This is a genomic window from Streptomyces sp. NPDC001153 (assembly GCF_053598315.1).
Map to the genome: position 1 here is coordinate 1 of NZ_JBSFJZ010000012.1, position 115,343 is coordinate 115,343.

The 115,343-nt window shown below is 70.6% G+C and carries 92 protein-coding genes and 3 pseudogenes (1 of these 95 running past the window's edge); 23 read left to right on the forward strand and 72 right to left on the reverse strand.

Annotated elements, in window-relative coordinates; translation table 11 throughout:
- Positions 1-116: 116 nt before the first annotated feature.
- The 3 genes from ACWDEN_RS15490 to thyX all read right to left on the reverse strand — a co-directional run bounded on the left by ACWDEN_RS15490 (position 117) and on the right by thyX (position 3,861).
- Positions 117-1,802: a ribonuclease J gene (locus ACWDEN_RS15490; RefSeq protein ID WP_450859383.1), complete on the reverse strand. Its 1,686-nt coding sequence runs from the start codon at positions 1,800-1,802 to the stop codon at positions 117-119.
- 166 nt (positions 1,803-1,968) lie between these two features.
- Positions 1,969-2,868 carry a 4-hydroxy-tetrahydrodipicolinate synthase gene (dapA, locus tag ACWDEN_RS15495; RefSeq protein WP_351613954.1) on the reverse strand — a complete coding sequence of 300 codons (900 nt, stop codon included), beginning with the start codon at positions 2,866-2,868 and terminating at the stop codon, positions 1,969-1,971.
- Between the two features lie 243 nt (positions 2,869-3,111).
- Positions 3,112-3,861 carry an FAD-dependent thymidylate synthase gene (gene thyX / locus ACWDEN_RS15500; protein WP_351613951.1) on the reverse strand — a complete coding sequence of 250 codons (750 nt, stop codon included), beginning with the start codon at positions 3,859-3,861 and terminating at the stop codon, positions 3,112-3,114.
- A gap of 187 nt (positions 3,862-4,048) precedes the next feature.
- Between thyX and ACWDEN_RS15505 the strand changes: the two genes are divergently transcribed.
- The 3 genes from ACWDEN_RS15505 to ACWDEN_RS15515 all read left to right on the forward strand — a co-directional run bounded on the left by ACWDEN_RS15505 (position 4,049) and on the right by ACWDEN_RS15515 (position 5,783).
- Positions 4,049-4,285 carry a hypothetical protein gene (locus ACWDEN_RS15505; protein WP_351613949.1) on the forward strand — a complete coding sequence of 79 codons (237 nt, stop codon included), beginning with the start codon at positions 4,049-4,051 and terminating at the stop codon, positions 4,283-4,285.
- A 90-nt stretch (positions 4,286-4,375) separates the two neighbouring features.
- Positions 4,376-4,930: a hypothetical protein gene (locus ACWDEN_RS15510; RefSeq protein WP_351613947.1), complete on the forward strand. Its 555-nt coding sequence runs from the start codon at positions 4,376-4,378 to the stop codon at positions 4,928-4,930.
- A 136-nt stretch (positions 4,931-5,066) separates the two neighbouring features.
- Entirely contained in the window at positions 5,067-5,783 is a 717-nt protein-coding gene (locus ACWDEN_RS15515; protein ID WP_351613944.1) for an SDR family oxidoreductase, read from the forward strand.
- Positions 5,784-5,793: 10 nt separating this feature from the next.
- Here the strand turns inward: ACWDEN_RS15515 and ACWDEN_RS15520 are convergent, their stop codons facing one another.
- The 5 genes from ACWDEN_RS15520 to rpsO all read right to left on the reverse strand — a co-directional run bounded on the left by ACWDEN_RS15520 (position 5,794) and on the right by rpsO (position 11,273).
- Complete coding sequence (locus ACWDEN_RS15520; protein ID WP_351613941.1) at positions 5,794-6,246, reverse strand: tetratricopeptide repeat protein; 453 nt, start codon at positions 6,244-6,246, stop codon at positions 5,794-5,796.
- 14 nt (positions 6,247-6,260) lie between these two features.
- Positions 6,261-7,013 (reverse strand): 4-hydroxy-tetrahydrodipicolinate reductase, encoded by a 753-nt coding sequence (gene dapB, locus ACWDEN_RS15525; protein WP_351613938.1) that lies wholly within the window; start codon positions 7,011-7,013, stop codon positions 6,261-6,263.
- A 32-nt stretch (positions 7,014-7,045) separates the two neighbouring features.
- Entirely contained in the window at positions 7,046-8,425 is a 1,380-nt protein-coding gene (locus ACWDEN_RS15530) for a M16 family metallopeptidase (RefSeq protein WP_351613935.1), read from the reverse strand.
- Entirely contained in the window at positions 8,422-10,641 is a 2,220-nt protein-coding gene (locus ACWDEN_RS15535; protein ID WP_351613933.1) for a polyribonucleotide nucleotidyltransferase, read from the reverse strand. The genes ACWDEN_RS15530 and ACWDEN_RS15535 overlap by 4 nt, the downstream gene beginning before the upstream one ends.
- A 344-nt stretch (positions 10,642-10,985) precedes the next feature.
- On the reverse strand, positions 10,986-11,273 hold the full coding sequence (rpsO, locus tag ACWDEN_RS15540) for a 30S ribosomal protein S15 (protein WP_030619140.1): 288 nt from the start codon (positions 11,271-11,273) through the stop codon (positions 10,986-10,988).
- Positions 11,274-11,643: 370 nt separating this feature from the next.
- Here rpsO and ACWDEN_RS15545 point away from each other — a divergent pair, with 370 nt between their 5' ends.
- Entirely contained in the window at positions 11,644-11,973 is a 330-nt protein-coding gene (locus tag ACWDEN_RS15545; RefSeq protein WP_351613932.1) for a DUF397 domain-containing protein, read from the forward strand.
- 49 nt (positions 11,974-12,022) lie between these two features.
- On the opposite strand, the gene ACWDEN_RS15550 is transcribed toward ACWDEN_RS15545, so the two are convergent.
- Positions 12,023-13,516 (reverse strand): outer membrane protein assembly factor BamB family protein, encoded by a 1,494-nt coding sequence (locus ACWDEN_RS15550; protein WP_351613930.1) that lies wholly within the window; start codon positions 13,514-13,516, stop codon positions 12,023-12,025.
- A 197-nt stretch (positions 13,517-13,713) separates the two neighbouring features.
- A complete protein-coding gene (gene eccD, locus ACWDEN_RS15555; protein ID WP_351613969.1) occupies positions 13,714-15,219 on the reverse strand; it encodes a type VII secretion integral membrane protein EccD in 1,506 nt (501 codons plus the stop codon).
- Positions 15,220-15,519: 300 nt separating this feature from the next.
- On the opposite strand from eccD, the gene eccCa reads away from it, so the two are divergent.
- The gene (gene eccCa, locus ACWDEN_RS15560) at positions 15,520-19,485 is read left to right on the forward strand and encodes a type VII secretion protein EccCa (protein WP_450859389.1); all 3,966 of its coding nucleotides are present in this window, start codon (positions 15,520-15,522) and stop codon (positions 19,483-19,485) included.
- Between the two features lie 63 nt (positions 19,486-19,548).
- On the opposite strand, the gene ACWDEN_RS15565 is transcribed toward eccCa, so the two are convergent.
- The 10 genes from ACWDEN_RS15565 to eccB form a co-directional block, all read right to left on the reverse strand.
- Positions 19,549-21,630, reverse strand: coding sequence for a serine/threonine-protein kinase (locus tag ACWDEN_RS15565; protein WP_351613924.1), 2,082 nt, complete (start codon positions 21,628-21,630; stop codon positions 19,549-19,551).
- A gap of 34 nt (positions 21,631-21,664) precedes the next feature.
- Positions 21,665-23,896 (reverse strand): serine/threonine-protein kinase, encoded by a 2,232-nt coding sequence (locus ACWDEN_RS15570; RefSeq protein WP_450859391.1) that lies wholly within the window; start codon positions 23,894-23,896, stop codon positions 21,665-21,667.
- Positions 23,897-23,905: 9 nt separating this feature from the next.
- Positions 23,906-24,853 carry a protein kinase family protein gene (locus ACWDEN_RS15575; protein WP_351613918.1) on the reverse strand — a complete coding sequence of 316 codons (948 nt, stop codon included), beginning with the start codon at positions 24,851-24,853 and terminating at the stop codon, positions 23,906-23,908.
- A gap of 113 nt (positions 24,854-24,966) precedes the next feature.
- Positions 24,967-25,269: a WXG100 family type VII secretion target gene (locus ACWDEN_RS15580; RefSeq protein WP_351613915.1), complete on the reverse strand. Its 303-nt coding sequence runs from the start codon at positions 25,267-25,269 to the stop codon at positions 24,967-24,969.
- Positions 25,270-25,307: 38 nt separating this feature from the next.
- Positions 25,308-25,706 (reverse strand): WXG100 family type VII secretion target, encoded by a 399-nt coding sequence (locus ACWDEN_RS15585; protein ID WP_450859493.1) that lies wholly within the window; start codon positions 25,704-25,706, stop codon positions 25,308-25,310.
- A gap of 56 nt (positions 25,707-25,762) precedes the next feature.
- Positions 25,763-26,869: a S8 family serine peptidase gene (locus tag ACWDEN_RS15590; protein ID WP_450859394.1), complete on the reverse strand. Its 1,107-nt coding sequence runs from the start codon at positions 26,867-26,869 to the stop codon at positions 25,763-25,765.
- 198 nt (positions 26,870-27,067) lie between these two features.
- Positions 27,068-28,825 (reverse strand): hypothetical protein, encoded by a 1,758-nt coding sequence (locus ACWDEN_RS15595; RefSeq protein WP_450859396.1) that lies wholly within the window; start codon positions 28,823-28,825, stop codon positions 27,068-27,070.
- Positions 28,822-29,283 (reverse strand): hypothetical protein, encoded by a 462-nt coding sequence (locus tag ACWDEN_RS15600; RefSeq protein WP_450859398.1) that lies wholly within the window; start codon positions 29,281-29,283, stop codon positions 28,822-28,824. The genes ACWDEN_RS15595 and ACWDEN_RS15600 overlap by 4 nt, the downstream gene beginning before the upstream one ends.
- Positions 29,284-29,762: 479 nt before the next feature.
- Positions 29,763-31,010 (reverse strand): type VII secretion-associated serine protease mycosin, encoded by a 1,248-nt coding sequence (gene mycP / locus ACWDEN_RS15605; protein WP_351613906.1) that lies wholly within the window; start codon positions 31,008-31,010, stop codon positions 29,763-29,765.
- A gap of 9 nt (positions 31,011-31,019) precedes the next feature.
- On the reverse strand, positions 31,020-32,546 hold the full coding sequence (gene eccB / locus ACWDEN_RS15610; RefSeq protein WP_351613903.1) for a type VII secretion protein EccB: 1,527 nt from the start codon (positions 32,544-32,546) through the stop codon (positions 31,020-31,022).
- Positions 32,547-32,743: 197 nt separating this feature from the next.
- Between eccB and eccE the strand changes: the two genes are divergently transcribed.
- The 3 genes from eccE (at position 32,744) to ACWDEN_RS15625 (ending at position 38,241) form a co-directional block, all read left to right on the forward strand.
- The gene (gene eccE, locus ACWDEN_RS15615) at positions 32,744-34,081 is read left to right on the forward strand and encodes a type VII secretion protein EccE (protein ID WP_450859401.1); all 1,338 of its coding nucleotides are present in this window, start codon (positions 32,744-32,746) and stop codon (positions 34,079-34,081) included.
- Positions 34,082-34,104: 23 nt separating this feature from the next.
- Positions 34,105-34,857 carry a hypothetical protein gene (locus ACWDEN_RS15620; RefSeq protein ID WP_351613960.1) on the forward strand — a complete coding sequence of 251 codons (753 nt, stop codon included), beginning with the start codon at positions 34,105-34,107 and terminating at the stop codon, positions 34,855-34,857.
- A gap of 345 nt (positions 34,858-35,202) precedes the next feature.
- A complete protein-coding gene (locus tag ACWDEN_RS15625) occupies positions 35,203-38,241 on the forward strand; it encodes an SCO5717 family growth-regulating ATPase (RefSeq protein ID WP_450859403.1) in 3,039 nt (1,012 codons plus the stop codon).
- A 63-nt stretch (positions 38,242-38,304) separates the two neighbouring features.
- Here ACWDEN_RS15625 and ACWDEN_RS15630 read toward each other — a convergent pair whose 3' ends face one another.
- The 9 genes from ACWDEN_RS15630 to rimP all read right to left on the reverse strand — a co-directional run bounded on the left by ACWDEN_RS15630 (position 38,305) and on the right by rimP (position 50,863).
- Positions 38,305-39,252 carry a bifunctional riboflavin kinase/FAD synthetase gene (locus ACWDEN_RS15630; protein ID WP_450859404.1) on the reverse strand — a complete coding sequence of 316 codons (948 nt, stop codon included), beginning with the start codon at positions 39,250-39,252 and terminating at the stop codon, positions 38,305-38,307.
- Positions 39,253-39,429: 177 nt separating this feature from the next.
- Positions 39,430-43,515 carry a trypsin-like peptidase domain-containing protein gene (locus ACWDEN_RS15635; protein ID WP_450859406.1) on the reverse strand — a complete coding sequence of 1,362 codons (4,086 nt, stop codon included), beginning with the start codon at positions 43,513-43,515 and terminating at the stop codon, positions 39,430-39,432.
- A 277-nt stretch (positions 43,516-43,792) separates the two neighbouring features.
- Positions 43,793-44,698 (reverse strand): tRNA pseudouridine(55) synthase TruB, encoded by a 906-nt coding sequence (truB, locus tag ACWDEN_RS15640; RefSeq protein ID WP_351613890.1) that lies wholly within the window; start codon positions 44,696-44,698, stop codon positions 43,793-43,795.
- Positions 44,695-45,156, reverse strand: a complete 462-nt coding sequence (rbfA, locus tag ACWDEN_RS15645; RefSeq protein ID WP_351613887.1) for a 30S ribosome-binding factor RbfA — start codon at positions 45,154-45,156, stop codon at positions 44,695-44,697. Before rbfA ends, truB begins: the two co-directional genes overlap by 4 nt.
- A 52-nt stretch (positions 45,157-45,208) precedes the next feature.
- Positions 45,209-45,502 (reverse strand): DUF503 domain-containing protein, encoded by a 294-nt coding sequence (locus ACWDEN_RS15650; RefSeq protein ID WP_351613884.1) that lies wholly within the window; start codon positions 45,500-45,502, stop codon positions 45,209-45,211.
- A 190-nt stretch (positions 45,503-45,692) separates the two neighbouring features.
- Positions 45,693-48,773: a translation initiation factor IF-2 gene (infB, locus tag ACWDEN_RS15655; protein ID WP_450859409.1), complete on the reverse strand. Its 3,081-nt coding sequence runs from the start codon at positions 48,771-48,773 to the stop codon at positions 45,693-45,695.
- A gap of 144 nt (positions 48,774-48,917) precedes the next feature.
- Positions 48,918-49,214 (reverse strand): YlxR family protein, encoded by a 297-nt coding sequence (locus ACWDEN_RS15660; protein WP_351613878.1) that lies wholly within the window; start codon positions 49,212-49,214, stop codon positions 48,918-48,920.
- Between the two features lie 141 nt (positions 49,215-49,355).
- Positions 49,356-50,342, reverse strand: a complete 987-nt coding sequence (gene nusA / locus ACWDEN_RS15665; RefSeq protein WP_351613875.1) for a transcription termination factor NusA — start codon at positions 50,340-50,342, stop codon at positions 49,356-49,358.
- A gap of 2 nt (positions 50,343-50,344) precedes the next feature.
- Positions 50,345-50,863 (reverse strand): ribosome maturation factor RimP, encoded by a 519-nt coding sequence (rimP, locus tag ACWDEN_RS15670; RefSeq protein ID WP_351613872.1) that lies wholly within the window; start codon positions 50,861-50,863, stop codon positions 50,345-50,347.
- A 321-nt stretch (positions 50,864-51,184) separates the two neighbouring features.
- On the opposite strand from rimP, the gene ACWDEN_RS15675 reads away from it, so the two are divergent.
- Genes ACWDEN_RS15675 through ACWDEN_RS15685 form a run of 3 tightly spaced genes read left to right on the forward strand, consistent with a single transcriptional unit; the run spans position 51,185 to position 53,135 of the window.
- Positions 51,185-51,685, forward strand: coding sequence for a hypothetical protein (locus tag ACWDEN_RS15675; RefSeq protein ID WP_450859412.1), 501 nt, complete (start codon positions 51,185-51,187; stop codon positions 51,683-51,685).
- Positions 51,682-52,182, forward strand: coding sequence for a ferritin-like domain-containing protein (locus tag ACWDEN_RS15680; RefSeq protein WP_450859414.1), 501 nt, complete (start codon positions 51,682-51,684; stop codon positions 52,180-52,182). Before ACWDEN_RS15675 ends, ACWDEN_RS15680 begins: the two co-directional genes overlap by 4 nt.
- Positions 52,183-52,235: 53 nt before the next feature.
- Positions 52,236-53,135, forward strand: a complete 900-nt coding sequence (locus tag ACWDEN_RS15685; RefSeq protein ID WP_450859416.1) for an aminoglycoside phosphotransferase family protein — start codon at positions 52,236-52,238, stop codon at positions 53,133-53,135.
- Here the strand turns inward: ACWDEN_RS15685 and ACWDEN_RS15690 are convergent.
- The 11 genes and pseudogenes from ACWDEN_RS15690 to ACWDEN_RS15740 all read right to left on the reverse strand — a co-directional run bounded on the left by ACWDEN_RS15690 (position 53,132) and on the right by ACWDEN_RS15740 (position 62,924).
- A complete protein-coding gene (locus ACWDEN_RS15690) occupies positions 53,132-53,701 on the reverse strand; it encodes a GNAT family N-acetyltransferase (RefSeq protein WP_351623347.1) in 570 nt (189 codons plus the stop codon). The two genes, ACWDEN_RS15685 and ACWDEN_RS15690, sit on opposite strands and share 4 nt — an antisense overlap.
- Entirely contained in the window at positions 53,685-55,673 is a 1,989-nt protein-coding gene (locus ACWDEN_RS15695) for an ATP-binding protein (protein ID WP_450859419.1), read from the reverse strand. Before ACWDEN_RS15695 ends, ACWDEN_RS15690 begins: the two co-directional genes overlap by 17 nt.
- 218 nt (positions 55,674-55,891) lie before the next feature.
- A complete protein-coding gene (locus tag ACWDEN_RS15700; RefSeq protein WP_450859421.1) occupies positions 55,892-56,461 on the reverse strand; it encodes a DUF6879 family protein in 570 nt (189 codons plus the stop codon).
- On the reverse strand, positions 56,462-56,689 hold the full coding sequence (locus tag ACWDEN_RS15705; protein WP_351623350.1) for a hypothetical protein: 228 nt from the start codon (positions 56,687-56,689) through the stop codon (positions 56,462-56,464). It abuts the gene before it with no gap.
- Between the two features lie 530 nt (positions 56,690-57,219).
- Positions 57,220-58,923 carry a proline--tRNA ligase gene (locus ACWDEN_RS15710; RefSeq protein ID WP_351621045.1) on the reverse strand — a complete coding sequence of 568 codons (1,704 nt, stop codon included), beginning with the start codon at positions 58,921-58,923 and terminating at the stop codon, positions 57,220-57,222.
- 74 nt (positions 58,924-58,997) lie between these two features.
- On the reverse strand, positions 58,998-59,528 hold the full coding sequence (locus tag ACWDEN_RS15715) for a GNAT family N-acetyltransferase (RefSeq protein WP_351621043.1): 531 nt from the start codon (positions 59,526-59,528) through the stop codon (positions 58,998-59,000).
- Between the two features lie 20 nt (positions 59,529-59,548).
- Entirely contained in the window at positions 59,549-60,397 is an 849-nt protein-coding gene (locus tag ACWDEN_RS15720; RefSeq protein ID WP_351621040.1) for a GNAT family N-acetyltransferase, read from the reverse strand.
- Positions 60,398-60,483: 86 nt separating this feature from the next.
- The gene (locus tag ACWDEN_RS15725; RefSeq protein ID WP_351621037.1) at positions 60,484-60,939 is read right to left on the reverse strand and encodes a barstar family protein; all 456 of its coding nucleotides are present in this window, start codon (positions 60,937-60,939) and stop codon (positions 60,484-60,486) included.
- 283 nt (positions 60,940-61,222) lie between these two features.
- Positions 61,223-61,847 (reverse strand): annotated as a pseudogene (locus ACWDEN_RS15730) (type IV secretion protein Rhs); the annotation flags it as partial.
- 28 nt (positions 61,848-61,875) lie between these two features.
- On the reverse strand, positions 61,876-62,073 hold the full coding sequence (locus ACWDEN_RS15735; protein ID WP_450859425.1) for a DUF397 domain-containing protein: 198 nt from the start codon (positions 62,071-62,073) through the stop codon (positions 61,876-61,878).
- Complete coding sequence (locus ACWDEN_RS15740) at positions 62,070-62,924, reverse strand: helix-turn-helix domain-containing protein (protein WP_450859494.1); 855 nt, start codon at positions 62,922-62,924, stop codon at positions 62,070-62,072. The genes ACWDEN_RS15735 and ACWDEN_RS15740 overlap by 4 nt, the downstream gene beginning before the upstream one ends.
- Positions 62,925-63,060: 136 nt before the next feature.
- On the opposite strand from ACWDEN_RS15740, the gene ACWDEN_RS15745 reads away from it, so the two are divergent.
- Positions 63,061-63,480, forward strand: a complete 420-nt coding sequence (locus ACWDEN_RS15745; protein ID WP_450859427.1) for an ATP-binding protein — start codon at positions 63,061-63,063, stop codon at positions 63,478-63,480.
- A gap of 24 nt (positions 63,481-63,504) precedes the next feature.
- On the opposite strand, the gene ispG is transcribed toward ACWDEN_RS15745, so the two are convergent.
- The 3 genes from ispG to dxr form a co-directional block, all read right to left on the reverse strand.
- A complete protein-coding gene (gene ispG / locus ACWDEN_RS15750; protein WP_351621028.1) occupies positions 63,505-64,662 on the reverse strand; it encodes a flavodoxin-dependent (E)-4-hydroxy-3-methylbut-2-enyl-diphosphate synthase in 1,158 nt (385 codons plus the stop codon).
- A 170-nt stretch (positions 64,663-64,832) separates the two neighbouring features.
- Entirely contained in the window at positions 64,833-66,137 is a 1,305-nt protein-coding gene (locus ACWDEN_RS15755) for a M50 family metallopeptidase (protein WP_450859429.1), read from the reverse strand.
- Positions 66,134-67,405 (reverse strand): 1-deoxy-D-xylulose-5-phosphate reductoisomerase, encoded by a 1,272-nt coding sequence (gene dxr, locus ACWDEN_RS15760; protein WP_351621022.1) that lies wholly within the window; start codon positions 67,403-67,405, stop codon positions 66,134-66,136. Before dxr ends, ACWDEN_RS15755 begins: the two co-directional genes overlap by 4 nt.
- A gap of 128 nt (positions 67,406-67,533) precedes the next feature.
- Between dxr and ACWDEN_RS15765 the strand changes: the two genes are divergently transcribed.
- Positions 67,534-68,106 carry a hypothetical protein gene (locus tag ACWDEN_RS15765; RefSeq protein WP_450859431.1) on the forward strand — a complete coding sequence of 191 codons (573 nt, stop codon included), beginning with the start codon at positions 67,534-67,536 and terminating at the stop codon, positions 68,104-68,106.
- Positions 68,107-68,144: 38 nt separating this feature from the next.
- On the opposite strand, the gene ACWDEN_RS15770 is transcribed toward ACWDEN_RS15765, so the two are convergent.
- Entirely contained in the window at positions 68,145-70,082 is a 1,938-nt protein-coding gene (locus ACWDEN_RS15770) for an acyl-CoA dehydrogenase family protein (RefSeq protein ID WP_351621016.1), read from the reverse strand.
- 343 nt (positions 70,083-70,425) lie between these two features.
- Here ACWDEN_RS15770 and ACWDEN_RS15775 point away from each other — a divergent pair, with 343 nt between their 5' ends.
- Positions 70,426-71,439 (forward strand): LacI family DNA-binding transcriptional regulator, encoded by a 1,014-nt coding sequence (locus ACWDEN_RS15775; protein ID WP_450859433.1) that lies wholly within the window; start codon positions 70,426-70,428, stop codon positions 71,437-71,439.
- A gap of 81 nt (positions 71,440-71,520) precedes the next feature.
- Positions 71,521-73,569, forward strand: a complete 2,049-nt coding sequence (locus ACWDEN_RS15780) for a glycoside hydrolase family 31 protein (protein ID WP_450859435.1) — start codon at positions 71,521-71,523, stop codon at positions 73,567-73,569.
- A gap of 57 nt (positions 73,570-73,626) precedes the next feature.
- Here the strand turns inward: ACWDEN_RS15780 and ACWDEN_RS15785 are convergent, their stop codons facing one another.
- From ACWDEN_RS15785 to ACWDEN_RS15810, 6 genes are all read right to left on the reverse strand, one after another.
- Positions 73,627-74,340: a glycoside hydrolase family 12 protein gene (locus ACWDEN_RS15785; RefSeq protein WP_450859437.1), complete on the reverse strand. Its 714-nt coding sequence runs from the start codon at positions 74,338-74,340 to the stop codon at positions 73,627-73,629.
- A complete protein-coding gene (locus ACWDEN_RS15790) occupies positions 74,301-76,580 on the reverse strand; it encodes a glycosyl hydrolase family 95 catalytic domain-containing protein (RefSeq protein WP_450859439.1) in 2,280 nt (759 codons plus the stop codon). The genes ACWDEN_RS15785 and ACWDEN_RS15790 overlap by 40 nt, the downstream gene beginning before the upstream one ends.
- A complete protein-coding gene (locus ACWDEN_RS15795; RefSeq protein ID WP_450859441.1) occupies positions 76,577-76,777 on the reverse strand; it encodes a hypothetical protein in 201 nt (66 codons plus the stop codon). Before ACWDEN_RS15795 ends, ACWDEN_RS15790 begins: the two co-directional genes overlap by 4 nt.
- A 179-nt stretch (positions 76,778-76,956) precedes the next feature.
- Positions 76,957-77,892, reverse strand: coding sequence for a carbohydrate ABC transporter permease (locus ACWDEN_RS15800; RefSeq protein WP_450859443.1), 936 nt, complete (start codon positions 77,890-77,892; stop codon positions 76,957-76,959).
- Positions 77,889-78,935, reverse strand: coding sequence for an ABC transporter permease (locus tag ACWDEN_RS15805; RefSeq protein WP_351604731.1), 1,047 nt, complete (start codon positions 78,933-78,935; stop codon positions 77,889-77,891). Before ACWDEN_RS15805 ends, ACWDEN_RS15800 begins: the two co-directional genes overlap by 4 nt.
- Before the next feature lie 28 nt (positions 78,936-78,963).
- Positions 78,964-80,691, reverse strand: coding sequence for an extracellular solute-binding protein (locus tag ACWDEN_RS15810; RefSeq protein WP_450859445.1), 1,728 nt, complete (start codon positions 80,689-80,691; stop codon positions 78,964-78,966).
- Positions 80,692-81,005: 314 nt separating this feature from the next.
- On the opposite strand from ACWDEN_RS15810, the gene ACWDEN_RS15815 reads away from it, so the two are divergent.
- Positions 81,006-83,828: a glycoside hydrolase family 3 C-terminal domain-containing protein gene (locus tag ACWDEN_RS15815; protein ID WP_450859495.1), complete on the forward strand. Its 2,823-nt coding sequence runs from the start codon at positions 81,006-81,008 to the stop codon at positions 83,826-83,828.
- Between the two features lie 108 nt (positions 83,829-83,936).
- On the opposite strand, the gene ACWDEN_RS15820 is transcribed toward ACWDEN_RS15815, so the two are convergent.
- The 4 genes from ACWDEN_RS15820 to ACWDEN_RS15835 form a co-directional block, all read right to left on the reverse strand.
- Positions 83,937-85,298 carry a S53 family peptidase gene (locus ACWDEN_RS15820; RefSeq protein ID WP_351604727.1) on the reverse strand — a complete coding sequence of 454 codons (1,362 nt, stop codon included), beginning with the start codon at positions 85,296-85,298 and terminating at the stop codon, positions 83,937-83,939.
- Between the two features lie 210 nt (positions 85,299-85,508).
- The gene (locus ACWDEN_RS15825) at positions 85,509-86,954 is read right to left on the reverse strand and encodes an aldehyde dehydrogenase family protein (RefSeq protein WP_351604725.1); all 1,446 of its coding nucleotides are present in this window, start codon (positions 86,952-86,954) and stop codon (positions 85,509-85,511) included.
- A 134-nt stretch (positions 86,955-87,088) separates the two neighbouring features.
- Positions 87,089-88,747, reverse strand: coding sequence for a PucR family transcriptional regulator (locus ACWDEN_RS15830; protein ID WP_450859447.1), 1,659 nt, complete (start codon positions 88,745-88,747; stop codon positions 87,089-87,091).
- A gap of 227 nt (positions 88,748-88,974) precedes the next feature.
- Positions 88,975-91,101, reverse strand: coding sequence for an ATP-binding protein (locus ACWDEN_RS15835; RefSeq protein WP_450859448.1), 2,127 nt, complete (start codon positions 91,099-91,101; stop codon positions 88,975-88,977).
- Positions 91,102-91,401: 300 nt separating this feature from the next.
- On the opposite strand from ACWDEN_RS15835, the gene gabT reads away from it, so the two are divergent.
- Together gabT and ACWDEN_RS15845 are read left to right on the forward strand one after the other, a co-directional pair.
- On the forward strand, positions 91,402-92,736 hold the full coding sequence (gene gabT / locus ACWDEN_RS15840; protein ID WP_351604719.1) for a 4-aminobutyrate--2-oxoglutarate transaminase: 1,335 nt from the start codon (positions 91,402-91,404) through the stop codon (positions 92,734-92,736).
- A 426-nt stretch (positions 92,737-93,162) separates the two neighbouring features.
- Complete coding sequence (locus tag ACWDEN_RS15845) at positions 93,163-93,855, forward strand: phosphatase PAP2 family protein (RefSeq protein WP_450859449.1); 693 nt, start codon at positions 93,163-93,165, stop codon at positions 93,853-93,855.
- Between the two features lie 14 nt (positions 93,856-93,869).
- On the opposite strand, the gene ACWDEN_RS15850 is transcribed toward ACWDEN_RS15845, so the two are convergent.
- From ACWDEN_RS15850 to ACWDEN_RS15885, 8 genes are all read right to left on the reverse strand, one after another.
- Positions 93,870-94,328 carry a hypothetical protein gene (locus tag ACWDEN_RS15850; RefSeq protein ID WP_351604715.1) on the reverse strand — a complete coding sequence of 153 codons (459 nt, stop codon included), beginning with the start codon at positions 94,326-94,328 and terminating at the stop codon, positions 93,870-93,872.
- Positions 94,329-94,472: 144 nt separating this feature from the next.
- Positions 94,473-94,757, reverse strand: a complete 285-nt coding sequence (locus ACWDEN_RS15855) for a hypothetical protein (RefSeq protein ID WP_351604713.1) — start codon at positions 94,755-94,757, stop codon at positions 94,473-94,475.
- A gap of 156 nt (positions 94,758-94,913) precedes the next feature.
- A complete protein-coding gene (locus tag ACWDEN_RS15860) occupies positions 94,914-96,344 on the reverse strand; it encodes an NAD(P)/FAD-dependent oxidoreductase (RefSeq protein WP_450859450.1) in 1,431 nt (476 codons plus the stop codon).
- A gap of 52 nt (positions 96,345-96,396) precedes the next feature.
- The gene (locus tag ACWDEN_RS15865) at positions 96,397-97,197 is read right to left on the reverse strand and encodes an ABC transporter permease (RefSeq protein ID WP_351604709.1); all 801 of its coding nucleotides are present in this window, start codon (positions 97,195-97,197) and stop codon (positions 96,397-96,399) included.
- Positions 97,198-98,133, reverse strand: a complete 936-nt coding sequence (locus tag ACWDEN_RS15870) for an ABC transporter permease (protein ID WP_351604707.1) — start codon at positions 98,131-98,133, stop codon at positions 97,198-97,200. It lies immediately after the preceding gene.
- Positions 98,133-99,284 (reverse strand): ABC transporter ATP-binding protein, encoded by a 1,152-nt coding sequence (locus ACWDEN_RS15875; RefSeq protein WP_450859451.1) that lies wholly within the window; start codon positions 99,282-99,284, stop codon positions 98,133-98,135. Before ACWDEN_RS15875 ends, ACWDEN_RS15870 begins: the two co-directional genes overlap by 1 nt.
- A gap of 5 nt (positions 99,285-99,289) precedes the next feature.
- Complete coding sequence (locus ACWDEN_RS15880; RefSeq protein ID WP_450859452.1) at positions 99,290-100,537, reverse strand: ABC transporter substrate-binding protein; 1,248 nt, start codon at positions 100,535-100,537, stop codon at positions 99,290-99,292.
- An 87-nt stretch (positions 100,538-100,624) separates the two neighbouring features.
- Positions 100,625-102,160 carry a gamma-aminobutyraldehyde dehydrogenase gene (locus ACWDEN_RS15885; protein ID WP_450859453.1) on the reverse strand — a complete coding sequence of 512 codons (1,536 nt, stop codon included), beginning with the start codon at positions 102,158-102,160 and terminating at the stop codon, positions 100,625-100,627.
- A gap of 209 nt (positions 102,161-102,369) precedes the next feature.
- Here ACWDEN_RS15885 and ACWDEN_RS15890 point away from each other — a divergent pair, with 209 nt between their 5' ends.
- Positions 102,370-102,927, forward strand: a complete 558-nt coding sequence (locus ACWDEN_RS15890; protein ID WP_351604699.1) for an NADAR family protein — start codon at positions 102,370-102,372, stop codon at positions 102,925-102,927.
- A gap of 123 nt (positions 102,928-103,050) precedes the next feature.
- Here the strand turns inward: ACWDEN_RS15890 and ACWDEN_RS15895 are convergent, their stop codons facing one another.
- Positions 103,051-103,737: a DUF4190 domain-containing protein gene (locus ACWDEN_RS15895; protein WP_450859454.1), complete on the reverse strand. Its 687-nt coding sequence runs from the start codon at positions 103,735-103,737 to the stop codon at positions 103,051-103,053.
- Positions 103,738-103,925: 188 nt separating this feature from the next.
- On the opposite strand from ACWDEN_RS15895, the pseudogene ACWDEN_RS15900 reads away from it, so the two are divergent.
- Positions 103,926-105,145 (forward strand): annotated as a pseudogene (locus ACWDEN_RS15900) (adenosine deaminase).
- A gap of 36 nt (positions 105,146-105,181) precedes the next feature.
- Complete coding sequence (locus ACWDEN_RS15905; protein ID WP_351604693.1) at positions 105,182-105,874, forward strand: glycerophosphodiester phosphodiesterase; 693 nt, start codon at positions 105,182-105,184, stop codon at positions 105,872-105,874.
- An 18-nt stretch (positions 105,875-105,892) separates the two neighbouring features.
- Here ACWDEN_RS15905 and ACWDEN_RS15910 read toward each other — a convergent pair whose 3' ends face one another.
- The 9 genes and pseudogenes from ACWDEN_RS15910 to ACWDEN_RS15950 all read right to left on the reverse strand — a co-directional run bounded on the left by ACWDEN_RS15910 (position 105,893) and on the right by ACWDEN_RS15950 (position 114,466).
- A complete protein-coding gene (locus tag ACWDEN_RS15910; RefSeq protein ID WP_450859496.1) occupies positions 105,893-106,516 on the reverse strand; it encodes an RNA polymerase sigma factor in 624 nt (207 codons plus the stop codon).
- A gap of 62 nt (positions 106,517-106,578) precedes the next feature.
- Positions 106,579-107,898, reverse strand: a complete 1,320-nt coding sequence (locus ACWDEN_RS15915) for an alginate lyase family protein (RefSeq protein ID WP_450859455.1) — start codon at positions 107,896-107,898, stop codon at positions 106,579-106,581.
- 72 nt (positions 107,899-107,970) lie between these two features.
- The gene (locus tag ACWDEN_RS15920; RefSeq protein WP_450859456.1) at positions 107,971-108,468 is read right to left on the reverse strand and encodes a hypothetical protein; all 498 of its coding nucleotides are present in this window, start codon (positions 108,466-108,468) and stop codon (positions 107,971-107,973) included.
- Between the two features lie 351 nt (positions 108,469-108,819).
- Positions 108,820-109,977, reverse strand: coding sequence for an acyl-CoA thioesterase/BAAT N-terminal domain-containing protein (locus tag ACWDEN_RS15925; protein WP_450859457.1), 1,158 nt, complete (start codon positions 109,975-109,977; stop codon positions 108,820-108,822).
- 207 nt (positions 109,978-110,184) lie between these two features.
- The gene (locus tag ACWDEN_RS15930) at positions 110,185-110,604 is read right to left on the reverse strand and encodes a hypothetical protein (RefSeq protein ID WP_450859458.1); all 420 of its coding nucleotides are present in this window, start codon (positions 110,602-110,604) and stop codon (positions 110,185-110,187) included.
- Positions 110,605-110,661: 57 nt separating this feature from the next.
- Positions 110,662-111,165, reverse strand: coding sequence for a hypothetical protein (locus ACWDEN_RS15935; RefSeq protein ID WP_450859459.1), 504 nt, complete (start codon positions 111,163-111,165; stop codon positions 110,662-110,664).
- A 114-nt stretch (positions 111,166-111,279) separates the two neighbouring features.
- On the reverse strand, positions 111,280-112,473 hold the full coding sequence (locus ACWDEN_RS15940) for an extracellular solute-binding protein (protein ID WP_450859460.1): 1,194 nt from the start codon (positions 112,471-112,473) through the stop codon (positions 111,280-111,282).
- Positions 112,474-112,565: 92 nt separating this feature from the next.
- Positions 112,566-112,802, reverse strand: a pseudogene (locus tag ACWDEN_RS15945) (MmyB family transcriptional regulator); the annotation flags it as partial.
- 224 nt (positions 112,803-113,026) lie between these two features.
- Positions 113,027-114,466: a gamma-aminobutyraldehyde dehydrogenase gene (locus ACWDEN_RS15950; protein WP_351604679.1), complete on the reverse strand. Its 1,440-nt coding sequence runs from the start codon at positions 114,464-114,466 to the stop codon at positions 113,027-113,029.
- 170 nt (positions 114,467-114,636) lie between these two features.
- Between ACWDEN_RS15950 and ACWDEN_RS15955 the strand changes: the two genes are divergently transcribed.
- Positions 114,637-115,158: an Lrp/AsnC family transcriptional regulator gene (locus ACWDEN_RS15955; protein WP_351604677.1), complete on the forward strand. Its 522-nt coding sequence runs from the start codon at positions 114,637-114,639 to the stop codon at positions 115,156-115,158.
- Positions 115,159-115,177: 19 nt separating this feature from the next.
- A protein-coding gene (locus ACWDEN_RS15960) for an aspartate aminotransferase family protein (protein ID WP_351604675.1) crosses the window boundary here: on the forward strand, positions 115,178-115,343 show its beginning. 1,199 nt of this gene lie beyond the right edge of the window; the window shows 166 of its 1,365 coding nt (coding positions 1-166); it begins with the start codon at positions 115,178-115,180; its stop codon lies beyond the right edge, outside the window.

Sequence of the window (115,343 nt, forward strand, 5' to 3'; positions counted from 1 at the left end):
TTTCGCGGGGGTTTTGGGGGGGGTGGGCGGGGGGGGGCCGCCCAATCACCTTTCGGGGGGGGCGCCCCCCCCCCCCCCCCCCCCCCCCCCCGCTCGGGTGATGCTCCGACGGACCGTCAGACCTCCACGACCACAGGGAGGATCATCGGCCTGCGGCGATAGGTGTCCGAGACCCACTTGCCGAGGGTGCGCCGGATGAGTTGCTGGAGCTGGTGCGGCTCCACGACGCCGTCCTGGGCGGACCGCTCCAGCACTTCCGTGATCTTCGGGATGACGTCGGCGAAGGCCGAGTCCTCGATGCCGGAGCCGCGCGCCTGGACGTGCGGGCCACCGGTGATCTTGCCGGTGGACGAGTCCACGACGACGAAGACCGAGATGATGCCCTCGTCGCCGAGGATCTTGCGGTCCTTGAGGGCCGGCTCGCCGACGTCGCCGACGGAGAGGCCGTCGACGTAGACGTAACCCGCCTGGACCTTGCCGGAGATCTTGGCCTTGCCCTCGACCAGGTCGACAGCAACGCCGTCCTCGGCGATGACGATCCGGTCGTGCGGGACGCCCGTCAGCGCGCCCAGCTCGGCGTTGGCGCGCAGGTGGCGCCATTCGCCGTGGACGGGCATGAGGTTCTTCGGGCGGCAGATGTTGTAGAAGTACAGCAGCTCGCCCGCGGACGCGTGGCCGGAAACATGCACCTTGGCGTTGCCCTTGTGCACGACATTGGCGCCCCAGCGGGTCAGACCGTTGATGACCCGGTAGACGGCGTTCTCGTTTCCGGGGATGAGTGAGGACGCCAGGATGACCGTGTCGCCGTCGACGATCCGGATCTGGTGATCCCTGTTCGCCATCCTCGACAGCGCCGCCATCGGTTCGCCCTGGGAGCCCGTGCAGACCAGGACCACCTCGTGGTCGGGGAGGTCGTCCAGCGTCTTCACGTCCACGACCAGTCCCGGGGGCACCTTCAGGTACCCCAGGTCCCTCGCGATGCCCATGTTGCGGACCATGGAGCGGCCGACGAAGGCGACCCGGCGGCCGTATTCGTGGGCCGCGTCCAGGATCTGCTGGATGCGGTGGAAGTGGCTGGCGAAGCTCGCCACGATGATCCGCTTGCGGGCGCCGGCGAAGACCTGCCGCAGCACGTTGGAGATGTCGCGCTCGTGCGGAGTGAAGCCCGGGACCTCGGCGTTCGTGGAGTCGGTGAGCAGGAGGTCGATGCCCTCCTCGCTCAGCCGGGCGAAGGCGTGCAGGTCGGTGAGGCGGTTGTCCAGCGGTAGCTGGTCCATCTTGAAGTCGCCGGTGTGCACCACCATGCCGGCGGGGGTGCGGATGGCGACGGCCAGCGCGTCCGGGATGGAGTGGTTGACGGCGATGAACTCGCAGTCGAAGGGGCCGACGCGCTCACGCCGGCCCTCGGCCACCTCGAGGGTGTACGGGCGGATCCGGTGTTCCTGGAGCTTGGCCTCGATCAGGGCGAGGGTCAGCTTGGAGCCGATCAGCGGGATGTCCGGCTTCTCGCGGAGCAGGAACGGGACACCGCCGATGTGGTCCTCGTGGCCGTGCGTGAGGACGATGCCCTCGATGTCGTCGAGACGGTCCCGGACGGACGAGAAGTCCGGCAGGATCAGGTCGATTCCGGGCTGCTCCTCCTCGGGGAAGAGCACTCCGCAGTCGACGATCAGCAGGCGGCCGCCGTACTCGAAGACCGTCATGTTTCGGCCGATCTCACCGAGACCGCCGAGCGGGGTGACGCGCAGGCCGCCCTCCGGGAGTGGCGGAGGCGGGCCGAGTTCGGGATGCGGATGACTCAAAAGACTCTCCTCACCACACGCGCCACGTACCGGTCGGGCACGTGGCGCGTGAGACGTTCGTGCAGAAGCAGTTGTCGTTGTGGGGTGCGGGCACCGGTGGCCCGCTTCTTCTGTTGTTCTTCAGTTGCTCTTCAGTTGTGAAGCCCGTGTGGTGCCAAGTCCGTTGTCAGAGCTGTACCCCGCCGGCGGCAAGATCGATCTTGAGCTGGGCGATCTCCTCGGGCGAGCACTCGACCATGGGCGAGCGCAGCGGGCCCGCGGGCAGTCCCTGGAGGGCGAGCGCGGCCTTGGTGGTCATGACGCCCTGGGTGCGGAACATGCCGGTGTAGACCGGGAGCAGCTTCTGGTGGATCTCGGTGGCCTTGACGACGTCACCGGACGCGTACGCCTCGACGAGGGCGCGGAGGTCCGGCGTGACCAGGTGGCCGACGACCGAGACGAAGCCGACCGCGCCCACGGAGAGCAGCGGGAGGTTCAGCATGTCGTCGCCGGAGTACCAGGCGAGGCCGGACTGGGCGATGGCCCAGCTGGCGCGGCCGAGGTCCCCCTTGGCGTCCTTGTTGGCGACGATCCGGGGGTGCTCGGCGAGCCGGACGAGGGTCTCGGTGTTGATCGGGACGCCGCTGCGGCCGGGGATGTCGTAGAGCATGACCGGCAGCCCGGTGGCGTCGGCGACGGCCGTGAAGTGCCGGTACAGGCCCTCCTGCGGGGGCTTGTTGTAGTACGGCGTGACGACCAGCAGGCCGTGGGCGCCGACGTGCTCGGCCTGGCGGGCCAGCTCGATGCTGTGGTGGGTGTCGTTGGTGCCGACGCCGGCGACGACGTGGGCACGGTCGCCGACGGCCTCCAGGACGGCCCGTACGAGGTCCGATTTCTCCGCGTCACTGGTGGTGGGGGACTCGCCGGTGGTGCCGTTGATGATCAGGCCGTCGTTGCCTGCGTCCACCAGGTGCGTGGCGAGCCGCTGCGCGCCGTCGAGGTCGAGTGCGCCGTCCGCCGTGAAGGGCGTGACCATGGCGGTGAGGACCCGCCCGAAGGGGGTCTGCGGAGTCGAGGTCGGAGCCATGGGTAACACGCTACTCGGTGCTCCCTGTGCGGTCTGCCCTCGGGGGGTCGGGAAAGTCAGGACAAATGCGGAGCCCGGCACTGCCTGCTCGGGGGTTCAAGCAGTGCCGGGTCCGTTTGATCAGGCTAGATGAACTTCTCCAAATGCCGCAATACGGACACTTCGCGCGGCTGATCCGTACATCCGTTCCTGATGGGGGAACAGGGCTTCGTAGGCCTTTCTTACGGGGTCACGCACCCGTGCTTACGGAGCCACGCGCCCGTTCGCGTTGAAGGCGGCGTACGTCAGCGGCATGAGCTTCGCCCACTCCGCCTCCATCTTCTCGCCGACCATCTCGATCTCCCGCTGCGGGAAGGACGGCACCTTGGCCAGCTCGTGCTGGGTGCGCAGGCCGAGGAAGTGCATCAGGGAGCGGGCGTTGCAGGTGGCGTACATCGAGGAGTAGAGGCCGACGGGGAGGGCCGCGCGGGCGACCTCACGGGCGACGCCCTCGGCGAGCATCTTCTGGTAGGCCGTGTACGCCTGCTCGTACGACTCCCGCAGGGTGCTGGTGACCGCGTCGTGCTGGGCCGGGGTGCCCTCGACGAAGACGTACTTGCCGGGGCGGCCCTCCTGGACCAGCTTGCGGTCGGTGCCGGGGACGTAGAAGACCGGCTGGAGCTCGCGGTAGCGGCCGGACTCCTCGTTGTAGGACCAGCCGACGCGGTGCCGCATGAACTCGCGGAAGACGAAGATCGGGGCACTGATGAAGAACGTCATCGAGTTGTGCTCGAACGGGCTGCCGTGCCGGTCGCGCATCAGGTAGTTGATCAGCCCCTTGGAGCGCTCGGGGTCCTTCTTCAGCTCGTCCAGGGACTGCTCGCCGGCGGTGGAGACGCGCGCGGCGAAGAGGACGTCGGCGTCCGAAGCACTGGACTTCACCAGGTCGACGGTGACGTCACTGCGGAACGTGAGCGACTCGGGGGTGGTCACGGGGGTTGGGGTCCTTCCCATCACAGCTGTGGTTCGCGCCCACCTTACGGGGCGCCCGCCCGGGCCACGCAGTACCCGGCCACCCACGGCGGTACCGGACCTCAAAAATCCCACCACGGATTTTTTCCGACATGGGCACCTTTTGTGTCACTCGAGCGTCTGTACCGGTGACACCCAGTCGTTCGACCCCGAAAGGAGACGTACCGCGATGTTCCGTCGGCGCGAGCCCGTACCCTTCGCCTTCCTGGCCCAGACGGACAGGTTCCGCAGCAATGTCACTCCCCCGCCCCGTCCGCGGGCGTCCTTCGGGGAGATAGCCGGGCGCTCGCTGCTGGGGCTCACCCTCGTCGCCGGGCTGGTGGGGGCCCTGATCCTCGGTATGCCGGCGATGTCCACGCCGTCCAGTACGCCGACGCAGCAGTCCCAGGCCTCGCAGGGGCACTGACTCTTCCGGCTGCCCAGGGTGGTGGGCGGGAACAGCGGCGGATAACCTCACCGGGCACAGCCCACGCACGCATGCGAATGAGGACCAGCCGTGCCCCTGTCCTTCCTGACGGCCGACCGCACGTTCGAGGCCGCTTCCGAGAGTGCGCTGCCGTACGACGACCGGGAGCGCTGGCGGCGCCCCTACCGGCCCGGTCCCTGGCGTGTGGCTGTGGCGGCGCTGGTGCTGCTGCTCGCCTCCTTCGTGCTGTTCGCGGCGGTGGTCATCGCCCTGACCGGCTCGGTGTCCTCCGCCGGCGCGATCCTCGTCGCGGGGCTCGTGGTGATCGCCGGCGCACTGCGGCTGCTGCGCATGGGCGTGTGGGTGAGCGGGCGCGGGCTGCGCCACGTCGGCTTCCTGGTGACGCGTACGGTGCCGTGGGCGCGGGTGGTCTCGGTGCGGACGGTGCAGCAGCCGGTGCGCTGGCTGGGGCTGCCGCGGACGGTGCAGGGGCAGGCGCTGGCGCTGGTACGCAAGGACCGGCCGGCCGAGGACACCGAGCCACTGATCACCACGCACACCCTGGACTTCCTGGGCCGCCCGGTCGCCTTCGACCGTGCCGCGGACACCGTGGAGGCGTGGGCCGCGGAGAACCGCCCCCACTGACCCCGGACCATCCCGGAGGGGCGGTCCGGATGCTGCGGGGCGGCTTCCTTCGGCGTCCCGGGCCGGGGGCACGGCACGCAGGGCCGGTGGAGGCATCGGCCGTGAGGTGTTCACGCGCAGGGAAGGGAGACCGCTGTTGTCCGGACGTACCGTGCTGATCACCGGAGCGTCGAAGGGGATCGGCCTGGCCACCGCACACCGCCTCGCCGCCCGGGGACACCGGGTGCTGGGAGTCGCCCGCAGCGCCCCGGACGGTGATTTCCCGGGCGTGCTGCACGCCTGCGACCTCGCCGATGCGGAAGCCACCCGCGCGTTGCTGGAGACCGTGACACGGGCGGAGCGCGTGGACGCGGTCGTCAACAACGTCGGCATCGCCGTGCCGGAACCGCTGGGCGAGATCACGTTCGACACCCTGCGGGCCGTGTACGACCTGAATGTGCGCACCGCCGTTCAGGTCACCCAGGCCTGCGTCGGCGGGATGCGCGAGCGCGGCTGGGGCCGGATCGTCAATGTGACCAGCCGCTCCGTGCACGGCGCGCGCCGGCGCAGCAGTTACGCGGCGGCCAAGAGCGCGCTCGTGGGCCTGACCCGGACCTGGGCGCTGGAGCTGGCGGCGGACGGGGTGACGGTCAACGCGGTGGCTCCCGGTCCGGTGGAGACCGCCCTCTTCCGCGCCTCGCACCCCGTGGGCGGCGCGGAAGAGGCCAGGGTGCTGCGCTCGGTGCCCGCGGGCCGCTTCGGCCGCCCGGAGGAGGTGGCCGCGGCGATCGCCTTCCTGCTGAGCGAGGACGCCGGGTTCATCACCGGGCAGCAGCTCGGCGTGGACGGCGGGGGCAGCATTCCCGGGCGGTGAGAACCGGTGCCTAGGCCTCGGCCGGCCTGCCGTCGTGCAGGGCGATGGCCCTCTGCATCGCCTTGCGGGCGCGCGGGGTGTCGCGGGCGTCGTGGTAGGCGACGGCGAGCCGGAACCAGCAGCGCCAGTCGTCGGGGGACGCCTCGGTCTCGGCCTTGCGACGGGCGAAGACCTCGTCGGCCGAGTCGCGGTCGATCCGGCCGCTGGGCAGGCGTTTCAGCTCGTCGACCGGCAGGCCGCCCTGGGCGTCGAGTTCGGCGGCCAGGGCGTTGGCCCTGCGGACGAACTGGGTGTTCTTCCACAGGAACCACAGGCCGATGACCGGCAGGATCAGCACCGCGACCCCGAAGGTGACGGTGAGGACCGTGCCGGACTGGATGAGCATCACGCCGCGGCTGCCGACCAGGACGAAGTAGAAGACCAGGACGGCGGCCGTGACGAGGTAGGTGATCTTCGCGCGCATCGGAGACTCTGTACTCAGCTCAGGTCCAGGAAGTGCTCCAGGCCGAAGGTCAGGCCCGGAGTGGTCACGACGCGGCGGGCGCCGAGCAGGATGCCCGGCATGAAGCTGCTGTGGTGCAGGGAGTCGTGGCGGATGGTGAGGGTCTCGCCCTCGCCGCCGAGCAGCACCTCCTGGTGGGCCAGGAGGCCGCGCAGGCGTACGGCGTGGACCGGGATCCCGTCGACGCTGGCGCCCCGCGCGCCGTCCAGGGCGGTCACCGTGGCGTCCGGCGCCGGGGCCGTACCGGCGGCCCGGCGGGCCTCGGCGATGAGCTGGGCCGTGCGCGTGGCCGTACCGCTCGGCGCGTCCACCTTCTTGGGGTGGTGCAGCTCGACGACCTCGACCGACTCGAAGTACGGCGCGGCGATCTGCGCGAACTTCATCGTCAGGACCGCGCCGATGGAGAAGTTCGGCGCGATGAGCACACCGGTCTCCGGGGACTCCGCGAGCCAGCCCGTCAGCTGCGCGAGGCGCTCCTCGGTCCAGCCGGTCGTGCCCACGACCGCGTGGATGCCATGGTGCACGCAGAAGTCGAGGTTGTCCATGACGGAGTCGGGGGTGGTCAGCTCCACGGCGACCTGGGCGCCGGTCTCCGCCAGGGTCTGGAGCTTGTCGCCCCGGCCGAGGGCGGCGACCAGCTCCATGTCCTCGGCGGCCTCGACCGCCTTGACCGCCTCGGAGCCGATCCGGCCCCTGGCACCGAGGACCGCCACGCGCAGCTTGCTCATCTCTTGCTTCCTTAGGGGTGACCGGGAGGTGGTTAGGCGACGGCGTCGTGCAGCCGCGCGGCCTGCTTGTCCTTGAGCGGGCCGATGACCGACAGCGACGGGCGCTGTCCCAGGATGTCGCGGGCGACCGAGCGGACCTCGTCCGGGGTGACCGCCGCTATGCGGTCCAGCATGTCGTCGACGGACATCTGCTCGCCCCAGCACAGCTCGCTCTTGCCGATGCGGTTCATCAGCGCGCCGGTGTCCTCCAGGCCGAGGACGGTGGAGCCCTGGAGCTGGCCGATGGCGCGGGCGATCTCGTCGTCGGTGAGGCCGTTGACGGCGACGTGGTCGAGTTCGTCGCGGCAGATCTTCAGCACGTCGTGCACCTGGCTCGGCCGGCAGCCGGCGTACACGCCGAACAGGCCGCAGTCGGCGAAGCCGGAGGTGTACGAGTACACGCTGTAGGCCAGGCCGCGCTTCTCCCGGACCTCCTGGAAGAGGCGGGAGGACATGCCGCCGCCGAGGGCGGTGTTGAGCACGCCCATGGCCCAGCGGCGGTCGTCGGTGCGGGCGAGGCCCGGCATGCCGAGGACGACGTGCGCCTGCTCGGTCTTCCGGCCGAGCAGCTCGACCTTGCCGGAGGTGCGGATCGTACGGCTGCCGTCGCGCGGGCCGACGGGCCGTGCGTCCAGGTTCTTGAAGGCACCGGCCTTCTCGAAGGCCGCGCGGACCTGCCGTACGACCTTGTTGTGGTCGATGTTGCCGGCGCAGGCGACCACCAGGTGGGTGGGGTCGTAGTGCTTCCTGTAGAAGCGGCGGATGCGGTCGGCGGTGAGGGCGTTGACCGTGTCGACCGTGCCGAGGACCGGGCGGCCGAGGGCGTTGTCGCCGAACATGGTGTGCGCGAACAGGTCGTGCACACAGTCGCCCGGGTCGTCCTCGGTCATGGCGATCTCTTCGAGGATCGCGCCGCGCTCGACGTCGACGTCCTCCTCGACGATGAGCGAGCCGGTCAGCATGTCGCAGACCACGTCGATGGCGAGCGGCAGGTCGGTGTCGAGCACGCGCGCGTAGTAGCACGTGTACTCCTTGGCCGTGAACGCGTTCATCTCGCCGCCGACGGCGTCGATGGCGGAGGAGATGTCCAGCGCGCTGCGCTTCTGCGTGCCCTTGAAGAGCAGGTGCTCCAGGTAGTGCGTGGCGCCGTTCAGGGCCGCCGTCTCGTCGCGGGAGCCGACGTGCGCCCAGATGCCGAAGGTGGCGGAGCGGACCGAGGGCAGGGTCTCGGTGACGATGCGCAGGCCGCCCGGGAGGGTGGTCTTGCGGACCGTGCCGATGCCGTTCTGGCCCTTGATGAGGGTTTGGGTACGGGCGACGGCCCGCGCCTCCGAAGAGGGGCGGGCCGTCACCTTGGAGCTACGGGACGTCACTGCTCGGCGTCGTCCTTGTTCTCGTCGGAGCCTTCCTCGCCCTCGATCACGGGAACGAGGGAGAGCTTGCCGCGGGAGTCGATCTCGGCGATCTCGACCTGGACCTTCTGGCCCACGCCGAGGACGTCCTCGACGTTCTCCACGCGCTTGCCGCCGGCCAGCTTGCGGATCTGCGAGATGTGCAGCAGACCGTCCTTGCCGGGCAGCAGGGAGACGAACGCACCGAAGGTGGTCGTCTTGACGACCGTACCGAGGTAGCGCTCGCCGACCTCGGGCATCGTCGGGTTGGCGATGCCGTTGATCGTGGCGCGGGCGGCCTCGGCGGAGGGGCCGTCGGCGGCACCGATGTAGATCGTGCCGTCGTCCTCGATGGTGATCTCGGCGCCGGTGTCCTCCTGGATCTGGTTGATCATCTTGCCCTTGGGGCCGATGACCTCACCGATCTTGTCGACCGGGATCTTGACGGTGATGATCCGCGGGGCGTGCGGGCTCATCTCGTCGGGCCGGTCGATGGCCTCCATCATCACGTCGAGGATGTGGAGGCGGGCGTCGCGGGCCTGCTTGAGGGCCGCGGCCAGGACGGAGGCCGGGATGCCGTCCAGCTTGGTGTCGAGCTGGAGGGCGGTCACGAACTCCTTGGTGCCGGCGACCTTGAAGTCCATGTCGCCGAAGGCGTCCTCCGCACCGAGGATGTCGGTGAGGGTGACGTAGTGCGTCTCGCCGTCGATCTCCTGGGAGATCAGACCCATGGCGATACCGGCGACGGGGGCCTTCAGCGGCACACCGGCGTTCAGCAGCGACATGGTGGAGGCGCAGACGGAGCCCATGGACGTCGAGCCGTTGGAGCCGAGGGCCTCGGACACCTGGCGGATCGCGTAGGGGAACTCCTCGCGCGTGGGCAGCACCGGCACGAGCGCGCGCTCGGCGAGGGCGCCGTGGCCGATCTCGCGGCGCTTCGGGGAGCCGACGCGGCCGGTCTCACCGGTGGAGTACGGCGGGAAGTTGTAGTTGTGCATGTAGCGCTTGCGGGTCACCGGGGAGAGGGTGTCCAGCTGCTGCTCCATGCGGAGCATGTTGAGGGTGGTGACGCCCAGGATCTGGGTCTCGCCACGCTCGAACAGCGCGGAGCCGTGCACCCGCGGAATGGCCTCGACCTCGGCGGCCAGCGTGCGGATGTCGGTTACACCGCGGCCGTCGATGCGCTTCTTCTCCTTGATGACGCGCTCACGGACCAGGGTCTTGGTCAGCGAGCGGTACGCGGCGGAGATCTCCTTCTCGCGGCCCTCGAACTCCGGCAGGAGCTTCTCGGCGGCGAGCCCCTTGACGCGGTCCAGCTCGGCCTCGCGCTCCTGCTTGCCGGCGATGGTGAGCGCCTGGGCGAGCTCGGGCTTGACCGCGGCGGTCAGGGCCTCCAGGACGTCGTCCTGGTAGTCCAGGAAGATCGGGAACTCGCCGGTCGGCTTGGCGGCCTTGGCGGCGAGGTCGGACTGGGCGCGGCACAGGACCTTGATGAAGGGCTTGGCAGCCTCCAGACCGGCGGCGACGACCTCCTCGGTCGGCGCCTCGGTGCCGCCCTCGACCAGCTTGATGGTGTTGTCGGTGGCCTCGGCCTCCACCATCATGATCGCGACGTCGCCGTCCTCCAGGACGCGGCCCGCGACCACCATGTCGAAGACGGCGTCCTCGAGCTCGGTGTGCGTGGGGAACGCGACCCACTGGCCGCGGATCAGCGCGACGCGGACGCCGCCGATCGGGCCGGAGAAGGGCAGACCGGCCAGCTGCGTGGACGCGGACGCGGCGTTGATCGCGACGACGTCGTACAGGTGGTCGGGGTTGAGCGCCATGACCGTGCAGACGACCTGGATCTCGTTGCGCAGGCCCTTCTTGAAGGACGGGCGCAGCGGGCGGTCGATCAGGCGGCAGGTGAGGATGGCGTCCTCGGACGGCCGGCCCTCACGGCGGAAGAAGCTGCCGGGGATCTTCCCGGCCGCGTACATCCGCTCCTCGACGTCTACCGTGAGCGGGAAGAAGTCGAGCTGGTCCTTGGGGTTCTTGGAGGCGGTGGTGGCCGACAGCACCATGGTGTCGTCGTCCAGGTACGCCACGGCGGAACCGGCGGCCTGCTTGGCCAGACGGCCCGTCTCGAAGCGGATCGTGCGGGTGCCGAAGGCGCCGTTGTCGATGACGGCCTCGGCGTAGTGGGTCTCGTTCTCCACTAGCGTTTTCTCCGTTACATATCGTCTTTCGTCCCTTGGCTGCCCGTGTGGCAGGGGGACGGTGGTGGAGAAGCGCGCCGTCTGGTGCGGGCCGGTCTTCGATCGAAGCACCCGGGGCTCGCTTCCCCCGGGGGCCACTACCGAGGACCGGCGGCGGCGAGGTGCGCTTCTCGTCGTTCGTTGTCGTGCGTTGTCGTGCTGTGTCGTGCGTATTGCGTTGTGCTACCACACTACAAAGCGTGAGTGACACTCCGCACGTTTCCGCATGCGCGAGGAAGACCTCGCACGTACGACGAAGGGAGCGGTCCCGGGGTCCTGCCGGGAACCGCTCCCTTCACGGCGTCTTACTTGGCGCCAGCCGCACCACGGCGGATGCCGAGGCGGTCGACCAGCGTACGGAAGCGCTGGATGTCCTTCTTCGCCAGGTACTGCAGCAGGCGACGGCGCTGACCGACCAGGATCAGCAGGCCACGACGGGAGTGGTGGTCGTGCTTGTGGGTCTTGAGGTGCTCCGTCAGGTCGGAGATCCGACGGGAGAGCAGAGCGACCTGGACCTCGGGGGAGCCGGTGTCACCCTCCTTGGTACCGAACTCGGCGATGATCTGCTTCTTCGTAGCGGCGTCGAGCGACACGCGTACTCCTCATAGTCTGTTGAGTGCCACCGAGTGCCCCCGGTCTACGTCTCGGGGGAGCTTCCGTTACTCGGGAGGCGGGATCCGCTGGGCGCGGCCTCCAGAACCTTTTCGAAGGGCTCCGGGGGTGCGTACACAAACGGCCGTCACTCAGGGTACCAGCACGGTTCGGCCGTCCGTGTCACCGGTCGCGGTCGCCGGTCGCGTCGGGCGTTCCAGACCAGGAGGGCCGCGATCACGACGACCAGGACGACGACCGTTGTCCACACTCCTCCGGGCGTTGACCAGGCTGTTTCACCGTACGCGCGCGTGCCGTCCCAGTAGGGTGACAGCGCAACGCTGTCCGTGAGCCGAAGGGGGCCGCTTCACCATGGCCGAGACACAGGGCACGAGCGCCGGGGCACCGGCGCCGGAATCGCAGGAAGACGTCAAGGCGCGCAAGGAGCGGGAACGGGACGAGCTGTACGCGCTCGACATCTCCGGCGTGGAGTGGCACTGCGCGCCGGGCACGGAGGAGCACGAGGAGCGGGTCGAGATCGCCTACCTGCCCGGCGGGGCGGTGGCGATGCGCTCCTCCCTCGACCACGCCACCGTGCTGCGTTACACCGAGGCGGAGTGGCGGGCGTTCGTACTGGGGGCGCGGGACGGGGAGTTCGATCTGGAGCCGTCGGAGCGGAACGGGGGGCTTGCGGGGCAGTGAGCGACATCGCGAAGGGGGCGGCACGCGTGCGTGCCGCCCCCTTCGCACGTCAGTGCTTCAGCCCCGCACTGCCGACTCCGATCACCGACAGCACCGGGTTCTTCGGATGGACGACGTCGCGTGTCAGCATGCGGCGGGCGAAGAAGGCGTGTCCCTGTTCGTACAGGATGTCCGACTGCTCCGGGTCACTGAGTTCACCCTGGTCGTCCGCCGGGAGGTGGAACAGGAGGTACGGGGTCTCCTTGTCGGTCCGGAGGTTCCAGTCCACCACGGCGGCCGGCTGGACGTCGTCCTCGGTGGTACGAAAAATGATCAGGTCGTCGCCGTTCATGCGGACGGGAACGACCCGCTGGAAGGGCCGGCCCTCGAACTTGGCGACGGCGGTGCCCTTCTTGAGGTCGAAGGCGGTGATCTGGTTCTCGGGCTTCCTGACGACGTCCGCGGTGTCCTTGCTCATGACGAAGACCCGGTCGCGGCCGACCACCATGGCGTAGCACTTGTCGACGGCGTCGAAGTAGCCCTCGACGTTGCCGCCGCACTTGGGGTCGTAGCCGTTCATCGAGATGGTGGCCAGCCGCGCGCCGTTCTTCGGATCCAGAGTGATCAGGTCCGTGACCCGGTAGTCCCCCGCCTCGACGGCGATCACGGGCGGGTCGGCCGACGGCAGGTAGATGCTCCGTAGACCGTTGCTGACCGAGTACCGCCACAGAACCTTGCCGGTGCGCGGCTCGAGCTTCTCCACCCGGTAGGTGGGGGCGCTGGAGTCGCCGCACTTGACGAGGGCCAGCAGGGCCGCGCCGCCGGCGTAGGCCGAGTCGTGGCACTGGGACGTGCCGAGCGTGTTCCACAGCCGCTTGCCGCTGTCCATGTCGTACGCCACCGACCCCTCGCCCCAGGCGATGGCCACGACGCCCCGCGCCAGGGAGATGTCGGTGCTGGTGATGGAGGCGGCGTCGGCCGCCGGCACCTTCTCCTGCCAGAGCTTCTTGCCGGTGCCGAGGTCGACCATGAGCACCTCGTCACAGGCACCGCTCTGGGGGGTGTCGGTGTGCCCGGGTTCCACGGCCACGGCGGTCCGGCCGTCGGCGGTGACGTCGCGGCTGACGGCGCAGACGTGGCCGCCGAGTTGGAGGGTCCACGCCTTCGCGGTCCCGTCGGGGTCGGGCTCGATCCTGTAGCCCTCGATGCGGTCGGCGAGAGCCCGCGCGACGATCTTGTCCGTGGCCCAGGTGGCGGGCGCGAACCGCTGCTGGTTGCCGGTGAGGCCGCCTTCGTTGTGCTGGACGACGACCTGGCCCTCCGGTGAGACGGGGGCCTTCTCCACGGTCTCCCGTATCGCGTCCGGGGCCTGCTCGACCCCCGTGGTGTCGGTCCCCTTCGTGCGGCTGCCCGAGTGGTACCAGAGCAGGCCGGCGCCGATGCACAGGATCGCCGCCACCACCGCGGCGACCGTGCCGAGGACGCGCCCGCGCCGACCGGCCCGCGGCCGGTCCGCCGCCGGCGCGGACTGGGGGTGCATCGACGGAGGCGGGCCGAAGCTCACGCTGAAAGGTCCTTTCGGTAACGGCCGCGCAGATCGTCGCGGGTGACTACGCGGGTGACCGCGGTTGCGCCGCACGTGACCGGCGCGACGATGATCGCGTTCTTGTGGGGTCTCGGGTCCGAGGGCCTCGCGGCGGCATGAGCGGGCCCGCTTCGGAGGGCCGCCGGCGCCGAGTCTCCCCGGCGGCCCCGAGCGGATCATTTGCTGGTCATGGCCCGCGCGGTCGCGTACACGTTGAAGACGGCCAGGGTCAGCGGGATCAGCGTCAGCAGGACGAAGCCCTCGCAGATCTCCAGGAAGCGGCCCCAGAACGGGGTCAGGCCGCCGCGCGGCAGGATCAGGCCCACCGCGGTCACCACCGCGGTGGCCGCGGCGATGGCCGCGATCAGCCAGATGGTGCGGATGTCCAGGTCGGTACGGTCGCCGGTCAGCGCCTCGAGCACCACATGGCGCGGCGGGTCGAGGGCGAGGCCGAGACCGAGCAGGACCACGGAGGCGAGGCCCGCGGCGAGGACGGGGGCGACCTGGGCGGTGTAGCGGAAGAGCCCGGCGCGCATCAGCATCGCCACTCCGGTCGCCAGCGCGAGCACCTGGGCCCAGACGTCGTCGGAGAAGCCCAGCACCGCCGAGGCGCCGACGGCGAGCACGGCGCAGCCGCCGACGAGGCCGACGAGGAGTTCGTGGCCGCGCCGGGCCTGGGCCTTCACGCGCTCGGTGTCCACCGGCTCCGGCGCGGTGGACTCGGTGCCGTAGGCGGACCGGGCGGGGCCCGCGCTGCTCGGGTTCTCGAAGCCGATGGGCAGCCGGGCGAAGCGCATGGACATGCCGGGCAGGAACGCGAGCGCGCCCACGGCGACGGGCGCGGTCAGGGCGGCCATCTCGGTCGCGGACCAGTGGGTGAGCGTCGCGACGAAGACGACGACCAGCGCGATCCCCGAGGCGAACACGAAGGCGACGAACGGGCCGTCGCCCTGCGGGGAGCACAGGGCGAGGATCAGCGCCGCGACGAGGACAGCGGCGCAGGCCAGCAGGAACTGCAGTCTGCCGATGCCCTCGCCGTGGGTGAGCGGCAGCAGTCCGCTGCCGGCGACCCCGATGTTGGGCAAGGCGCCGAGGCCGAGGGCAACGGCCGAGCCGCGGTCGTCGTAGACGCGGGCGCGGATCGCGGCGAGCACGACCAGGAGGACACCGGCGACGGCCGCGAGGATGCCGGCCAGGCCGTGCATGTCGTGGCGCGGGTCGGCGGTCCAGGCGACGAACGCGAGCAGCGCCGGCAGCACTCCGCCACCGACGAGACCCGCGGCCCGGGTGAGGTCACCGCTCCACAGCTTGTGCTGCTTGGTGACGGCGGAGGCGACGGCCTCGGCGACGTCGTCGAAGACGGCCGGCGGCAGGGACTCCGCGAACGGGCGGAGGGTGAGAAGTTCGCCGTCGAGAATGCGCTGGGCGGCGAAGGAGCGGGCGCTGTCCAGCACGGTGCCGTCGGTGCGGACGAGGTGGTAGCCGACCGGGGCGCCCGCCTCGGGGCTCTGCTGGGACAGCCGGAGGATCTCCGGACAGAGGTCCGCGACCGGGACGTCGTCGGGCAGCGCGACGTCGATACGGCTGTCGGGCGCGACGATGGTGACCCGGCAGAAGCCGAGTCCGGTGCCGGACCCGGCGGGGGCTCCCGTCCCGGGTCCGCCGGTGGCGGCGGCCGTCATGCTCACCTGCTGCTCCCCCTCAGTGGTGGTGGTGCGTCTACTTCGTGAAAGTCTCGTGCCGGTTCGCCGCGCGGGCGGCGGCACGGGTGCCGTACGGCAGGGTTCCCGGGTCTTCCCGCCTGAAGATCAAGGGGATTGTCCCGGTATGCACAGCCTGCTCGGCGTGTGCTCACGCGAACATCCGGCACCCTACCGCTCACCGGTGTCCGGTGAACTCAGTAGGATCACGCGGCGGCCTGCGCTCGCCGGACACGGGGCGGCGAGCGGAAAGCCTGGGTCGGGCAAGGGAATTGGTGAGCAGTGAGCCAGATTGTCGTCAAGCGCCCCGCTAGAGCGCTGCCGTCCGAAGTGCCCACGGAAGACGTCGTTGTCCAGCCACCGCCCGAACTGCCCCGGGGTCATCAGGAGAGCGTCCTGATGCAGCTCCTGCCCACGCTGGGCATGGGTGGCTCGGTGGTGTTCTTCTTCACGAACGGTCAGCCGTTCATGAAGATCATGGGCATGATCATGATCGCCTCGACGGTGGCGATGTCCATCGCGATGGTGGTCCGCTTCCGCCGCGGCTCCCAGGGCCAACTGGCCGACATGCGGCGTGACTACCTCAGCTATCTGTCGCAGACCCGCAAGTCCGCCGTGGCGACGGCGAGGACGCAGCGGGACGCGCAGTACTACCTGCACCCCTCTCCCGAGCAACTGTGGGCGCTCGTCGCCGAGGGCAGCCGGGTGTGGGAACGGCGGCCCGGCGACGAGGACTTCGCGCATGTGCGCGTCGGACTGGGCCCGCAGCCGCTGGCGACCCCGCTCATCGCTCCCGAGACGGGGCCGGTCGAGCAGCTGGAGCCGCTGACCGCGGGCGCGATGCAGCGCTTCCTCGCCGCGCACCACACCGTCGGCGACCTGCCGATGGCGGTGTCCCTGCGCGCCTTCTACCACGTGACGGTCAGCGGCGAGCCGCAGTCCGTACGGTCCTGTGCCCGCGCCCTGGTCGGCTCGCTGGCCTCGCTGCACTCCCCGGAGGACCTGCTCATCGCGGTGGCCACGGGCCGGGAGGCGCTGCCGCACTGGGACTGGGCGAAGTGGCTGCCGCATGTACAGGCCACCGGCGAGGTGGACGGCGCGGGCTCCCGCCGGCTGATCGGCACCGACCCACGCGAGCTCGAGGACCTGCTGTCCGTCCGGCTGACCGGCCGCCCCCGCTTCCACCCCACCGCGTCCCCGCTGCTCGACGCGCCGCACATCGTGCTCGTCCTGGACGACATCTCCCTGCTGCCGGACTCGGTGCTCGCCAACCCCGAGGGCCTGCAGGGTGTCACGGTCGTCGAGGTCGTACCCGGCGAACTCACGACGGCGGGCGGCGACCTGTCCATCGTCGTGCAGCCGGGCATGCTGCGCCTGGAGTCCGGGCACGGCGAGGTCTACGAGGGCACTCCGGACGGTCTCTCCTACGAGTCCGCCGAGGCACTGGCCCGGCAACTGGCGCCGCTGCGCATGGCGTCCGGCGGCGATGACGACGAACCGCTGCTGGCGAACCTCGAGTTCACCGACCTCCTCGGACTCGGCGACGCCGCCTCGGTCGACACCAAGCGGACCTGGCGCCCGCGCGCGCTGGCGGAACGCCTGCGGGTACCGATCGGTCTCGGCGAGGACGGCCGCCCGGTCATGCTGGACCTGAAGGAGGCCGCGCAGGAAGGCATGGGCCCGCACGGCCTGTGCGTCGGTGCGACCGGTTCCGGCAAGTCGGAACTGCTGCGCACCCTGGTACTGGGCCTCGCCGTCACGCACTCCTCCGAGACGCTGAACTTCGTCCTCGCGGACTTCAAGGGTGGCGCCACCTTCGCCGGCATGGCGCAGATGCCGCACGTGGCGGCGGTCATCACCAACCTGGCCGACGACCTCACCCTGGTCGACCGCATGGGCGACTCGATCCGCGGTGAGCTGAACCGCCGCCAGGAACTGCTGCGCGACGCGGGCAACTACGCCAACATCCACGACTACGAGAAGGCCCGCGCGGCGGGTGCACCCCTGCAGCCGATCCCGTCGCTCGTCCTGGTGATCGACGAGTTCAGCGAGCTGCTGACCGCCAAGCCGGACTTCATCGAGATGTTCGTGCAGATCGGCCGTATCGGCCGTTCGCTGGGCGTGCACCTGCTGCTGGCCTCGCAGCGCCTGGAGGAGGGCCGCCTGCGCGGCCTGGAGACGTACCTGTCGTACCGCATCGGCCTGCGGACCTTCTCGGCGGCGGAATCCCGTGCCGCCCTGGGCGTCCCCGACGCCTACGAGCTCCCGAACGTCCCCGGTTCCGGCTTCCTGAAGTTCGGCACGGACGAAATGGTCCGCTTCAAGGCGGCGTACGTCTCCGGCGTCTACCGCTCGGGCCCGCAGCGCGCGACGCTGGGCGGCGGACCCCTGCCGGTGGACCGGCGTCCGGTGCTGTTCACGGCCACCGAGGTGCCGGTGCAGTACACCGCCGTCCCCCACCAGCGCACCGAGTCCGCCCCCGAGGTCGACGAGGCGCTGGCCGACACGGTCCTCGACGTGATCGTGCGCCGGCTGGAGGCACAGGGGCCGGCGGCGCACCAGGTGTGGCTGCCGCCGCTGGAGAGCCCGCCCTCGCTGGACGCGCTGCTGCCCGGCCTCGCGGCCGTACCGGGCCGCGGTCTGACCCAGCCGAACTACGAGGGCGCCGGCCGCCTGATCGTCCCGGTCGGCCTGGTCGACAAACCGTACGAGCAGCGCCGCGACCGTCTGATGCTCGACTTCTCGGGCGCGGCCGGCCACATGCAGATCATCGGTGGCCCGCAGTCCGGCAAGTCGACCCTCCTGCGCTCCATGATCTGCTCCTTCGCGCTCACACACACGCCGCACGAAGTGCAGTTCTACGGCCTGGACTTCGGTGGCGGCGGTATGGCGGCGGTGGACGGCCTGCCACACGTGGGCGGTGTCGCCTCCCGCCTCGACCCGGAACGCGTCCGCCGTACGGTCTCCGAGGTCTACGGCGTGCTGACCCGCCGCGAGGAGTACTTCCGCTCCGCCGGCATCGCCTCGATCGCCGACTACCGCAACCGCCGCGCCCGCGGCGAGATCTCGGTCACCGACCAGCCCTGGGGCGACGTCTTCCTGATCATCGACGGCTGGGGCAACTTCCGCACGGACTACGAGGCCCTGGAACCGGCGGTGCTGGACATCGCCGCGCGCGGCCTCGGCTACGGCATCCACGTGGTCATCACGGCGTCGCGCTCGATGGAGGTCCGGGCGAACCTCAAGGACCACCTGATGAACCGCCTGGAGCTGCGCCTGGGCGACGTCATGGACTCGGAGATCGACCGCAAGGTGGCGGTGAACGTCCCCGCCGGTGTTCCCGGCCGTGGTCTGTCCCCCCAGAAGCTGCACTTCATGGCCGCGGTGCCGCGCATCGACGGCCTGACGTCCGACACCGACCTCGCCGAGGCCACGGCGGCGCTGTCCACCGAGGTCGGCCGCCACTGGCAGGAGCCGGGCGCGCCCAAGGTGCGGCTGCTGCCGCGCCGGCTGGAGGCGGTCCAGCTGCCGCCGGGCGACCACTTCCCGAAGCAGGGCATCGCCTTCGCACTGGACGAGGACAACCTGGAGCCGGTCTTCCTGGACTTCGAGCAGGACCCGTTCTTCCTCGTCTTCGGCGAGAGCGAGTCCGGCAAGTCCAACCTGCTGCGGCTGCTGATCAGGCAGCTGTCGCTGCGGTACGGCGGCGACGAGGCGAAGTTCTTCGTCGTCGACAACCGCCGTTCCCTCCTGGACATCACGCCGGCCTCGCACCTGGCGGAGTACATCCCGATGTCCAGCCAGATGGACCACCACATGACGGCCCTGGCCGACCTCATGCAGCGCCGGACGCCCACGGGCGACGTCACCCCGCAGCAGCTTCGGGACCGCAGCTGGTGGCGCGGCCCGCAGGTCTTCGTCGTGATCGACGACTACGACCTGGTCTCCACGTCCAGCGGCAACCCGCTGGGCGGTCTGACGGAGATGCTGCCCTTCGCCCGTGACGTCGGCGTCCGCTTCGTCATCGCCCGCTCCTCCGCGGGCGCGAGCCGGGCCGCCTACGAGCCGTTCATGCAGCGCATGAAGGAACTCGGCGCCCAGGGCATCCTCCTGGCCGGCGACCCGGGCGAGGGCGACATCCTCGGTGGGGTCAGGCCGCGGCCGATGCCCGCGGGGCGGGGCGTCTTCGTGTCGCGGAAGCGGGGGAAGCCGTTGGTTCAGACGGGATGGGTGGACGTGGAGTACTGACGTCCACGGGTCTTGCCGGGTACGGCGGTCGCGCGAGCCGCCGTACCCGGTGTTTGCGGGAGGTCAGAAGACAGGCAACGCGACCAGGCTGTTGCCGCCGGTGACGAAGGCTCGGTTTCCGCCGACAGCAAGCTTGAGATCGAAGACCCAGCGAGGATCGTAGTACCAGGTGTCGGAGCCGTCTTTGACGCTCAGGGTGTGGACCGAGAGGCCGTCGTTCAGGTCCTCGAGCACCCATGCGCCGCTGCCCTGGAGCAGGACCGGACTCCCCTCGGTACCGCCCGGCGCAAACCAGTCCTTCTGGCCCTTACGGAGGCCGAGCCCCGCGATGAAGCCGCCGACGGTCGCATACACACGGTCGGCGGAGACCCACGCGGGACCCCATTCCGACGAGCTCCCCAATGCGTTCGTCCCACGCCAGACCTCCTTGCCGTCCGAGATTCTCCGGCCGGTCATTGTCCTGCCGTTGAGGTAGACCACACCGCTACCGGCCACCGGAACGAGCTGTGTCTTCTTCGCCTGGTCGTACACCGTCCACAGAGTGCGGCCGGTCTTCGTACTGACCGCCACCGCGTGTCCGCTGGTGGTCGAGACGACCAGTACGCCGCTGTCCACCGCGCCCTGGGGATGGAGGCCGGTCCTGAACCGCTCCGGCACCGACACGGTCCAACGGAGGCCCGCATCGGAACGACCCACCGAACGCAACCGGTGGTCCTTCGTCACGACATACACCGCCTCCTCGTCGACGGCCAGCAGCGCCTCGGCCTCGGCCTCCGCACTCCACTTGGGCTCGCCCGTGGACGGGACGAAGGTGTGCAGCGTGCCGTCCTTGTCGGCGGCCACGACCAATCGGTCGGAGAGCGACAGACAACCACTCGACATCTCCATGTCGGAGGCCAGCCAGCGGCGTTTGCCGTCGACGACGTTGAACGCCGCCATGCCGCCGGACTCGGCACCGGTGACGACGACGTCCCGGATCGGCAGCGGAGCCGGCGCATGCGTTCCCACCGCCCCATCGTGCCTCCAGAGCGGCTTGACGGGATCACCGACGATGAAGTCGCCGTCGTCGGCGGAAAGAGGGCGTGCCGCCGGCGTCTTCACCGCGGGCGGAATGGTGAACAGGTCCTTCCGGCTCGAGCCGCCGCCGCGCAGCAGCCACCATCCGGTGCCGCCGGTCGCCGCGAGCAGCGCGCCGCCGGCGGCGAATCCGGTCAGCAGCCTTCTCCGGCTCGGCCCGGCCACGGACTGCGTCGTCAGCAGGGGCGCAGTCAATTCCCGTACCTGACGCTCCCGCTCCCTGATCGCATCGGCCACGGGCCCGCTCTTCCACACCCCGTCGGACCGCCTGGACGGGGCGAAGGCCCCAGCGATCTGGTCGGGAGTGGGCCGCCCGGCCGCCTCCTTCGCGAGGCATGGCGCGATCAGAGCGTGCTGCTCGGGCGAGAGACCGTGCCAGCGCGGTTCACCGTGGACGACCTCGTACTGGACCGCGGCGACATGGGTGCCGCCGAACGCCCGGTGCCCGGTGGCCGCGTACACGAGAACGGCGCCGAGGGAGAAGACGTCGGCAGCCGGGGTGACCCGACGGCCGAGCACCTGCTCGGGGGCGCCGTACCCCGGCGTGACCGGGATCTGCCCGGTGGTGGTGAGCGTGAGACCGTGCTCGGGGCGGGCGATGCCGAAGTCGATGATCCGTGGGCCGTTCGAGGTGAGCACGATGTTCGGCGGCTTGAGGTCGCGATGGACGAACCCGGCGGCGTGGATGTCACGCAGCGTACGGGCGACGGAGGCGGCCAGGGCACGCAGTTTCACGTCGTCCAGCGGACCTTGCTGATCCACGATCTGGTCCAGGGTCGGCCCGGCGAGGAACTCCGTGGCGATCCACGGCCGTCCACCCTCGGTCTGGGCACCCAGCACCGCTGCCACACCCGGGCTCCGCACGGCCGCGGCCGCCACCGCCTCCCGCACGAAACGCTGGGCGAGGCCCGTGTCGTGGGCGAGTTCGGGCCGCAGCACCTTCACGGCGGCGACGGTGCTCGCATGGTCCTGCCCCACGTACACCTTGCCCATGCCGCCCTCGCCCAGCACACCGAGCAGCCGGTACGGTCCGAGCCGGATCGGGTCGCCGGTCCCCAGGGGCCTCATCGCTTGTCGTTCTCCGTTCTCCGCACCGGACGGTTCATCGCAAGGGGAAGGCCGCGAGGAAGTGCCCGCCGAGCGCGATGACCGCGCTTGCCTTCTCATGGATCATGAAACGGTCACCGGTGGTCCGGTAGGAGTGGGCCGGCTCGTGGGAGGACAGATCGATCGCCCACAATCGCGATCCTCGCCTGGTGTACGCGTAGTCGGAGCTGACCACGGGCGGGGCACTCAGGTCCGCGGCAGTGCCCTGCCCACCCTTTTCCTGCCACTTGACGCGCCCGCTCGCCGGGTCGAAGGCGACGAGCCCGAGCCCCTTCTCGACGGCGTACAGGGTGCCGTCCTTGATCACCGGAAGGCCATAGGTGCGACCCGGCCGTTCGGACGCCGAGTCCCAGGCCACACTCCCGTCGCCGAGCCGCAGTGCCCTCAGTCGGCCGGCACCCACGTACAGGTGCTGCGCGTCGGTGACCAGGGACTCCCGTACCCGGTCCGGGACGACGCCGTCCAGCTTGCGGTCCCACCGGACGGTTCCCGTACCCGTGTCGCGTACGACGGCGTGCACGCTGCCGTCGTTCGCTTCCTGAAGCGCCACGAGACGGTTCCCCACGACCGAGGCACCGAGGAAGAACAGGTGCGGGACCTCCTGGTGCCGACCGGGCAGCGGTGCCTTCCACAGACGCTTGCCGCTGCTGATGTCCACCGCGAACACGTACCAGGACTGGGAGGCGAGGAAGCTGAAGGAGAACTTGCCGTGCCCGGCCACCGCGTAGGCCACCCCGTCCGCGGTGCACAGCGCCTGGTTCAGTGCGAGCCCATTGAGGTCGGTGAACTGCGCGAAGGGCTCCCCGACCGTGCCGGCGCGGACGTCGATCGAGGCCAGCGCCAAGGGGCTCGCATGGGAGGAATCGGATCCGGTGTAGCCGTCGTTCACCTCCTTCACCAGGAACATGCGACCGGCGTCGGAGGCGATCTGCCACGGTACAGGCGAGTTGAGCGTCTTCCAGGCGACCTTCCCGCTCTGCGCGACGACCCCTTCCAGGAAGTTTCCGGCCATCACCACGACCATGTCGCCGACGGCCTGCAACGGCACCGGATAGGAGTCCAGGGGGCCCTCTGTGAAGCCCCCGTTGTACGTGTCCTCGACCTGGACCTGCCAGCGGGAGTCCAGCTGCTTCTTCGGCAGCTGGCTGTTGCTGGGCCCGGGCGCGGGTTGTGGCTTCGGGCCACCGGCTTGCTCGCTCCAGGCCCACGCCCCCGCCACTCCCGCGGCCGCGACGCCCAGTGCCGCGCCGCCGCCGGTGAGCAGCAGACGGCGACGGGACCACCGTACGGGCGCGGCCGTCGGCGCGGGGGCCGGCTCATCGACGGGAGCCGGCAGCCGCTGCGGCATGACCTGCCACACCTCGGTGGCCCGCCGCCCGATGTCGGCCAGGAGCACGTCCGGCAGGTGGTCGGCGAACTCACCGGTCCCGTCGTGCAGTTGGGAGGCGAGCCGACCGGTCGTCGGCCGCCGGAACGGGTTCTTGTCCAGGCACGGCGCGAGCACCGGTACCAGGCTGTCGGGCACACCGCTCAGGTCGGGCTCGGCGTACTGCACCCGGTAGAGCAGATCGGCCGCCTGCCCGTGCCCGAAGGGCGGATGCCCGGTGGCGGCGAAGACGAGCAGCCCGGCGAGTGCGAACACGTCACCCGCGGCCGTGTGCTCCTGCCCGCTCGCCTGCTCCGGCGACATGAAGGCGGGGGTACCGACCGCGACCCCGACACGGGTGAGGTGATCGTCACCGGCGGCGCGGGCGATACCGAAGTCGATGACCTTGGGCCCGTACGCGGTGATGAGGACGTTGGACGGCTTGAGATCACGGTGGACGACGTCCGAGGCGTGCAACTGCCCCAGGGCCCCGCACAGTGCGGCACCCAACGCCCGTACGGACGTCTCGGGCAGCGGACCGCACAGCTCCACGGCCTCGTCGAGGGGCGGTCCGAGCACGTACTCGGTGGCGAACCAGGGCGTGCCGGCTCGCGGGTCCGCCTCGACGACCCCGGCGCCGTATCGCTCCCCCACGACCCGTGCCGCGTCGGTCTCCAGCCGGAACCGGGTGCGGAAGGCCGGGTCGGAGGCGATCCGGGCGTGCATGGTCTTCAGCGCGACGGTACGGCCGCCTGCGGTACGCGCGAGGTAGACGGTGCCCATCCCGCCGCTGCCGAGGCGGGCGATCGGCCGGTAGGGGCCGATCGCCTGGGGGTCGTCGTGAGTGAGTGGGGAGGGCATGGGTCGTCTTCAGTGCGAGTGGGATACCGGGTCGGTGGACGATACGGGGGCGGCCTCGTTGGGGATCTCCGCCATGAGGACGGCAGCCGACTGATGGGCGAGGGCCGCGACGACACGCCCCGGGAGCCAGCCGGGGGCGGTGGAACGACGTTCCGTCCCGGTGTCACCGCCCAGGGCGTCGATCAGCTCCGCCAGCTGGGGGCGGTTGCCCGGGTCACGTGAGAGGCATCGGGCGATCACGGCACGGAAGGCGGCGGGAAGTTCGTCGCGTTCCGGCGTCGTGTACCCGGTGGCCGCGTAGGCGAGTGTCGCCCCGAGGGCGTACACGTCACCGAGGGGACGCGGGCGCCCGCCGGTCGCCTGTTCCGGCGGCAGGCTGCCCGGTTCGAGACCCGGCAGCCCTGAGCGGGAAGCACCGTCGGGCGCGGCCGCGCGCACGGCGCCGAAGCAGGAGAGGCGGGGCCCGTCGGCGGCGAGCAGGACGGCCGCCGGAGAGATGCCGGCGAAGGTCAGCCCCTGCCCGTGCACGACCGCCAGCGTCTCGGCGAGAGCGACGCCGAGCGTGCGTACGGTCCGCTCGGGCAGCGGACCGCCGTGTACGGCGAGGGCGGTGGGCAGCGGCAGGGCGGGCAGGTACGGGCGGCAGCACCAGGCGGGCTCACCTGGGCCGGCGACGGCGGAGACCGGCGCCGCGCAGCTGCCGAGGAGATAGCGGGAGGCCTCGGCTTCCGCCAGGAAGAGCTGGGGATCGCGGCCGGATAGGGGAAGGGAGAGCAGAACGGTGTGCTGACCGTCGGCACTACGGGCGATGTACCGCCGCTCCGGGACGGGCACCTTGGTGTGGGGATCGTCCAGCGCGGTGATCAGGTGGTACGGGCCCACCCGCCGCTGCGTTTTCGCGGCTCTGCCCGGTTCTTCCCCGGCGGCCACACCCGTGGCGCCACCTGTCGCCTGCATTCCCTGTCCTGGTTCTTCCGCTTTGCCGGGCCGGTACCCGGACGCGACTGGGGGTGGGCACCCTCCGTGCGTGCCCACCCCGCTACCGCGACGTGCCGATCGGTTCCGGCTGCCTACATGAAGTAGCTGGCGGCCTTCTTGTCGCCGCCCATGTAGTCACCGCCGGCGGCGTGCACGGCGTGGCCGATGGCGACCAGAGCCTCGTGGATGGCTCGGGCGTTGTTGTCCCACTCGGTCTGCTTGTCGATGTACGCCTTGTGGGCCTCGCCCTCCCACATGCCGGAGACCTTCTGGATCTCCCTCTTGATCTGGTCGAGGCTGGCCTCAAGGTTTTTGGCCTGGGTGCCGATTTCGGTCGCCATGTGGTCAAGACCGGCGTAGTGGACTTCTGTCACGCCATCGTTGTGGACGCTCATGATTCCTCCGTTGCTGAGAAGTGGTGGTCGGGCGCGGATCAGAGTTTGGTCAGCGCCGACGGCGCGCCGCCGAGGTCCACATTGATGCCCTGGACGCTGGCGCGGACCTGGTCCTCGGTGTGGTCGTTGATCTTCATGGTCTTGTTCATCGCATCGATGAAACCGACCAGGATGGTGCCGAGTCGGACCATGCGCTCATTGATCTCGGTCTGCTTCTGGTTGAACGCGCCGGCGCCGATGCCCTTCCAGTGCCCCTCGAGCGAGTCGATCAGGTGCTGGAGGCGCGCGAGCTGGCCCTTGATGTGGTCGAACTGCTGCAGAAGATTCTGCTCGAGGACTACGACTGAGTCTTTGGTGATCTTCTGAGTGCCTGCTGCCACTTCGATGCCCTTCTGTGTGAACTGACCTCGCCGGGTGCCGACTTCTGACGTCGGCACTGCCGGCAAGCGGACCTCTGCTCATTCGGCGAACGAGCAGCTGCGCGGGAGACCGGTCAGGCGCTACGGCGTGCACGCAGCACGGCGAAACCAGCGCCTCCGATGACTAGTACGCCGGCTGCGGCGCCGACGATCACCCAGGTTTGCGTGTCACCGCCGGAGCCCGAGTCCTTCGCGGCGGCGGAGGTGGGGCCGCCGGTGGTTCCGGTGCCCTTTGCCGATGTCCCGGAAGAGGGCGCGACCGACAGGCTCGGGGTGGCCATGATGTCTGCGTTCGCGTCGGTTCCGTTCTCGGCGTACAGGGGGTCCCTGTCGGCCGGACCCGGATCGATGTTCTTGTCGATCAGTACGCGGCGCGGGCGGATGAGACCGTAGCCGAGGTAGGTGCTGGGCTTGTCCTTCGGCCAGGAACGGCCCGCGGTGTCGAGGAGGGTCCGAAGGACCTGGTTGGCCGTCCAGTTGGGGTGAACCGACCAGACGAGGGCGGCGGAGGCGGAGGCGATGGCGGTGGACGGGCTGGTTCCATCGGTGTCGCAGTACTTGGTGAACGTGCCGTCGCACCAAGCGGGGATGTGGACGCCCGGGGCCGCGAAGTCCACATAGTTACTCTTTGTTGAGAACTTGGCCACCGTGCCGGACTTGTCGGTGGCGGATACGCCGACGACGTATGGGTAAACGGCCGGATAGGACTGCTTTCCCTTTTCTCCATCGTTACCGATGCCGGCGAACATCAGCTTGCCCTTGGAAGCGGCGTACTTGATGGCGTCTGCCTCGTCGGAGTCGGGGTACGGGCTGGCGAAAGACATGTTGATGATCTTGACGTCGCTGTCAGCGGCAGCCCGGATCGCTTCGGCGGAGTTGGCCAACTTCGCTTGATATTTGCGATCCGTCGATTCGTTCGACTGGACATGAAAGGGAACAATTTTAGCCCCCGGCGCCAGCCCCTTGACACCGCCTCCCGCTCCGGTACCAGCAATGATTTCAGCCATGCCCGTGCCATGACCGTCGTAGTCCTCACTCGCCTTGTAAGAAACAGACTTTGGCACCTGATCAGCCAGCACCTGACCCTTGAGCGTTGAGGTCGCCGGATTCACGCCCGAGTCAATAACGGCGACCTTCACCCCTTTACCGGTGCTGTGCTTCCATATCTCGTCGGCACCCATGGCTTTGAGATACCACTGCCTCGACTGAATATCCTCTGCCGCCGCTCCAGGAGCCAGCCCAGCCGACGCGATGGCCAATGTGCCGAGTGCCGAACACACTGCTGCCAGACGTCTCACATTGCACCTCGTCAGGAGGGCAGTACTTCTGCCGCGTCGGCCGGTCCCTGGCTTCATGCCTGTGCACGTCCTCGCTTGTGTTCAATCACGCTTCTGCGGCACATCGCGCCGCTGCTTCTGCGTCGGGCGGTGCTGTTGCTTCTCGGCAGGGCCGCCCTCGCGATCTGTCTCCCCGTTCACGCTCTGGCGGTTGCCGACCGTGCCGCGGCCGAGCCCTGCGCCACGGGCGCCGACCTCGGAGCCCCCGAGTGTCGATCCGGCGGAATTCCGGGGCGCACCGATCGCGCCTTCGGGATTACTTGCCGAACGCAGCACCGACTGGCCGGTGCCGGGATCCGCTTTCGCCGCAGGTACGCCGACAACTCCTCGCTGCCCGAGAGCGCCCTTCGGTTGCGCCGAGGAGACCGGCTCGTCTGCGCCGACGACCATACCCCGCGGAACACGGGAACTGGACGCCGCTCCCGACGTGCGGCCCGTGACAGGCTTGCCGCCCACGACGCCGTTGCGTGCTACGCCGACGGGGCCAGTCGCTCTCGCGTTTTCACCGGGCGTATTGGTCATCTTCGGCGTTCCACCGGTGACGCCACGCCCCAGAGGGGAACGTCCGGCCCCGCGCGCAGCAGCCGACTCACCGGCCTCAGTCGTACCCCCCACCGCGCGCGCAGCCTGCCCCGTGGGCCCCTGCAACACACGGCCGCCGGTAACGGCACGCCCTGCCTGGCCCTCGGGCTCCTGCGGCACTCGCCCACCCGCAGTGCCCGAAGGGCCGGTGCGCCCCTGCGTCGAAATCGGGAGCCGGCCGATCGGACGATAGCCCGTGGTACGCCCGACGGTAGGCGCGATCGGTGGCGTCATCGGTGCAGGCCCCAGCGGAGGCGCAGGCGTTTGCCCTCCACCGCCTGCAGTCGGAAGAGTGGGCGCGGGAGGGCTGGGCTGTGCGGTGTGTGCCGGGGGAGGCAGCGTGCCCACAGTGTTGATTTCCGTGCCGACATCGTGGCCGGTAGGCACGCTGGGCACGTGAACTTCCCTGAGGGGCGGTACACCGCCGCCGGCATCTGTTCCATGGGCCACAGGCGCCGCGTCATGGCCTTCCGCCACGCTTCGCCGGACCGTCGAGGCTGGTGTGGGCGACTCGGGGCTGATCACGCGACGCTGCTCATCAACCCAGCTTCCCGCTCGGGGCACCCCGAAGTCCGGAAGCTTGTCGATCTCGGCCATGGACGGCTTGGGCTCCGTGTGCAATGACCCGCCGGCCACCGAGTAGTAGGACCCCAACCGGACCATCTGGTTGATGGCCTCTTGCCGGTTCTTCTCGACCTTCTGCGCGAGCACGTACTCCGGGTTGCTCTCGACCTGCTTGGCCTTGGGCAGCAGCCAGGGCCGCTTCTGCTCGCCCACGGGCCGGGTGTCGCGGGGCGGCATATGTATGGAGGCCAGGCCCATGGCGGCGGTAGTGATCTCCGCACCGACGCTGTGCGCGTAGGCCTCGAACTTCTCGGCCCACTTGAGGAGTGATGTGGCGTACTTGTGGAAGGACGTGGCACCCTCGCCCTCCCAGTCGACCTTATCGACGTACCCACGCAGGTTCTTGGCGGCGTCATGAATAGCGTCGCGGGCATCCCAGATGGCCTTGCCCGCCATCTCCAGATGCTCGGGGTTGCCGTGCTCGACCAGGTCGATCATGTCGTTGAGGTCAGACTCGTCGAACTGGGTCCTGCCGAGCGGCGTGCCCCGGAACAAGTTCTCCACTGCGCCGAACGCCTCGGACGCACCGGCCAGCAGGTTCGCCTCTTTGTCGCCGCTGTTGTACGTGGGCTGCTGCTTCCCGTTGTCGCTCACTGGGAGCTCACCCCCGCAGACTTGTCACCGGAGTGCTGCCTCGTGTCCTTCGGGGGCTGCTCGTTCTGCTCGTGCTCCTTGGGGTGGGCCTTCTGGTACTCCTTGTCGAGCTGGGTCTTGATCTCCCAGAACCGACGCCGCACCTCGCCCTCGGTGTCGTCGTACGTGGCATCAGCCGATCGCGCCGCACACTGCAGAGCCTCCATGTGCAGGCTCAAGATTGTCGACATGTGTATGAGTCGGTCATGCACGTCCGTGTACTGCCCGTGCAGGTAATCCGCCTCCGGGAACGGGATCTTCGTACCACTGAACGACTGACGATCAAGCCCGTGGTGCCCGAGACTGGACGGGTTCGCCGGGGACTTCTCGAACGCCCCCAGCGCATCGCTCAACCCTTGACTGAACTTCGCCAGCGCATCGGCGCCGCGCCTCAGATTCGCGCTGCCACCGTCACTCACCGTGGCCCCTTCCCCGTTCCCCGTTGGTCGAGCTGTCGACGGACCGGGGAACCTCACCCGCACCCCTGGATCCATCGCTGACCACTGTAGTCACTGTGCAATTCGCGGCCAACTGAACTCTGCGACGGTTCAGTTGCAATGGTGTCCCGAAGTGACCGACTCGGGGGCAACCAAGACCGACAAGGTGGTCAATAACGACAGAAGCGCCCGTGCATCTGCGCAGAAATTTCACACACGGTCGGCTGCTCGAGCTCTGCACGTCATAGGGGCAAGATCTTTGCAACCACAAAACCAAGCCATGAAGCACTGACTGTGACCGCCCGTGAGGTGGCGCAACCGCCGGCCCGCGACCAGCCAGCCGGGTTGGTGGAGACGGTGGGGGGACGGGGGAGACCACCGGAGCGCCCGCACAGGGATGCAGTCAGGTGGCCAAACGCCTTGGCATCGACGCGCGTTCTGCCGGGGCCAGGCGCCGGTCGTCACCCTTCTGCTCGCCTCTCCAGTGCACCACGCCTGCGGCGGGCGTCCCGCAGGGCCACCGCGCCTCCGCTCAGGCCCGCCACCAGTACGGCCACGCCGATGGCCACGTACGTGGCGATGCGGGCGGTGCGTTCCTGAGGGGTTTCGCCGAGGGTGAGCTTGGCCGGGGTCGGGGCCTCCACATGGGTGAGGCCGGCGTCGGGGCGGGGGGCCTCGATCGGGTGGTCGTCCTCGGTGAGGGCGCGGACCGGGTCGACCACGCCCCAACCCACCAGGCGGTCATGGCCGTTGATCGAACGCTCTGCCGTCTGCTCGATCTGGGCCACGACCTCGCGGGCCGTCCAGTCGGGGTGCTTGGCCTTGATCAGCGCTGCCACGCCGGCAACGTAGGGCGCGGAGAAGCTCGTGCCGTTGTCGGAGCAGTGGCCGCCCTCGGGCACCGTCGAGATCATGTCGACGCCCGGGGCGGCGACGCCGACCCAGCTTCCGGACTGGGAGAAGGCCGCGCGTTCGTTGTTGCGGTCGGAGGCGGCGACTGCGAGGACGCCGTCGTAGGAGGCGGGGTACGTCCGCTTGGTGTTGCCGTCGAGGCCATCGTTGCCCGCCGACGCCACCACCACTATGCCTCGGTTCAGGGCCTCGTTGATCGCGTTCAGCAGCTCGTCGCCCGGTGCCACGGCATTCGTCGTGTCCTGGGAGATGTTGATGACCTGGGCCTTGACGTCGATCGCGTGCTTGATCGCCTTGGCGAGGGTGGAGGACGTGCCGTGGCCCTCGGCGTCGTTCTGCTTGATCGGGATGATCGTGGCCTCGGGGGCGAGCCCGACGAACCCGGTGCCCTTCATGGGGCGGGCGGCGATGATGCCCGCCACGCGGGTGCCGTGGCCGACCGTGTCGGTCGTGGGCTTGGACTTGGCGCCGTCGACCGGCTTGCCCTTGCTGTCCTTGGGGGGCAGGAGGTTCGCGCCCAGGGACGCGTCCACCGCGGGGGTCAGCTGAGGGTTGGCCGTGTCGACGCCCGTGTCGATGACCGCCACCTTCACGCCCTTGCCCTTGGACTGGCTCCACAGTTCATCGAGGTTGACGCGCTGCAGGGCCCATGGTGTGCCGGCGTACTTGTGGTTGGTCCTGGAGAACGTGCACTGGTCGGACACGGAGTCCGCGGCGGCCATCGGTGCCGCCGGCAGCGAGGCGGCAAGGGCCAGCGCCGTCGCCAGGATCGTACGGGTGCGCAGCGTGGATCGCATCGGCGTGCCTCACGAACCCTGCGGCTGGCGTGCCGCCGCCGTCGACAGACGTGGGCCCGTCGGCAGGAACTCCGACCAGGCGGCCGGGACGGGAGCCGGGGTCACACCGGCGTAGCCGAGGCGGGTCTGCGCCAGCTGGGCCTCCTGCTGGAGTTCCTTGCGCTGCTGGGGCGTGATACCGATGCCCTTGTCGTCGGTGGCGCTGTCGTCGTTGGACTGCAGGGCATAGCGCAGGCCGGTGTCGGTCACCAGGAAGACCGGGCCGTCCTTGGTCGCGGTGCCCTGGAACTGGCGGTACAACTGGCCCGAACCGGCGGTGACGTAGGCACTCGAGGAGCCGGTGGGCAGGACCGCCGGGAAGTCCTTGCCCGCCCAGGTGGTCAGCGTGGTGTTCCCGTTGCCGGGATCGACGTGGTTCAGGACGTTGCAGATCGTGCTGCGGCTGCCGTCGGCGGTGGAGGCGTCGTTGACCGCGCTGGGCTTCTGCGTCGGCCATTTGTGTTCGGCAGCGAACGGCGTGCCCCGGGTGATGGCGCCTGCGCTGACCTCCTGGGCGTGACCGGCCTGGCCGAGCTTGACGAGGTCCCTGCTGGCCAGCAGCAGCTGGGCGACGAAGTCCGAGACGGGCGCGACGCGGCCCGGCAGCACGACGAAGTACTGCTCCTGGCCGTTGACCGGCGCCCTGAGGACCATGCCGACCTTGTTGGCGTCGCCGAGCTCACCGGGCGCGTTCGCGGCGGCGCCCGGGACGCCGGTGATCTGCGGGAAGCTGATGCGGTCGCCGAGGTGGAGAGTGTCGATCCACGCCCTGGTCACCTGCTGCGGCTTGCGGTCAGCGCCCACGAGGGTCTCCAGCAGGAGCGGGTCGGACCCGTCCAGCGGGTACGCCGTGCCCTGCGCGTCGACCACGTACTGCTTCTTGTCCGTCGGAGTGGTGACGTAGAGAAGTTCGCCGCCTTGCAACTTCTCCGGCCCGTCGGTCAGCTTCTGGTCGCGCTTGGCCAGGACGAACGCGGCCTTCTGGATGGAGCTGCCGCTGCCGCTCGGCCGTTCGCAGACGGCCCACTCCTTGGTCGCGCCGGCTTCGCTGTCGGAGGGCAGGCGGTCCGGGGCATAGGGGATGCCGATGGTGACGCCGTGCGGGATCTTGCCGTTGTCGAGGATCGACTCGTCCACGGTGACCACGCTGACGTCGTTCTGGCTGTCGAGAACGAGCTTGGCGGACGCCATGTTGAGGACGGGGTGCAGTTGCACCTTGCCCTCCGTCTTCAGCACGACGTACCGCGTGGTGGACTTGCTGGCGATGATCACATTCTGCCCGGGCTTGTCCCAGCCCTGCGGCGCGGTCGGCTTGAACATGCCCCAGGCGCCGAACGCGGCGAGGACGACGACACCGACGATGGTGCCGGGCAGGACGGCGCGCAGCGGCCGCGGCGCCCCCTCGTCGGAGGCATCCGGCGAGGACTGCACGAACGACGCGAGCATGCGACGCTTCGCGAAGGTGTAGGCGTTGAGTTGGTCCCGCCGAGATGCCATCTGTGCCTTTTTCTCCCCGTGACTCACGCGGAGGGCGCCCGGGGACCACACTCCCCCGCCCTCCGTTGTCGGACCCGGCCCCTACTATGCCTGGTACGGAGCGGGTCTCGTGGAGCGGGTAGGGTACCTGGGCCCTCAAGGGCCTTGTTGAGTGGCCTGATTCCAGCGAGTTGTGAGCAAATCGGGGGGATGCCGTGATGGCTTCCGGAACGCGGTCGCGTACGCGCGACCGATCGGCGGCACGAGGTCGTGCGGCTCGGTCCGCAGCGCCGGCGCGCGGGGCTTCCGTCCGGAGCGACGCGGCGCAGCAGCCGGTCGCGTTCGGCCTCAGGCCCCGGCCGGGCCAGGCCGGTTCGTTCCGTTTGCAACGGCTCGTACTGGTAGAGCTGGCGGCCGCATCGCTGGTCGTCGGCCTCGCCATCGGGATGGTGGCCCTCGTGCCCGCCGCGGTCGTGGCCGTGACACTCATCCTGCTGGCCTTCGTACGGCGGCGGGGCCGGTCGCTGCCCGAGTGGTTCGCCACCGCACGGGAGTTGCGGGCACGCCAGAAGCGGGCCGCGAGCACCCCGATACCAGCGGGCACGGAGCCGGGGCTGGTCCCTGCCGTGGAGTGCGAGCCCGCCCTGCGCACGTACTCCCACGGCCCGCGTGACCGGCGCCCGGTCGGCATCATCGGCGACGGGACGTTCGTCACGGCCGTGCTCCAGGTCGAGGCCGACGCGACCGCGCTGCGGGCCGAGCGCAGCCGGCAGCCGCTGCCGGTCGCCCTGGTGCGGGACGCGCTGGAAGTGGACGGGATCCGGCTGGAGTCGGCCCAGATCGTGCTGCACACCCAGCCGGCGCCCGCACTGCACCTGCCCCAGCAGTCCGTCGCCGTCTCCAACTACCTTCCGTTGCAGGAGCAGACGGGTGCCCCCGCGGTGCGCATCACCTGGATCGCGCTGAAGCTGGACCCGGAGCTGTGCGCGGAGGCCGTGGCCGCGCGCGGCGGCGGACTGCTCGGGGCGCAGAAGTGTGTCGCGCGGACCGCGGACCATCTCGCGAGCCGGCTGACCGGCGCAGGCTTCCGGGCGCGCGTGCTCGACGAGGAGGAGCTGGTCGCCGCGCTGGCCACCTCGGCCTGCGCCAACCCGCTGGTCACCGCCGAGGCGGGACGCAGCGAGAACCGGGAGCGGCGGACGGAGGAGTCCGGGCGCAGCTGGCGCTGCGACAACCGGCGGCACACGACGTACTGGGTCAGGCGCTGGCCCCAACTGGGCGGTGGCCGGGGCGAGTCGCTGCCGCACTTCGTCGCCCGGGTCACGGCGATACCGGCGCTCGCGACCACGTTCAGCCTCACTCTCGCCCACGGCGAGCGACAGGAAGTGATCCTGTCCGCGCATCTTCGGGTGACCGGGCGCAGCGACGACGAACTCGTGGCGGCGCGACGCGCGCTGGAGAGCGCCGCCCGGCAGGCAGGGGCCGGTCTGGCCCGCCTCGACCGGGAACAGCTGCCCGGCATGCTGGCCACACTGCCCCTCGGAGGTGCGCGGTGACGACGATTCCGACGACGTCCTCGATGCCGGGCACGGAGGCCCCGGCGGCGTCCGGTCCGCGCCGGATGGGCGAGCTGCTGCGGCACGGACTGGGCCTGATCGGGCCCCGGCACGGGCGGCACGGACTGCTCGCGCAGCAACTGGAGGCGCTCGCCCTGCCCATCGGGGACGACGGCGTGGTGGCCGGCGTCGACGCCGAGGGCCAGCCGGCCGTGCTGGGCATCAACCGGCCCACGCCGTACGACGTCGTGCTGATCGGTGGCCTGTGGACCGCCCAGGTACTGGCGCTGCGCTCGGCGGCCACCGGCGCCCGGGTCGCGGTGGAGACCGGCCGGCCGCAGGCCTGGATCCAGATGGTGCACGCGATGGGCGGCGGGCAGAACGGGCTGTCCGTGTACGACGTCGGTCGCGTGCCACCGCAGGGCGCCTCGGCCGGTACGCCCGTACTGGTGGTGCGGGACTGCGGTATGCGGCCGCCGCGGGGTCGCGTGGTGTCCGGTCCCTGGCAGTCGGTGCTGACCCTGCTGCCGTATCTCAGCCCGGTCGCGCCCCGGCTGTTGCGTCAGGCGCGGCTGGCCGGCATCCAGCGGGTCTCGCCGGACGAGGCCGCCGAACTGGGGCGCACCATGGGACTGACGCGGACCGAGGTCGAGTCGCTGCCGGCGCTGCCCGACGGCGTCACCCTGTGGTGCACGGATCGTGACCGGCAGTACGTGATGACCCAACCCACCGACGCCGAGATCGGATTGTTGGGCACACCTCGCCGGATGGACTGAACTGCCCTTCCTATCCGTTTTGTTCGCGGTAACCGTGTTCCCCGTTCGTCCGTTGTCCGCCGATTCGACCTCAATTCCTCTGTCAGGCAACGCGGCAAACGGGCCGTTCTGGCTGCGCTGTGACCCGGTGGATGTGTGCTCAGAGGCGGGCGGGCCTGCCGTGGGACGGCTCGTGGTGATTAGGCTGGGAGCGGGCGCGATGGCACGACCCGTGACCGGGCGATCGGTGTCCCAGGGGGAGAACCGTCGGCTCGGACTGCCCCGAATGACCACGGACGACTCGGAACGACACGACATGGTCGCCCCGGCACGGCATGAGGGTGTTCGACCACACCAGGAGGAACTGTGAACAGCGATCGGGACGGGATCCGCGGGGGCTGGGAGACACCCGACGACGACCAGACCGACGCGGAGTCCGCCATCGAGATGACGGGCGAGTTCACCATCGACTACGCGCCGCCGGCCTGGTACACGCAGAACGCGCAGAGCTCGTCCGGTGCGCCTTCGCCGGCTTCGGCGCCCCCGCCGCCCCCGCCGGCGCACGGCGCGCCCTACACCCCGCCTCCGCCTTCCCAGGGCGCGCCTTATGCCCCGCCTTCGCCGGCTCAGGGCGCCCCCTACACTCCGCCTCCGCCGGCCCAGGGCGCCCCCTACGCCGCGCCCATGCCGCCCGCGCCGCCCGTCGGGAATCCCGTCCCGATGCCGCGGTTGCCCGAGGGTTTCGAGGCGCAGCAGCCGCAGGCCGCCCAGCCGGCTCAGCAGGCTCAGCCGGAGGCCCCGGCGCCCGCGGTCGAACCGGAGACGAGCAACGGGGACCTGGAGAGCGGGGCCACGATGCGGTTCTCCGCCGTGGCCCTGAAGCGCGAGATCGCGGAAATCGCCGAGCGCACGGCCGCGATGCGGGACGACGCGGGCGAGGAGGGCTCCGCGGAGGGTACGGCCACGGGCTCCGCCGGTGCTGAGGGCGGCACGTCCGAGGCGTCCGGGTCCGAGGCGTCCGCGTCCAAGGCGTCCGCGTCCGAGGGCGCCGAGGAGCGGTCGGGTGCGACCCCCGTGGCCCCCGTGGCCCCCGTGGACGCGGTCTCCGCGGACGCCGACTCCGACTCCGGGGAGGGCGCGGCCGGTTCTGCGGCCGATGCCGGTGAGGACGAAGGTGACGGCGAGACCAAGGCCCAGGCCGACGTCGAGGTCGAGGTCGAGGACACGGCCGAGGGCGACGCCGATGCCGAGGCCGCGGAGACGGACGGCGCCCGGGACGGGTCCACCGTCAGCGCCGAGTCCGACGGCACCGTGGCCCCGGATGCGGTCGCGCAGGACGCCGTCGTCGCCGACGCCGCCACCGACGCCGCCACCGAGGCCGACGTGCAGGACGGCGTGCCTCAGAACGAAGTAGCAGCGGCGGACGGCGCACAGCCGGACGGCACCGCGCAGACCGGCGCGCCCCAGGACGCCGTACCGCCCGCTCCCCCGGCCCCCCAGGATGCCCAGCCCGGCTGGGCGCCGCCACCCGCGCCGCACAGCGGGGTGCCTCCGCTGCCGCCCTCCTACCAGCCCGCGGCGCCCGCCCCTGCGGCCCAGTGGCCCGCGCAGCAGCAGCCGTCGGCCGCGCAGGGCCCCGGTGGCGGGCCCGGCCAGCAGCCGCCGTTCCAGCCGCAGGCCCCGCAGCCCGCGCCCGCCGCCTGGAACCAGCCGAACCAGGCCGGCGCGCCCTTCGCACCGCAGCCCGGTCAGCCGAACCCGGCGGGCCCCAACGTGTCCAGCGGTTACGGCTTCCCCCAGCCCGGTACCCCCAACGCGCAGCCCCAGCCCCAGCCGGGCGGTTACGGCTTCCCGCAGCCCCCTGCGCCGCAGCCGAACCCCAACGACCCCCACGCATCCGGCGGTTACGGCTTCCCCCAGCCCAGCGCTCCCAACGCCCGGCCCCAGCCCGGTGGTTACGGCTTCCCGCAGGGGCCGGGCGGTGCGCCGGCAGCCGAGGGCCAGCAGGCCCCACATGCGCCGCAGGCTCCGCAGGTACCGCAGGCCCCGGTCGATCCGCGGTCCGGTGCCGCCTGGCCGCAGCCCGTCCGGCACGACCAGCGGCAGCCGACCAACCCCGGTGCCGCGCCGCTCGGTTACACGGCCGCCGTGGAGCTGTCCTCGGACCGGCTGCTGAACAACAAGAAGCAGAAGGCGAAGAGCGGACGGCCCGCGGCGGCGGGCGGCAGGTTCAAGCTCGGTGGCAAGAAGGAGGAGGCCGAGCGGCAGCGCAAGCTGGAGCTGATCCGCACCCCGGTGCTGTCCTGCTACCGGATCGCGGTCATCAGCCTCAAGGGCGGCGTCGGCAAGACGACCACGACCACCGCGCTGGGCTCCACCCTCGCCACCGAGCGGCAGGACAAGATCCTCGCCATCGACGCGAACCCGGACGCCGGTACGCTCGGGCGGCGCGTGCGCCGGGAGACGGGTGCCACCATCCGTGACCTCGTGCAGGCGATCCCGTACCTGAACTCGTACATGGACATCCGGCGGTTCACCTCGCAGGCGCCCTCCGGTCTGGAGATCATCGCCAACGACGTGGACCCGGCCGTCTCGACCACGTTCAACGACGAGGACTACCGGCGCGCGATCGACGTCCTCGGACGGCAGTACCCGATCATCCTGACCGACTCGGGCACCGGTCTGCTGTACAGCGCCATGCGCGGGGTGCTCGACCTCGCCGACCAGCTGATCATCATCTCCACGCCGTCCGTGGACGGCGCCAGCAGCGCCAGTACGACGCTGGACTGGCTGAGCGCGCACGGATACGCCGACCTGGTCTCCCGCTCGCTCACCGTGATCTCCGGTGTCCGCGAGACCGGCAAGATGATCAAGGTCGAGGACATCGTGGCGCACTTCGAGACGCGCACGCGCGCGGTCGTGGTCGTGCCCTTCGACGAGCATCTGGCCGCCGGTGCCGAGGTCGACCTCGACATGATGCGGCCCAAGACGCGCGAGGCGTACTTCAATCTCGCCGCGCTGATCGCCGAGGACTTCGTACGGCACCAGCAGGCGCACGGGCTGTGGACCAGCGACGGCAACCCGCCACCGGTGGCCGCCCCGCCGATGCCGGGCCAGCCCATGCCGGGCCAGCCGTACCCGCAGGCACCCGGCCAGGAGCTGTACACCGGGCCTCCGCAGCAGCCCTATCCGCCCCAGCAGGGACAGCCGCCGTATCCGCAGGCGCCGGGGCAGCAGCCGTACCCCCAGGCGGCGCCGGGCCAGCAGCCCTATCCGCAGGCCGCGCCGGGCCAGCAGCCCTATCCGCCGCAGCAGCCCGCCCAGCCGTACGGCTATCCCCAGCCGCCGCAGGGGCAACAGCCTCCGCAGGCCCCGCCGCCGCCACAGCAGCAGCAGCAGCAGTAAGTGAAAGGGCGGCGGTGCTCGTCGCACCGGCCGCCCTTTCGTGCTCGTAGAGTCGTCGAAGGCCTACTCCTCCGCCGCCACGATCTCCCGGCACCGCTTCACATCCGCGGCGATCTGCTCCAGCAGGGCCTCCAGCGTGTCGAACCTGGCCTGGCCGCGCACGTAGGCGAGGAAGTCGACGGCGACGTGCAGGCCGTACAGGTCGAGGCCGACGCGGTCGATGGCGTACGCCTCCACCGTGCGCTCGGTGCCGTCGAACTGCGGGTTCGTGCCGACGGAGATCGCGGCCGGCATGGCCTCGCCCTCGACGTGCAGATAGCCGGCGTACACGCCGTCGGCGGGGATCGCGGTGTGCGGGAGCGTCTCGACGTTGGCCGTCGGGAAGCCCATGTCGCGGCCGCGCTGGGCGCCGCGCACGACCACGCCCTCCACGCGGTGGGGGCGGCCCAGGATCTCGCGGGCGCCCTCCACGTCGCCCTCGGCGACCAGGCGGCGGGTCAGGGTCGAGGAGAACGGCAGGCCGCCGCCCGCCTCGCCGGTGACGTACAGGTCGACGACCTCGACGTCGAAGTCGTAGGTCTTGCCCTGCTCGGCGAGGAACTCGACGTTACCGGCGGCCTTGTGGCCGAAGCGGAAGTTCGGGCCCTCGACGACCGCCTTCGCGTGCAGCTTGTCCACCAGGACCTTCACCACGAAATCGGCGGGCGAGAGCTTCGAGAACTCGGTGGTGAAGGGGAGGATGAGCACCGCGTCCACGCCCAGGTCCGCCATCAGCTCGGCGCGGCGGTGGTGCGGGGCGAGCAGCGGAGGGTGGCTGCCGGGGCGGACGACCTCGCTGGGGTGCGGGTCGAAGGTGACCACGACGGCCGGGACGCCCAGCTCGCGGGCGCGGTCGACGGCGTGCTTGATGATCAGCTGGTGGCCGCGGTGGACGCCGTCGTAGGAACCGATGGTGACGACGCTGCGCCCCCAGTCCTGGGGGATGTCCTCCAAGCCACGCCAGCGCTGCACTGTGACCGCTCCTCGAACCCGTGTCCATAACGACGCTTAAGACTTGCGCAGGTCTAAGGGTGCCATGCCGGGTGCCCCGGGCTCGCATCGGTATCGGGGCTGTGACCGGGCGCACGTTCCGGGCCGTCTTCCCAGCCGTCTCTTTTCGCCGCCGCTCAGGCCGTACTTCCATGCCGCTCACGCCGGTACCCGGACGCCGGCGAGGTTCTCCAGCATGCGGCGGGTGCTGGGGCCGACGACGGCGGCCCATTCGTCCGGTGTGGCGGCCAGCCAGCCGGCCATCCGCGCGGCGAAGCCGGGCACGTGCCGGCCCAGGTCGACCAGGCCGCGGTCGAAGCGGGTGGCGCCCTCGGGAGTGCGGACGAGGAGCAGCCCGGTGCGGTGGACGAGACCACGGATCTCCTCCTCGCGACCGTCGCTGTCGCAGTCGCAGTCGCAGTCGCAGTCGCCGTAGCCGTCGCTGGCGCAGCCGCCGTGACCGTCGCCGTAGGCGTGGCCGCCACCGTCGCAGTCGCCGGGTTCGGCCACCGCATGCAGGACGGCGTCCAGCACGGACGGTTCCCGTTCGCGGGCGAGCAGCACCTCCAGGAGCTCGCGGCGCAGCGGGCGGGAGGCGGGGGTGCCGGCGCCGGCGAGGACGGTGGCGAGGGCGGCGCGGAGCTGTTCGGGGGCGCCGTCGAGCAGGCCCGTGACCAGGGGCAGCAGGACCGGGCGGACGGTGGGGCCCTGGGCCAGGCGGCGGTCGACGTGGGCGGCGAGGCGGCCGGCGGTCTGCGGGCGCAGCCGTACCGCCTCCTGGATCAGGGCCGCCACGCGGCGGGCCAGGGCCGGGGTGGTGACGTCGGTGAGGGTGCCCAGGGCCTCCTCCGCGTGCGGGCCGCGCAGCCGGGCCTGGAAGGCCTCCAGGACCGGTTCGGGGTGAGTGGTCAGGGCGGGGGCCAGGGCGCCCGGCGGGACCTGCGGGTCGCCGTCGGCGAAGTGCCGCAGGGCCGCGGCGAGGTGCCGGTCACGGGTGTGCGGGTCGCGGACCAGCAGGGCGAGGGCGCCGCCGTGCAGGGTGCAGTCGGCGGGGCGGGCGAGCAGGGCGAGGGCGGCGTAGCGCAGCAGCTCGCGGTCGGCGTCCGAACGGACGTGGGGCGCCACGCGCAGGCCGAAGGTCACGGCCGCGACCCGGCGGGCGGGGCGCTCGTCGTGTGCCCAGCGGTCGACCGCCCGGCAGACGGCCGACGGCTCGTCCTCGGCGAGGGTCGCGAGCAGTTCGTCGGCGCGCCGGTGCGCGGCGGCCACCAGGATCTCGGTGAGGTCGTCCAGCGCGCCGTGCCGGTGGGTGTGCAGCAGCGCCTGCGCGGCGGTCGCCACGGTGGCGTGCGGAGTCGCGGGCAGCGGCCGTTCGTCGTCGAACCAGCAGGTCAGCCGCGGCTGTACGACGGCGGGCGCGGCCGCGAGCAGCCGGGCGACGGCGTCCAGGTAGCGTTCGCCGGCCTCCGGGGGCGCCGGGTCGGCCAGCACGAGCCGGCGCAGCAGCTCGAGCCGCTCGGTGTCGCGGACCGGCAGCTGGGTCCAGAAGCCCGGACCGAAATCGGCCGGCACGGGCCGCTGTGCGCGGCGCCAGGCGACGATCCGGTCGGCGAGCACCCGCAGCACCTGGGTGTACGGCATCGCGTCCGGGACCTGCAGCAGGGTGCCGGCGAGCAGCCGGGCGGCCCACCAGGAGCCGGGGTCGCGGTCCAGGGCGTCCGTCAAGTCCCGCAGGCGGGAGGCCAGTTGGTGTTCGCCGTGCTGCCGGGCGAGGAGCAGCAGGGCCTGGACGACGGGGCCGATGCGATGGTGCGGCACCGGCACGGGAGCGGTTTCGCCGTCGGCACGGGGGCGGTGGACCAGGGCGCGCAGGGCCTCGTCGAGGTCGAGGTGCATGCCCTGGATCCAGTCGGCCAGCTCCTCGTGCGCGAAGCGGTAGCCCCGGCCGGCCGGGACGAGCAGGCCCTCGGCCAGTACGGCGGACGCCCAGCCGGTGCCGCCGCCGAGCCGGGCGGGGGCGGGTCCCCAGGGGAACACCGCCTCGAACGACGCCCGGTCCAGCTCCCCCTGTCCGGGCCCGAGGCTGCGCCGGGCGGCCTCGTGGACCTGCCCGGCCACGCGAGCGGCGAGCCGGCGTACGGCGGTGCCGCGCAGGCCGCTCTCGGCGGCGAGCCGGACCGCGATCCGCAGGCACATCAGGTCCAGGTGGGCGGCGAACACCTCGTGCCGGTCGACCGGCCCCGCGATCTCCGCGTCCGGGGTGGCGGCCCGGACTTCGGACAGCAGCCGGAGGGCGAGCGGATGCCGGGCGTCGCCCTCGGCGAGGGCGCCGTCCGGGATCGCGTAACGCACGCGGGCCAGACGGGCCTCCTCGGCTGTGAGGTCGGGGAGGTGCAGGCAGGGTGGGAGGGGTGCCGTGGGCCTGGTGGGGGCGGTGCAGGGCTCGGTGGGCGTCGGGGGGACTGCCTGAGCGGCGGGATCGGCAGGAACGGCATGAGGGGGATCGGCAGGAACGGCAGACGCGGCGGGCGCTGACGCCCTGGGCGGGGTGGCCGGGGCCTCGGGAATCCCCGGCCCCGCAGAACCGGTCGGGGCCGTACAACCGGTCGGGGCCGCGGAAGTGGCGAGAGCGCCCGGAGCCGTGGAGCCGGTCGAAGCCTCAGCCGCGGCGGACCCCGCCGATACCCCGGAAACAGCGGACCCCTCCGAACCCGCGCAATGAGCGACACGGGCTGACGCCGCCGGAGCCGGCGGGGTGGCGGTGGCCGCAGGAGGCGTCGGCGTGTGCAGGAGGTCGGCGGGGAAGTGTGCTCCCGCCCGCTCCCAGTACTCCTCCCGGCAGGCCACCGCCAGACGTGCCCCGGTGCTGCGCAGCCAGTCGGCCGTCCCCCTGGTCCAGTCGGGGAGGCGGTGGGCGAGGACGGGGGGCATCTCCTCGGGGCCGTCCAGGAGGAGCAGGAGCGGGCGGCCGGCCCGGGCGGCGAGGTGGGCCAGGTGTTCGGGGGTGAGGTCGCCGAGTGTCTCGGGGCGGACGGAGCGGGCGGCGGCGACGATTCTGGCGGCCCGTTCGAGGGTGCGGCGGGCCGCGTCGGCCACCGAGTCGTCGGCATCCTCCAGGTCGGCGCCGCGCAGCCACAGCGTCGGGGCGGGCCGCTCGCCGTGGGCCCGTCGGGCGGCGAGGTCCGCGAGTGCCGTCGTACGGCCGCTGCCGGGGGCGCCGACGAGCCCGAGCACGGCCCGGTCGCCATCCGTGAAGGCGGCCAACTCCCGTGCGACTCCGTGGCGTTCGACCGGTTCCACGGCACCGGCGAGAAGGCCCTGCGGGCCGTCCTGGCCGACCGAGGTGGCGGTCAGCTGCAGGATGCCGGCCAGGTTGAGGTCGGCGCCGTAGGCGGGCGCGGTGGCCGCGTTGCGGGCGAGCAGCTCGGCCAGGGGGCCGTCGGCGGGCCGTAGCGGCACCGCGAAGCCCGTGTCGCGCTGGGCGGAGTGCAGGGCGCTGCCGAGGACGCCGATCACCGCGCCGGTATCCGCGTCGAGCACCGGTCCCCCGGCCGAACCGCCGCCCAGCCGCAGCGCGTCCCGGCCGGCGGTGCCGATCGCCAGCTCCAGCGCGTCCTGGAGGAGGTGGAAGCGGTCGGTGGCGGTGTACGTCACCTCGGTCGCGTCCAGCACCCGCGCCTGACGCCAGCAGCCCGCGGGGATCCGTACATAGGTTCCGGCGTCGATCCGCTCCCGTACGGACAGCGGCAGCGGGTCCAGCCCGAGGCCCTCGGTGCGGACCAGGGCCAGGTCGCGCTCGGGCAGCGGGGTGACGGCGTCGGCGGCGACCACGCAGGTCCGGTCGCCCCCCGCGACCTGCAGGACGAGCCGGGGCAGGCCGTCGACCGTCTCGTGGCTGGTGAGCAGGGTGCCCTGGTGATCGGCGAGGAAGCCGACGCCGCGGAGCCGGCCGGCGAGGTCGCGGATCTGGACGAGGGCGGGATCGGGGCGGGGGCCGACGAGGTGCGTGCCCGGGGCGGCCGCGGTGTCCGGGTGGCCTGCGGTGGAGCTTGCGTGGCCTGCGGTGGGGTTCGAGAGGTCTGCGGTGCCACCGGTGCCTGTGGTGCCTGTGGTGTAGCTGGTGGCGCCGGCGCGCCTGTCGACCGTACGGTTCCGGTGTCCCCGCCGGAAGCCGTCCGCCGCCTCCCCCGTACCGTCCGCCACCGCCCAGCGACCGCTTCCGGTGCGCGGGCCCCGTCCCGCCATGGCCGTACCTCCCCGCCTTGCCCGTGCCCTGTCTCACGACGGTAGGCGGGCGATGATCGGCGGGACAGATCGTGTGGCGAACGCGCCCCCTTCCGCTCCCCCGGTTCACTCCGAGCGCCTGCCCGGTCGGGTGAATGGACGGGTGCCGCTGGATAACCCTAGGGATGGGGGAACCGAGGGGGGACCGTGGAGCGGCGGCAGGGGCCCAACCCCGTGGCCGGCCGCCGCTCCACGGGCAGTGCCCATGGCAGGTGTCCCGGCCGAGGACGGCCGGGCCTCAGCCGAAGACGGCCAGGCTCTTGGCCTTGCCCTTGTGCTGCTCGACCAGTGCGAGGAAGCGGTCCTCGGGGTCGAAGACGGCGACGGGACCGGCGCCCGCGTACTCGTCGGGCATCTCCAGCCGGACGCCGTTCAGCAGCAGCCGGGCGCGCCGGGCGTCCACCTGCCAGCGCGGGAACGCGGCCCCGGCGGCGTCCGCGATCGGCATCACGGTCAGCTCCTTCTGGAGCTGGTCCAGCGTCCTCGCCGTGTCGATCTTGTACGGCCCGACGCGGGTCCGGCGCAGCGCGGTGAGGTGGCCGCCGACGCCGAGGCCGGCGCCCAGGTCGCGGGCGAGGGCGCGGATGTAGGTGCCGGAGGAGCAGACGACGGAGACGACCAGGTCGAGGACCTGGGTGCCGTCGTCGGCGACGGCGTCCCGGACGTCGTACACCGAGAAGGAGGAGACGGTCACCGGCCGGGCGGGGATCTCGAAGTCCTCGCCGTCGCGGGCCCGCTTGTACGACCGTACGCCGTCGATCTTGATGGCGCTGACCTTGGACGGGACCTGCATGATGTCGCCGGTCAGCTTGGCGATGCCGGCGTCGATGGCGTCCCGGGTCACCTTGGACGCGTCGGTGGCCGAGGTGACCTCGCCCTCGGCGTCGTCGGTGATCGTGTTCTGGCCCAGGCGGATGGTGCCCAGGTACTCCTTCTCCGTGAGGGCGAGGTGCCCGAGGAGCTTGGTGGCGCGCTCGACACCGAGGACCAGGACGCCGGTCGCCATCGGGTCGAGGGTGCCGGCGTGGCCGACCCGGCGGGTCCGCGCGATGCCGCGCATCTTGGCGACCACGTCGTGCGAAGTGAAGCCCGACGGCTTGTCGACGATGACGAGGCCGTCGGGCGTGGTGTGCTTCTGGGTCATTCCGCGGCGTCGCCGTCCGTCTCGGCCGTGTCGTCCTCGGCCGGCTTCTTGTAGGGGTCCGCGCCGGCGGCGTACGCCGCGCCGGTGGCCGCCTCACGGACCTTGGCGTCGGACTGCCTGGCCTTGTCGAGGAGGTCCTCGATGGTCCGGGCGGTGTCCGGGAGGGCGTCCGCGACGAAGGACAGGGTCGGCGTGAACTTCACCCCGGCCGCGCGTCCGACCTCGGAGCGCAGGATGCCCTTGGCGCTCTCCAGGCCCGCCGCCGCGGCCTTCCGCTCCTCGTCGTCGCCGTAGACCGTGTAGAAGACGGTCGCCTCCCGCAGGTCACCCGTGACCCGGGTGTCCGTGATGGTGACGTGCGAGCCGAGCCGCGGGTCCTTGATCCCGCGCTGCAGCTTCTGGGCCACCACCTCCCGGATGAGGTCCGCCAGCCTTTTCGCCCGCGCGTTGTCGGCCACTGGTCCGTCTCCCGTTCTTTCTTCTGCTTGCGTTGGTGTTTGGGTCCGGTCGTCAATCGTCTTCGCCGTGGAAGCGCCGTCGTACGGACAGCAGCTCCACCTCGGGGCGGGCGGCGACCAGCCGTTCGCACCGGTCGAGTACGTCGCTGACGTGCGCCGCGTCGCCGGAGACCAGGGCGAGGCCGATGACCGCTCGCCGGTGGAGGTTCATGTGATCCACCTCGGCCGCGCTCACCGCGTACTTGCGCTGGAGTTCGGCGACGATCGGGCGGACGACGGAGCGCTTCTCCTTCAGCGAGTGGACGTCGCCGAGGAGGAGGTCGAAGGACAGAGTCCCCACGTACATGTTGTGTGCCGGGTTTACCCGCCGGTACGGGATCGATGGCCTGGGAGCCACGTTACCGCCTGGCCGTCGGTGGCTCGAGCGGGTTTCCCGGGCACCGTCGGCCGCGGTGCCGCCCGGGGGCGCCGGCCCCCGGAACGGCGCGCTGGCCGGCAGGACCGCAGTCCCGCCGGCCAGCACGAACCGTCGGCCGTTACGCCCGCGGCTTCTCCCGCATCTCGTACGTCGCGATGACGTCGTCGACCTTGATGTCGTTGAAGTTGCCGAGGTTGATACCGCCCTCGTAGCCTTCGCGGATCTCGGTGACGTCGTCCTTGAAGCGACGCAGGCCCTCGATGGTGAGGTTCTCCGCGACCACCTTGCCGTCGCGGATGAGGCGGGCCTTGGTGTTGCGGCGCACCTCGCCGGAGCGGATGAGGACACCGGCGATGTTGCCCAGCTTGGACGACTTGAAGACCTCGCGGATCTCCGCCGTACCCAGCTCGACCTCTTCGAACTCCGGCTTGAGCATGCCCTTGAGGGCCGCCTCGATCTCCTCGATCGCCTGGTAGATGACCGAGTAGTACCGGACGTCCACACCCTCGCGCTCGGCCATCTGCGCCGCGCGGCCGGCCGCGCGGACGTTGAAGCCGATCACGATGGCGTCGGAGCCCATCGCCAGGTCGATGTCGGACTCCGTGACCGCACCGACGCCGCGGTGCAGGACGCGGATGTCGACCTCTTCGCCGACGTCCAGCTGGAGCAGCGAGGACTCCAGGGCCTCGACGGAACCAGAAGCGTCACCCTTGATGATCAGGTTCAGCTGCTGGACCTCGCCGGCCTTGAGCACCTTGTCCAGGTCCTCCAGGGACACGCGGCGCGTGCGCTTGGCGAAGGCCGCGTTGCGCTCACGGGCGGCGCGCTTCTCGGCGATCTGACGGGCCGTACGGTCCTCGTCGACCACCAGGAAGTTGTCACCCGCACCCGGGACGTTGGTCAGGCCCAGGACCTGGACCGGCGTCGACGGGCCGGCCTCGGCGACGTTGTTGCCGTTGTCGTCGAGCATGGCGCGGACCCGGCCGTAGGCGTCGCCCACGACCATCGTGTCGCCGACCCGCAGCGTGCCTCGCTGGACGAGGACCGTCGCCACGGCACCACGGCCGCGGTCGAGACGGGACTCGATCGAGATGCCCTGCGCGTCCTGGGCCGGGTTGGCCCGCAGGTCGAGCGAGGCGTCGGCCGTGAGGATCACGGCCTCCAGCAGCGAGTCGATGTGCAGACCCTGCTTGGCGGAGATGTCGACGAACATGGTGTCGCCGCCGTACTCCTCGGCCACCAGGCCGTACTCGGTCAGCTGACCGCGCACCTTGGTCGGGTCGGCACCCTCGACGTCGATCTTGTTGACCGCGACCACGATCGGCACGTCGGCCGCCTTGGCGTGGTTGAGCGCCTCGACCGTCTGCGGCATGACGCCGTCGTTGGCCGCGACGACCAGGATCGCGATGTCGGTCGACTTCGCACCGCGGGCACGCATGGCGGTGAACGCCTCGTGACCCGGGGTGTCGATGAAGGTGATCTTGCGCTCTTCGTCGTTGACCTCGGTCGCGACCTGGTAGGCACCGATGTGCTGGGTGATGCCGCCGGCCTCGCCCGCGATGACGTTCGTCTTGCGGATCGCGTCGAGCAGTCGGGTCTTACCGTGGTCGACGTGACCCATGACGGTGACGACCGGCGGACGGACCACCAGGTCCTCCTCGTCGCCCTCGTCCTCGCCGAACTCGATGTCGAAGGACTCGAGCAGCTCGCGGTCCTCCTCCTCCGGGCTGACGATCTGAACCGCGTAGTTCATCTCGTCGGCGAGGAGCTGCAGCGTCTCGTCGGAGACGGACTGCGTCGCGGTGACCATCTCGCCGAGGTTCATCATGACCGCGACGAGCGACGCCGGGTTGGCGTTGATCTTCTCCGCGAAGTCGGTGAGCGACGCGCCGCGGGAGAGACGGATGGTCTCGCCGTTGCCGCGCGGCAGCATCACGCCGCCGACGCTCGGGGCCTGCATGGCCTCGTACTCCTGGCGCCTCTGCCGCTTCGACTTGCGGCCACGACGCGCGGGACCGCCGGGACGGCCGAAGGCGCCCTGCGTGCCACCGCGGCCACCGGGACCGCCGGGACGGCCGCCGAAGCCGGGACGGCCACCGCCGCCACCGCCGGGACCACCACCCGGACGGCCGGCGAAGCCACCGCCGGCGCCGGCACCGGGACCACCGGGACGACCGGCGAAGCCGCCACCGCCGCCACCGGGACGGGCGAAGCCGCCGCCACCCGGACGACCGCCGCCGCCACCGGGACGACCGCCGCCACCGGGACCGCGGCCACCGGGACCACCGCCGCCGGGACGCGGGCCGGCAGCGGGACGCTGCGGCATCATGCCGGGGTTCGGGCGCGGACCGGACGGGCCGGGACGCGGACCGCCCTGCGGGCGCGGCATGCCGGCGGGCGACGGACGGGAACCGCCCGGAGCCTGCGGACGCGGACCGCCGCCCTGCTGGCCGGGGGCCTGCGGACGGGGACCGGCGCCGGGAGCACCCGGACCACCCGGACGCGGGCCGCCCTGCGGGCGCGGGGCCTGCGGACGGGCCATGCCGGTGGAGCCACCGGAGGTGAAGGGGTTGTTACCCGGACGCGGACCGGCCGGACGGGCACCCGGACGCGGGGCCTGGCCACCGGTACGCGGGGCACCCTGGCCGGGACGGGCCTGGCCCTGGCCGGGACCACCCGGACGGGCACCGCCGGGCTTCGGGGCACCCGGACGGGCGCCGGAACGCGGACCCTGCGCGGCCGGGGCCTGCGGGGCCTGCGGGGCCTGCGGGGCCTGGGCGGCCGGCGGAGCGGTGAACTCCGGGGCGGCCGGAGCCGGACGCGGCGCGGGCTTGGGACCCGGAACCGGACGGGGGCCCGGGGCCGGGGCGGGCGCCGCAGGGGCCGCCGGGGCGGCCGGCTGCTGGGCAGCGGGCGCCGTCGGAGGCTTGGGGGCCAGCGGCCTCGGGGCAGCCGGACGGGCCGCCTGCGCCGCAGAGGGCGCGGCGGGCCTGGGGGCAGCCTTGCGCGGGGCGGGCTTCACGGCGGACTTGCCGCTGCCACCGCCCTGGAAGGCGTCGGTCAGCTTGCGTACTACGGGCGCTTCGATGGTCGAAGACGCCGAACGGACGAATTCACCGAGCTCCTGGAGCTTGGCCATGACGACCTTGCTCTCAACGCCGAACTCCTTGGCGAGTTCGTAGACCCGGACCTTAGCCACTTCGCTCCTTTGAGGTCCGGGTGAAGCCGGACCGTCGCTAGTTCATGGGCGTACTCATCGCGTACTCATCGAGTGCTCATCGCAATCTCGACCTGCTTTCGACTCGCGAGGTACCAGGCCGCACGGGGTTCCGTACGGCTCGTCTTACGGTGTTGCCTGCTCGGCAACTGTTGTCTGCTCGACGTATCGGCGCAACGCCTTTGTGTCGAGCGGCCCCGGGGCGCGCAGTGCCCGCGGGAACGCCCGGCGGCGCACCGCCTGGTCGAGACAGACCAGGGCGGGGTGTACATAGGCACCCCGGCCGGGCAGCGTACCGCGAGGATCGGGGGCGCATGCGTCCTCGATCCTCACGATCCGCAGCAGATCGTTCTTGGCCGCCCGCTCCCGGCACCCCACACAGGTGCGTTCAGGGCATGCTCCGGCGTGCGTCCGGCCAGACACGGTTAAGTCTACCTCCCCGTACCGACCTCACCCCTTTGGGGCAAAGATCGAACGGCTGTTGTCGTAAACCAAGCGACCTGCGGCTTGGATCTATTCCCCGGGCCACCGGGCTGCCCGGCATCACCCGGCGTTACCAGAGTGTTACTCGGCGGCCTGTTCGGTGTCGGGCCGGATGTCGATCCGCCAGCCGGTGAGCCGGGCGGCGAGGCGGGCGTTCTGCCCCTCCTTGCCGATCGCGAGCGACAGCTGGTAGTCCGGCACGGTCACCCGGGCGGAGCGGGCGGCCAGGTCGACGACCTCCACCTTGCTCACCCGAGCGGGTGACAGGGCGTTCGCCACCATCTCGGCCGGGTCGTCCGACCAGTCGACGATGTCGATCTTCTCGCCGTTCAGCTCGCCCATCACATTGCGCACCCGGCCGCCCATCGGGCCGATGCAGGCACCCTTGGCGTTCAGACCCGAACGGGTGGACCGTACGGCGATCTTGGTGCGGTGACCGGCCTCACGGGCGATCGCGGCGATCTCCACCGAGCCGTCGGCGATCTCCGGCACCTCCAGGGCGAAGAGCTTCTTCACCAGGTTCGGGTGCGTACGGGAGAGGGTGACCGACGGTCCGCGCACGCCCTTGGCCACCCGGACGACGTACGACCGAAGGCGCATGCCGTGGGGGTAGGTCTCGCCGGGGACCTGCTCCTGCACCGGCAGGATGGCCTCCAGCTTGCCGATGTCGACCAGCACGTTCTTCGGGTCGCGGCCCTGCTGGACCACGCCGGTGACGATGTCGCCCTCACGGCCCGCGTACTCGCCGAGCGTCGCGTCGTCCTCGGCGTCGCGCAGCCGCTGCAGGATGACCTGCTTGGCGGTGGTGGCGGCGATCCGGCCGAAGCCCGACGGGGTGTCGTCGAACTCGCGGGGCTCCTGACCCTCTTCGAGGTCCTCGGGATCCTCCTTCGCCCACACGGTCACATGCCCGGTCTCCCGGTTGAGCTCCACGCGCGCGTGCCGGCGGCTTCCCTCGGTGCGGTGATAGGCGATGAGGAGGGCCGACTCGATCGCCTCGACCAGCAGGTCGAAGGAGATCTCCTTCTCCCGAACCAAGCCCCGCAGGGCGCTCATGTCGATGTCCACGGCTACGCCTCCTCCTCTTCCTTCATGTCCTTCTTGACCTTGTCGTCCTTGCGGTTGAACTCGACCTGCACGCGCGCCCTGCCGATCTCCGGGAAGCCGAGCCGGCGGGTGGTGGCCTTGCGGCCCTTCACCCCGGGCACCTCGACGTCGAGGCCCTCGTCGTCGACCTTCAGAATCCTGGCGACCAGCTCGCCGCCCTCGGTCAGCTGGAACCTCACGAGCCGGTCGGTGGCGCGCACGAAGTGCCGGTGCTCGGTGAGGAGGCGCTCCGCGCCGGGGGTTCCGACCTCCAGGTCGTACGCCGCGTCACCCATCGCGTTGGTCTCGTCGAGCTTCGCCGAGAGCGCGCGGCTCACATCGGCGATGGCGTCCAGATCGGCTCCGGTGTCGGAGTCGACGACCACGCGCAGCACCCGCTTGCGTCCGACGGAGTCCACGGCGATCTCCTCGAGATCCAGCCCCTGGGAGGTGACGAGCGGTTCCAGCAGCTCTCGCAGCCTCTCGCTCTGGGTGGTGCTCATCCGGGTGACTCCTCGGCCGCGTGTGCTGTTGTGGGATGGGTCGCGTGTCTGGTCAAAGGGTATCCGGTCGCGGGGGGTGATGCCGTCCCCTCCGGGGGTGGCGCGGGGCGCCTGTGAGCTCGGGGGTCCGGGTCTTCGGGCGGGTGCGGGTCGTGGGGCTGTTCGCGCCCACGCGGCGGAGCGGCGCATCGATACGGTCCCGCGCCCCTCGGGTGGGTCCACTGAGCCGGTGACATGGGGCGAGGGGGTGCGCGGGTACCGTGATCACCGGCGGGTGTCTTCCCGCCTGTGTGTTCGTACGAGGCCCCGAGGACGTCAGCCGTGCCGTACTCCCCACCCATGCCCGCCCCCTCGGGGCCGCGCAGAAGATCCCTGCTCGCCTCGGCCGCCGGCGCCGCCCTGCTGGTGGGCTGCTCCGCCGATCCGGACTCCGGCGGCAACAGCGCCTCGTCGGCGGCGGAGCGGGCACGCACGCGTGCCGCGCGGGACAGCCAGGGGCTGCTGGAGCGGTACGACGCCGTCCTCGCCGCGCACCCGGGGCTGGGGCCGCGGCTGGGCCCGCTGCGGGCCCAGGTCGCCGCCCACGCCACGGCCTTCGGAGGCACCACGACGCCCGCGTCCACCAAGCCCTCGGCATCCCCCTCCCCCGTGCCGGCCACCGACAAGGACGCCCTCGCCGCCCTGGCGGCCGCCGAACGCGCCCTCGCCGACCGGCGCGCCCAGGCCCTCCTGGACGTGCCGGGCGAGCTGGCGCGGCTGCTGGCGTCGGTCGCCGCGGCCGGGGCCACGCACGCGTACCTGCTGACGGAGGGGGCGAAGTGAGCGACAAGGCGAAGCCGGCCGAGCTGAGCGCGCTGCAGGCGGCGCTGGCGGCGGAGCACGCGGCGGTGTACGGCTACGGTGTCGTCGGCGGCCGGATCGGTGCGGCGCGCCGCACCGAGGCGCGGGCGGCGTACGACGCCCACCGGGCGCGCCGCGACGCGCTGATCCGCGAGGTCCGCGACCTGGGCGGGGAGCCGGTCGCCGCGAACGCCGGGTACGCGCTGCCGTTCCCGGTGGCGGATGCGCCCGCCGCCGTGCGGCTCGCCGCGCGGCTGGAGGAGCGGGTGGCGGGCGTCTACGCGGACCTGGTGCGGGCCGCGACGGGCGCGCGGCGCGGCGCGGCCGCCGCCGCGCTGCGGGAGGCCGCGGTGCGCGCGGTGCGCTGGAGCGGGGAGAGCGTAGCCTTCCCTGGGCTCGCCGAGCGGTCCTCCGGCGAGGGGACCGGCGCGGCCGGCACGACACCGTCGGCCTCCGTCTCCGCCTCGGTGTCCCCGTGACCGCATAAGGCGCCCCTACGACAGGACCCGGACAGGAAGGGAACGACTCGCGCATGGCTTTCGAACCGCCGCCGCGCCTCGTACGGGCGCTCGGTGAGACGGCACCGGCCGGGGACGACTGGCTCGCGGAGCTGCCCGTGACCGCCGAACAGGCCGTTGCCAGGCGCGAGTTGACCGTGGAGCGGGTTCAGGTGCCGGGCGGGCGCAGCAGCCTGGTGGTGCTGGTGCGGCGGGCCGACGGCACCCCCGCGGTGCTGAAGCTGGCCCCGCCCCGGGCCCGTCCGGAGAGTGAGCGGGCCGCGCTGGCGCACTGGGGCGGGCTGGGCGCCGTACAGCTGCTGGAGGCGGACGCGCGGGACGGTGCGCTGCTGCTGGAGCGGCTGCACCCGGATGTGTCCGTGCGGTCGCTGCCGGAGGCGAAGGCGCTGCTGGAGGCGGCGGGCACGCTGCGGCGGCTGTGGGTCGAGCCGCCGGCCGGCCATGCCTTCGAGACCGTCGCCGAGCGCACGGACCGCCAGGCGACGGCGATGCGGGCGGGCGCGGAGACCGGGCCCGAGGTGGCGCCGCTGGTCGACGCGGCGCTCGCGGCCCGCGAGGAGCTGCTGGCCGCGCCGCCCGAACACCGGTTGCTGCACGGCACGTTCCGGCAGAGCAAGGTGCTGGCCGGGGAGCGGATGCCGTGGCTCGCGGTGGGCCCCGATCCGGTGGTCGGCGAGTGCGCCTTCGATCTGGCGCGGCTGGTCCGGGACCGGGTGGAGGACCTGATCGCGGCACCGGCGGGTGCGGCGACGACACGACGGCGCATCAAGCGGCTCGCCGAGTCGCTGGAGGTGGATCAGGAGCGGTTGCGGGGGTGGACGTTGTTCCGGGCGGTGGAGTCGGGGGTACGGGCCCGGCGCGTCGGCCGTGAGAAGGACGCGGAGCTGCTGCTGGAGTTCGCGAGCTGGCTCTAGTCCGGCTTGCCGTTGAGTTCACGAACGTAGATGTCCCAGTACGGCGGCGTGACACCGTGCAGTGGACCCTTTCTGCCGACCCTGTGCCATCCCAGATGCCGGTAGACGCTTTGCGTGGCGAGGGCGGTCGGTTGCACCGAGAGGATTCCCCGCTGCTCGTTGCGGCGCCGCAGGAGTTCTTCCATCAGGTACTTGCCTGTGCCACGACCACGCCAGGCGGCGAGGACACCGAGGCTGATGACGGCGAAGGTCCGGCCTTCCCACTCGCGCACGAGATCGGCGGGAAGCGGGTGGGTGAAGTCGCGCCACCATCCGTGATCGACGGCGAGTGGATGGCCGTAGACATATCCGATGAGGCGGTCTTCCTGCTTCGCAACGACTGCGCTGAAACCCGGAACAGCCATCAGACTCTCGAGTTCTTTTTTGTGTCCCTGCGACATTTCTGACGCCCACGCGAACGGTGCGACGGAAAAGACCGTGTCGTGGATGGTGCAGATCTGGTGGAACCAGGCCGCAGCCAGCTCCCGGCCGCCTCCCTCGAACACGAGCTCACGACCGTCCGTCATCTTCGCCTCCGTTCGATGCGTCCGAGGCGCTCGCGGCACGTTCCCGGAGTTCCTCGGAAACCGCGTCACCAAGCTCCTCGTACATCACTGCCGCTTGCGTCCAGAAGTCGCGAGCGGCGGCCGGTTCCCGGCGCGCTGCGCATACGTCACCCAGACGGGTGAGTGCAGACGCCTCACTTCGCCGGTCCGTGAATTCGCGGAAGGTCTCCAGAGCCCGCACAAGGTGATCCTCGGCATCTTGGAAATCACCGAGTTCGCTCATACTCGCTGCCAGCGGGAGTGCCGCCCAGGCCTCGCTCCATCGGTCGTCGATCGATTGGAAGATTTCAACAGCCTGCTGGCACAGTGCAACGGCCTCGGGAAAGGCACTGCGGGAGCGAGCACACTCCGCGAGGCTCAGCAGGCTCATTCCCTCGCCCCGGCTGATGCCATGTGTCCGGAACACGGTGAGCGCGGCTTCGAAGTGCTCCTGGGCTCCGGAGTCACCTTGCTCGATCGCCACGAGCCCCAGACCGCGCAGAGAGAATCCCAGTAGCCAGGCATCATCGATGTCCTGACTGATCTCCACTGCGTGACGATAGTGCTCGGCAGCGGTGTCGTACGCTCCCGACCGCCAGCCCACATCTCCCAGGCAGAGCAGGTTCGACGCTTCCCCCAACCGACTGCCGACCAGTCGGGCGGCATCCAGCCCAAGCTCGTGGATATATTTCCAGTCCGTCCAATGTGAGCCGAGCTCGAAGAATCCGTCGGCAACCACAGGCAACATCCAAGCGATGTCATATTGACCCCACTTGACTGCCTGTCTCAGTGCGGAGAGTAAGTTGTCACGCTCCGCCTCGAACCACTGCATCGCCGCGGCGGCCTCATGGAAGCGCTCGACTTCCTGCACCTCTCCGGCCGGCACCAGGGGGATGGCATGGGAGTGCGGCAGGATTGCTCTTCGTCCCGCATCGGCACTGAGCAGGTACCAGGTCAGGATTCGACGAACCGCGCGGGTTCTTTCCGCCTGTGAAGATTCGTCGGCCAGCCGCTCCAACGCATAGGCCCGAAGCAGGTCGTGCATGCGGTACCGGTCCCTGGCGATTTCATGCAGCAGATGGACGTCGGCGAGTTCGCTGATTCTGCGACGAGCCACCGCCGGGGCGACCGCCAGAAGCGCTGCGGCGGAACCGCTGCCCAGAAATTTCCCCTCATGCAGTCCCAGAAGACGAAAAGCCGCCCGTGTCTGGTCCGGGAGGGCTCGGTAGGACCAGGAGAAGACTGCACGCACATCGCTGAGCTCGTCTTCTCGATCGGCCAGGGCGTCGAGAAAGTCCTGCTCTCGAATCAGCTCGTCCACGAGTTCCGTCAGGGAGAGCAGCGGGCGGGCGGCCGCTCGTTCACCCACCACGCGCAGCGCCAGCGGGAGACACCCGCAGAGCTGAGCCACCCGTCGGGCGGCCTCGGGTTCCGAATCGACCCGGGCGGGGCCGATCACTTCACGCAGGAGCTGTACCGACTCCTGGGGTGACAGTACGTCCAGAGTCACACGTGCCGCTCCCTCCCGCGCCACTAGGCCGGACAGCCTGCTTCGGCTGGTGATCAGCACGAGACTGGAGCGCGAGGCAGGTATCACCTGTCTGATCTGCTTCACCGACGAAACATTGTCGATGAATATGAGGATTCTCTTCCCGTAGAGCAGCGAGCGGAACAACGCGGCACGCTCCTGCTCGTCGATCGGGATACGGTCCGCCTCCACGCCCAGGCCTCGCAGAAAGGAGTCCAGGGCATGGTCGGGCCCCAACGCGTTGCCGCTGTTGTAGCCGCGCATGTCGATGTACAGGTCACCGTCGACGAAGCGCCGACGGATTCTGTGCGCCCAGTGCAGTGCCAACGCGGTCTTCCCCACGCCCGGCCCTCCGGTGATCGCCGTCACGACGGCCGGCGAACCGTCAGGGTCCTCGGGAGCCAGTGGGTACAGAGTGTCCAGCACGGTCAGCTCCCGCGCGCGGTTGACAAATCCTGGCACGCCGTAGGGGAGTTGACGGGGCGGAGGGAAAGAGTGGCTGGGACCGTGCACGTGGACGCCACCGTACACGGTCCCAGCTTGGACCACTATGTCGCTCTCTCCGCCGGAGAACTCATTCGAGACAGATTTCGGCTCGTCAGCCATACGCCTTCCCCCGGTCCCGAATGGCGTTGCGCAGTCATTCAGCCCGGGACGTGAAGTTCGTCTCGGTACTTGCGCGCGAACTCCCGATAGGGGATCGCGGACGCCTGAGCCGCATCGCGCCAGTAGTTCGCCTCGACGATCCGTTGGGGGTCGTCGATGATTTCAGCGGCTGAAAAGCTTCCGTCCTCCTCGTAGTACATGGCCACGAGCTGCGTCGAGTCGAAGAGCCAGTAGTCGTGGTGTGGCAGTTCCGACGGCCACTCCTGCTTCGACACAGGGAGGATCCGTACGTCTTCTCCGGCCTCGACCGTGTGCTCGTACGCCCAGGCACATTCGAAGCGGACGTAGTCCGTCAGCGGGAGTTCCACCACGTGGACCCGGCTCAGAACTTTTCCGGCCGCCACCGCCTTCGCGACAGTGCCGTCGATCCATTCTGCGATGCCGGGGAACTCGCCCCTGGCTTCGCCCGAGAGGAAGCGCGCGAACTCATCCTGCTCGTAGGACACGTCGTACCGCTGGAGAGACTCCAGACGGTACGCCGTGAACTTGAATTCGGTGAAGAGGCGGTTGAATTCCTCATCCGCCAAGGAGTAGAACTTGCGCCCCACCTACCGCCCCTCACTGTGCTGACTGTAGTACTGCTCCATGGCGCCGGCCACGACCTCCGGGGCGATACGAACGGCACCTTCTCCCGGGAGGACATTCTCCAGTTCCCCGAACGTCGCACTGTCCACCGTGTACCCTTGTACGACAAGCTCGCCGGACTCGCCGAGGTAGACCGTAGGGCATCCATTTCCGCCTGAACCCTGGTCTTTGTACAGCTTGGTGAGCTTCATTCTTGCCCCCTTCTGGATGACGACCTCGGTTTGCGTAAGGCTAGAGACGAAACCTACAATCCGTCAAGGCTGACGCAGACAAGTCGGCAGCTCAATCAACTTTGGCTTATTTAATTCCCCGCCAGACGGGGCCTGATTGCATGAAAGCATGCACAGGTTTCAGAAGTGGGTTTCGGTTGAGCCCTGATGCAGTAGTTAATTCGATTCAGGCTTCCTGCGCGGGAGAAATCCCGAACGTGACAGGGTCATGCCCGTCCGCGTTCCCTCCGGCCCCGCTCACCAGCGCCACGAGCAGCCCTGCTGATGTTGGATCCACCCCACCCCCCTGCCACTACACACCGTATGGGTTGTATAGCACTTCGTAGGGGGCCTGTCTCGCGCTCCCGTGAACCCGTCAACCCGCTGCCGCCGCGTCACCCTGCTCATGCGCCAGGAGACGCCCTCTGGCACGGGGACCCCGGCCGGTCGCACGATGTGGAGGCACCTGGCGTGACCGGGGCCCGCGGTGGGCCCCGGTCACGCCGGGCCTCTTACGCCGTCAGGCGGGCGATCGCCTCGTCGACCGGCAGTTCCTCGCGCTCGCCGGTCCTGCGGTCCTTCAGTTCCAGGACGCCCTCGCCGGAGCGGCGGCCGGCGACCAGGATCTGGGGGACGCCGATCAGCTCGGCGTCGGTGAACTTCACGCCCGGGGAGACGCCGGCCCGGTCGTCGACCAGGACGCGGACGCCCGCGGCGGCCAGCTTCTCGGCCACGTCGAGGGCCAGCTCGGTCTGCAGGGCCTTGCCGGCGGCGACCACGTGCACGTCGGCCGGGGCGACCTCCTTGGGCCACACCAGGCCCTTGTCGTCGGCGCTCTGCTCGGCGATGGCCGCGACCGCGCGGGAGACGCCGATGCCGTAGGAGCCCATGGTGACGCGGACCGGCTTGCCGTTCTGGCCGAGGACGTCGAGCTTGAGGGCGTCGGTGTACTTGCGGCCGAGCTGGAAGATGTGGCCGATCTCGATGGCGCGGTCCAGCTTCAGGCCGGTGCCGCACTTCGGGCAGGGGTCGCCCTCCTGCACCACGACGACGTCCACGTACTCGTCGACCTCGAAGTCACGGCCGGCGACGACGTTCCTGGCGTGCGTGTGCTCCTTGTTGGCGCCGGTGATCCAGGAGGTGCCGGGGGCCACGCGCGGGTCGGCGATGTACGTGACCTTCTCGCCCAGGCCCTGCGGGCCGACGTAGCCGCGGACCAGGTCGGCACGGCCGGCGAAGTCCGCCTCGGTGACCATCTCCACGACGGCCGGGGCGAAGTGCGCCTCGACCTTGCCCAGGTCCACCTCGCGGTCGCCGGGCACGCCGACGGCGACGATCTCGCCGTCCACCTTCACCAGCAGGTTCTTCAGGGTGGCGGAGGCCGGGACGCCGAGGGAGGCGGCCAGGGTCTCGATGGTCGGGGTGTCGGGGGTCGGGATCTCCTCCAGGGCGGGGACGGCCGAGCCGTCCACCGGCCGGAGCGCGTACGCGATCGCCTCCGTGTTGGCGGCGAAGTCGCAGTTCGGGCAGTCCGCGAAGGTGTCCTCGCCGGCCTCGGCCGGGGCGAGGAACTCCTCCGACTTCGAGCCGCCCATCGCACCGGCGGTGGCCGCGCAGATGCGGTAGTCGAGGCCGAGGCGCTCGAAGACGCGCTGGTAGGCCTCGCGGTGCAGGGCGTACGAGTGCGCGAGCCCCTCGTCCGCCAGGTCGAAGGAGTACGAGTCCTTCATCAGGAACTCGCGGCCGCGCAGGATGCCGGCGCGGGGGCGGGCCTCGTCGCGGAACTTGGTCTGGATCTGGTACAGGATCACCGGCAGGTCCTTGTAGGACGTGCACTGGTCCTTGACCAGAAGCGTGAAGATCTCCTCGTGAGTCGGGCCGAGGAGGTAGTCGCCGCCCTTGCGGTCCTTGAGGCGGAACAGCTCCTGGCCGTACTCGTCCCAGCGGCCGGTGGCCTCGTACGGCTCGCGCGGCAGCAGGGCGGGGAGGGAGACCTCCTGGGCGCCGATGGCGTCCATCTCCTCGCGGACGATCCGCTCCACGTTGGAGAGGACCTTCATACCGAGGGGCAGCCAGCTCCAGATGCCGGCGGCCGTGCGGCGGACGTAGCCGGCGCGGACGAGGAGCTTGTGGCTGAGGACCTCGGCGTCCGCCGGGTCGTCGCGCAGCGTCTTCGCCATCAACTGGGACATGCGCTGGACCGGTGCGTTCGCCATGATTCTCGTACTCCTGCCGGGAAAACAGTGATGGCAAGGAGGTTAGCCGGGCTTGCTGCGGGGGTGGAAATCGGTTAGTTCCTGCGCAGGGGCAGGTGGGCACCCATCACCGCGTACGGCCGTGGGGCGCTCGGGAAGTGGACCTGGCGGGCGAGGTCGACGTACCCGAGGGAGAAGTACAGGCCACGGGCGGGGCTGTCGGTGTCGATCGCGGAGAGGATCGAGCGGGGCTCGGCGGCAGTGTCGGTGATCATGGTGATGAGCCGCCGCCCGATCCCGCGGTTCTGGTGGCCGGGGTGGACGTGCAGCTCCGTGATCACGAAGGAGTCGTCCAGCCAGAAGTCGTTGCCGGTGGCGCGCAGGTACGGCTCCACGACGGTGGACCACCAGTGGGTGCGGGAGTTGGGCATGCCGTACACGAATCCCACGAGGTGATCGCCCACCGTGGCGCCGAGGGCCCGCGCGCCCGGGAACTGCATGTGGCGCTGGACGATCTGCCGGCGTACGGCGACCTCGTCGGGGCCCAGTCCGAAGGCCACGGCCTGGACGGCAAGGGCCTCGTCGACGCGGGCAGCGAGGTCCAGGGAGCCGATCACGAGGTCCATGCCCGGAGCGTACAGCGGGTTCAGAAAAGGACGCTCATGAAAGCGCCCACCTCCTGGAAGCCCACCCTGTGGTACGTCCGCCTCGCCGCCGTGTTGAAGTCGTTCACGTACAGGCTGACGACGGGGGCCACGTCCGCCAGGGCGTAGCGGAGGACGGCCGCCATCCCCGGTGCCGCCAGGCCCCTCCCCCGGTACTCGGGAGCCACCCACACGCCCTGGATCTGGCAGGCCTGGCCGGTCGCCGCGCCGATCTCCGCCTTGAAGACGACCTTGCCGTGCTCGTCGAAGCGGGCGAAGGAGCGGCCGGCACCGACGAGTTCGGCGACGCGGGCCTGGTAGAGCAGCCCGCCGTCACCCGCCAGCGGCGATACGCCGACCTCCTCGGTGAACATCGCCACGCACGCCGGCATGACCGCCTCCATCTCGTCCTTGCGGACGCGGCGGACGTAGGGGTCCGGGGCGATATCGGCGGGCATGCGGTCGGTGACCATCAGGGGCTGACGGGGGCGGACCTCGCGGGCGGGACCCCAGTGGGGTTCCAGCAGGCGCCACAGCGCGGCGGTGGATTCGGCGGGCCCGACGATGGAGGAGCAGCGGCGGCCGGCCCTTCTCGCCCGGTCCGCGAAGGCGCGGACGGCGCGCGGGGTGGCGCAGACCGGGACCAGGTTGGCGCCCGCGTAGCACAGGGACGTGAGCATGCCGTCCTCGTACCAGCCCCACATCTCACCGCCGAGGCGCCACGGGTCGAGACCGGCGACCTGGACCCGCGAGCTCACGAAGGCGTTCGCGACCGGCTCGCGGCCGAGGACGGCGAGCGCGGCGTCAAGGTCGCTCGGTTCGAGCACCCGAGAGGTGGTCTGGGTCAACACGTGCGGGGCCTCACCCTGGGGTTCTGCTGGTCCCGGCACTGTACCTCGTGCGATTGTGCGGCGCCTCGGAGCGGGAAAAAGGCGACCTACCTGCGAAGGAGCTCGCGGCGCAGCTCTTCCCGGACCACGTCCTGGGCCCCCGGCGAGCACAGCAGCACGACGGCGAAGGTGATCTTCTCGTGCCCCGGCAGCGCTGCTCCTCCCGTCCAGAAGGTCACGGCGTCGTCCAGGGCCCGCCAGAGGATCCCGCGTTCCTCGGGGGTTTCCGAGAGCACGGCATCGGCGTCATCGATGGTGACGAGGAGGCGAGCGGGCTTGAGCCAGTGAAGATCACGCAGGCAGTCGCGCAGCGCGTCCCAGTTCCAGCCGAAGTAGTCGGGCAGGCGCAGCGCCTCGTAGAACTGGGTGAACACTCCGTCGGAGTCGCGCATCTCCCGGCCCTGCATCCGGGCCGAGTGGATCAGGCCGGTAGGGGGCAGGGCGCGTGCCACAGGAAGTGTGGCGTCGGCCGAGACGACACGGATTCCGGCTACCCAGCCCATGACGGCACCGATCGGAGGAACTCCCTGGAGACGACCCAAATGAGGAACTTCACGGCGATCGGGGAATCAACGACAGCCAGGCAGAGAGCTGTGGACGCAGCGGGTCATCCGCTGAGAATACATCCACCATGTACCGCAGCGGCGTCAGCCATCTTTTTATGTACCGCAGACGGAGCATCTCTTGCGTGGGGAGAGACCGCCAGTCAGCCGACTCGACAGCCACCTCTTCCGGCGTTTTTCCAATGCACCGGAATACCGTTTCGCACAGGTCGCCAGGGTCGCGGGCGTCGCGTTCGAAGGCCGTCACCTCGCCCAGGGCGTTCCGGCGGGAGGTCAGGCGGCCCGCCGGGTCGTAGACGTACTCCCACGTCGGCCCTGAGGGTTCGTCACCTTCGTCAGGCGCAGTTCCGCGTCGTGGGTGAACTCGTAGCGGACGCCGTCCGGGGCTGTGCGGGCCGACAGCAGGTCGAAGTGGGTGTATTTCGAAGTGGGTGACGCCGCCGATCGGGTCGGTGTGGCTGGTGCAGTTGCCCTCGCCGTCGTAGGTCCAACTCTCCGTCGTGCAGTCCGGGGCCGTACGGCGGGCCAGGTGGCCTTCCACCGTCCGTTCCAGGTGGGTCGTCGCCCGTCGGGTCCGTGATCGCGATCGGGCGCCCGAAGGCGTCCCGTGTGTAGCGGGTGACCGCGCCGAGTGGGTCGGTGACCTCGATCGGCAAGCCCGCGCGATCGCACAGCACCCTCGTCGTGTGGCCCAGCGGATCCCTCACCGATGTCAGGTGGCCGGCCGCTGTGAAGGTGAAGTGCGTTGCCTGGCGGGCTCCCGGGTCCGTCACCGAGGTGCGGTTGCCCCGCTCGTCGTACGTGCGGCGGTGGGTGTTGCCGTCGGTGCCGGTCACCGCACTCGGGAGCGGCACCGAAGGGGCAGTAAAGCTCCGCTCAAGCTTGCACAAGACCGAGGAACGCCTGCCAGGCCGCGGGGGGCAGGGCGAGGGTGGGGGCCGTGGTGGGGCTCTGCTTGGAGTCTCGTACGTGGATGGTGGTGGGACTGGTGGCTACTTCCACGCACTCGCCGCCCTCGCCGTCGCTGTAGCTGCTCTTGAACCACACCAACCCGGTCGGCTCTTCGACGTTCATGTCTCTCCCAGCAACTTCTCTACGAGGGCCAGTGATTCACGCGGGGACAGGGCCTGTGCCCGTAGGAGACCGTACCGCTCCTCCAGTTCCCTGACCGTCGAGCGATCGATGAAGAGGCGGCTGCTCTTGTACGCCTCCACGTACGCGATCCTGCGCCCTTTCGTTGTCTCGATCAAGGTGAATCGTCCGGAGAGGGCCGCATGCTCCTCGCGACGGTCCGGCATTACCTGGATCTCCACGTTGGCCCGTTGACCGATGAGCAGGATCTGCTCCAACTGGCCCCGCACCACCTCCCGTCCACCCAGCCCTTTCCGCAGAACCGCCTCCTCCATCACGAAGCTGATGGTGGGCATCGGTTTCCGCCCGAAGATCTCCTGACGGGCCAACCGGGCCGTCACCCGCTGTTCGATCGTCGCCTCGTCCAGTGGGGGACGCCGGACGGTGAAGACCGCCTGCGCGTAGTCCTCGGTCTGAAGCAGACCGGGCACGGTCTGCACGGCGAAGAAGTGCAACGCGACAGCCTTCTTCTCCAGCGCCGCCGCATCCTGGAAGAACGCCGGATACTGCGCCCTCTCCATCTCCTCGATGAAATCGACCAGCACCCCCTGCGCACCCAGCACCTCGTCGGCCCGCATGATGAACCTCGCCGGTGCAATGCGCCTGCCCTGCTCGAACGACGCGATGGTCGCCGCCGAGTACCCGGTACGGGAGCCGAGTTCGGCGCGCTCCATGCCCGCCTGAGTCCGCAGCCGCTTCAACAACCGCCCGAAGAGGAGCGGGACCACCGAATCCGCCCCGGACTCCCCCTCCGTCTCGGGTACTTCAGGTTCTGCCTGTACTTCCTCGCTCACGTACACCCCCAATACCCTCGCGCCGCCGTCAGTCACGGGGCGCACGCCGACAGCGGCACCTCACGCTCGTACAACGCGTGTTGGTCATGGTGCAACCGCTGTTCAACGTTACTGAGCGTGCGCGAGCGTAAGCGGCATGAAGTCGGAAATCTCCACCCGCGAATTCGCCATGCGCTTCACCTCCACCCCACGCGGCGCACGGCTCGCCCGGCGGCTCGTCTCGCTCCGGCTGGACGAGTGGGGGCACGCCTACGACGGCCCCGTGAACGAAGCCGTCACACTGATCGCCGCCGAGCTCGCCGCGAACTCCGTCCGGCACGGGCACGTACCCGGACGGGACTTCCATGTCCGGCTCACCGAGTCGTCCGGCACCCTGCGCCTGGAGGTCTGCGACACCCGTACCGAGCGGCTGCCCGAGCTGCGGGTCCCGGCCGACGAGTCCGGGCGGGGGCTGATCCTCGTGCGGGCGCTCGCCGACAAGTGGGGCGTCACGCCGCTGCAGCCCGGCAAATCCGTCTGGGCGGAGGTATGGCTGAGTCCCGCCACCCAGCGGTGACGGGACTCACGAAAGCCGAAAAGATCAGCCGGCCACCGACACCGACGGCTCGCCGGAGGCCACGCCGTCCTGCTCCATCTGCTCGGCCAGCTTCATGGCCTCCTCGATGAGGGTCTCCACGATCTTGGACTCGGGGACGGTCTTGATGACCTCGCCCTTGACGAAGATCTGGCCCTTGCCGTTGCCGGAGGCGACGCCGAGGTCGGCCTCGCGGGCCTCGCCGGGGCCGTTGACGACGCAGCCCATGACGGCGACCCGCAGCGGGACCTCCATGCCGGTCAGACCGGCCGTGACCTCCTCCGCGAGCTTGTAGACGTCCACCTGAGCGCGGCCGCAGGACGGGCAGGAGACGATCTCCAGGCCGCGCTGGCGCAGGCCGAGCGACTGGAGGATCTGGAGGCCGACCTTGACCTCCTCGACGGGGGGAGCCGAGAGAGACACTCGGATGGTGTCGCCGATGCCCTGGGAGAGGAGCGCGCCGAAGGCCACCGCCGACTTGATCGTGCCCTGGAAGGCGGGGCCCGCCTCCGTCACGCCGAGGTGGAGGGGGTAGTCGCATGCCTCGGCGAGCTGGCGGTAGGCCTCGATCATCACGACCGGGTCGTTGTGCTTGACGGAGATCTTGATGTCCCGGAAGTCGTGCTCCTCGAAGAGCGACGCCTCCCACAGCGCCGACTCGACCAGGGCCTCCGGCGTCGCCTTGCCGTACTTCTGGAGCAGGCGCCGGTCCAGGGAGCCGGCGTTGACGCCGATCCGGATCGGGGTGCCGTGGTCCTTGGCGGCCTTGGCGATCTCCTTGACCTTGTCGTCGAACTGCTTGATGTTGCCGGGGTTCACCCGGACCGCCGCGCAGCCCGCCTCGATCGCCGCGAAGACGTACTTCGGCTGGAAGTGGATGTCCGCGATCACCGGGATCTGGGACTTCTTCGCGATCGTCGCCAGGGCGTCGGCGTCGTCCTGGGTGGGGCACGCCACGCGCACGATCTGGCACCCGGACGCCGTCAGCTCGGCGATCTGCTGGAGGGTGGCGCCGATGTCCGACGTACGGGTCGTGGTCATCGACTGGACCGAGACGGGCGCGTCTCCGCCGACCGCCACGCTTCCGACCTGGATCTGCCGGCTCTTCCGGCGCTCGGCGAGCTTGGTCGGAACGGACGGCATGCCGAGAGAAATCGCAGTCATCTGCTGTGCAACCCCAAGTCGTGGATCAAGGTCCGGTCCCGTCTACGGGCGGGCTCCAGGCTTCGAGATTACGGCACGGGCCTCTGCGCCAGCACATCCCACCCGGTAAACCCACTCGATGGAAGGCGGCCCGGAACAACGCGTTCCGGGCCACCTCCAACGCCGAATGGCTAAGAGATTTTCACGGGGTTAACGACATCCGCCACCAGGACCAAGATCGTAAAGCAGACAAAGATCCCCGCCACCACATACGCCACCGGCATCAGCTTCGCCACGTCGAACGGGCCCGGGTCCGGGCGGCGCAGTACCCGTGCCACGTTCCTGCGCAGCGCCTCCCACAGCGCGCCCGCGATGTGTCCGCCGTCGAGCGGGAGCAGCGGGAGCATGTTGAACAGGAACAGGGAGAGGTTGAAGCCGGCGAGCAGCATCACGAACATCGCCACCTGCTGGGAGGCGGGGATGTTCAGGGTGGCGATGTCGCCGGTGATGCGGGCGGCGCCGACGATGCCCACCGGGGAGTCCGGCTGGCGCGGGGCGTTGCCGAAGGCCGCGTCCCACAGGGCCGGGATCTTGGCGGGCAGTGCGGCGAGGGAGTCGACGGCGTCGCCGACCCGGTCGGTCATCCAGGTCACGGACTGGCCGAAGTCCTGGTGGACGACGCCGGTGGCGGCGCTGAAGCCGAGGAAGCCGGCCTTGACGTACTTGCCCTGGACGTACTGGCCGCTGGAGTCCTTCTTGGCGACCAGGTTGGTGGCGATCCTGGCGTGCAGGGTGACCTGCTTGCCGTCGCGCTGGACGACGATGGGGACGGTCTTGCCTGCGCTGTCCCGGATCAGGTCCGACAGGGTGTTCCAGTCCTTGGTCGGCCTGCCGTCGAAGGAGACGATCTTGTCGCGCTTCTTCATGCCGGCGGCCTCGGCCGGGGACGCGGGGTCGGACTTCTTGCAGCTGTCGCGGTTCTCGCTCTGTGCGATGACGCAGGGCGAGACGGAGGCGACGGTGGTGGTCTGCTGCTGGATGCCGAAGCCCATCAGGACCGTGAAGAACAGGGCGATCGCGAGGATCAGGTTCATGAAGGGGCCCGCGAACATGACGATGACGCGCTTCCACGGCTTGCGTGTGTAGAACATGCGCGTCTCGTCGCCGGGCTGGAGCTCCTCGAAGGCCGCCGAGCGGGCGTCCTCGATCATGCCGCGCCACGGGGAGGTGGAGCGGGCGGAGACGCGGCCCTGGTCGTCGGGCGGGAACATGCCGATCATGCGGATGTAGCCGCCGAGCGGGACCGCCTTGACGCCGTACTCGGTCTCGCCCTTCTTCCGCGACCAGACGGTCGGGCCGAAACCGACCATGTACTGCGGGACGCGGATGCCGAAGAGCTTGGCCGTGGACAGGTGCCCCAGCTCGTGCCACGCGATCGAGACGAGCAGGCCCACCGCGAAGACCAGTATGCCGAGGATGAACATCAAGGTCGTCATGCACGCGCCTCCGCGGTCGCCGTCGTGGCTGTGAGTTCGCGGGCCCGGGCGCGGGCCCAGGTCTCCGCTTCGAGGACGTCCGACACGGTGAGTGAGGTTCCCGTGGCCGGGGTGCCGTGTTCCTCGACCACCCGGGTGACGGTCTCCATGATGCCGTTGAAGGGCAGTGCGCCGGCACGGAAGGCCTCGACGCACTCCTCGTTGGCCGCATTGAACACCGCCGGGGCGGTCCCCGCGAGCCGCCCCACGTGCCGGGCGAGGTTCACCGAGGGGAAGGCCTCGTTGTCCAGCGGGAAGAACTCCCAGGTGGAGGCCTTGCTCCAGTCGAAGGCGGGTGCCGCGTCGGGGACGCGTTCGGGCCAGCCCAGACCGATGGCGATGGGCCCGCGCATGTCGGGGGGCGTCGCCTGGGCGATCGTGGATCCGTCGGTGAACTCGACCATCGAGTGGACATACGACTGGGGATGCACGACCACCTCAATGCGGTCGAAGGGAATGTCGTAGAGGAGGTGTGCCTCGATGACCTCCAGGCCCTTGTTGACGAGGGTCGCGGAGTTGATCGTGATCACCGGGCCCATCGCCCAGGTGGGGTGGGCGAGGGCGTCCTCGACGGTCACCTGGGCCAGGTCGGCCTTCGTACGGCCGCGGAAGGGGCCCCCGGACGCCGTGACGACGAGTTTCCGCACGTCGGCCCGCGTCCCCGAAGCCAGCGCCTGGAAGAGCGCGGCGTGCTCGGAGTCGACGGGGATGATCTGTCCCGGCTTGGCGAGTGCCTTGACCAGCGGTCCGCCGACGATCAGGGACTCCTTGTTGGCGAGCGCCAGGGTGCGGCCGGCCTCCAGGGCGGCGAGGGTGGGCGCGAGGCCGATGGAGCCGGTGATGCCGTTCAGCACGGTGTGGCAGTCGGAGGCGGCGACCTGGGTGGCGGCCTCCGCTCCGGCGAGGATGTCGGGCAGCGGCTCGCCCGGGCCGTACTCGGCGGCGAGCGCCTCGCGCAGGGCGGGTACGGCGTCCTCGCGGGCGACCGCGACGGTCCGCACCCGCAGTCGCCGGGCCTGCTCGGCGAGGAGGGCGATGCGGCCGCCGTTGGCGGACAGGGCGGTGACCCGGAACCGGTCGGGGTGGCGCAGCACGAGGTCGATGGCCTGGGTGCCGACGGATCCTGTGGAGCCGAGGATCACCACGTCCTTGGGGCCGTCGCCGGCGAGGGGGTCGTAGACGAGGTGCGGATCCGCGAGGGGCGTCGGATGGGCGAGGCTGTCGGTCATCCCCCCATTGTTGCCGCAACCGGTGACCGGCAGGACAGGGCGTCCCCCGGGCGGGTGCGTGAACAGGGTGCGTCGTGGGGTGGAGGGTTTTCCCGTCGTGAAGGCGTGGTGAAGATCATATTTCTGAAATGCGCGCGCTTTCGGCCACCGGTGGTGACATCCTTCCCGTGGCGTCCTTCGAGGAGGGCGCTTTCAACTGGGGGAACGACAGGGGGAGGAACATCACCTTGAACCGCATGCGTACGACCGCGGCCACGCTGGCCACCGCCGGTGTGCTGGCAGCCACTCAGCTCGCTTTCGCCGGGGGCGCGGCCGCCGCCACCCGGGCTCCGCAGAGCACCGGCTGCCCGCTCGACATCGTGTACCCGAGCCGCTTCTACTACGACTCGCACGGCTGGGTCACCAACGGGGGCCTGTACTTCGGCATCAAGAGCAAGACGGGCACGAGCTTCAAGAACGTCACGTTCAGCGTCACGAACGTCAAGAACCTCCGCTTCGGCAAGGCCAAGCCCACCGGCGGCAGGATCAGCCACAACTCGTCGACCTCGGTGTCCGCCTACACGGGGACGTTCAAGGGCAAGGCGAGCCTGGGCATGAGGATTCCCACGCATCTGCTCAACACCCACAGCTACCAGCTGAAGTTCACCCTGCACGGCTCGGGCTGGAACTGCGCCGTGAACCAGGGCACCTGGGGCAACTGAACGACCCCAGGCACCCGGTCGGCAGGCGGGAGAGCGGCTCAGTCCCCGAAGGGGCGGCGCTCGCTCTCCCGCGTGGAGGGGCCGGGGGTCGCGTCGGCGATCCACGGGCCGTCCCCGGACGGGTCGACGACGCCTTCCTCCAGCCAGGTGTAGGCACCGCCGAGCACGCCCTTGACCACCTTGCGGTCGAGGGCGTCGGTGTTGGTCCACAGCCGGTCGAAGAGTTCCTCGACCCGGATGCGGGCCTGCCGGCAGAAGGCGTCGGCCAGCTGGTAGGCCTCGCGTCCGTGTTCGTCCCGGCTGCGCAGCAGCTCGGCCCGGACGCAGGCCGCGCTCATCGCGAACAGTTCGGCGCCGATGTCGACGATCCGGCCGAGGAAGCCCTGCTTGGTCTCCATGCGCCCTTGCCAGCGGGACATGGCGTAGAAGGTGGAGCGGGCGAGTTTGCGGGCGGTGCGCTCGACGTAGCGCAGATGCCCGGACAGATCGACTCCGTGCTTGAACTCGCCGTAGGACATGGGTAGTTGGCCTGGTCCGGCGACCAGCTTGGGCAGCCACTTGGCGTAGAAGACACCCGCGTTCGCGCCTGCCTTCGCCTTGTCGGAGAAGGACTTTTCGGGGTCGATGAGGTCACCGGCGACCGAGAGGTGGGCGTCGACGGCCTCGCGGGCGATCAGCAGGTGCATGATCTCCGTGGAGCCCTCGAAGATGCGGTTGATGCGCAGGTCGCGCAGGATCTGCTCGGCGGGGACCGCCCGCTCGCCGCGGGCCCTGAGGGACTCGGCCGTCTCGTAGCCGCGTCCGCCGCGGATCTGGACCAGTTCGTCGGCCATCTTCCAGGCCATCTCGGAGCCGTAGAGCTTGGCGAGGGCGGCCTCGATGCGGATGTCGTTGCGGTCCTCGTCGGCCATCTGGGAGGACAGGTCGAGGACGGCCTCCAGGGCGAAGGTGGTGGCCGCGATGAAGCTGATCTTGGAGCCGACGGCCTCGTGCAGCGCGACCGGCTTGCCCCACTGCTCGCGCTCCGCCGACCACTCGCGGGCGATCTTCAGGCACCACTTCCCGGCGCCCGCGCACATCGCCGGCAGCGAGAGCCGGCCGGTGTTGAGGGTGGTGAGGGCGATCTTCAGCCCCGCGCCCTCCGGGCCGATCCGGTTGGCGGCCGGGACCCGCACCTGGTGGAAGCGGGTGACGCCGTTCTCGATGCCGCGCAGGCCCATGAAGGCGTTGCGGTTCTCGACGGTGACGCCCTCCGAGGTCGCCTCCACCACGAAGGCGGTGATGCCGCCCTTGTGCCCCTCGGACTTCGGCACCCGCGCCATGACGACGAGCAGGTCGGCGACCACGCCGTTGGTGGTCCACAGCTTCACCCCGTCGAGGACGTAGGTGTCCCCGTCGGGTACGGCGGTGGTGGCGAGGCGGGCCGGGTCGGAGCCGACGTCCGGCTCGGTGAGCAGGAAGGCGGAGATGTCGGTGCGGGCGCAGCGGGGCAGGAAGGCGTCCTTCTGCTCCTGGGTGCCGAAGAGCTTCAGCGGCTGGGGTACGCCGATCGACTGGTGGGCGGAGAGCAGCGCGCCGACGGCGGGGCTCGCGGAGCCGACCAGGGCGAGGGCCTTGTTGTAGTAGAGCTGGGTGAGGCCGAGGCCGTCGTACTTGGGGTCGATCTTCATGCCGAGGGCGCCGAGTTCCTTCAGGCCGGTCACGACCTCGTCGGGGATGCGGGCCTCGCGCTCGATGCGGGCGGAGTCGATGGTGGACTCGCAGAACGCGCGCAGCTTGGCGAGGAACTCCTCGCCGCGCCGGACGCTGTCGGGGTCCGGGAGCGGGTGGGGGTGGATGAGGTCGAGCCGGAAGCGCCCGAGGAAGAGTTCCTTGGCGAAGCTGGGCTTGTGCCAGTCCTGCTGCCGGGCGGCCTCCGCCACCCGGCGGGCCTCGCGCTCGGTGACGTTGGTGCGTGACTTGGTGGGGGCGGACATTGAGGCTCACCTCGCCGCGAAGAGGGACGAATTTGACCGTTCGTTACCGACCAGTGCTACTGGATCGTTGGTACCCGAAACGGGCCGACCCCACCACCCCTCGCGCGTCCATCCGGCCGAAAGGTCTGCCGGAGCCCGGCCCCCAGGTGTGTACTGCTGCCGGCGGCACGTTCGGGATATCGGCCAGGATGTCGACCAGGATGTCGGCCAGCGAAAAACTGTCGAAGCGCTTCGATAGCCTCTGGACACCCGCCCCGGCTGAGGCTAGTGTCAATCACACCCTCACTCACCCCCGTCAGAGACGCGCGATCAGTCGAAGCGCTTCACAAAGCTTGGAGCACGGATGGTCACCCTTGCCGAGGTCGCCCAGCACGCCGGAGTCTCGGCGAGCACGGTGAGCTATGTCCTCAGCGGCAAGCGGTCCATCTCCGCGACCACCCGGCAGCGGGTCGAGCAGAGCATCCGGGACCTGGGCTACCACCCCAACGCCGGCGCCCGCGCCCTGGCCGGCAAGCGGTCGAACATCATCGCGCTGATGATCCCGCTGCGCACCGACATGTACGTGCCGGTGATGATGGAGATCGCCATCGCGGTGGCCACCACGGCCCGCAACCACGGCTACGACGTCCTGCTCCTCACCGGGGAGGAGGGGCCGGACGCGGTGCGCCGGGTGACCGGCAGCGGCCTCGCCGACGCGATGATCCTCATGGACGTCGAGCTGGACGACGAGCGGCTGCCGCTGCTGCGGGAGACCGACCAGCCCTCGGTGCTGATCGGGCTGCCCGCCGACACGGACGGCCTGACCTGCGTGGACCTGGACTGGAGTGCGACGGGCGCGCTGTGCGTGGAGCATCTGGCGGGGCTCGGTCACCGTGACATCGCTGTCATCGGCGAGGCCCCGGCCGTCTACGAGCGGCACACCGGTTTCGCCGAGCGCACCCTCGACGGGCTGCGTTCCCGGGCCCGCGAGACGGGCGTACGGGCGCTGCACCGCCCGTGCGACGGCGGCTACGACGCGATGGCCGTGACCCTCGCCCGGATCCTCGACGAGCGCCCGGCGACGAGCGGGTTCGTGGTGCAGAACGAGTCGGCGGTGGAGCCGCTGCTCGCGCTGCTGCGCCAGCAGGGCCGGGCCGTGCCGGAGGACGTCTCCGTGGTCGCGATCTGCCCGGACCAGGTCGCCGTGCAGGCCTCGGTGCGGCTGACCTCGGTCGCCATCCCGGCGCAGGAGATGGGCCGGTACGCGGTCGAGCACCTGGTGGCCAAGCTGGACGGGCGGGGCGGCGACGAGGTCGTGCTGATCGCGCCCGAGCTGACGGTACGGGCGAGTTCGGGACCGGCGCCGGCCGCGTCCTGACGTACCTTCCCGTGGCTCCGGTGCGTCCGGGGCACGGCTCTGCCTGCCTTGACCCTGTCCGCACTGCTTCAGGAGCACGCCGTGAACCAGCATGCCGTCGCGCAGCCCAAGGTCAGCCTCGCCCAGTCCTCCCCCACCGTCGGCACCTTCCGTGAGCGGGACGGGGCGCTGGAGTGGAGCGGCCGTCAGGAGACGGTGCGGATCGAGCCGTGGGGGCCGGACGCGGTCCGGGTGCGCGCCCGGCTCGGCGGCCCGGTGCTGCAGGACCTCCCGGGCGCGCTCCTCGACTCCCCGCCCGCGCAGGACGCCGGGGTCGAGATCGGTGGCGGCGAGGCGCGGCTGACGGTCGGCGCGCTGACCGCCGAGGTGAGCGCCGAGGGCCTCATCCGCTTCGTGCGCACCGAGGACCGTACGGAGCTGCTCGCCGAGGAGCGGGCCCACTTCTGGTGGCCCGGGTCGCGGCTGTACACGGCGGTCGGCAACGGCCACCACCGGCTGGAGCAGCGGTTCGCCGCCTACGAGGGCGAGCGGCTGTACGGCCTGGGCCAGCACCAGCACGGGCGCCTGGACCAGAAGGGCCTGGTGCTGGACCTGGTGCAGCGCAACGCCGAGGTGAGCGTCCCGGTGCTGGTGTCCAGCCGGGGCTACACCCTGCTGTGGAACAACCCGGCGATCGGCCGGGTGGAACTGGCCGGCAACGGCACCCGCTGGGTCGCGGACTCGGCCCGGCAGATCGACTACTGGATCACGGCGGGCACTCCGGCCGACGGGCAGCGCGCCTACAGCGCGGTCACCGGTCGGTCGCCGATGCTGCCGGAGTGGGCGGCCGGCTTCTGGCAGTGCAAGCTGCGCTACCGCACCCAGGACGAACTCCTCGGCGTGGCACGGGAGTACAAGCGCCGGGGCCTGCCCCTCGCGGCGATCGTGTGCGACTTCTTCCACTGGACCCACCTCGGCGAGTGGCGGTTCGACCCGAAGGAGTGGCCGGACCCGGCGGCGATGGTCCGCGAGCTGGAGGAGCTGGGCGTCAAGCTGGTCGTGTCCGTGTGGCCGTCGGTCTCGCCGCTGTCGGAGAACCACCGGCTCATGGAGCAGCGCGGCTACTTCATCGGCACCCAGTACGGCCCGATGGCGCACGCCGACTGGCCGGACAAGGAGGTGGCGGCCACGGTCCAGGTGGCCTTCTACGACGCCACCAACCCCGAGGCGCGGGAGTTCGTGTGGTCCCGGATCCACGACAACTACCTTGCGCCGTACGGCATTTCGGCCTTCTGGCTGGACGCCTGCGAGCCGGAACTGAAGCCGGGCTTCCCGGAGAACCTGCGTTACTGGGCGGGCCCGGGTCCGGAGGTCGGCAACCTCTATCCACGCGAGAACGCCCGTACCTTCCACGAGGGCCTGCTGGCGTCCGGCTTCGGCGAGGACGACGTGATCACCCTCAACCGCTCGGCGTGGGCGGGCAGCCAGCGCTACGGCGCGGCCCTGTGGTCCGGTGACATCGGCACCGACTTCGCGACGCTGCGCCGCCAGATCGCGGCCGGCCTCAACACCGCACTGTCCGGCATCCCCTGGTGGAACACCGACATCGGCGGCTTCCACGGCGGCGACCCGGACGACCCGGCGTACCGCGAGGTGATGATCCGCTGGTTCCAGTTCGGCGCGCTGTCCCCGCTGATGCGGCTGCACGGCTTCCGCGACCCGGGCATGCCGCTGGGCCCGGAGATGACGGGCGGCCCCAACGAGGTGTGGTCGTACGGCGAGGAGGCCGGCGCGATCCTGGAGAAGTACCTGCGCCTGCGCGAGCGCCTGAGGCCGTACGTCCTGGCCGTCATGCGGGAGGCGCACGAGGAGGGGCTGCCGGTGCTGCGCCCGCTGTTCCTGGAGTTCCCCGACGACCAGGCGGCCTGGTCGGTGGAGGACGCGTACCTCTTCGGCCGGGATCTGCTGGTCGCCCCGGTGCTCACCGCCGGCGCGACCGTCCGGACGGTCCGCCTTCCGGCGGGCGCGCGCTGGACGGACGCGTGGACGGGTGAGACGTACGAGGGCGGTGCGGCGGTGACGGTGGACGCGCCGCTGGACCGCATCCCGCTGTTCCTGCGGGACGGGGCAGAGCTGCCGGTCGCGGAGTGAGGAGCGGAGTGAGAGAAGTGGGCCGGCCCCGCACGGGACCGGCCCCACTCCCGCGCCCTAACTGCTGCTGACGCTCTCGCTGTTGACGGAGAAGTCCAGTCCGCCGGCGGAGGAGGTGATCTCGAAGCCGAACTGGAGGTCACCGATGGTCACGTCGCCGAACCAGCCCTTGGTGTCCTTGATCCACTTCAGGATCGGCAGGATGTTCACCGTGCCGGAGCTGGAATTGGAGCTGCGGACGAAGGAGAAGACGTCGTTGGAGCCGTTGTTGCCCTTGTAGACGGTCCAGGTGGAGCCGCCGAGGCTCACCGTGCCCTGGGAGGTGCCGAGCGGGCCGACGGCGCCGGTCCTGTTGACCCAGAGCATGATCTCGTACTTGTGGCCCGTGTCCCAGATGTCGTACGCCGTCTCGTACGCGCCGGACGACGGGACGGTGACGTTGTAGCTGCTGGTGAGCGACGAGAGCGAGGTGACCGACTTGTTGATCACCTTCTTGGCGTTGGGGTAGGACTTGATGCCGCCGGTGTCGGGGTGGTTGGCCCAGACACCCCAGTTGGTACCGGAGTTGGCCCAGATGCACTGGCTGCCGGCGCCGGAGCCCCAGATGTCGTTGTAGAGGGTGTAGCCGTTCAGCGTGGTGCTGCCCCACTGGTCGCAGGAGCTCCAGACGGCGGCGGAGGCGGGGGCCGAGGCGAGGCCTGCGGTGGCGCCGAGGGCGAGGGCGGGGGCGATCAGGGCCTTGGCGACCCTGCCGAGCGTGCGTGTTGCCATGGTGTCCCTTCCATGGGTGGGGGGAATCGCGGGTTCTCTTCGGTCACCGCGCCCCCCAGGGTGAGGACGCGGTCTTCTCCGGCGACGAGGTCGAGCGGCTGCGCGCCGGAGGAAGTCCGCAGCTCGATGCGGTGGGTGCGGCCGGGCCTGAGGACGGCTCGGGCGCCGTGCGGGCTCCAGGCCAGGTCGATCCGCGCGCCGAACCGGGTCCGCACGCCCCGGAGTTCGCCGTGGGGGCAGCTGTCCGGGACGGCGGGCAGCAGGACGAGCCGGTCCGGGGTGGACTGCACGAGCATCTCGATCAGGACGCCGGGCAGGGTGTGTGCGGCGTCCGCGTTGTAGACGTCCCGGTGCGGGTAGTGGGCGCTCATCAGCGAGGTGTGGAAGAAGTCGCCGTCCAGGACCTGGCGCAGGGCCTGGGCTGCGCGGGGGCCGTCGCCGAGCCGGGCGGCGACGAGGGCGTGGTGCAGATGGCCGTGGGCCGAGTCGTTCTCGGCGCCGCGCAGTTCCAGGGCGCGGTGGGCGGCGGCGGCCGGGCCGGGGGTGTCGTGGGGGTTGATCTCGTCCAGGGGCCAGACGCCGTAGAGGTGGCTGAGGTGGCGGTGGTCGTAGGTGTCCTCCAGTCCGGGCCAGGCCCATTCGGCGAGGGCTCCGTCGGCGTTGGTCCGGTGGGGCGGCAGCCGGTCCGCCAACGCCCGCCATTTCTCCGCCTGTCGGGGGTGGTAGCGGGCGGCGGTGAGCAGGGTGTGCCGGGCGGCGGAGAGGTCCATGGCGGCGTTGAGCGCGCCCCAGCTGCCGTTCGCGGGACGGTTCTCCGGCGAGTAGGAGGGGACGACGACCAGCCGGCCCTGGGCGTCGGCGCGGGTGAGGAAGTCCTCGTAGAACAGGGCCGCCTCGGCGAGCGCGGCGGCGGTGCCCGGGTCCCGGCTGCCGTGGATCTCGTCGTGGTCGACGAGCGGCTTGAGCAGCCAGTCCGCGCCGGCCGTCCACAGCTGGTGGGGGTACTCGCGGTCGAAATGGTAGGTGTATCCGGACTCGCCGTCGGTGTGGGTGGGAGCGACCACGCCCCGGGTGCCGAAGATCGCACGGGCGTTGACCCGCCAGTCCGGCAGCTGCCGGGCGACGAGGGCGGCCAGCGCCTCGGTGACCTCGGGCAGGGCCGCGGCGGGCGCGGAGGCGGTCTGGAGGTTGAGGTTGGCGTTGGTGGTGAAGGCGCCTGACCAGGCGGTGTCCCAGTCGCCGGTCCACAGGCCGGTGAGGCGGGGCGGCAGCAGGCCGCTGCTGGAGAGCAGGTGGTAGCGGCCGGCGGCGAAGAGCCGTTCCAGCAGCGCCGGGACGTGCGGGCGCCGCAGCAGTTCGGAGCCGGGCAGGGCACGCTCGGCCGGGTCGGCGCCGAGGTCCAGTGTCACCCGCCGGTAGGCCGTGCGGTGCCGGTCCAGGTGGCGGGCGAGGAGGACGTCGTACGGCCGCTCGGCGCCCTCGGCGAGGGCCTGGAGCAGCCGGGCCTCGGCGACCGTGTCCGCCTCGCCGGTGTGCCGGCGCACGCGGGTGAGCAGCAGGACGTGGTGGGCGCCGGTGACGCGGACGCCCGGCGGGACGAGTTCGGTGCCGCCCCCGCGCACGGCGACGAGGGTGACGCCGGTGTAGGCGCGGTCGCTGTCGGGGTAGCGGGCGCGCAGGCTCAGCAGGGCGCCCTCGGGGGTGAGCAGTGTGCCGTGACCGACCCGCAGCCCGGCCGGTGCGCCCGGCAGCCGGTGGTCCAGGGTGATGTCGAGCTCGGCCGCCGTGACCTCGTGCACGATCACGTCGTCCGCGCGGGAGACGAAGACGCGGCCCGCGAAGTCGGCGCAGGAGGCCGTGACCTCTCCGGTGGTGAAGTCGACGGCCCGGCGGTAGCCCTGCCCGCTGCCGCCGCCCGGCCTGCGCAGCCGCACCTGGAAGGCGGGGTGGAAGGGCTGCACCCACTGCAGCGGGCGGCCGTCGGTGAAGCCCTCGGCGGCGGTGAGGTCGCCGGCGAGCAACCGGTCCTGGAGTGCGGGGAGTTCGGCGGCCAGGTGGGGCGGCCGGGCGCGCTCGCCGCCGTTGGGCCGGACCAGGGTGTGATGCGTGACGATGACCCGGTCGTCGTTCGGATCACCGAACACAAGGACGCCGTGGTGGCCGTTCCCGGCCAGGAAGGCGTCCTCCCAGCGGGCCGCCGGGGCCGGCTCCCAGGTTCCGTGAACGGGTCCGCCGCTCATGGCCGCAGCACCGCCACGCCGTAGCGGCCGAGGGTGACCGAGCCGGTGACGGCCGTGCCGCCGGTCACCGCGTTGCGCCAGCGGTATCTCTGCGAGGCTTGGGCGGTTTGGGCCGCTTGTGCCTGGGTGGGGAGGCCGAGGCGGGCTGCGGTGGCTGCGGTGGCGGTCAGGACGGTTCTGCGGGTGGGTGTGGGCATGGGTACCTCGGTGGACGTGGGTGGGTGGGCGAACCGGCGCTGGTGCCGGCGGGGGTCGGGTCGCTCGCCGGCGCCGGCGCAGGCTGCGCGCCTCGAAGGGGCGCGGGGAACTGCGCGAGCGACCACGGCGGACCCGCAGTCGCCGACGAGACAGCCCGCCCCCGTTCAGAGGGCGCCGCTCACCCCTTCACCGCCCCCGTCAGCATCCCCTTCTTGAAGTGCTTCTGGACGAACGGTGACAGCACGGCGACCGGCAGCAGGGCCATCACCATGACCGCCATCTGCACCGCGAGACCCGACAGCTCGCCCGTCTTGATGGCCTGGCCCAGCCCCGTCGGTGCCTGCTGCTTCTGCACCAGCTGGATCATGACGTTCTGCAGCGGCATCTTGTTCTGGTCGTTCAAGTACAGGGACGCGTTGAACCACGCACTCCAGTACCCGACCGCGTAGAACAGCGTGATGACCGCCAGTACCGCCCTCGACAGCGGCATCACGATCTGCCACAGGATCCGGAAGTCCCCCGCGCCGTCGATGCGCGCGCTGTCGACGAGTTCCTGCGAGATGCCCATGAAGAAGCCCCGCAGGACGAGGATGTTGAAGACGCTGACCGCGCTCGGCAGGATCAGGGCCAGGTAGCTGTCCATCAGGCCCAGGGACTGCACCAGCAGGTACGTCGGGATCAGGCCCGCGCTGAAGAACATCGTCGCCAGCAGCAGCATCAGGAACCAGCGGTGACCCAGGGAGCCGATGCGCGAGAGGCCGTAGGCGCACAGGACGGACACTGTCATCGAGAACAGCGTGCCGACCAGGGTCACCAGGATGCTGATGACCGCCGCACGGGTGACCTGGCCGCCGCTCAGCAGCTCCCTGTACGCGACGAAGGTGATGCCCTTGGGGATCATGACCAGGCCGCCCGCCCGGTCGATCGTCCTCCGCGAGGACAGGCTGGTGACGACCACGATCCAGAGCGGGAAGAGGATGCCGAGGCAGGCCAGGGTGAGGACCAGGCCCTTGCCGGCCACCCCCGCCCTGCTCGGCTCCTCCTCCCACACCGGGCGCGGCGGCGCCGCCCCTCGCGGGGGTCTGCTCCTCGGCTCGTCGAGAACGGCCGTCATTTCCTGTACACCCCCTGCTCGCCCATGAGATGGGCCACCTTGTTCGCGGCGAGGACCAGTCCGAGGCTGACCACGCCCTTGATCAGGCCGGCGGCGGCCGCGTAGCCGAAGTCCTGGTTGCGGACGCCGTTCCACCAGACGAAGGTGTCGAGGACCTCCGCCGCGCCCGGCCCGACGGCGTCGCGCTGGAGCAGGATCTGCTCGAAGCCGACGGTCAGGGCGTCGCCCACCCGGAGGACCAGCAGCAGCGCGATCACCGGGCGCAGCGCGGGCAGCGTGACGTGCCACATGCGGCGCCAGCGGCCGGCGCCGTCCATCGCGGCGGCCTCGTACAGGTCGGGGCTCACCGAGGCCAGCGCGGCCAGGAAGATGATGATTCCCCAGCCCGCGTCCTTCCAGATGCCCTCCGCCGTGACGAGGAACTTGAAGGTGGACGGGTCGGTCATGATGTCCAGCCCGTTGTACCCGTGTTGGCGCAGGAGTTGCGACAAGACGCCCGCCCCGCCGAAGAGTTGCTGGAAGACGGAGATGACCAGTACCCAGGAGAAGAAGTGCGGGAGGTAGAGGACCGCCTGGGCGAACGCACGCACCCTCGGCCGTACCACGCTGTTGATGAGCAGCGCGAGCAGGATCGGGACGGGGAAGAACAGCACGAGCTGCAGGACGAACAGGACCACCGTATTCTGCACCGCGTTCCAGAAGGCCGAGTCGGCGAAGATCCGCTGGAAGTTCTCGAAGCCGACCCAGGGGCTGTGCAGCATCGAGACGATGCCGTTGTCGCTGATGTAGGGGTCGTAGTCCTGGAAGGCGACGATGTTGCCGAGGATCGGCAGGTAGTTGAAGAGCAGGAGCAGCAGGACGGCCGGCAGCGTCATCAGGATCAGGACGCGGTCGCGTCTGAATCTGAGGCGCAGGCCGAGCCTTCCGGTCCTCGCCCTCCTGCGGTTCTTCCGTGATCCGGTGGCGTCGCCGGAGGTCACCGGGGTCTTCCCCGGCCTGTCGTCTGCCTCGGCCCTGCTGCGAGGCACCGTGCTGTGGGACACGGCCTTCTCCTTGCCTCGGTGTCTCGCCTCAGCCGGCCGCGGGGCCGTTCTCGTCGAGGAGCTTCTTGTACCAGTCGCGCAGTTCGTCGCCGCCCTTGCTCTTCCAGTCGGAGACGGCCTGCTGCATGTCGCTGATCTTCTTGCGGCCGCGGGTGATGTCGTCCTCGAGCTGCTCGAAGTCGTTGCCGAGGTTGGTGTAGCGGGAGGGTTCGGTGATCATCTGGCCGTAGAAGCTGGACTTCCTGGTGAAGGCGCCCATCCGCTGCTGCCACTCGACCTGGGCCCTCGCGACGTCGGGGAAGTCGGGGTGGGCGATGGTGGCGGCGGGGCTCGCGACCATGACGTAGGCGTTGAGGACCTCGTTGTTGCCCTGGGTGGTCTTGACGGGCACGCCGTTCCTGACCGTGTAGTCGGCGCCCTGGACGCCGTAGTTGGTGAGCATGTACTCCTTGGTGCCGTACGGCGCGGCGGTGACGTCGGCGACGGCCAGAACGTCACGGATCACGGACTCGGAGGCCTTCTTGTTGACGAAGGCGAAGATGCCGGCCGGCTGTTCGGCCCACAGCCGCGGGCTGCCCCCGTCGTGGCCGAAGACGTCCATGCCCCAGATCTTGAACTGCGGGTTCTGGGTGGCCTGTTCGGCGGTGCGGCTCCACCACTGGCTGATGTTGTTGGGGTAGATCAGGAACTCGCCGGCGGCGAACTTGGGGCCCGGGTCGGGGGCGTTCTTGCCCATCATGGCGTCGGGGTGGACGTATCCGGCGGCGAACAGCTTGCGGGTCCACTCCAGCGCTTCGAGGTACTCCTCGGTCTCGATGCGGTTGATCAGCTTGCCGTCGACGAGGTTCCAGCCGAGCGGTTTCTCGCTGCCGGAGAGCACGCCGAAGGCCTGGAAGGCGGTCCACTTCATGTCCATGCAGGCCCAGCGCCTGGCCTTGGCGTTGGTGATCTCCTTGGCCAGGGACATGAACTCGTCCGCGGAGCGCGGGACCTGGTAGCCCTCCTTGTCGAAGACGTCCTTGCGGTAGAGGGGCACGATGCCGGTGACGTACGGGGAGGGCTGCGGCAGTCCGCGCAGCTTGCCGCCGATGATGCAGCGCTGCCAGGCGTCGGTCGGGATGGCGGCGAGGTTCGGGTAGTCCTTGACCTTGTCTCCCGACAGATACGGCCCGAGGTCGGCGAACTTGCTGATGATGGCGGTGGGGATCCTGCCGCCCATGTTCCAGCTCGGGACGACCACGACGTCCGGTACGTCGCTGGAGGCGAGGACCGCGCCGAGCTTCTGGTCGTAGGTGTTGCCGTCCTGGTTCTGCCAGACGACGTCGACGCCGATGAGGTCGTTCATCGCCCTGTAGTAGGCGTTGTCGCCCTTGGGCGGAGTGCCCCAGAACGGCGACATGACGGTGACCTTGCCGCCCTTGCCGAGCTTCTCGGGCACCGAGGTCTTCAGGGTCGCGAGGTCGAGCTTGCCGGTGAAGCCGATCGCCGAGCCGTTCTTCGCGGGGATGTCCGGGGTCACCACGTTGTTCGCCACGTAGGACGGCAGCAGGCTCTTCTCGCCCTTGCCGGCGGAGGAGCCTCCGCTCGACCCGCTGTCCGAACCTCCGCAGGCGGTGAGCATCGGCATCCCCCCGGCGACCGCCGTGGCGGCGACCGCGGTGGAGGCGAGGAAGCTCCTCCGGCTGGGGGAGCTTCTCCGGCTGGGGGAACTTCTCCGGCTGGGCGCGGAGGATGCGGAGGCGGCGTTCGGCGTCATTGCGTCAACCCTTCATGGCACACCAGGACACCCGGCGGTGGCCGTCGGCTGCGGTGTCTCGAGTGGATCTGGCTGAGCGGAAGCGCGCTTCGACGAAGGCGGAAGCCGGTCGACATGAGGTGGCGAAGGCGTCGAAGCGCTTCGATGTTGCTGCGAGATTAAGTGAACACCCTGGGGCACACAAGGGTCGCTTCCAAGATTCCGCACGGGAACTTGACATCCGAGCCTCCGCCGATCGAGCATCGAAGCGCTTCGAAAGATCCTCGTCGCTCCGTTCGCAAGGGGAACCGCTCGTGACCGTTGACGTGCCGTCCATGCCGCCCTTCCGCGATCCACAGCTGCCGTTCGCGAAGCGCATCGACGACCTGCTGGAACGGCTCACGCTGGACGAGAAGACCGCCTTCCTGCACCAGTTCGCGCCCGCCGTGGAGCGCCTGGGCATCGCCGCCTTCCGCACCGGCCAGGAGGCGCTGCACGGCGTCGCCTGGATGGGGCCGGCCACGGTGTTCCCGCAGGCCGTGGGGCTGGGCGCGACCTGGAACCCGGAGCTGGTGCGGCGGGTCGGCGAGGCGGTGTCCAAGGAGGTGCGCGCGATGCGGGCCCGGGACGACCGGGTCGGCCTCAACGTCTGGTCGCCGACGGTCAACCTGCTCCGGCATCCGCTGTGGGGCCGTAACGAGGAGGGCTACTCGGAGGATCCCGAGCTGACCTCGGCGATCGCCACGGCGTACACGCGCGGCCTGCGCGGTGACCATCCGGTGTACTGGCGCACGGCCCCCGTCCTCAAGCACTGGCTGGCCCACAACAACGAGACCGACCGGGCCACGTCGAACGCCTCCGTCCGGCCGCGCGTGCTGCACGAGTACGATCTGCGCGCCTTCCGGGAGACCGTGGAGGCCGGTGCGGTGGCCGGGGTGATGCCGGCCTACAACCTGGTCAACGGCCGCCCCAACCACCTCTCCCCCTACCTGCGCTCCGAGCTGCGCACCTGGACCGACGACGACCTGCTGGTCTGCTCGGACGCGGGCGCGCCCTCCAACCTGGTGGACGCCGAGCACTACTTCGACACCCACGAGGAGGCCACCGCCGCCGCCCTGCTGGCCGGCGTGGACAGCTTCACCGACCACGGGACGGACAGCTCGCAGATCGTCGGACGGGTCAGAAAGGCTTACGCGCATGGCTTGTTGACGGAGGCCGACATCGACACCGCGGTACGCCGCCAGCTCTCCGTCCGGTTCCGGCTCGGCGAGTTCGACCCGCACTACGACCCGCACGCCGGCACCGGCGAGTTCGACACCCCGGCACACCGGGCGCTCGCCCGGGAGGCCGCCGAGCAGGCGATCGTGCTGCTGAAGAACGACGACGACCTGCTCCCGCTCGCGCCCGGCACCCGGATCGCGGTGGTCGGCCTGCTCGCCGACGAGTGCAAGCTCGACTGGTACAGCGGCAGCCTGCTGCACCGCTCCACTCCCCTGGAGGGCCTGTACGAGCGGTTCGGCGCGGACCGGGTGGAGTTCGCGGAGGGCGTGGACCGCGTCCGGCTGCGCACCGCCGCCGGTGCCTTCCTGCACGTGCCGGCCGCGGACGCGCCGGAGGAGGTGCGCGGCGCCGAGGGCGCCCTGGACCCGGCCCTGCTGCGTGGCCGTACCGATCTGCCGCCGCTCACCGTGGACCCCGTCGGCACCGAGTTCGCGCTGGTGGACTGGGGCGAGGGCGTGCTGACGCTGCGCGCGCCCGACGGCCGGTATCTCTCGGTCGCCGAGGACGGCTTCCTGCGCGCCGCCGCCGACCAGCCGGGCGGCTGGGTGGTCCAGGAGACCTTCCGCCTCGCACCGCACCGCAGCGGTCACCTCCTCACGCACCTGGGCACGGGTCGTCAGGTGCGGGTCGCCGCCGACGGCGTGAAGGTTGCCGGGGCCGAGGATTCCGGCGACGTCTTCGAGGTGATCACGGTCGAACGGGGCGAGGAGGCCGTGGCCCGGGCGGCCGGGCAGGCGGACGTGGTCGTGGTGGTCGCGGGCAACGACCCGCACATAGGCGGGCGCGAGACCGAGGACCGTACGACCCTCCGGCTGCCCGCGCACCAGCAGCGGCTGCTGGGCGCGGCCCGGGCCGCGAACCCGCACACCGTACTGGTGCTGACCTCGGCCTATCCGTACGCGGTGGACGTGGCACGGCTGCCGGCGGTGCTGTGGACCGCGCACGGCGGCCAGGCGGCGGGCACGGCCCTCGCCCGCACCCTGGCCGGTGACGTCTCCCCGGCCGGCCGTCTCCCCCAGACCTGGTACGCCTCCGACGCCGACCTGCCCGGCCTGCTCGACTACGACATCATCGGCAGCCGGCAGACCTACCTCTACTTCGAGGGCACCCCGCTCTTCCCCTTCGGCCACGGCCTGTCGTACGCGTCCTTCGCCTACGCCGGCCTGGCGGCCCGTGCCGAGGACGGCTCGGTGCGTGTCTCGTGCGCGGTGACGAACACCGGGGACCGGGTGGCGGACGAGGTGGTGCAGCTCTACGGCCGGGCCGTGGACCCGTCGGTGGCCCGCCCGCGCCGCGAGCTCCTGGCCCACCGCCGTGTCACCCTCGCCCCCGGCGAGACGGCCCCCCTCTCCTTCGAAGTCCCGCTGACCGCCCTGGAGTTCTGGGACGTGGCACAGGGCCGCCGACGGCTGGAGGGAGGGCCGTACGACCTGTTGCTCGGCGCGTCCAGCGAGGACATCCGCCTGCGCACGACCGTGCACCTCGACGGCACGCCCCCGGCCCCGCGCGCCGCCCGGCAACGCGGCCTGCCGGCGGCCGACTTCGACGAGCAGTGCGGCGTGGCCGTCGTGGACCGGACGAGGACGGCGGGCGACGCGGTGACACCGGCGCACGGCGGCACGGCCGAACTCCTCTTCCGTGCCTGCGACTTCGGTACGGGGGTGAGCGAGGTGACGGCACAGGTGGCGGGCGAGGGCGCACTGGAGGTGTCCCTGGACGGCGGCCCGGTGCGGGCCGTGCTGACCCTGGACACCCCCACGGCCGACTGCTACGCCTACACGACCCTGGCCGTCGCGCTGGTCGTCGACGGCGTGCACGACGTCCGCCTCAGGCTGCGCGGCCCGCTGCGGCTCGCGCACGTCGGCTTCTCCGGTTGAGGGTCCGGATCAGCCGACGACGGGAAGGGGCCCGACACCGAAAGGCAGCGGTGCCGGGCCCCTTCTGCAGGACGGGCAGCGCCCTGCAGAGCCTGAAAGCGGTGACCGTCAGTGGTTCCTGGCCAGGGCGGACACGAACCGCAGGGCGTCGAGCGTGCCCACGCCGGTGGCCATGTCGTAGCCGTTGACGGCCTTGTAGCCCGTGACGCCCTGGTAGCTGTTGTCGGTGCCGTCGTTGACGTCGACGATGCCCGGGTTCTTCTGCTTCAGCAGGGTGTAGAGCGCCGGGTTGAGGTCGCCCAGGCGGTGGCCGGCCGCCTGGTCGGCGAGGGCGACGATGCCCGAGAACAGCGGGCTGGCCTCGCTGGTGCCGCCGGAGACGTCCCAGCCGGTGGCGGTCGGGTCGTAGCTGGAGTACACCCAGGCACCGCCGTTGACCGCGGCGGCCATCGAGATGTCCGGGGTGCCGCGGCGGGTGCCGACGACGTTCTTCACACCGTCCTGGAAGGACGGGCGGTTGAACACGTGGGACTGGCCGCCGCCGCCCGCGCCGTTGTCGTTGTAGACGCTGTCCGGCTTGACGCGCCGGCCCTTGTCGTTCAGGTGGAGCTGGGTGCCGCCGATGGAGGTGACCAACGGGTCGGAGGACGGCCAGGAGTTGACGCGGTACTTGTAGAACGTCTTGCCGTCCGCCATGGCGTCGGTGGCGCCGCCGTCACCGGAGGAGCCGAGCACGGTCACGTGCTTGCGCTGCGCGTCCTCGTAGGCGTACCGCAGCTTCTTGATGCTGGAGAAATCGCCCTTGTCGAAGCCCGGGAAGGTGTTCTCGGTGGCGCCGAAGCTCTGGCTGATGACGTCGCCGACCCCGTGGTCGATCATGTACTTCTCGGCGGACATCATCTCCGGCAGACCGGTGGTGCCCTCGGTCTCGGCGACCGCCGTCTCCACGAGGACGATCTTGGCGTCGGGCGCGACGGCGTGGGCCATCTCGACGTCCAGCGAGGTCTCGCCGGCCCAGCCGGTCATGTCGGGGTTCTTGGGGTCGAACTTCGGGACGTGACCCCACTTGACGACGTTGACCTTGGTGCTGGGCAGCCCGAACTGCTTGCTGTAGACGTCCAGATCGTGCTGGACGGTCGGGGACCCGAAGGAGTCGACGATGACGATCGTACGGCCCTTGCCCGTGATGCCCTTCTTGTACAGCGGGTTCAGGTTGTACGCGGTGCGGTACTGCAGCGGGTTGTAGCAGTTGATGTGCCATTTGGCCTGGCACTGGGCGGTGGGAAGGGGGCTGGCCACGCCGTGGACCAGGTTGTGCCCCGCGATGGCCGGCTGCGCGAAGGTGTGCGGTACGCCGGCGGGCGCGGCGCTGGTGGCGCCGGCCGAGGAGATGGTCGCCAGTCCTGCGGCGACGAGTGCGGCAGTGGCGGCGGAAGCCGCGAGGCCGCGCCCGGTACGGGCTATGCGCATGTGTTCCCCTGACAAATCCCTGAGACGTCCTGAGTCGGACGAACTGGTCAGGCGCATCCCATCGGGAGAGTCATGGACAGATCAAGACACACAGCAGGACTCTTGAACAGCCGATGCCGAATCCTTTACTCAGAGGCAGCAAACGACAGCGGCCGGTGCCCCCGCACAGTGGGCACCGGCCGCTGCCGTTTCCGACCTGTCCGTGGCAGGTCAGAGCGCGAGACCGGTCAGGACCAGCACGCGCTCGTAGGTGTAGTCCTCCATCGCGAACCGCACGCCTTCGCGGCCCACACCGGACTGCTTGGCGCCGCCGTACGGCATCTGGTCGGCGCGGTAGGACGGGACGTCGCCGATCACCACGCCGCCGACCTCGAGGGCGCGGTGGGCGCGGAAGGCGACCTGCAGGTCGTGGGTGAACACGCCTGCCTGGAGGCCGTACTTGGAGTTGTTGACCGCCGCGAAGGCTTCCGCCTCGCCGTCCACCTTCTGCACGGTGAGGACCGGTCCGAAGACCTCCTCGCAGGCGAGGGTGACGTCCGCCGGTACGTCGGTGAGGACGGTCGGCGCGTAGGAGGCGCCGTCGCGGTCGCCGCCGGTGAGCAGCGTGGCGCCGGCCTCGACCGCCTCCTTCACCCAGGACTCCACGCGCTTGGCGGCGTCCTCGCTGACCAGCGGGCCGACGTCCGTCTTGGCGTCGGACGGGTCACCGGTGACCTGGGCCTCCACGGCGGCGACGATGCGCGGCAGCAGGCGGTCGTGGACGGAGGCATCCACGATCACGCGCTGCACGGAGATGCAGGACTGGCCGCCCTGGTAGTTGGAGAAGGTCGCGATGCGGGTCGCGGCCCAGTCCAGGTCGGCGTCGCTCGCGTAGTCGGCGAGGACCACGGCCGCGCCGTTGCCGCCCAGCTCCAGCGTGCAGTGCTTGCGCGGCACCGAGTCCATGATCGCGTAACCGACCTTGTCGGAACCGGTGAAGGAGATCACCGGCAGGCGCTCGTCCTGGACCAGGGCGGGCATGCGGTCGTTCGGGACCGGCAGGACCGACCACGAGCCGGCCGGCAGGTCGGTCTCGGCCAGCAGCTCGCCGAGGATCAGACCGGACAGCGGGGTGGCGGGGGCCGGCTTGAGGACGATGGGCGCACCGACGGCGATCGCGGGGGCGACCTTGTGGGCGCACAGGTTCAGCGGGAAGTTGAACGGCGCGATGCCGAGCACGACACCCTTCGGGAAGCGGCGGGTGAGCGCCAGCCGGCCCTGGCCGCCGGCGTCGGTGTCGAGCCGCTGGGCCTCGCCGCCGTTGAACCGGCGGGCCTCCTCGGCGGCGAACCGGAACACGGAGACGGCACGGCCGACCTCGCCCCGGGCCCACTTGATGGGCTTGCCGTTCTCGGCGGAGATCAGCTGGGCGATCTCCTCGGTGCGCTCGACCAGCCGCTTGCTGACGTGGTCGAGGGCGGCGGCGCGCACGTGCGCCGGGGTGGCGGCGAACTCGTCCCGCACGGCGTACGCGGCGGCCACGGCCTCCTCGACCTGGGCGTCGGTCGGCACGCCGACCCTGCCGACGAGCCGGCCGTCCCACGGCGAGGTGACGTCGAAGGTGTCCTCGCCGGTGACCTGGCGGCCGGCGAGCCAGAAGGCGTGGATGGAAGTCATGTGCGAGTCCCGGCCCTTCCGCGTTGGGGGTGTGCTTGGCTTTCGTGGTCAACGGTAGGGCGGGGGTGGCCGGGGGTCGCTTGTCCGAGTCGTAGCAGTAGGCAGCCCCGGCACTACTGTTTGGACTACTTGGACTACTCGGCGCTGGTGGCCTTCAGGGCGAGCCACAGCTCCATCCGGACGTCGGGATCGTCCAGGGACCGCCCGAGGATCTCCTCGACCCGCCGCATCCGGTACCGCAGCGTGTGCCGGTGCACGCCCAGGTCCGCCGCGGCCGCGTCCCACTGCCCGTGCCGCGACAGCCACGCCCGCAGCGAGGCGACCAGATCCCCCCGCCCCGTCGCGTCGTGCTCGTGCAGCGCCCGCAGCAACCCGTCCGCGAACGCCTTCACCGCGTCGTCGGCCAGCAGCGGCAGCACGGACCCCGCGGCCAGCTGCTCGTGCTCCACCAGCACCCGCCCCCGTCGCCGTGCCACCGACAGCGCCTGCTCGGCCTGCTTGTAGGCCGCCGCGGCGGCGATCGGCCCGGCCGGCGCGGACAGCCCGACGACCAGCTCCTCCTCGTCACCCCCGGTCCGCTCCGGCACCGCCCGCGCCGCCTCCAGCGCCGCCGCGTGACTCGTGCAGGCGGCCACCGCCGCGCCCCCGTCGGCGGCGAGCACCACCAGGCGCTCCCCCTCGGGCACGACCAGCACGGCCTCCCCGGAGCGGGCGGCGGCCGACTCGAGGCTCTCCGCCAGGCCGCCCAGCGGATCACCGCTCACCTCGCCGGTGGCAGGCACGGCGCCACCGGCACCCGGCCCACGCACGTGACCGTGGGCGTCCGCGTGCGCCCGAGCAGCGGATCCGGACGCCGACTCGGCGACGATCATCCGGAACGGCGCGTCGAGCAGCCCGCCGTACAGGTCCCCGGCGACGGCCCGGGCGTGGTCGGGCTCACCGGCGAGGAGCATGCGCAGCACGGCCGTGCCGACGCGCTGTTCGGCCGCCTGCAGGGAACGGGAGCGTTCGGTGGTGAGGGTGAGCAGGGCGATGGCGGAGTGCACGGCGTACCGCTCGGCGGTGCCGAGGGCGGCGGCGGTGCCGACGGCGAGTGCGGCGCGCGGCCGCCGCCCGGTCCCCAGGGAGTGCAGCTCGACCCGGTCCTCGTGCTCGGGCCCGCCGACGACGGACGAGGCCGGCGCGGGCCGCTCCCGCAGCCGCTCGATCTCGGCGGTCAGCCGGGCGGCACGCCGGCCGGCCCACTCGGGCGCGGCGGCGACGACGGCGCCGGAGGCGTCGTAGAGCGCGGCCCACCCGTCGACCTGCCCGGCGAGCGCGCCGAGCAGCCCCTCGGGCCCGGCGTTCAGCGCCTGCTTGGTCAGCTCGCGCTGGGCGGCGAACCCCGCGGTGACGGCCCGGTACTGGTCGGCGGCGATGGCGGCGGACACGGCCTTGCTGATGGCGAGGAAGGGGGTGCGGCGGGGCACCTCCAGCAGCGGCAGCCCCTCCTGCCGGCAGGCGTCGACGAGGGCCGCCGGGATGTGTTCGTAGTTGACCCCCACGGCGAACCCGAGCCCGACGACGCCGGCGCCGGCCAGCCGCTTCACATACCGCCGCATGGCCTCGGGGTCCTCGGCGTCCAGCTTGAGCGCGGTGATCAGCAGCAGCTCACCGCCCTCCATGTACGGCACGGGGTCGGCCAGCTCACTGACGTGGGCCCAGCGGACGGGCACGTCGAGGCGGTCCTCGCCCGCGCGCACGGTCAGCTTCAGCGCGGAGTGGTGGACGAGCGAGGCGAGGGTCGGGGGCATGAGGCCTTCAGTCGACGGCAGATCGAACGTTCAGATGATGGATCTTCCGAATGGACCTGTTGAACGAACCCTCCGGACGGGTCCTTTGGACAGATCCATCGCACGGATCCTTCGGACAGATCCATCGCACGGATCCTTTGGACGGACCCTCTGGACACATCCTTTGGCCGAACCGTACGAACGGCCTACACCGATTCTGCCTCACCGTACGGTCCCCCGCCGCCTTCTCACCCCCGCAGATCCACCAGCAACGGCGGCGCGTGCTCCCCCCGCACACTCGTCAACGACAACACCGCATGCCCCGCCGGCACCCCATGAGCCAACTCGGACGCAGACCACCGCTCACGCTCCACCTGACGGACGGTGACGGCACGGGCGGTGGGGGCCTGTCCTGTGATGACCCGGCGCAGGATGTGCACGGCCTTGCCGGCCGGGGTCTCGGCGATGATCTGGCGATCGGTGACGTCCCGGGTCTCGATCCACTCCTTGCCCCACACTTCGGCGAAGTCCTGCCCGTCCCAGGGGGTGACCCCGGACAGCGCCATCCGGCAGCCGGTGGTGCCGAGCAGCGGACTGCGCAGCGGCCGGGGTACGTCGTCCAGGGTGCGCAGGGTGAGCACCGCGCCGGCTCCCGCCGAGCGGAGGCGCTGGATGCCGCGAACCGCCTCCGGGGTGATGACGCCGGAGGCGTCGTCGAGGATCAGGCAGGCGAAGAGCGACCGGTCCTCCCGTACGGTCACGGCTGCCGTGAACTGGGCAAGCACCAGCCGGGCCAGGATCCGGGAGGCGTCGGCGTGCCCGCGCTGGGGCAGGTCGATGCGGACGCGCACCGGATGGTCGAGGGCCTTGAGCGAGAACGGCCGGGCCTGGTCGGAGGTGTTGAAGAAGCCGGCGAAGGCAGGCCGGTCGAGCAGCGCGATCCGGTCGGCGAGCACGGTGCCGACATCGCCCGGGTGGGTCATCTGGCGTTCGCGGGCGTCGAGTTCCCGCAGCAGCCCGTCCTGTCCGGTGTCCGTCAACGCCTTGCGCAGCGCCGCGAGCGGGCCGGGAACACCGTCGAGGAGCTGGCGCAGCTCGGGCACGGACGGGAAGCGGTCGTGGACGGCACGGAAGGGACCGAGCAGCTGGGCGAGAACCGTGGTCGAGCGGCGGCTGTCGCTGCCCGGGTGCGCATCGGCGAGGTCGCCTGCGAGGGCCTCAGCGAGTATGGCAGCCGCCTCGTCGGGGTCGGTGGTGCCGCCGTACAGGTCGAGGTCGTAGACGGACTCCGGGTGACCGACGCGTACGACGACGTCGTAGGCCTCGGCCGGGCCGAGGCCGGCGCCCGCCGCGCCGACGACCACGACGGAGGCGCGCCCGGCGAGGGCGTGCAGGCACAGGGACTCGGCGACTGGCCGTACCACCGCGCCGGTCTTCCCCGAGCCGGACGGGCCTACGACGAGCAGCGAGGTACCGAGCAGGCCGGGGTCGAGGCCGAGGCCCGCGCCGCGGTAGTGGTAGGGGTTGCGGGGGTCGTCGACGGTGGTGCCGAGCCGGACCTGGCCGGTGATCAGGTCGTGGCGCGCGTGCCGCACGGGCAGGTCGCGTTCGCCGGAGGGGTGCAGGCAGGCGGCGGAGCCGTCCGTGAGCACGGCGCCGGTGAAGGTGGCCAGCGTGTGCCGTCCCGACCGCACCCCCTGCCAGGCCCGGCTGATCCGCGCGTGATCGACGTCCCGCATGAGCCCGGCCTTCGCCTCGGCGGCAAGCCGATCGGCGGCCTCGTGGGCACCGGCGCGGCGCAGGTGGGGCCATTCGGCCGGGTCCTGCTCGGGCGCGGGCGGGCGCTCGGCCACCGGCAGGGCCGGACGCCAGGCCGGCGGGCCGTAGCGGCGCCAGACCTCGCCCCAGCGGCCGATACGGCCGACGATGAGCAGAATGGCAAGCACGATGACGGTGTAGTAGCCGTACCAGAGGAAGGCCCGCGACACATTGCTGTCGCTGTTGCGCCAGGAGTCGGGGACGAGCAGTTCGAGCGGCAGCACCCACCAGCTGCCGAGATAGCCGTTCCACAGCAGCGACCAGACTAGCCAGCCGACGAGAAAGGCGATGAGAGCGCCGCTGATCAGCTGCCGGGCCGGGGTCTGCTCCGGCTCCTGCTCGGGCCGGGGCCGGTGCCCGAGGCGCCACACGCCGGGTGCCGCCTCCGGGCGGGGTGTGCGAAGCCAGGTCAGGAAAGCGGAGCCGTCCGGTGCCGGCGGCACACTGGGAGGTACTGCCGGCATGGGTGGTACGGCTGCTTGCTCGCGTGGTACCGCTGGGCGAGGTACAGGATTCGCATGCGTGCCGCGTGCGTCGCGCGTGCCGTCGCCGTCCATCGCCCTTGCCCCCTGACCAGCCGTTCCGTCCACCGTCAGCGAGCAATCTAACGCCCCGGCAGGGGGAGTTCACCGCATACGCGGCCGAGAGCGCCCGCCTTCTGGGCGTACCCCGGCCACTCGGCTATGTCCATGACGGACAACCGGGGCGACCGACAACGCCCACATGGAGCATGCCCACCCCCCACCCCCGGCCCTAGCCTGCGAAGAAAGATAGGTATGCGGCCGAAAACGCACCGCCCGGAATCGTCCGGGACGCCAGATCAGACCGCCCGGTACGCAAGATCATCAGGAGCCCCCATGACCGCACTTCCGCAGGAGCGCCGCGTCGTCACCGCCATCCCCGGCCCGAAGTCGCAGGAGCTGCAGGCCCGCCGTACCGCCGCGGTCGCGCAGGGCGTGGGCTCCGTGCTGCCGGTCTTCACCACGCGCGCCGGTGGCGGGATCATCGAGGACGTCGACGGCAACCGGCTCATCGACTTCGGGTCCGGTATCGCCGTGACCTCCGTCGGTGCCTCCGCCGAGGCCGTCGTACGGCGCGCGAGCGCCCAGCTCGCCGACTTCACCCACACCTGTTTCATGGTCACCCCGTACGAGGGCTATGTGGAGGTCGCGGAGGCGCTCGCCGAGCTGACGCCCGGTGACCACGCCAAGAAGTCCGCGCTGTTCAACTCGGGCGCCGAGGCCGTCGAGAACGCCGTCAAGATCGCGCGTGCGTACACCAAGCGGCAGGCCGTCGTGGTGTTCGACCACGGGTACCACGGGCGGACCAACCTGACCATGGCGCTGACGGCGAAGAACATGCCGTACAAGCACGGGTTCGGGCCGTTCGCCCCCGAGGTGTACCGGGTGCCGGTGGCGTACGCCTACCGCTGGCCGACCGGGCCGGAGAACGCCGGTCCCGAGGCCGCCGCGCAGGCCATCGACCAGATCACCAAGCAGGTCGGCCCGGACAACGTGGCCGCGATCATCATCGAGCCCGTGCTCGGCGAGGGCGGCTTCATCGAGCCCGCGAAGGGCTTCCTGCCGGCCATTCGGCAGTTCGCCTCCGACAACGGGATCGTCTTCGTCGCCGACGAGATCCAGAGCGGCTTCTGCCGGACCGGGCAGTGGTTCGCGTGCGAGGACGAGGGGATCGTCCCGGATCTCATCACCACCGCCAAGGGCATCGCCGGTGGGCTTCCGCTCGCCGCCGTCACCGGGCGTGCGGAGATCATGGACGCCGCGCACGCCGGTGGGCTGGGTGGTACGTACGGCGGCAACCCCGTCGCCTGTGCGGGTGCCCTCGGTGCCATCGAGACCATGAAGGAGCTCGACCTCAACGGCAAGGCCAAGCGCATCGAGGAGATCATGAAGGGTCGCCTCACCGCCATGGCCGAGAAGTTCGACATCATCGGTGACGTGCGTGGGCGCGGCGCGATGATCGCGATCGAGCTCGTGAAGGACCGCACCACCAAGCAGCCGAACCCGGAGGCCACCGCCGCGCTCGCCAAGGCCTGCCACGCCGAGGGCCTGCTGGTCCTGACCTGCGGCACCTACGGCAACGTGCTGCGCTTCCTGCCCCCGCTGGTGATCGGCGAGGACCTGCTGAACGAGGGCCTCGACATCATCGAGCAGGCCTTCGCGCGCATCTGAGCGACTGCTCCGCACCTGTGAACGGTGCCTGCGGCAGGCCGTGTGAAGAAGGTGTGCGAGGTGGATGGCGGGAGCCGATTCCGTCTGCCCAAGCGGCCCGGCCTGCCGTAGGTTCTACCCAGATGAGAGATACACCCCGCCCACAGGGGACTGTGGGCGATTTCAGGCCGGGGCCTCCCCAGCTTCGACCTGGTCGTGCCCTCGCGCACACAACAACCGGCGCCTGACGGCTCCGGGATCTCCTCACCGATCGGACGGTCGCCGCCCCAAACCCCCCGGGGCGCGCGACGTTCCGATCCGATCGGCCGCCTCGGAACTACCCCCCCTGTTCCGGGGCGGCCGACCTCCTTCTCCTCACCTCGCGGGTTTCCCGGACATGGCCCGACGATTCGTTCCGGGCCGAACGGACCTGCGAAGCTGGGCACCGTGTCGACCTCAGCCCGCCACTGTGTGCTCCTCGGTCTCCCGGCCGGACTCTTCGCCGTGATCACCTGGCAGGTCGTGACCCACGGCCCGCTGCTGCGCCTGGACTCCCGCCTCAGCCGGGACCTGGTCCATCGGGACGGATTCGGCGCGTACCTCTCCGATCTCGGCAACATCCAGGTCGCCGTCCCGGTGCTCGCCGCGGCCCTGCTCCACGTCCTCTGGCGGGGACGGTCCAGCGGTACGAAACGGTGGTGGCTGCCCCCCGCCGCCGCGGCCGTACTCATGGCGCTGGTCCCGGCGATCGTCGTACCGCTCAAGGACTGGACCGCACGGCCGGGGACCCCCGTGGCGCCTCCGGCCGTCGGCTATTTCCCCTCCGGGCACACGGCCACCGCGACCATCGCCTACGGCTCCGCGACGCTGCTCCTGCTGCCCTGGCTGCGCTCCACGGCCGCCCGCCGGAGCCTGGTCGCCGTGTGCGCGGCGCTGGTGCTCGGAGTGTCGTACGGCCTGGTCCGGTACGGCTGGCACTGGCCGCTGGACGTGGTGGCCAGCTGGTGCCTGTGCACCGTGCTGCTGACCGCCCTGTCCCTGGTGCCGGGCGTCCTGAAGAACCCGGGCGGCTCGACGAAGCCAGGCCTCTCGAAGAAGCCGGGCACCTTGAGGAAGGAAGGGGCGCGGGGCTCCGTCTGAGTCGCCTGCGGGGGCTATCGTTCCCCGTCCCCTCCCCCGGCCAGCCGCGCCGCCGCCTCGTGCATCGCCAGCTCCAGCAGCGCGGGGTCGGTCAGCGTGCCCGAGCCGTCCGGCGGCACCAGCCAGCGCACGCCCCGGGTCGCCCGGCCCGGATACGGCACGACGATCCAGGTGCCGTATCCGGCGGTGCGGACGCCGGTGCCGACCCAGCGGGCCGCGGTGCCCGGCGGCACGAAGAACCCGACCCGGTCGTCGCCGAAGTCGACGAGTACCGGGCCGGGCCGGTCGAGCACGCGGATGAGCACGTCCAGGGTCGGGTAACCGAGGTCACCCGGCAGGATCAGTACGTCCCAGGCCCGGCCGGCGGGCAGCAGCGCGACCCCGAGGGGACTGCGCTCCCATTCCCAGCGGCAGGCTTCGGGGTCCGGTGCGACGGATGCCAGCCATTCGGCCGCCGTCTTCGCCCCAGTCATCGTCAAGGCCTCCCTCTCTCGCCCGACCGTCCGGAGCGGTCGCGTCAGGAGGAGAGAGGGAGGCCTTCCGGGGGGCATTACGCGGGTTCCGCACCCCCATCGAGGTGATCTGGGTCACACTTCGGCGCCGGCCGGGGGCGACGGCTAGTCGTAGTACCAGTACCAGTCGTCGCAGTGGTGGTGATGGTGGTCCCAGTCGTCATGGCCGTCGTGGTTCCAGTAGTCCCCGTCGTGGTGGTCGTGGCGGGGAGCCATGGTCACCACGGACGTCTGGTGCATCGGCGCCGCCGTGGCGGCCGCCGCCGGCAGCATGACGCCCCCGGCGACGACGACGGCGGAGGCCACCGCCGTCGCCAGGCCCAGGCGGCGCTGGGGACGAGTGGCGTCGTGCTTGCGGCTGAAGCGGTTGAAGCGGTCGATGAGGGTCATGATCTTCTCCTGCCGATCCGGGGTGGAAGTCGGTGCCTCCCGGTGAGGCCCGTGCTTCAAGTACGCCCGAACGCGGCAGCAGCGTCATGCTCCGGAAACTCGGGGCTTGACGCAGCCACAGGGGCCGGGTAGAAGCCCACAGGCCGGCGAAAGGGCTCAGCTGTCGAAGCCCAGCCCCAGCCGGTCCATCGTCCGCAGCCACAGATTGCGGCGGCCGCCGTGCGCGTCCGCGCGGGCCAGGGACCACTTGGTGAGGGCGATCCCGGTCCAGGCGAACGGCTCGGGCGGGAACGGCAGCGGCTTCTTGCGGACCATCTCCAGCTCCGTCCGCTCGGTGCGCTCCCCCGCCAGCAGGTCGAGCATCACGTCCGCGCCGAAGCGGGTCGCGCCGACGCCCAGGCCGGTGTACCCGGCCGCGTAGGCGACCTTCCCCTGGTGCGCCGTGCCGAAGAACGCCGAGAAGCGCGAGCAGGTGTCGATCGCGCCGCCCCAGACATGCGTGAAGCGGACGCCCTCCAACTGCGGGAAGCAGGTGAAGAAGTGGCCGGCGAGCTTGGCGTACGTCTCCGGCCGGTCGTCGTACTCGGCGCGCACCCGGCCGCCGTAGTGGTGGATCGCGTCGTAGCCGCCCCACAGGATGCGGTTGTCGGCGGAGAGCCGGAAGTAGTGGAACTGGTTGGCCGAGTCGCCGAGTCCCTGTCTGTTCTTCCAGCCGATCGACTCCAGTTGCGCCTCACTCAGCGGCTCGGTCATCAGCGCGTAGTCGTAGACCGGGACGGTGTAGGAGCGCACGCGGCGCAGCAGGCTGGGGAAGATGTTGGTGCCGAGCGCGACCCTGCGGGCGCGGACCGCTCCGTACGGCGTGCGTACGGCCATCCCGGCGCCGTAACTCTTCAACGTCAGCGCGGGCGTGTGCTCGTACACCCGCACCCCGAGCTTCAGACAGGCCCTCTTCAGGCCCCAGGCCAGCTTCGCCGGGTGCAGCATGGCCACGCCCCTGCGGTCCCACAGGCCGGCCTCGAAGGTGGGCGAGTTCACCTGCTCGCGCACCGCGTCGGCGTCCAGGAACTCGATGCCGTCCGCGAGACCCTGCTCCGCCAACTCCTTGTGCCAGTCGCGCAGTTCCCAGGCCTGGTAGGTCTCGGTGGCCACGTCGATCTCGCCGGTGCGCTCGAAGTCGCAGTCGATGCCGTGCCGGGTGATCGCGGCCTCGATCTCGTCGAGGTTGCGCCGGCCCAGCTCCTCGAGCTTCTGGATCTCGTCGGGCCAGCGGGTGAGGCCGTTGGGCAGGCCGTGGGTGAGGGAGGCGGCGCAGAAGCCGCCGTTGCGGCCGGAGGCGGCCCAGCCCACCTCGCGGCCTTCCAGCAGGACCACGTCCCGCTGCGGGTCGCGCTCTTTGGCGTTGAGCGCGGTCCACAGTCCGCTGTAGCCACCGCCGACGACCAGCAAGTCGCAGGTGTCGGTGCCGGTGAGGGCGGGCTCGGGGTGGGGCTTGCCGGGGTCTTCCAGCCAGTACGGCACCGGCTGGGCTTCGGAGAGAGAAGCGATCCAGTTGTCTTTGCCACGACTCATGGCGCTTGGGGCCATGATTTCAACTCCCTACAGTGGACGTTCCCGACAGGGGAATTCCTGAAAAGGCTTATGCCCTTTGTTTGTTGCGGCTGTTGCCGACCAGCATCGAGAACAGCGTGATGAGGACGGCGACGAGGAACATGGCCGTACCGATCACGTTGATCTGGACGGGCGTGCCGCGCTGCGCCGAACCCCACACGAACATCGGGAAGGTGACGGTCGAGCCGGCGTTGAAGTTCGTGATGATGAAGTCGTCGAAGGACAGCGCGAACGACAACAGCGCGCCCGCCGCGATGCCCGGTGCCGCGATGGGCAGGGTGACCCGCAGGAAGGTCTGCACGGGGCCGGCGTACAGGTCCCGGGCGGCCTCCTCCAGGCGCGGGTCCATCGACATCACGCGCGCCTTGACCGCGGTGACGACGAAGCTGAGGCAGAACATGATGTGGGCGATGAGGATCGTCCAGAATCCCAACTGAGCACCCATGTTGAGGAACAGGGTGAGCAGCGAGGCTGCCATGACGACCTCGGGCATCGCCATCGGCAGGAAGATCAGCGAGTTGACGGCGCCGCGGGCGCGGAAGCGGTAGCGGACCAGCGCGAAGGCGATCATCGTGCCGAGCAGGGTGGCGCCGACCGTCGCCCACACCGCGATCTGGAGGCTGAGGGACAGCGAGCCGCACATGTCGGCGACGCCGCACGGCTGCTTCCAGGCGTCCAGGGAGAACTGCTGCCACTCGTAGTTGAAGCGTCCCTTCGGCTTGTTGAAGGAGAACACCGTCACGATGACGTTGGGCAGCAGCAGGTACGCGAGCGTCAGGGTTCCCGCGATGACGACGAGATGGCGCTTGAGCCAGTTGACGAAGGGCATTTAGACCAGGTCCTCCGTCCCGGACCGGCGGATGTAGATCGTGACCATGGCCAGGATGGCGGCCATGAGGATGAAGGACAGGGCCGCGGCGGTCGGGTAGTCCAGGATCCGCAGGAACTGCGTCTGAATGACGTTTCCGATCATGCGGGTGTCGGTGGAGCCGAGCAGTTCGGAGTTGACGTAGTCGCCGGCCGCCGGGATGAAGGTCAGCAGCGTGCCGGAGACCACGCCCGGCATCGACAGCGGGAAGGTCACCTTGCGGAAGGTGGTCCAGGGCTTGGCGTACAGGTCGCCCGCCGCCTCGTGCAGCCGTCCGTCGATCCGCTCCAGCGAGGTGTACAGCGGCAGGATCATGAACGGCAGGAAGTTGTACGTCAGTCCGCACACCACCGCCAGCGGTGTGGCGAGGACGCGGTCGCCGGCCGTCCAGCCGAGCCAGTTGGTGAGGTCCAGGACGTGCAGCGAGTTCAGGACGTGCACCACCGGGCCGTTGTCGGCGAGGATCGTCTTCCAGGCCAGGGTGCGGATCAGGAAGCTGGTGAAGAACGGCGCGATCACCAGGATCATGATCAGGTTGCGCCAGCGGCCCGCGCGGAAGGCGATCAGATAGGCCAGCGGGTAGCCGAGCAGCAGGCACAGGGCCGTGGCCCCGGCCGCGTAGAGGACGGACCGCAGGAACTGCGGCCAGTACTCGCTGAACGCGTCCCAGTAGGTGGCGAAGTGCCAGGTGACCTTGTAGCCCTCCTCCAGGGAGCCCTGCTGCACGGAGGTGGAGGCCTGGTAGATCATCGGCAGCGCGAAGAAGACGACCAGCCAGAGGATGCCGGGCAGCAGCAGCCAGTACGGCGTGAACCGGCCGCGCCTCCGCGGGGGCTTCTGCTCCGGTGCGGTGGGCGCGAGAGGCGGGGGCGCCTCGGCTTCGGTGAGCGTCGACATCAGGCGGCCACCTCTTCCTCGGTGCCCGCGTCGATGTCCTGTGCGGCGTCGAGACCGAAGGTGTGCGCCGGGCTCCAGTGCAGGACGACGTCGGCGCCGGGCACGAGCCGGCCGTCGCGCTCGACGTTCTGGACGTACACCGCGAGCTCGTCGCAGACGGGGCTGTCGATCACGTACTGGGTGGAGACACCGATGAAGCTGGCGTCGGCGATCCTGCCGGTGAGGCGGTTGCGGCCCTCCGGGATGTCCCCCGCGTCGTCGGCGTGCGTGAGGGATATCTTCTCGGGGCGGATGCCGACCAGCACCTTGCCGCCGGCCGTCGTCGGGGCCGCACATCGCGCCTTCGGCAGCACCAGCTTGCCGCCGCCCGCCTTGAGCACGATGTCGTCGCCGTTCTTCGTGTCCACCTCGGCCTCGATGAGGTTGGAGGTGCCGAGGAAGTTCGCGACGAAGGTCGTGTTCGGGTTCTCGTACAGGTCGGTCGGGGAGCCCAGTTGCTCGACGCGGCCCGCGTTCATCACGGCGACCGTGTCGGCCATGGTCATGGCCTCCTCCTGGTCGTGCGTGACATGGACGAAGGTGATGCCGACCTCGGTCTGGATGCGCTTGAGCTCCAGCTGCATCTGGCGGCGCAGCTTGAGGTCGAGGGCGCCGAGCGGCTCGTCGAGCAGCAGCACCTTGGGGTGGTTGATGAGGGCGCGGGCGACGGCGACGCGCTGCTGCTGGCCACCGGAGAGCTGGTGCGGCTTCTTGCGCGCCTGCTCGCCGAGCTGGACCAGCTCCAGCATGTCCTCGACCTGCTTCTTCACGCTCTTGATGCCGCGCCGGCGCAGACCGAAGGCGACGTTCTCGAAGATGTCGAGGTGCGGGAAGAGGGCGTAGGACTGGAAGACCGTGTTCACCGGCCGCTTGTACGGCGGCAGGTGGGTCACTTCCTGGTCGCCGAGGTGGACGGCGCCCGTCGTGGGCTCCTCCAGGCCGGCGATCATGCGCAGGGTGGTGGTCTTGCCGCAGCCGGAGGCGCCGAGCAGGGCGAAGAAGGAGCCCTGCGGCACGGTCAGGTCCAGCGGCTGTACGGCGGTGAAGCCGTTGTCGTACGTCTTGCTGATACCGGAGAGGCGGACGTCGCCGCTGTTGTCTGGTGTCGTCATCGTCGTCACGCCCCTGTGAGCTTCGAGAACTTCTGCTGGTAGGCGGTCTCTTCCTTCTGCGTCAGCGAGCGGAAGGCGTGGGACCGGGCCTGCATGGCCTTGTCGGGGAGGATCAGCGGGTTGTCCGCCGCGCTCTTGTCGATCTTGGCAAGGTACGGCTTCACCCCCGCGACCGGGCTCACGTAGTTGATGTAGGCGGCGAGTTCGGCGGCCGGCTCGGGCTCGTAGAAGAAGTCGATGAGCCGCTCGGCGTTCGTCTTGTGGCGCGCCTTGTTGGGGATCAGCATGTTGTCGGTCGACGTCATGTAGCCGCTGTCGGGGATGACGTAGCCGACGTCGGGGTTGTCCGCCTGGAGCTGCACGATGTCGCCGCCCCAGGCCACGCACGCGGCGAAGTCGCCCTTGGTGAGGTCCGAGGTGTAGTCGTTGCCGGTGAAGCGGCGGATCTGGCCCTTGTCGACGGCCTTCTGCAGGCGGGCGATCACCGCGTCGAAGTCGTCGCCGGTGAACTTCGCCGGGTCCTTGCCCATGTCCAGCATGGTCATGCCGATGCTGTCGCGCATCTCCGTCAGGAAGCCGACGCGGCCCTTGAGCTTGGGGTTGTCGAGCAGGTCGGAGACCGACTTCACCTCGATGCCGTCGAGCGCCTTCTTGTTGTAGGCGATGACGGTGGAGATGCCCTGCCAGGGGTACGAGTAGGCCCGGCCCGGGTCCCAGTCGGGGGCGCGGAACTGGTCCGACAGGTTGGCGAAGGCGTGCGGCAGGTTGGACGGGTCCAGTTTCTGGACGTACCCGAGGCGGATCATGCGGGCGGCCAGCCAGTCGGTGAGCACGACGAGGTCACGGCCGGTGTCCTGGCCCGCGGCGAGCTGCGGCTGGATCTTGCCGAAGAACTCGTCGTTGTCGTTGATGTCCTCGGTGTACTTCACCTGGATGCCGGACCCCTTGGCGAACGCGTCGAGCGTGGGGTGCCGCTTCGTCTTGTCGTCCACGTCGATGTACTCGGGCCAGTTGGAGAAGTTGACGACCTTCTCCTTGGCCGAGTGGTCGTCGGCGGACACGCCGCCCTGCGTCTTGGACGCCGCGGGGATCCCGCAGGCGCTCAGCGCCCCGAGACCGCCGACCGCGAACGCGCCCCCCGCGGAGGCGCGCAGCAGCGAACGGCGGGTCATCGCGGCCCGGCCGCTGCGCAGACTGCGCCGTATGGCGGCGACTTCGACCGGGGTGAGGCGGTCGGGCTCGTACTGCTCCATGCGCGTGGTGCCCTTTCGGGAGGGTTGAGTGATCGGCCTGGTCGAGGGCCGGAGCGTCACACCCGGCGGCAGCCGGACAAACGGCTGCTACCGGTCCCCGAAGATCGTGCGGTGCCAGTCCTTGCGGGCGACCGCCGTATTGTCGAACATTACGTGCTTGACCTGCGTGTACTCCTCGAAGGAGTACGCCGACATGTCCTTGCCGAAGCCGGACGCCTTGTAGCCGCCGTGCGGCATCTCGCTGATGATCGGGATGTGGTCGTTGATCCATACGCAGCCCGCCCTGATCTCGCGGGTGGCGCGGTTCGCGCGGTAGACGTTGCCGCTCCACGCGGAGGCGGCGAGGCCGTACGGGGTGTCGTTGGCCAGGCGGATGCCGTCGTCATCACTGTCGAAGGGCAGGACGACCAGTACCGGTCCGAAGATCTCGGACTGGACGATCTCGCTGTCCTGGGCGGCGTCGGCGATCAGGGTCGGCCGGTAGTAGGCGCCCTTCTCCAGGTCGCCCCCGGGTGCCTCGCCGCCGGTCACCACGCGCGCGTAGGCACGCGCGCGGTCCACGAAGGCGGCGACCCGGTCCCGCTGGACGTGCGAGATGAGCGGCCCGAGGTCGGTGCCGGGGGCGAAGGGATCACCGAGCCGCACGCTCTCCATCAGGGCGGCGGTCCGCTCCACGAAGGCCTCGTACAGCGGCCGCTGCACGTACGCGCGCGTGGCGGCCGTGCAGTCCTGCCCGGTGTTGATGAGCGCACCGGCGACGGCGCCGTGGACGGCGGCCTCCAGATCGGCGTCGTCGAAGACGACGAAGGGCGCCTTGCCGCCGAGTTCCAGGTGCAGCCGCTTGACCGTGGCGGTGGCGACCTCGGCGACGCGCCTGCCGACGGCGGTGGACCCGGTGAAGGAGGTCATGGCGACGTCCGGGTGGCCGACGAGGTGCTCCCCCGCCTCCTTCCCGGTCCCGGTCACGATGTTGATCACACCGTCGGGGATGCCGGCGTCGGTGGCGGCCCGGGCGAAGAGCAGCGAGGTGAGCGGGGTCAGCTCGGCCGGCTTCAGCACGATCGTGTTGCCCGCGGCGATCGCCGGGAGGATCTTCCAGGCGGCCATCTGCAGGGGGTAGTTCCAGGGCGCGATCGACCCGACGACACCGATCGGCTCGCGCCGGATGTACGAGGTGTGGTCCCCGGAGTACTCACCGGCGGACTGCCCCGCCAGGTGCCGGGCGGCGCCCGCGAAGAAGGCGGTGTTGTCGATGGTCCCCGGCACGTCGAACTCGCGGGTCAGCTTCAGCGGCTTGCCGCACTGCAGGGACTCGGCGCGGGCGAAGTCCTCCGCGCGGTCGGCGAGCACGGCCGCGAACCGGTGCAGGGCGTCGGAGCGCTCGCCCGGGGTGGCCGAGGCCCAGCCGGGGAAGGCCTCGCGGGCGGCGGCGACGGCCGCGTCGACGTCGTCGGTGCCGGCCAGATCGTAGCGGTAGACCTCCTCGCCGGTGGCGGGGTCGACCACGGCGTGGGTGCGGCCCGAGGTGCCCTTCGTCAGCCGGCCCGCGATGAACTGCGCGCCGTCGGCGAATCGCTCCTCGGCGGGGAATCGTTCCGGGGTGGCGGTGCCCGGGTTGTGCATGTCGCTCTCCTCCGCCGTGCGCCCCGTCCCGGGGGGTGGGTGGCGTAGCTCCAGCTCGATTTGAGTGCCGATCCTGACAGAGCAATAGGACTCCAACAAGTGATTCCGTTGTTGCCTTTTGGTTACGCGACGGAATCTGTCGACCAGGTGTCGAGTCGAGGCGGAAAAGGGCGGACGGAGTGTCAGTGGTGCGTGCCAGACTCGCGTGCATGGGGAAGATCGACGGGGTGGAAGCCCTGATCAGGGAGATCCGGGCGGGCAGCCGGATCAAGTACCTCCACTTCTGGGGGCACCGGCCGAGGCCGGACGGCAGGATCGGCGCGAGCTGTCTGAGCCAGTGGTGGCCGTCGCCGTTCACGGTGGACGGAGTGGAGTACGCGACGGCCGAGCACTGGATGATGGCCGGCAAGGCACGGCTGTTCGGGGACGCGGAGGCCGAGCGCAGGGTGCTGGCCTCCGGCCATCCCTCCCAGGCCAAGAAGGCCGGCCGGCTGGTCCGCGGTTTCGACGAGGCGATATGGGAGCGGGAGCGGTTCCGGATCGTGGTCGAAGGGAGCGTGCACAAGTTCGCGGCCGACGGTGCGCTCCGGGACTTTCTGCTGGACACGGGTGACCGGGTGCTGGTGGAGGCGAGTCCCGTGGACCGGGTGTGGGGGATCGGGTTGGCGGCGGACGACGAGGGGGCGTCGGATCCGGAGCGGTGGAAGGGGCCCAACCTTCTGGGCTTCGCGCTGATGGAGGCACGGGAGCGGCTGAGAGCGGACTGACGCCGCCGGGGGGCGCGGAGCGTTGCCGGGTGCCGGTGCGGCCGTGGTCGATCGCGCCCACGCGGCGGAGCCGCGTATCGACACCGCCCCGCGCCCCGCGAGTGGGCCCCGCTGACCGGTGTCTCAGGTGTGGAACGCGATCACGAAGGCGATGAAGCCCAGGGCCAGGACAATGCCGGACGCACCGCAGATGAGTCCGGCCAGGGCCATGCCGGGATTGGTGGCCTCGCCCCGGCCGGCCTTCCCGCGGCCGAGCGCACCGAAGACGATGGCCAGCACGCCCAGGATCAGGGCCACCGGCCAGAGCAGGAAGCAGATCGACGCCAGGATGCCCAGCACCAGCGAGGCCGTGCCCATGCCGTTGCTCGGCAGCGGCTGCATGCCGGGCCAGCCGTAGGGGCCGGGGTACGGCTGCTGGGGCCGGCCGGGGTAGCCGTAGGCGGACGGCATGCCGGGGTAGCCGTACGGCACCTGGCCCGGGCCGTCGGGGGCGATGGGCGGCGGGGGCACGGGTTCCGGTCCCGTGTGCTGCGCGGCGGGCGGGGCGTAGGGGTACGCGGGGGCGGCCGGCGGGGCGTACGGGTTCGCCGGTGGCGTGGCCGCCGGGGGCGCGAACGGGTTCGCCGGTGGGCGTACGGCAGCGGCGGTCGGCGGAGCCCAGGCCCTCGGCACGGCGTCGGCGGGCTGGTCCGGCGACGAGGGCAGCGAGGTCAGCGTCTGCTGGTAGTGGACGGAGCCGTCACCAGGAGCGGACTCCGGGCGCGACTCGGGTATCGCGCCCTCGGCCGGAGCGGAGGGGGCGTCCCACACCGGCCCCGAAACGGCACCCTGCCCCGTACCCGAAGCAGCACTCTGCCCCGCAGCCCGCCGAGGTGCACGGTCGTCGTCCGTTCGTTTGTCCAGAGACAGCCGGGGGCCCGTCGGTCCCTCGCCGGCAGGCTGATGCTGCTGCGGCGTGGACTGCGGCACCTCGTCGGACATGGTGAAGGACCCCTCTGCTGGACGTCCCGCCATGCTACGGGCAGGCCGGAACGGCGCGGGCCGGGGCCTACGATGATCCCGCGCAACCGATCAGCCGATCACCGCGCCCGCACCCGGGACCCGGCACCACCGGCCCCGCCGCGCGGGCGCCCTTCCCGGGGAGGACCCCATGACCGACAGCTCCGTACCCGCCGCCGGCACGGCCGACCGCGATCTGCGGACCTTCATCGCCGGGCTGCCCAAGGCCGAACTGCACGTCCACCACGTCGGCTCCGCCTCCCCGCGCATCGTCTCCGAGCTGGCCGCCCGCCACCCCGACTCCAAGGTGCCGACGGACCCCGAGGCCCTCGCCGACTACTTCACGTTCACCGACTTCGCGCACTTCATCGACGTGTATCTGTCGGTCGTCGATCTCATCCGCACCCCGGAGGACGTCCGGCTGCTGACCTACGAGGTCGCCCGCGACCTGGCCCGGCAGCAGGTGCGCTACGCCGAGCTGACCATCACCCCCTTCTCCTCCACCCGGCGCGGCATCGACGAGCTGGGCTTCATGGCGGCGATCGAGGACGCCCGCAAGGCGGCCGAGGCCGAGTTCGGGACCGTACTGCGCTGGTGCTTCGACATCCCGGGTGAGGCCGGCCTGGAGTCCGCCGAGGAGACGGCCCGGCTCGCCACCGACGACCGGATCCGCCCGGAGGGCCTGGTGTCGTTCGGGCTCGGCGGCCCCGAGATCGGCGTGCCCCGGCCGCAGTTCAAGCCGTACTTCGACCGGGCCATCGCCGCGGGCCTGCGCTCGGTCCCGCACGCCGGGGAGACCACCGGCCCGGAGACGGTGTGGGACGCGCTGACCCATCTGCGCGCCGAGCGGATCGGGCACGGCACCAGCTCCGCGCAGGACCCGAAGCTGCTCGCCCACCTCGCCGAGCGGCGCATCCCGCTGGAGGTGTGCCCGACCTCGAACATCGCCACCCGCGCGGTCCGCACCCTGGACGAGCACCCGATCAAGGAGTTCGCGCGGGCCGGGGTGCTGGTCACGATCAACTCCGACGACCCGCCGATGTTCGGCACCGACCTCAACAACGAGTACGCGGTGGCCGCCCGGCTGCTCGACCTGGACGAGCGGGGCCTCGCCGGTCTCGCGAAGAACGCCGTGGAGGCCTCCTTCCTGGACGCCGACGGCAAGGCCCGGATCGCGGCGGAGATCGACACGTACACCCGTACCTGGCTCGCCTCCTGACGCGGCCCACAAGGGGGCACCCCCACAATGGGGGGCATGCAGACCGTGACCGCCGTGGCCCATCGCGGCGACCCCTACCGTGTCCGTGAGAACACCATCGACTCGCTGCGTTCCGCGCTCGGCCGGGGCGCGGACGCGGTCGAGATCGACGTACGGCTCACCCGCGACGGCGTCCCCGTGCTGCTGCACGACGACACGCTGCAGCGGCTGTGGGAAATCGGCCGCCCGCTCGGCGCGCTGTCCGCCGAGGAGCTGCGCGGGCTCACGGCGGGCCGTGTGCCGACACTGGCGGACACGCTGGCCGCGACCGGCGACAGCCGGGTGATGGTGGACCTGTGCGGGCGGGTCGAGCGGCGGATGGTGGACCGGGTCATGGACGTGGTCCGGCAGAGCGGGGCCCAGGAGCGCGTCTACTACTGCGCGGGCGCCGAGGCGATGCTCGCCGTCCGCGCCGCCGACCCGGCCGCCGAGATCGCGCTGACCTGGACGAGCCTCGCCCCGCCCCGGCCCGCGCTGCTGGACGTGGTCCGCCCGCGCTGGCTCAACTACCGCTTCTCCCTGGTGAGCCGGGAGCTGGCGGCCCGCGTCCACCACGACGGTTACCTGCTGTCCGTCTGGACCCCGGACACCCGCCGCTCGATGGGCCGCCTGCTGGCCCTGGGCGTCGACTCGATCACCACGAACCGGGTCGACGTCCTGCACACCCTGCGCAACGGCGCGCTCCGCTGACATGGCCCCGCGGGAGCGCTACACCCGGGACCGCTGAGGGACCGTCGCCGGGTCGGCCGGGGTGGCGCCGGTGAGGTACTGCGGGACCGGGGTGTCATCGCGTCCGGTGTCGCGGACCAGGCCGTAGCGCCTGGCCCCCTGCGCGGGGCCGGTGGTGATGTCCTTCTCGGCCGCGGCCCAGGTGGTCGGGAAGACGCTGAGGCCGTAGTCGGCGCCGCGTTCCTTCTGGGTGAGGGTGACGCTGCCGTCGAGGTGGAAGTACTCGTTCTGCCACATCTGCTGGGTGCCGGCCGGCGGGACGGCGTAGCCGACGGCCGGGTTGCCCATGCCGGTGACGGCGGGGTCGGTGCCGAGAGCGTCGTCCATGGGCGCGGACGGGCGGCGCGCCCGCTCCCGGACCTGCCGCATGGCGATCGCCACGAGCCAGGACCGGAAGCTGTCCGGGTCGCGCAGCGAGCCGAGGTTGCCCACGGCGCGCAGCATGGTCTCCTGGACGACGTCGTCGACGTCCGCGTGGCCGTTCAGCGCGCGGCCGACGATGTTGTAGACGAGCGGCAGCCGGCCCGCGACCAGCTCGTCCAGCGCCTGCCGGTCACCGGCCTGCGCGGCCACGATGGTGCCGCGCCACTGCCGCCCGTCCACCGATCCGGTCTCCTGTACGTGTGCCACGACGCGTGCTACGACGTGTGTCAATTGCGTAGACGTCACTTGCTGTAGAGCAGCGTCCCGAAGCCGAGCTGGTCGTAGCCGCCGCTGTTCGGCCCGTAGTCGCCGCCCCCGCCCTCCGCGCGCACCTTCTCGGCCATCGCCGTGACGTACGGCGTGGAGAGCCTGCGGCGGCGTGCGTAGTGGTTGTGCAGAATCTCCCAGACCGGGCGGATCTCGCCGCGGGCCGTGGCGGAGATCACGGTCTGCTGCCGCCACTGGCCGTGTCCGGTGCCGGACCGCCAGCCGTAGGCGGTGAACGGCACGTCGTCGCCGAGGTTGTAGCGGGCCACGCACTCGGCGGCCTGCAGGAAGCGGTTGTCGTCGTAGCCGTAGAGGTCGACGCCCTGGTTCCAGGCCATCTCGCAGATCGCGCCCATGAGTCCGATGCCCATCTGGGTGTGGCCCTGGTCCCGGCCGCTCTCCTGCCACTGGGCGAGGCCCTGGGCGTCGTAGCGGAAGGGAACGGCGTTCTTGATCGCCCCGTTGCCCGCGCCGTGCTCGAGGTAGCTCACGGCGCTGCGGAACGTCGCGTGGTCGTCGAGCAGGATGCCGATCGCCATCACCGAGGCGAGGTTGCACAGGTCCCAGTTGGCCCAGTAGTTGGAGATGACGGCGCCGTTGTGGCGGGTGAGGAAGTCGGTGTTCATCGGGTGGAACACCGTGTGCAGCATCTTCTTGAAGCGGGCGAAGCGGAAGCCGGGGTGGTCGCGGACGAGTTCGGCGGCGTCGGCGAACTGGTAGCCGTAGAGACCGGCGGCGAGGAAGCGGTCGGCGTTGCCGGTGAGCGTGGTGAGAGTGGCCGACCAGGCGTTGAGGATGGCGACGGCGGTGTCGCCGTTGGCCTTCGTGCCGCCGATCCGCCAGCGCAGGGCGTTCTGGTAGGCGGCGTGGATGTCGTTGTAGAGGGTGCGGTAGTTCGGCCCGGAACCCGCTCCCCGCACGACGGTGGCCTGCGCGCGGGCCTGCCAGGTGCTCTGCGAGTGCGGGTTGGCGGTGAGCCGCTGCCAGCCGGCCAGCCAGGGGTCCCGGCCCGCGGCGACCCGCACCTTGGCCCGGTGCAGGTCGCCGGCGTTGTGGAGCATGCCGGGGTGGGCGAACGTCGGCTTCTTCGCCGCCGTGGTCTGGGCCGCGTTCTTCGCCGCCGTGGTCTGGGCCGCGTCGGCCCCGGCACCGGAGAACGCGGCGATCCCACCGCCGAGGGCTCCGGCCACCGCGAGCCCGCCACCGAGGGTGAACAGGCCCCGGCGGCTGAGGCGGTGCTTGTTGGTGGGCTTGGTGGTGGGATGGGCGGCGCGCTTGTGGGCGGGGGTGGGCATGGGGGGTCGCTCCGTGCGTGAGGATGCGGGACGTGCTGGAGACGGAGCGCGGGCCGGAGCGATAACAGTTTTTCAGGTGGGCAGTGCTTCCAGGCGCTTGATCTTCTTCCGCACGACATACAGCGGGATCACGCCGAAAACCCCGAACGACATGTCGACCAGGCTCCACCAGAAGGGGATCCCGCGGATCGGCCCGCAGATCAGGGCGAGCGGGATGATCCCGGCGCAGGCGATCATCCCGAACTCGACCACCCAGATGTTGCGCACCGGGTCGCGGTAGGGGCCGTAGAAGGCGACCGCGATGACGAGGTGGGCGAAGGCGAGCCAGTCGGTGCCATAGAGGACGAAGGGGTACTTGGTGTCCACGGAGTCGAGGCCGTCGCGCACCCTTGCGATCCAGGCCATGAGCCCCGGCAGGTACTCCCGCACCGACAGCGCCCGCAACGCGCTCTCCGTCCAGCGCAGTTCGTGCACCAGGGGGAAGGCGGTGGCGCCGCTGAGGACCAGGCACACCACGAAGAAGACCAGCCAGACGCGAATGCCCTTGAGCAGGGCGGCTCTGTCGCTCATGGCATGAGCGTACGCCTGCTTTTGAACGCGTTCAAAAGCACCCCGCCTCTGGCTGTCGCTCGTCCCGCGACGGCTGCCGGTGATGGTGCCCGGCATGTTCCTGGTGGTCGAGCCCTTCGACGCGTCCACTCGGCGTCCCCCGGGGCCGGGACCGAAGGTGCTGCGGAACCGCGCGCAGGCAGGTGCCGGTGCCGGTGCCGCCCTTGAACACCCGGCGGGTGGTGGTGCGGTGGTGCGCCGGGCCCGCTCGTGCGCGAGGGCGATTTCGGCGCCCGAGAGCGTGCGCGCCGCGACCGCCGGGACGAGCGGATGTCGGCCATCCGGCGCCCGGCGCCCTGCGGCGTACTGTCGTCAGTGCCGGGCGTCGGCGAGGAGCGCGAGAACCTTGGGCCAGCCCCGCTCTCTCGCCGCGGCGTCGGCGGGCCGGCTGCCGCCCAAGGGGGTGGTCGCACCACTGGTGGGGTTGACGAAGCTGATGCCCTCGGCAAGGTAGGGGAAGGTCCCGACGCCGTGCCCTGCCCCTGGGTAGATGAGGGTCTGGTGGGGGTGACGGTCGTGGTCGTCCTTCAGTTGGGCGGCGATCTGTCCGGTGAAGGAAGGGGAAGGCCACAGGGCGTCGTCGGCACCGGCGATGGCGAGCAGCGGTCCACTGAGGTGGTCCAGCGGTATCAGGCCCTGTGAGATCGGCCGGCCTCGGTAGGTCCAGGCGTCACCGCCCGCGGGGAAGCCCGGGCCGACGAGGGAGGAGGGCGAGTACACGACCACTCCATGGACCAGCCGGGAGTAGTCCTCGGTCAGGAGCAGGGCGGCCTCGCTGCCGCGGGAGTAGCCCATCGCGACGAGGTGGGCGGGATCCGTGGCGGGCTGGGCCGCCAGCAGACGGGCGGCCGCCGCGAAGTACTCCAGCGGGATGTCGCGCAGGGCCGCGGGCAGGCCCGGCATGCGGAAGTAACCGAGCGCCAGTGCCGGGTAGCCGTGGGACGCCAGCAGAGCGGCCTCGAACGGCATACCGACTCCGCCCTCCGATCCGCCGAAGGCCAGGACGGCCGGATGGCGCGGGGTGCCCGGTGGGGGCAGAAACAGCTTCCCGGCCACCTTGTCGTGGGCCAGGGTCAAGTCCCTGCTCCGCACGCCCGGCGTCTCCCATGCGCGGGTGAGGGTCCGGCCCGCCAGCGCGCGTCCGTGCGCGGTGACACTGATCCGCACCGTGTACGAGGGAGCGGTCTCGGGGTAGGGACGGAGGAAGATCGCCTGATCGGGATCGCCGGAAGGCGGCCTCATCGACCAGAACAGCCCCATGCCGTCGGCCCGGTCGTAAGTCCCCGACCGCGGCCGCGTCGTGGTGAGGTCGACGGTGCCGTGGTCGTCCGCCGTGAAGGTTGCCCGTGCTCGCCAGACCTTGCCGTGGTAGTCGGTCGCCGAGGAGCCGACGACGACCTGGTCGTGCGGTGCCAGGTCCTTGATCGTGATGTGTACGGCTTGATCGGCCAGGGCTACCGGCGCGTCCACGTCGATGGCCGCGCGGGTACTGACAGGCGCCGCCGGTGAACATCCTGCCGCCGCCCACACGACCATCAAGGACATCGCGGTGCGCCAGGCCCACCGCAGTGGCCGCCGCTGAGACATCGTGACCCCCGTCGCCTCAGGAATGATCCACCACTTCTGCCACCGGTGGCTACGGCTGTCAAGGCGGCGCCGGCCGGCGCCGGCCGCCTGTCAGGAAAGGTCGTCGCGCCCCAGCCAGGCCGGCTTGACCGGCACTCCGTCCGGGTACCGCTCGACCTGGTCGACGTGGTCGGCCTGCTCCTCCGGCTCGGCATCGGGCTCACTCGGCGCGTCCACCGGTTCCGGTACGACGGGCGCGGCGGAGTCCTCCAGCAGCTCCGCCACCGTGAACCGCGTGGCGAAGGACTGCCACGCCCCGTCGACGACGAGCAGAAACCCGTCCCCGACCCGAAGGAGCCGGCGGCGCCTGGGACTTCTGGGGTGCTCGGGCGAGTAGCTGCGAGCCCGCCGCTCCAACTCCGCGAGCGCGTCGGCACGAGACCCGCGGACATGCGCGATCACGTCGGCCTCGATGTGCTTACGGTCGCCGGCACTCCTGGTCGTCTCGACGACCAGCCCCCATATCGTCATGCTCTCCGCCCCGTGCAGGTTTCCTGACCCGGCCAAGGATGGCCGAACACACCACGGTCAGCATGACACGCTCGACGTCTGAATCGGATTGCACAGGGAGGACCACGAGGGCAATTCCCGTTCGATGCGCTCCCGGCTCAGGGCGGAGTAGTCGGGCGGAGCGTCACTGCTCCCCTCCACTTCCAGGACATGGAATTCTGCCCGTGTGCCCGCGACGACGAGTTGCGCGTCAGGAAAGACCTCGCATCTCAAGCGAAACGCATCAGCAGTACGGTTGGGCAGGCTGGACACTACTGTCAGAGCCGCGACAGGCACGTGGATCGGCGACGCCTCCCAGCCGAAAGAGCTCAGTCCGCGCACGACAAGCAGTGCCGCGTTTCCGGCATCGAATTGCAGCGAGGTGCGCAGTTCGAAGAGAAGTGCAGCCGTCGACGTCAGCTGGCACACACGGGAGTCGACCAACTGGGCTTCTTGCAGGGCGTCGGCCTCCCTCAGGGGATCCGGGGCCGCCGCCTCGAGGAGAGCGGGGATTTCGCGCCTCGCTGCAACGAGACTGTTCACTGGGATCATTGTGGCACCGTAGGTCGAAAGCCGCGGGCTGCGAACGGGGGTTCATCGGTGCGCGACGGTGAAATGGCCGAAACAATCCTCGTCACAGATCATGAAATCGGAAGGCTACAACCCCACGATCCTGTTCCACCGCTTCGCGAAGTCCACCCGCTCCGCGGAGGTGATGTCCCGGGCGATCACCAGGCGCTTGCGCATGGCGGAGTCCGGGAAGATCAGGGGGTTGTCGGCGAGCGATGCGGTGTCCTTGTCCTTCGAGGAGGCCAGGACGTCCTGAGCGGCGGGCACCGGGCAGACGTAGTTGACCCAGGCGGCGAGCTCCGCGGCGGTCTCGGGGGCGTAGTAGTAGTCGATCAGGCGCTCGGCGTTGGCCTTGTGGCGGGCCCGGTTGGGGATCATCAGGGAGTCCGACCACAGCTCGGCGCCCTCCTCGGGGACGACGAAGCGGATGTCGGGGTTGTCGGCCTGGAGCTGGATGACGTCGCCGGAGTAGGCCTGGCAGGCGAGGACGTCCCCGCTGACCAGGTCCTTGGTGTAGTCGTTGCCGGTGAAGCGGCGGATCTGGCCGCGGTGGATCTCGCGCTCCACCACGTCGCAGACGTTGTGGAAGTCGTTCGCCGTCCACCGGGAGATGTCCACGCCGTTGCCCTGCATCAGCAGCGCGAAGGACTCGTCCAGGCCGGACAGGAGGGTCACGCGGCCCTTGAGGTCACTCGCCCAGAGGTCCTTGACGTGCCGGATCTCGCGGCCCAGCTTCTTGCGGTTGTAGGCGATGCCGGTGATGCCCGACTGCCACGGCACCGTGAACCTGCGGCCCTTGTCGAAGGCGGGCGAACGCAGCAGCGGGTCAAGGTGCTTGGCCACGTTCGGCTGGTGGGCCCGGTCCATCTCCTGGACCCAGCCGAGCCGGACGAACCGGGCGCACATCCAGTCGCTGATGACGATCAGGTCGCGGCCGGTCGACTGATGGTTCATCAGCGCGGGGCTGATCTTGCCGAAGAACTCGTCGTTGTCGTTGATCTCCTCGACGTAGTCCACGGAGATCCCGGTGCGCTTCTCGAAGGCGTCCACGGTGGGCCGCTTGTTGGGGTTCTTGTCATCGGTGTCGATGTACAACGGCCAGTTCGCCCAGGTCAGTCTCTTGTCGCCCGCGGACTCGTCGGCGACGGCCCGGTCACCGGGCGCGACATAGGCGGCGGGCACCCCGCAGCCGGCCAGGGCGCCGAGCGCGGCGGTGCCGCCGAGTGCGCGCAGGAGGGAGCGGCGGGACATCGGCGACGTACGCGAAGAAGTCTGGGGCATCCCGGAAGGATGCCGTTCCCCGCGTCGGAGTCACAATCGACGCTGCGTCGAGCAAGCCCCGGTCTGCCCGACACCTTGTCGATCAGTGCCGTTCACGCACCGGCCGCCGGTCCCCGGCTGCCGATCGGTTCCGGGGCCTGGGACGCCTCCGTCTCCAGGGCCGGAAGACAGCTGACCAGCACCTGGCCGGGGCCCTTGTCCGCCGCGTCCTGGTGGGCCCACAGCGCCGCGGACTCCTCGCTCTTCATGGCGAGCGTGCCGACGAGGGAGGCGGGCGCCGGATCGTCGGGACAGCGGCCCACGCTCACCCGCAGGAACGCCACGGTGGCTGCCGCCTTCGTTGAGGTGCGCGAACGTCCGCCGGTCCTCGGGCACTTCGCCGAAGTCGCCGAAGGCCACCGTGGTGAGCGCGTTCCACGCCGGCACCTGGGTGAGGTGGCCGCGACTCACTGAGCAGGAACTGGAGTTCGTGGCGGCGCAGTGACACAGCGCGGCCCCGGACGGGAACGGGAACGTGAACCCGTCCGGGGCCGCGCACTGCTGTCGTCCGTGCCTACTCGCCCAGCGACGTCATGACGTGCTTGATCCGCGTGTAGTCCTCGAAGCCGTACGCCGACAGGTCCTTGCCGTAGCCGGACTTCTTGAAGCCGCCGTGCGGCATCTCCGCGACCAGCGGGATGTGGGTGTTGATCCACACGCAGCCGAAGTCGAGCTTCTTGGACATGCGCATCGCGCGGGCGTGGTCCTTGGTCCACACCGAGGAGGCGAGGGCGTACTCCACGCCGTTGGCGTACGCGACGGCCTGGTCCTCGTCGGAGAAGGTCTGGACGGTGATGACCGGGCCGAAGACCTCCTTCTGGATGATCTCGTCGTCCTGCTTGACGCCGGAGACGACCGTGGGCGCGAAGAAGTAGCCCTTGTCGCCGACGCGCTTGCCGCCGGCCTCCACGCGCGCGTGGGCGGGCAGCCGCTCGATGAAGCCCTCGACCTGCTTGAGCTGGTTGGGGTTGTTCAGCGGGCCGAAGAGCACGTCCTCGTCGTCGGGCCGGCCGGTCTTGGTGTCCTCGGCGGCCTTGGCCAGCGCGGCCACGAACTCGTCGTGGATCGACTCGTGGACGAGGACGCGGCAGGCGGCCGTACAGTCCTGGCCGGCGTTGAAGAAGCCCGCGACGGAGATGTCCTCGACGGCCTTGGCGATGTCGGTGTCCTCGAAGACGACGACCGGGGCCTTGCCGCCCAGCTCCAGGTGGACCCGCTTGAGGTCCTTCGACGCCGACTCGGCCACCGACATGCCGGCCCGGACCGAGCCGGTGATGGAGGCCATCGCCGGGGTGTCGTGCTCGACCATCAGCCGGCCGGTCTCGCGGTCGCCGCAGACGACGTTGAAGACGCCCTTGGGCAGGATCGAACCGATGATGTCGGCGATCAGGACGGTGGAGGCCGGGGTGGTGTCCGACGGCTTGAGGACCACGGTGTTGCCGGCCGCGATCGCGGGGGCGAACTTCCATACGGCCATCATCATCGGGTAGTTCCAGGGCGCGACCTGCGCGCAGACGCCGACCGGCTCACGGCGGATGATCGAGGTCATGCCCTCCATGTACTCGCCGGCCGAGCGGCCCTCCAGCATCCGCGCCGCACCCGCGAAGAAGCGGATCTGGTCGACCATCGGCGGGATCTCCTCGGAGCGGGTGAGCCCGATCGGCTTGCCCGTGTTCTCCACCTCGGCCGCGATCAGGTCCTCGGCGCGCTCCTCGAACGCGTCCGCGATCTTGAGCAGGGCCTTCTGGCGCTCGGCGGGGGTGGTGTCGCGCCAGGCCGGGAAGGCGCGGGCGGCGGCCTCCATCGCGGCGTCCACGTCCGCCTCGCCGGACAGCGGCGCGGTCGCGTACGCCTCGCCCGTCGCGGGGTTGACCACCTCGGTGGTCCGTCCGTCGGCGGCGTCCCGGAACTCACCGTCGATGTAGTTGCGCAGACGACGCAGCTCGGTGCTCACTGCCGGCCTCCTGATCTGGTTCTTTCCGTCCACTCACTGAGACACCCACCCTAGCCGTCGGGCCCACGTTTTCAACACCCCCACAGCCGCGACTTCTGCGAAATCCGCACGACCGCAGGGTCCAAACAACGGATTTCATCGATCGGGGCTTGCGAAACTGTCGAGACCTCGTGCACAGTGAGGTCGTGGCCAGTCGAAGCGCAGACCAGAGGGACTCCACCCGCGAGTCCAGGAACGGCGGCACCCCCCAGCTGGATGCCGTCTCCCTCGCCATCATCCAGCAGCTCCAGGAGGACGGCCGCAGGCCGTACGCCGCGATCGGCAAGGCCGTCGGCCTGTCGGAGGCGGCCGTGCGCCAGCGCGTGCAGAAGCTCCTGGACCAGGGCGTGATGCAGATCGTCGCCGTCACGGACCCGCTCACCGTGGGCTTCCGCCGGCAGGCGATGGTCGGGATCAACGTCGAGGGCGATGTCGAGTCGATCGCGGACGCGCTGACCGGCATGTCGGAAGTCGAGTACGTGGTGATGACCGCGGGCTCGTTCGACATCCTCGCCGAGATCGTCTGCGAGGACGACGACCACCTGCTGGACGTCATCAACAAACGCATCCGGTCCCTGCCCGGCGTGCGCTCCACCGAAAGCTTCGTCTACCTGAAGCTGAAGAAGCAGACCTACATGTGGGGAACCCGATAACCGTGAGGACCCGATAACCGTGAGCACCAAGGACCTCAGCCGCACCGCGTACGACCACCTGTGGATGCACTTCACCCGCATGTCCTCGTACGAGAAGTCCCCCGTCCCGACCATCGTCCGGGGTGAGGGCACCTACATCTACGACGACAAGGGCAAGCGCTACCTCGACGGTCTCGCGGGTCTGT

Bases quoted from the DNA above. Each gene is read 5' to 3' on its own strand.
- dapA (WP_351613954.1), bottom strand. From the start codon at position 2,868: ATGGCTCCGACCTCGACTCCGCAGACCCCCTTCGGGCGGGTCCTCACC.
- thyX (WP_351613951.1), bottom strand. From the start codon at position 3,861: ATGGGAAGGACCCCAACCCCCGTGACCACCCCCGAGTCGCTCACGTTC.
- ACWDEN_RS15505 (WP_351613949.1), top strand. From the start codon at position 4,049: ATGTTCCGTCGGCGCGAGCCCGTACCCTTCGCCTTCCTGGCCCAGACG.
- ACWDEN_RS15520 (WP_351613941.1), bottom strand. From the start codon at position 6,246: ATGCGCGCGAAGATCACCTACCTCGTCACGGCCGCCGTCCTGGTCTTC.
- dapB (WP_351613938.1), bottom strand. From the start codon at position 7,013: ATGAGCAAGCTGCGCGTGGCGGTCCTCGGTGCCAGGGGCCGGATCGGC.
- ACWDEN_RS15545 (WP_351613932.1), top strand. From the start codon at position 11,644: ATGGCCGAGACACAGGGCACGAGCGCCGGGGCACCGGCGCCGGAATCG.
- eccD (WP_351613969.1), bottom strand. From the start codon at position 15,219: ATGACGGCCGCCGCCACCGGCGGACCCGGGACGGGAGCCCCCGCCGGG.
- ACWDEN_RS15565 (WP_351613924.1), bottom strand. From the start codon at position 21,630: ATGAGGCCCCTGGGGACCGGCGACCCGATCCGGCTCGGACCGTACCGG.
- ACWDEN_RS15570 (WP_450859391.1), bottom strand. From the start codon at position 23,896: ATGCCCTCCCCACTCACTCACGACGACCCCCAGGCGATCGGCCCCTAC.
- ACWDEN_RS15575 (WP_351613918.1), bottom strand. From the start codon at position 24,853: ATGCAGGCGACAGGTGGCGCCACGGGTGTGGCCGCCGGGGAAGAACCG.
- ACWDEN_RS15580 (WP_351613915.1), bottom strand. From the start codon at position 25,269: ATGAGCGTCCACAACGATGGCGTGACAGAAGTCCACTACGCCGGTCTT.
- ACWDEN_RS15590 (WP_450859394.1), bottom strand. From the start codon at position 26,869: ATGGGTGCCGACGAGATATGGAAGCACAGCACCGGTAAAGGGGTGAAG.
- mycP (WP_351613906.1), bottom strand. From the start codon at position 31,010: ATGCGATCCACGCTGCGCACCCGTACGATCCTGGCGACGGCGCTGGCC.
- eccB (WP_351613903.1), bottom strand. From the start codon at position 32,546: ATGGCATCTCGGCGGGACCAACTCAACGCCTACACCTTCGCGAAGCGT.
- eccE (WP_450859401.1), top strand. From the start codon at position 32,744: ATGGCTTCCGGAACGCGGTCGCGTACGCGCGACCGATCGGCGGCACGA.
- ACWDEN_RS15620 (WP_351613960.1), top strand. From the start codon at position 34,105: ATGCCGGGCACGGAGGCCCCGGCGGCGTCCGGTCCGCGCCGGATGGGC.
- ACWDEN_RS15635 (WP_450859406.1), bottom strand. From the start codon at position 43,515: ATGGCGGGACGGGGCCCGCGCACCGGAAGCGGTCGCTGGGCGGTGGCG.
- truB (WP_351613890.1), bottom strand. From the start codon at position 44,698: ATGACCCAGAAGCACACCACGCCCGACGGCCTCGTCATCGTCGACAAG.
- ACWDEN_RS15650 (WP_351613884.1), bottom strand. From the start codon at position 45,502: ATGTACGTGGGGACTCTGTCCTTCGACCTCCTCCTCGGCGACGTCCAC.
- rimP (WP_351613872.1), bottom strand. From the start codon at position 50,863: ATGAGCACCACCCAGAGCGAGAGGCTGCGAGAGCTGCTGGAACCGCTC.
- ACWDEN_RS15685 (WP_450859416.1), top strand. From the start codon at position 52,236: ATGGCTTTCGAACCGCCGCCGCGCCTCGTACGGGCGCTCGGTGAGACG.
- ACWDEN_RS15690 (WP_351623347.1), bottom strand. From the start codon at position 53,701: ATGACGGACGGTCGTGAGCTCGTGTTCGAGGGAGGCGGCCGGGAGCTG.
- ACWDEN_RS15705 (WP_351623350.1), bottom strand. From the start codon at position 56,689: ATGAAGCTCACCAAGCTGTACAAAGACCAGGGTTCAGGCGGAAATGGA.
- ACWDEN_RS15710 (WP_351621045.1), bottom strand. From the start codon at position 58,923: ATGGCGAACGCACCGGTCCAGCGCATGTCCCAGTTGATGGCGAAGACG.
- ACWDEN_RS15715 (WP_351621043.1), bottom strand. From the start codon at position 59,528: ATGGACCTCGTGATCGGCTCCCTGGACCTCGCTGCCCGCGTCGACGAG.
- ACWDEN_RS15725 (WP_351621037.1), bottom strand. From the start codon at position 60,939: ATGGGCTGGGTAGCCGGAATCCGTGTCGTCTCGGCCGACGCCACACTT.
- ACWDEN_RS15735 (WP_450859425.1), bottom strand. From the start codon at position 62,073: ATGAACGTCGAAGAGCCGACCGGGTTGGTGTGGTTCAAGAGCAGCTAC.
- ACWDEN_RS15745 (WP_450859427.1), top strand. From the start codon at position 63,061: ATGAAGTCGGAAATCTCCACCCGCGAATTCGCCATGCGCTTCACCTCC.
- ispG (WP_351621028.1), bottom strand. From the start codon at position 64,662: ATGACTGCGATTTCTCTCGGCATGCCGTCCGTTCCGACCAAGCTCGCC.
- ACWDEN_RS15755 (WP_450859429.1), bottom strand. From the start codon at position 66,137: ATGACGACCTTGATGTTCATCCTCGGCATACTGGTCTTCGCGGTGGGC.
- dxr (WP_351621022.1), bottom strand. From the start codon at position 67,405: ATGACCGACAGCCTCGCCCATCCGACGCCCCTCGCGGATCCGCACCTC.
- ACWDEN_RS15765 (WP_450859431.1), top strand. From the start codon at position 67,534: ATGCGCGCGCTTTCGGCCACCGGTGGTGACATCCTTCCCGTGGCGTCC.
- ACWDEN_RS15770 (WP_351621016.1), bottom strand. From the start codon at position 70,082: ATGTCCGCCCCCACCAAGTCACGCACCAACGTCACCGAGCGCGAGGCC.
- ACWDEN_RS15775 (WP_450859433.1), top strand. From the start codon at position 70,426: ATGGTCACCCTTGCCGAGGTCGCCCAGCACGCCGGAGTCTCGGCGAGC.
- ACWDEN_RS15785 (WP_450859437.1), bottom strand. From the start codon at position 74,340: ATGGCAACACGCACGCTCGGCAGGGTCGCCAAGGCCCTGATCGCCCCC.
- ACWDEN_RS15790 (WP_450859439.1), bottom strand. From the start codon at position 76,580: ATGAGCGGCGGACCCGTTCACGGAACCTGGGAGCCGGCCCCGGCGGCC.
- ACWDEN_RS15795 (WP_450859441.1), bottom strand. From the start codon at position 76,777: ATGCCCACACCCACCCGCAGAACCGTCCTGACCGCCACCGCAGCCACC.
- ACWDEN_RS15800 (WP_450859443.1), bottom strand. From the start codon at position 77,892: ATGACGGCCGTTCTCGACGAGCCGAGGAGCAGACCCCCGCGAGGGGCG.
- ACWDEN_RS15810 (WP_450859445.1), bottom strand. From the start codon at position 80,691: ATGACGCCGAACGCCGCCTCCGCATCCTCCGCGCCCAGCCGGAGAAGT.
- ACWDEN_RS15815 (WP_450859495.1), top strand. From the start codon at position 81,006: ATGCCGCCCTTCCGCGATCCACAGCTGCCGTTCGCGAAGCGCATCGAC.
- ACWDEN_RS15820 (WP_351604727.1), bottom strand. From the start codon at position 85,298: ATGCGCATAGCCCGTACCGGGCGCGGCCTCGCGGCTTCCGCCGCCACT.
- ACWDEN_RS15825 (WP_351604725.1), bottom strand. From the start codon at position 86,954: ATGACTTCCATCCACGCCTTCTGGCTCGCCGGCCGCCAGGTCACCGGC.
- ACWDEN_RS15830 (WP_450859447.1), bottom strand. From the start codon at position 88,747: ATGCCCCCGACCCTCGCCTCGCTCGTCCACCACTCCGCGCTGAAGCTG.
- ACWDEN_RS15835 (WP_450859448.1), bottom strand. From the start codon at position 91,101: ATGGACGGCGACGGCACGCGCGACGCACGCGGCACGCATGCGAATCCT.
- gabT (WP_351604719.1), top strand. From the start codon at position 91,402: ATGACCGCACTTCCGCAGGAGCGCCGCGTCGTCACCGCCATCCCCGGC.
- ACWDEN_RS15850 (WP_351604715.1), bottom strand. From the start codon at position 94,328: ATGACTGGGGCGAAGACGGCGGCCGAATGGCTGGCATCCGTCGCACCG.
- ACWDEN_RS15855 (WP_351604713.1), bottom strand. From the start codon at position 94,757: ATGACCCTCATCGACCGCTTCAACCGCTTCAGCCGCAAGCACGACGCC.
- ACWDEN_RS15860 (WP_450859450.1), bottom strand. From the start codon at position 96,344: ATGGCCCCAAGCGCCATGAGTCGTGGCAAAGACAACTGGATCGCTTCT.
- ACWDEN_RS15865 (WP_351604709.1), bottom strand. From the start codon at position 97,197: ATGCCCTTCGTCAACTGGCTCAAGCGCCATCTCGTCGTCATCGCGGGA.
- ACWDEN_RS15870 (WP_351604707.1), bottom strand. From the start codon at position 98,133: ATGTCGACGCTCACCGAAGCCGAGGCGCCCCCGCCTCTCGCGCCCACC.
- ACWDEN_RS15875 (WP_450859451.1), bottom strand. From the start codon at position 99,284: ATGACGACACCAGACAACAGCGGCGACGTCCGCCTCTCCGGTATCAGC.
- ACWDEN_RS15880 (WP_450859452.1), bottom strand. From the start codon at position 100,537: ATGGAGCAGTACGAGCCCGACCGCCTCACCCCGGTCGAAGTCGCCGCC.
- ACWDEN_RS15885 (WP_450859453.1), bottom strand. From the start codon at position 102,160: ATGCACAACCCGGGCACCGCCACCCCGGAACGATTCCCCGCCGAGGAG.
- ACWDEN_RS15890 (WP_351604699.1), top strand. From the start codon at position 102,370: ATGGGGAAGATCGACGGGGTGGAAGCCCTGATCAGGGAGATCCGGGCG.
- ACWDEN_RS15905 (WP_351604693.1), top strand. From the start codon at position 105,182: ATGCAGACCGTGACCGCCGTGGCCCATCGCGGCGACCCCTACCGTGTC.
- ACWDEN_RS15915 (WP_450859455.1), bottom strand. From the start codon at position 107,898: ATGCCCACCCCCGCCCACAAGCGCGCCGCCCATCCCACCACCAAGCCC.
- ACWDEN_RS15920 (WP_450859456.1), bottom strand. From the start codon at position 108,468: ATGAGCGACAGAGCCGCCCTGCTCAAGGGCATTCGCGTCTGGCTGGTC.
- ACWDEN_RS15930 (WP_450859458.1), bottom strand. From the start codon at position 110,604: ATGACGATATGGGGGCTGGTCGTCGAGACGACCAGGAGTGCCGGCGAC.
- ACWDEN_RS15940 (WP_450859460.1), bottom strand. From the start codon at position 112,473: ATGCCCCAGACTTCTTCGCGTACGTCGCCGATGTCCCGCCGCTCCCTC.